At 70.6% G+C, this 115343-nt stretch carries 80 protein-coding genes and 8 pseudogenes (1 of these 88 only partly in view); 49 read left to right on the forward strand and 39 right to left on the reverse strand.

Features of this window, described 5'->3' with window-relative positions:
• From mmsB to chvE, 3 genes are all read right to left on the reverse strand, one after another.
• Nucleotides 1-504: the beginning of a multiple monosaccharide ABC transporter permease gene (gene mmsB / locus ABZ939_RS17750; protein ID WP_361855342.1), read on the reverse strand. It extends 741 nt beyond the left edge of the window; only the first 504 of its 1245 coding nucleotides appear in the window; it begins with the start codon at nucleotides 502-504; its stop codon lies beyond the left edge, outside the window.
• Nucleotides 501-2072, reverse strand: coding sequence for a multiple monosaccharide ABC transporter ATP-binding protein (gene mmsA / locus ABZ939_RS17755; protein ID WP_361648578.1), 1572 nt, complete (start codon nucleotides 2070-2072; stop codon nucleotides 501-503). Before mmsA ends, mmsB begins: the two co-directional genes overlap by 4 nt.
• A 62-nt stretch (nucleotides 2073-2134) precedes the next feature.
• Entirely contained in the window at nucleotides 2135-3244 is a 1110-nt protein-coding gene (chvE, locus tag ABZ939_RS17760; RefSeq protein ID WP_361444148.1) for a multiple monosaccharide ABC transporter substrate-binding protein, read from the reverse strand.
• Between the two features lie 223 nt (nucleotides 3245-3467).
• Between chvE and ABZ939_RS17765 the strand changes: the two genes are divergently transcribed.
• The 4 genes from ABZ939_RS17765 (at nucleotide 3468) to araD (ending at nucleotide 8895) form a co-directional block, all read left to right on the forward strand.
• Entirely contained in the window at nucleotides 3468-4514 is a 1047-nt protein-coding gene (locus ABZ939_RS17765; protein ID WP_361855345.1) for a LacI family DNA-binding transcriptional regulator, read from the forward strand.
• A gap of 332 nt (nucleotides 4515-4846) precedes the next feature.
• Nucleotides 4847-6553: a ribulokinase gene (gene araB / locus ABZ939_RS17770; RefSeq protein WP_361855348.1), complete on the forward strand. Its 1707-nt coding sequence runs from the start codon at nucleotides 4847-4849 to the stop codon at nucleotides 6551-6553.
• Nucleotides 6554-6628: 75 nt separating this feature from the next.
• Nucleotides 6629-8137, forward strand: a complete 1509-nt coding sequence (gene araA / locus ABZ939_RS17775; RefSeq protein WP_361855351.1) for an L-arabinose isomerase — start codon at nucleotides 6629-6631, stop codon at nucleotides 8135-8137.
• Between the two features lie 44 nt (nucleotides 8138-8181).
• Nucleotides 8182-8895, forward strand: a complete 714-nt coding sequence (araD, locus tag ABZ939_RS17780) for an L-ribulose-5-phosphate 4-epimerase AraD (RefSeq protein ID WP_361855354.1) — start codon at nucleotides 8182-8184, stop codon at nucleotides 8893-8895.
• Nucleotides 8896-9080: 185 nt separating this feature from the next.
• Here the strand turns inward: araD and ABZ939_RS17785 are convergent, their stop codons facing one another.
• The 4 genes from ABZ939_RS17785 to ABZ939_RS17800 form a co-directional block, all read right to left on the reverse strand.
• Entirely contained in the window at nucleotides 9081-10523 is a 1443-nt protein-coding gene (locus ABZ939_RS17785; RefSeq protein WP_361855357.1) for an endo-1,4-beta-xylanase, read from the reverse strand.
• A gap of 744 nt (nucleotides 10524-11267) precedes the next feature.
• On the reverse strand, nucleotides 11268-12758 hold the full coding sequence (locus ABZ939_RS17790) for a family 43 glycosylhydrolase (protein WP_361855360.1): 1491 nt from the start codon (nucleotides 12756-12758) through the stop codon (nucleotides 11268-11270).
• Nucleotides 12755-14974 carry a glycoside hydrolase family 3 N-terminal domain-containing protein gene (locus ABZ939_RS17795; RefSeq protein ID WP_361855363.1) on the reverse strand — a complete coding sequence of 740 codons (2220 nt, stop codon included), beginning with the start codon at nucleotides 14972-14974 and terminating at the stop codon, nucleotides 12755-12757. The genes ABZ939_RS17790 and ABZ939_RS17795 overlap by 4 nt, the downstream gene beginning before the upstream one ends.
• Nucleotides 14975-14983: 9 nt before the next feature.
• Nucleotides 14984-15997 carry a LacI family DNA-binding transcriptional regulator gene (locus tag ABZ939_RS17800; RefSeq protein ID WP_361855366.1) on the reverse strand — a complete coding sequence of 338 codons (1014 nt, stop codon included), beginning with the start codon at nucleotides 15995-15997 and terminating at the stop codon, nucleotides 14984-14986.
• Nucleotides 15998-16230: 233 nt separating this feature from the next.
• On the opposite strand from ABZ939_RS17800, the gene ABZ939_RS17805 reads away from it, so the two are divergent.
• The 9 genes from ABZ939_RS17805 to ABZ939_RS17845 all read left to right on the forward strand — a co-directional run bounded on the left by ABZ939_RS17805 (nucleotide 16231) and on the right by ABZ939_RS17845 (nucleotide 25945).
• The gene (locus ABZ939_RS17805) at nucleotides 16231-17523 is read left to right on the forward strand and encodes an extracellular solute-binding protein (protein ID WP_361855369.1); all 1293 of its coding nucleotides are present in this window, start codon (nucleotides 16231-16233) and stop codon (nucleotides 17521-17523) included.
• Nucleotides 17524-17599: 76 nt separating this feature from the next.
• Nucleotides 17600-18505, forward strand: a complete 906-nt coding sequence (locus ABZ939_RS17810; RefSeq protein ID WP_361855641.1) for a sugar ABC transporter permease — start codon at nucleotides 17600-17602, stop codon at nucleotides 18503-18505.
• Nucleotides 18502-19332 carry a carbohydrate ABC transporter permease gene (locus ABZ939_RS17815; RefSeq protein WP_361855372.1) on the forward strand — a complete coding sequence of 277 codons (831 nt, stop codon included), beginning with the start codon at nucleotides 18502-18504 and terminating at the stop codon, nucleotides 19330-19332. Before ABZ939_RS17810 ends, ABZ939_RS17815 begins: the two co-directional genes overlap by 4 nt.
• A gap of 69 nt (nucleotides 19333-19401) precedes the next feature.
• Nucleotides 19402-20766: a glycoside hydrolase gene (locus ABZ939_RS17820; RefSeq protein ID WP_361855375.1), complete on the forward strand. Its 1365-nt coding sequence runs from the start codon at nucleotides 19402-19404 to the stop codon at nucleotides 20764-20766.
• Between the two features lie 26 nt (nucleotides 20767-20792).
• Complete coding sequence (locus ABZ939_RS17825; RefSeq protein ID WP_361855378.1) at nucleotides 20793-21833, forward strand: endo-1,4-beta-xylanase; 1041 nt, start codon at nucleotides 20793-20795, stop codon at nucleotides 21831-21833.
• The gene (locus ABZ939_RS17830) at nucleotides 21830-22876 is read left to right on the forward strand and encodes a Gfo/Idh/MocA family oxidoreductase (protein ID WP_361855380.1); all 1047 of its coding nucleotides are present in this window, start codon (nucleotides 21830-21832) and stop codon (nucleotides 22874-22876) included. The genes ABZ939_RS17825 and ABZ939_RS17830 overlap by 4 nt, the downstream gene beginning before the upstream one ends.
• Nucleotides 22873-23733 carry a PmoA family protein gene (locus ABZ939_RS17835; RefSeq protein ID WP_361855383.1) on the forward strand — a complete coding sequence of 287 codons (861 nt, stop codon included), beginning with the start codon at nucleotides 22873-22875 and terminating at the stop codon, nucleotides 23731-23733. The genes ABZ939_RS17830 and ABZ939_RS17835 overlap by 4 nt, the downstream gene beginning before the upstream one ends.
• Nucleotides 23730-24473: a cupin domain-containing protein gene (locus ABZ939_RS17840; protein ID WP_361855644.1), complete on the forward strand. Its 744-nt coding sequence runs from the start codon at nucleotides 23730-23732 to the stop codon at nucleotides 24471-24473. The genes ABZ939_RS17835 and ABZ939_RS17840 overlap by 4 nt, the downstream gene beginning before the upstream one ends.
• Nucleotides 24473-25945: a non-reducing end alpha-L-arabinofuranosidase family hydrolase gene (locus ABZ939_RS17845; RefSeq protein WP_361855386.1), complete on the forward strand. Its 1473-nt coding sequence runs from the start codon at nucleotides 24473-24475 to the stop codon at nucleotides 25943-25945. Before ABZ939_RS17840 ends, ABZ939_RS17845 begins: the two co-directional genes overlap by 1 nt.
• A gap of 187 nt (nucleotides 25946-26132) precedes the next feature.
• On the opposite strand, the gene ABZ939_RS17850 is transcribed toward ABZ939_RS17845, so the two are convergent.
• From ABZ939_RS17850 to ABZ939_RS17860, 3 genes are all read right to left on the reverse strand, one after another.
• Nucleotides 26133-26636, reverse strand: a complete 504-nt coding sequence (locus ABZ939_RS17850) for an N-acetyltransferase (protein ID WP_361855389.1) — start codon at nucleotides 26634-26636, stop codon at nucleotides 26133-26135.
• 188 nt (nucleotides 26637-26824) lie between these two features.
• Nucleotides 26825-29596, reverse strand: a complete 2772-nt coding sequence (locus tag ABZ939_RS17855) for a hypothetical protein (protein ID WP_361855392.1) — start codon at nucleotides 29594-29596, stop codon at nucleotides 26825-26827.
• An 81-nt stretch (nucleotides 29597-29677) separates the two neighbouring features.
• Nucleotides 29678-30421, reverse strand: coding sequence for a hypothetical protein (locus ABZ939_RS17860; protein ID WP_361855395.1), 744 nt, complete (start codon nucleotides 30419-30421; stop codon nucleotides 29678-29680).
• Nucleotides 30422-30982: 561 nt separating this feature from the next.
• Between ABZ939_RS17860 and ABZ939_RS17865 the strand changes: the two genes are divergently transcribed.
• Nucleotides 30983-31672 (forward strand): response regulator transcription factor, encoded by a 690-nt coding sequence (locus tag ABZ939_RS17865; RefSeq protein ID WP_361855398.1) that lies wholly within the window; start codon nucleotides 30983-30985, stop codon nucleotides 31670-31672.
• A 14-nt stretch (nucleotides 31673-31686) separates the two neighbouring features.
• Nucleotides 31687-33495 (forward strand): HAMP domain-containing sensor histidine kinase, encoded by a 1809-nt coding sequence (locus ABZ939_RS17870; RefSeq protein WP_361855401.1) that lies wholly within the window; start codon nucleotides 31687-31689, stop codon nucleotides 33493-33495.
• A gap of 506 nt (nucleotides 33496-34001) precedes the next feature.
• Here the strand turns inward: ABZ939_RS17870 and ABZ939_RS17875 are convergent.
• Nucleotides 34002-34442 carry an SDR family NAD(P)-dependent oxidoreductase gene (locus tag ABZ939_RS17875; RefSeq protein WP_361855404.1) on the reverse strand — a complete coding sequence of 147 codons (441 nt, stop codon included), beginning with the start codon at nucleotides 34440-34442 and terminating at the stop codon, nucleotides 34002-34004.
• Between the two features lie 15 nt (nucleotides 34443-34457).
• Here ABZ939_RS17875 and ABZ939_RS17880 point away from each other — a divergent pair, with 15 nt between their 5' ends.
• Nucleotides 34458-34700, forward strand: coding sequence for a MerR family DNA-binding protein (locus tag ABZ939_RS17880; protein ID WP_361855647.1), 243 nt, complete (start codon nucleotides 34458-34460; stop codon nucleotides 34698-34700).
• Nucleotides 34701-34748: 48 nt separating this feature from the next.
• Here the strand turns inward: ABZ939_RS17880 and ABZ939_RS17885 are convergent.
• Together ABZ939_RS17885 and ABZ939_RS17890 are read right to left on the reverse strand one after the other, a co-directional pair.
• Nucleotides 34749-35599: pseudogene (locus ABZ939_RS17885) on the reverse strand (IS5 family transposase).
• Between the two features lie 108 nt (nucleotides 35600-35707).
• Nucleotides 35708-36115 carry a RidA family protein gene (locus ABZ939_RS17890; protein WP_361855407.1) on the reverse strand — a complete coding sequence of 136 codons (408 nt, stop codon included), beginning with the start codon at nucleotides 36113-36115 and terminating at the stop codon, nucleotides 35708-35710.
• A gap of 144 nt (nucleotides 36116-36259) precedes the next feature.
• Here ABZ939_RS17890 and ABZ939_RS17895 point away from each other — a divergent pair, with 144 nt between their 5' ends.
• Nucleotides 36260-36640 (forward strand): helix-turn-helix domain-containing protein, encoded by a 381-nt coding sequence (locus ABZ939_RS17895; protein WP_361855410.1) that lies wholly within the window; start codon nucleotides 36260-36262, stop codon nucleotides 36638-36640.
• 161 nt (nucleotides 36641-36801) lie between these two features.
• Here the strand turns inward: ABZ939_RS17895 and ABZ939_RS17900 are convergent.
• Nucleotides 36802-37035, reverse strand: a pseudogene (locus ABZ939_RS17900) (GNAT family N-acetyltransferase); the annotation flags it as partial.
• Nucleotides 36989-37278: pseudogene (locus tag ABZ939_RS17905) on the reverse strand (IS256 family transposase); the annotation flags it as partial. The pseudogenes ABZ939_RS17905 and ABZ939_RS17900, both read right to left, overlap by 47 nt.
• Before the next feature lie 50 nt (nucleotides 37279-37328).
• On the opposite strand from ABZ939_RS17905, the gene ABZ939_RS17910 reads away from it, so the two are divergent.
• On the forward strand, nucleotides 37329-37763 hold the full coding sequence (locus ABZ939_RS17910; protein ID WP_361855413.1) for a VOC family protein: 435 nt from the start codon (nucleotides 37329-37331) through the stop codon (nucleotides 37761-37763).
• A gap of 69 nt (nucleotides 37764-37832) precedes the next feature.
• On the opposite strand, the pseudogene ABZ939_RS17915 reads toward ABZ939_RS17910, so the two are convergent.
• Nucleotides 37833-38343, reverse strand: a pseudogene (locus ABZ939_RS17915) (transposase family protein); the annotation flags it as partial.
• Nucleotides 38344-38602: 259 nt separating this feature from the next.
• Between ABZ939_RS17915 and ABZ939_RS17920 the strand changes: the two are divergent.
• Together ABZ939_RS17920 and ABZ939_RS17925 are read left to right on the forward strand one after the other, a co-directional pair.
• Complete coding sequence (locus ABZ939_RS17920; RefSeq protein WP_361855415.1) at nucleotides 38603-38806, forward strand: integrase; 204 nt, start codon at nucleotides 38603-38605, stop codon at nucleotides 38804-38806.
• A 72-nt stretch (nucleotides 38807-38878) separates the two neighbouring features.
• On the forward strand, nucleotides 38879-39001 hold the full coding sequence (locus ABZ939_RS17925) for a hypothetical protein (RefSeq protein ID WP_263973268.1): 123 nt from the start codon (nucleotides 38879-38881) through the stop codon (nucleotides 38999-39001).
• A 380-nt stretch (nucleotides 39002-39381) separates the two neighbouring features.
• Here the strand turns inward: ABZ939_RS17925 and ABZ939_RS17930 are convergent, their stop codons facing one another.
• From ABZ939_RS17930 to ABZ939_RS17945, 4 genes are all read right to left on the reverse strand, one after another.
• The gene (locus ABZ939_RS17930) at nucleotides 39382-42429 is read right to left on the reverse strand and encodes a DUF3962 domain-containing protein (protein WP_361855418.1); all 3048 of its coding nucleotides are present in this window, start codon (nucleotides 42427-42429) and stop codon (nucleotides 39382-39384) included.
• Nucleotides 42430-42511: 82 nt separating this feature from the next.
• A complete protein-coding gene (locus tag ABZ939_RS17935) occupies nucleotides 42512-46288 on the reverse strand; it encodes a hypothetical protein (RefSeq protein WP_361855421.1) in 3777 nt (1258 codons plus the stop codon).
• A complete protein-coding gene (locus tag ABZ939_RS17940; RefSeq protein ID WP_361855424.1) occupies nucleotides 46281-47564 on the reverse strand; it encodes a hypothetical protein in 1284 nt (427 codons plus the stop codon). The genes ABZ939_RS17935 and ABZ939_RS17940 overlap by 8 nt, the downstream gene beginning before the upstream one ends.
• Nucleotides 47557-49302, reverse strand: a complete 1746-nt coding sequence (locus tag ABZ939_RS17945; protein ID WP_361855426.1) for a PD-(D/E)XK nuclease family protein — start codon at nucleotides 49300-49302, stop codon at nucleotides 47557-47559. Before ABZ939_RS17945 ends, ABZ939_RS17940 begins: the two co-directional genes overlap by 8 nt.
• A gap of 182 nt (nucleotides 49303-49484) precedes the next feature.
• Between ABZ939_RS17945 and ABZ939_RS17950 the strand changes: the two genes are divergently transcribed.
• Nucleotides 49485-50966, forward strand: coding sequence for a protein kinase (locus tag ABZ939_RS17950; RefSeq protein WP_361855429.1), 1482 nt, complete (start codon nucleotides 49485-49487; stop codon nucleotides 50964-50966).
• 28 nt (nucleotides 50967-50994) lie between these two features.
• Here the strand turns inward: ABZ939_RS17950 and ABZ939_RS17955 are convergent, their stop codons facing one another.
• Both ABZ939_RS17955 and ABZ939_RS17960 read right to left on the reverse strand, forming a co-directional pair.
• The gene (locus tag ABZ939_RS17955) at nucleotides 50995-53055 is read right to left on the reverse strand and encodes an N-6 DNA methylase (RefSeq protein WP_361855432.1); all 2061 of its coding nucleotides are present in this window, start codon (nucleotides 53053-53055) and stop codon (nucleotides 50995-50997) included.
• 115 nt (nucleotides 53056-53170) lie between these two features.
• A complete protein-coding gene (locus tag ABZ939_RS17960) occupies nucleotides 53171-54136 on the reverse strand; it encodes a serine/threonine-protein kinase (protein ID WP_361855435.1) in 966 nt (321 codons plus the stop codon).
• A gap of 212 nt (nucleotides 54137-54348) precedes the next feature.
• Between ABZ939_RS17960 and ABZ939_RS17965 the strand changes: the two genes are divergently transcribed.
• The 3 genes from ABZ939_RS17965 to ABZ939_RS17975 all read left to right on the forward strand — a co-directional run bounded on the left by ABZ939_RS17965 (nucleotide 54349) and on the right by ABZ939_RS17975 (nucleotide 66864).
• Nucleotides 54349-59619 (forward strand): DEAD/DEAH box helicase, encoded by a 5271-nt coding sequence (locus tag ABZ939_RS17965; protein WP_361855438.1) that lies wholly within the window; start codon nucleotides 54349-54351, stop codon nucleotides 59617-59619.
• 124 nt (nucleotides 59620-59743) lie between these two features.
• Nucleotides 59744-62713 carry a helicase-related protein gene (locus ABZ939_RS17970; protein ID WP_361855441.1) on the forward strand — a complete coding sequence of 990 codons (2970 nt, stop codon included), beginning with the start codon at nucleotides 59744-59746 and terminating at the stop codon, nucleotides 62711-62713.
• On the forward strand, nucleotides 62710-66864 hold the full coding sequence (locus ABZ939_RS17975) for a DNA methyltransferase (protein ID WP_361855444.1): 4155 nt from the start codon (nucleotides 62710-62712) through the stop codon (nucleotides 66862-66864). Before ABZ939_RS17970 ends, ABZ939_RS17975 begins: the two co-directional genes overlap by 4 nt.
• 33 nt (nucleotides 66865-66897) lie before the next feature.
• Here ABZ939_RS17975 and ABZ939_RS17980 read toward each other — a convergent pair.
• Both ABZ939_RS17980 and ABZ939_RS17985 read right to left on the reverse strand, forming a co-directional pair.
• Nucleotides 66898-67089: pseudogene (locus ABZ939_RS17980) on the reverse strand (DUF397 domain-containing protein); the annotation flags it as partial.
• Nucleotides 67086-67959, reverse strand: a pseudogene (locus ABZ939_RS17985) (helix-turn-helix transcriptional regulator). The pseudogenes ABZ939_RS17985 and ABZ939_RS17980, both read right to left, overlap by 4 nt.
• A gap of 163 nt (nucleotides 67960-68122) precedes the next feature.
• Between ABZ939_RS17985 and ABZ939_RS17990 the strand changes: the two are divergent.
• The 3 genes and pseudogenes from ABZ939_RS17990 (at nucleotide 68123) to ABZ939_RS18000 (ending at nucleotide 70313) form a co-directional block, all read left to right on the forward strand.
• A pseudogene (locus ABZ939_RS17990) lies at nucleotides 68123-68595 on the forward strand (ATP-binding protein).
• Nucleotides 68596-68697: 102 nt separating this feature from the next.
• Nucleotides 68698-69768 carry an AAA family ATPase gene (locus tag ABZ939_RS17995; RefSeq protein WP_361855447.1) on the forward strand — a complete coding sequence of 357 codons (1071 nt, stop codon included), beginning with the start codon at nucleotides 68698-68700 and terminating at the stop codon, nucleotides 69766-69768.
• Nucleotides 69765-70313, forward strand: coding sequence for a hypothetical protein (locus tag ABZ939_RS18000; protein ID WP_361855449.1), 549 nt, complete (start codon nucleotides 69765-69767; stop codon nucleotides 70311-70313). The genes ABZ939_RS17995 and ABZ939_RS18000 overlap by 4 nt, the downstream gene beginning before the upstream one ends.
• A 271-nt stretch (nucleotides 70314-70584) precedes the next feature.
• Here ABZ939_RS18000 and ABZ939_RS18005 read toward each other — a convergent pair whose 3' ends face one another.
• Together ABZ939_RS18005 and ABZ939_RS18010 are read right to left on the reverse strand one after the other, a co-directional pair.
• Entirely contained in the window at nucleotides 70585-73200 is a 2616-nt protein-coding gene (locus ABZ939_RS18005) for a DUF262 domain-containing protein (RefSeq protein WP_361855452.1), read from the reverse strand.
• Between the two features lie 79 nt (nucleotides 73201-73279).
• On the reverse strand, nucleotides 73280-73978 hold the full coding sequence (locus ABZ939_RS18010) for a hypothetical protein (protein ID WP_361855454.1): 699 nt from the start codon (nucleotides 73976-73978) through the stop codon (nucleotides 73280-73282).
• Nucleotides 73979-74106: 128 nt separating this feature from the next.
• Between ABZ939_RS18010 and ABZ939_RS18015 the strand changes: the two genes are divergently transcribed.
• On the forward strand, nucleotides 74107-76263 hold the full coding sequence (locus ABZ939_RS18015) for a UvrD-helicase domain-containing protein (protein ID WP_361855457.1): 2157 nt from the start codon (nucleotides 74107-74109) through the stop codon (nucleotides 76261-76263).
• Nucleotides 76264-76289: 26 nt separating this feature from the next.
• Here ABZ939_RS18015 and ABZ939_RS18020 read toward each other — a convergent pair whose 3' ends face one another.
• Nucleotides 76290-77675 carry a sigma-70 family RNA polymerase sigma factor gene (locus ABZ939_RS18020; RefSeq protein ID WP_361855460.1) on the reverse strand — a complete coding sequence of 462 codons (1386 nt, stop codon included), beginning with the start codon at nucleotides 77673-77675 and terminating at the stop codon, nucleotides 76290-76292.
• Nucleotides 77676-78250: 575 nt separating this feature from the next.
• On the opposite strand from ABZ939_RS18020, the gene ABZ939_RS18025 reads away from it, so the two are divergent.
• The 10 genes and pseudogenes from ABZ939_RS18025 (at nucleotide 78251) to ABZ939_RS18070 (ending at nucleotide 92451) form a co-directional block, all read left to right on the forward strand.
• The gene (locus ABZ939_RS18025) at nucleotides 78251-81244 is read left to right on the forward strand and encodes a hypothetical protein (protein WP_361855463.1); all 2994 of its coding nucleotides are present in this window, start codon (nucleotides 78251-78253) and stop codon (nucleotides 81242-81244) included.
• Between the two features lie 80 nt (nucleotides 81245-81324).
• The gene (locus ABZ939_RS18030) at nucleotides 81325-86019 is read left to right on the forward strand and encodes a DEAD/DEAH box helicase (RefSeq protein ID WP_361855466.1); all 4695 of its coding nucleotides are present in this window, start codon (nucleotides 81325-81327) and stop codon (nucleotides 86017-86019) included.
• Nucleotides 86020-86107: 88 nt separating this feature from the next.
• Nucleotides 86108-86445, forward strand: a pseudogene (locus ABZ939_RS18035) (hypothetical protein); the annotation flags it as partial.
• Nucleotides 86399-87244 carry a HipA family kinase gene (locus ABZ939_RS18040; protein WP_361855469.1) on the forward strand — a complete coding sequence of 282 codons (846 nt, stop codon included), beginning with the start codon at nucleotides 86399-86401 and terminating at the stop codon, nucleotides 87242-87244. The pseudogene ABZ939_RS18035 and the gene ABZ939_RS18040, both read left to right, overlap by 47 nt.
• Nucleotides 87241-87624, forward strand: a complete 384-nt coding sequence (locus tag ABZ939_RS18045) for a DUF3037 domain-containing protein (RefSeq protein ID WP_361855472.1) — start codon at nucleotides 87241-87243, stop codon at nucleotides 87622-87624. The genes ABZ939_RS18040 and ABZ939_RS18045 overlap by 4 nt, the downstream gene beginning before the upstream one ends.
• 167 nt (nucleotides 87625-87791) lie before the next feature.
• A complete protein-coding gene (gene fabG / locus ABZ939_RS18050) occupies nucleotides 87792-88553 on the forward strand; it encodes a 3-oxoacyl-ACP reductase FabG (protein WP_361855475.1) in 762 nt (253 codons plus the stop codon).
• A 26-nt stretch (nucleotides 88554-88579) separates the two neighbouring features.
• The gene (locus ABZ939_RS18055) at nucleotides 88580-89347 is read left to right on the forward strand and encodes an SDR family oxidoreductase (protein WP_361855477.1); all 768 of its coding nucleotides are present in this window, start codon (nucleotides 88580-88582) and stop codon (nucleotides 89345-89347) included.
• Nucleotides 89348-89495: 148 nt separating this feature from the next.
• The gene (locus ABZ939_RS18060) at nucleotides 89496-91073 is read left to right on the forward strand and encodes an ABC transporter substrate-binding protein (RefSeq protein WP_361855480.1); all 1578 of its coding nucleotides are present in this window, start codon (nucleotides 89496-89498) and stop codon (nucleotides 91071-91073) included.
• A gap of 69 nt (nucleotides 91074-91142) precedes the next feature.
• The gene (gene ung, locus ABZ939_RS18065; RefSeq protein ID WP_361855482.1) at nucleotides 91143-91826 is read left to right on the forward strand and encodes a uracil-DNA glycosylase; all 684 of its coding nucleotides are present in this window, start codon (nucleotides 91143-91145) and stop codon (nucleotides 91824-91826) included.
• Nucleotides 91827-91977: 151 nt separating this feature from the next.
• On the forward strand, nucleotides 91978-92451 hold the full coding sequence (locus ABZ939_RS18070; RefSeq protein ID WP_361855485.1) for a hypothetical protein: 474 nt from the start codon (nucleotides 91978-91980) through the stop codon (nucleotides 92449-92451).
• 12 nt (nucleotides 92452-92463) lie between these two features.
• Here ABZ939_RS18070 and ABZ939_RS18075 read toward each other — a convergent pair whose 3' ends face one another.
• Both ABZ939_RS18075 and ABZ939_RS18080 read right to left on the reverse strand, forming a co-directional pair.
• On the reverse strand, nucleotides 92464-92922 hold the full coding sequence (locus ABZ939_RS18075; protein ID WP_361855487.1) for a hypothetical protein: 459 nt from the start codon (nucleotides 92920-92922) through the stop codon (nucleotides 92464-92466).
• A gap of 96 nt (nucleotides 92923-93018) precedes the next feature.
• Nucleotides 93019-93654: a TetR/AcrR family transcriptional regulator gene (locus ABZ939_RS18080; protein WP_361855490.1), complete on the reverse strand. Its 636-nt coding sequence runs from the start codon at nucleotides 93652-93654 to the stop codon at nucleotides 93019-93021.
• Nucleotides 93655-93735: 81 nt separating this feature from the next.
• On the opposite strand from ABZ939_RS18080, the gene ABZ939_RS18085 reads away from it, so the two are divergent.
• Entirely contained in the window at nucleotides 93736-94923 is a 1188-nt protein-coding gene (locus tag ABZ939_RS18085; RefSeq protein WP_361855492.1) for an FAD-dependent monooxygenase, read from the forward strand.
• A 40-nt stretch (nucleotides 94924-94963) separates the two neighbouring features.
• A complete protein-coding gene (locus tag ABZ939_RS18090; protein ID WP_361855495.1) occupies nucleotides 94964-95869 on the forward strand; it encodes a Gfo/Idh/MocA family oxidoreductase in 906 nt (301 codons plus the stop codon).
• On the opposite strand, the gene lnt is transcribed toward ABZ939_RS18090, so the two are convergent.
• Both lnt and ABZ939_RS18100 read right to left on the reverse strand, forming a co-directional pair.
• Nucleotides 95793-97379, reverse strand: coding sequence for an apolipoprotein N-acyltransferase (gene lnt, locus ABZ939_RS18095; RefSeq protein WP_361855649.1), 1587 nt, complete (start codon nucleotides 97377-97379; stop codon nucleotides 95793-95795). The two genes, ABZ939_RS18090 and lnt, sit on opposite strands and share 77 nt — an antisense overlap.
• A 234-nt stretch (nucleotides 97380-97613) precedes the next feature.
• Entirely contained in the window at nucleotides 97614-98051 is a 438-nt protein-coding gene (locus ABZ939_RS18100; RefSeq protein ID WP_361855497.1) for a nuclear transport factor 2 family protein, read from the reverse strand.
• A gap of 83 nt (nucleotides 98052-98134) precedes the next feature.
• Between ABZ939_RS18100 and ABZ939_RS18105 the strand changes: the two genes are divergently transcribed.
• Entirely contained in the window at nucleotides 98135-98734 is a 600-nt protein-coding gene (locus ABZ939_RS18105) for a flavin reductase family protein (RefSeq protein WP_361855500.1), read from the forward strand.
• Nucleotides 98735-98803: 69 nt separating this feature from the next.
• On the opposite strand, the gene ABZ939_RS18110 is transcribed toward ABZ939_RS18105, so the two are convergent.
• From ABZ939_RS18110 to ABZ939_RS18120, 3 genes are all read right to left on the reverse strand, one after another.
• The gene (locus tag ABZ939_RS18110) at nucleotides 98804-99019 is read right to left on the reverse strand and encodes a hypothetical protein (RefSeq protein WP_361855503.1); all 216 of its coding nucleotides are present in this window, start codon (nucleotides 99017-99019) and stop codon (nucleotides 98804-98806) included.
• A gap of 342 nt (nucleotides 99020-99361) precedes the next feature.
• Nucleotides 99362-100237 carry an undecaprenyl-diphosphate phosphatase gene (locus ABZ939_RS18115; protein ID WP_361855506.1) on the reverse strand — a complete coding sequence of 292 codons (876 nt, stop codon included), beginning with the start codon at nucleotides 100235-100237 and terminating at the stop codon, nucleotides 99362-99364.
• Between the two features lie 162 nt (nucleotides 100238-100399).
• A complete protein-coding gene (locus ABZ939_RS18120) occupies nucleotides 100400-100861 on the reverse strand; it encodes a helix-turn-helix domain-containing protein (protein ID WP_361855509.1) in 462 nt (153 codons plus the stop codon).
• Between the two features lie 118 nt (nucleotides 100862-100979).
• Here ABZ939_RS18120 and ABZ939_RS18125 point away from each other — a divergent pair, with 118 nt between their 5' ends.
• The gene (locus ABZ939_RS18125) at nucleotides 100980-102149 is read left to right on the forward strand and encodes a thiolase family protein (protein WP_361855512.1); all 1170 of its coding nucleotides are present in this window, start codon (nucleotides 100980-100982) and stop codon (nucleotides 102147-102149) included.
• Nucleotides 102150-102296: 147 nt separating this feature from the next.
• Here ABZ939_RS18125 and ABZ939_RS18130 read toward each other — a convergent pair whose 3' ends face one another.
• Entirely contained in the window at nucleotides 102297-103064 is a 768-nt protein-coding gene (locus ABZ939_RS18130; protein WP_361855514.1) for a TVP38/TMEM64 family protein, read from the reverse strand.
• A gap of 68 nt (nucleotides 103065-103132) precedes the next feature.
• Between ABZ939_RS18130 and ABZ939_RS18135 the strand changes: the two genes are divergently transcribed.
• The 3 genes from ABZ939_RS18135 to ABZ939_RS18145 all read left to right on the forward strand — a co-directional run bounded on the left by ABZ939_RS18135 (nucleotide 103133) and on the right by ABZ939_RS18145 (nucleotide 106284).
• A complete protein-coding gene (locus tag ABZ939_RS18135; protein WP_361855517.1) occupies nucleotides 103133-103840 on the forward strand; it encodes a DNA alkylation repair protein in 708 nt (235 codons plus the stop codon).
• Between the two features lie 264 nt (nucleotides 103841-104104).
• The gene (tuf, locus tag ABZ939_RS18140; RefSeq protein WP_361855520.1) at nucleotides 104105-105274 is read left to right on the forward strand and encodes an elongation factor Tu; all 1170 of its coding nucleotides are present in this window, start codon (nucleotides 104105-104107) and stop codon (nucleotides 105272-105274) included.
• 164 nt (nucleotides 105275-105438) lie between these two features.
• Entirely contained in the window at nucleotides 105439-106284 is an 846-nt protein-coding gene (locus tag ABZ939_RS18145) for a fused MFS/spermidine synthase (RefSeq protein ID WP_361855522.1), read from the forward strand.
• A gap of 40 nt (nucleotides 106285-106324) precedes the next feature.
• Here the strand turns inward: ABZ939_RS18145 and ABZ939_RS18150 are convergent, their stop codons facing one another.
• A complete protein-coding gene (locus tag ABZ939_RS18150; RefSeq protein ID WP_361855525.1) occupies nucleotides 106325-107653 on the reverse strand; it encodes an MFS transporter in 1329 nt (442 codons plus the stop codon).
• An 85-nt stretch (nucleotides 107654-107738) separates the two neighbouring features.
• Nucleotides 107739-108821 carry a hypothetical protein gene (locus tag ABZ939_RS18155; protein WP_361855527.1) on the reverse strand — a complete coding sequence of 361 codons (1083 nt, stop codon included), beginning with the start codon at nucleotides 108819-108821 and terminating at the stop codon, nucleotides 107739-107741.
• 121 nt (nucleotides 108822-108942) lie between these two features.
• On the opposite strand from ABZ939_RS18155, the gene ABZ939_RS18160 reads away from it, so the two are divergent.
• The 3 genes from ABZ939_RS18160 to ABZ939_RS18170 all read left to right on the forward strand — a co-directional run bounded on the left by ABZ939_RS18160 (nucleotide 108943) and on the right by ABZ939_RS18170 (nucleotide 112849).
• Nucleotides 108943-109380 (forward strand): DUF4442 domain-containing protein, encoded by a 438-nt coding sequence (locus tag ABZ939_RS18160; RefSeq protein ID WP_361855652.1) that lies wholly within the window; start codon nucleotides 108943-108945, stop codon nucleotides 109378-109380.
• A gap of 146 nt (nucleotides 109381-109526) precedes the next feature.
• On the forward strand, nucleotides 109527-112133 hold the full coding sequence (locus ABZ939_RS18165; protein WP_361855530.1) for a glycoside hydrolase family 3 N-terminal domain-containing protein: 2607 nt from the start codon (nucleotides 109527-109529) through the stop codon (nucleotides 112131-112133).
• Between the two features lie 62 nt (nucleotides 112134-112195).
• Nucleotides 112196-112849 (forward strand): DedA family protein, encoded by a 654-nt coding sequence (locus tag ABZ939_RS18170; protein WP_361855533.1) that lies wholly within the window; start codon nucleotides 112196-112198, stop codon nucleotides 112847-112849.
• A 107-nt stretch (nucleotides 112850-112956) separates the two neighbouring features.
• Here the strand turns inward: ABZ939_RS18170 and ABZ939_RS18175 are convergent, their stop codons facing one another.
• Nucleotides 112957-113484, reverse strand: coding sequence for a gamma carbonic anhydrase family protein (locus tag ABZ939_RS18175; protein WP_361855536.1), 528 nt, complete (start codon nucleotides 113482-113484; stop codon nucleotides 112957-112959).
• Nucleotides 113485-113606: 122 nt separating this feature from the next.
• On the opposite strand from ABZ939_RS18175, the gene ABZ939_RS18180 reads away from it, so the two are divergent.
• Nucleotides 113607-114374, forward strand: coding sequence for an acyltransferase (locus tag ABZ939_RS18180; protein ID WP_361855539.1), 768 nt, complete (start codon nucleotides 113607-113609; stop codon nucleotides 114372-114374).
• A 50-nt stretch (nucleotides 114375-114424) separates the two neighbouring features.
• Here ABZ939_RS18180 and ABZ939_RS18185 read toward each other — a convergent pair whose 3' ends face one another.
• A complete protein-coding gene (locus ABZ939_RS18185; RefSeq protein WP_361855542.1) occupies nucleotides 114425-115291 on the reverse strand; it encodes a DMT family transporter in 867 nt (288 codons plus the stop codon).
• Between the last annotated feature and the right edge of the window lie 52 nt (nucleotides 115292-115343).

Below are 115343 nucleotides of genomic sequence, written 5' to 3' on the forward strand. Positions count from 1 at the left end.
GAGGAAGATCTCCGTGAGCCCGCGGAACAGCAGCATGCCGGCGAGGGTCACGATGAACGACGGTATGCCGACGTACGCGATGAAGAATCCTTGGAGCGCGCCGGCGACTGCTCCGAGGAGCAGGGTGAGGAGCACCGCGACGGGCCAGGAGACATGGTGCTCGACCATGAGCACCGCGCCGATGCCGCCGACCAAGGCCATCAGGGAGCCGACCGACAGGTCGATGTGCCCGGAGATGATGACGATCATCATGCCGATGGCCAGGATGAGGATGTAGCTGTTCTGCAGCACCAGGTTGGAGACGTTGCGCGGCAGCAGGAGGTCGCCGCCCGTCCAGATCTGGAACAGGACCACGATCAGGCCGAGCGCGAAGAGCATCCCGTACTGGCGCATGTTCCGCCGGACGCCGTCCATGAGTACCTGGACCACCGGTGTCCCGGGGGACGGGGACCCGCTGCCCGGGGGCGCCGGGGTCGTCGTTGTCGTGCCGACTTCGGTGCTCATGCCTGGTGTCCTTCGCTGGAGGCGGAGTCTGCGGTGACCGCCGGCGGTGCGGGGGTGTCCTGTGTCATGTGCCGCATCAGCACTTCCTGGGTGGCGTCCTCGCGGGTGACCTCGCCGGTCAGCCGTCCGGCGGCCATGGTGTAGATGCGGTCGCACATGCCGAGCAGTTCGGGCAGTTCGGAGGAGATGAGGAGGATCGCCTTGCCCTCGGCGGCGAGCCGGTCGATCACGGTGTAGATCTCGTATTTGGCTCCGACGTCGACTCCGCGCGTGGGTTCGTCGAGGATGAGGACGTCCGGTCCGGCGAGGATCCACTTGCTGAGGACGACCTTCTGCTGGTTGCCGCCGGAAAGGCGGCCGACTGGTTCGAGGACGTTCGGAGTCTTGATGTTCATGGTCCGCCGGAACCGTTCGGCCACCTTGCGTTCCTCGTGCCCGTCCACGATTCCGCGGCGGGCGAGCGCGCCGAGGGAGGCGAGGGAGATGTTCCGGCTCACGGAGTCCCCGAGGTCGAGCCCGTAGTGCTTGCGGTCCTCGGTGACGTACGCGATGCCGTGGGCGACCGCCTCGGGGACCGTACGTGTCCGTACCTCGCGGCCGTCCTTGAGCACGGTGCCCCGCTCGTAGTGGCCGTAGGAACGGCCGAAGACGCTCATGGCGAGTTCGGTCCGGCCGGCCCCCATGAGCCCCGCGACCCCGACGATCTCCCCGCGGCGGACCTGGAGCGAGACCCCGTCGACCACCTTGCGGCCGCGGTCGAGCGGGTGACGCACGGTCCAGTCCCGGATCTCCAGGACAGGCTCGGCGTCGGCCGGGCCCTCGTACGGCGTGCGATCGGGGAAGCGGCTGTCGAGGTCCCGTCCCACCATGCCGCGGATGATGCGCTCTTCGGTGGTGGCCGGGTCCGTGACGTCGAGGGTCTCGATGGAGCGCCCGTCGCGCAGGATGGTGACGGAGTCGGCGATCCGGGCGATCTCGTTCAGCTTGTGCGAGATGATGATCGAGGTGATGCCCTGGCTCTTCAGTTCTCGCATCAGCCGCAGCAGCTTCGCGCTGTCCTCGTCGTTGAGTGCCGCGGTGGGCTCGTCGAGGATCAGCAGGCGGACGTCCTTCGCCAGCGCCTTCGCGATCTCCACGAGCTGCTGCTTGCCGACACCGATGTCGGCGACCCGGGTCTCGGGGTGTTCGTCGAGCCCGACCCGTCTGAGCAGTTCGGACGCGCGGCGCAGCGCCTCGTGCCAGTCGATGATCCCGTGCCGGGACGGTTCGTTGCCGAGGAACATGTTCTCGGCGATCGACAGGTAAGGGACGAGCGCGAGCTCCTGGTGGATGATGACGATGCCGTGCTGCTCGCTGGCCCTGATGTCCTTGAAGCGGCACGGCTCGCCGTCGAAGAGGATCTCGCCCTCGTAGGTTCCGTGCGGGTGGACGCCGGACAGGACCTTCATGAGGGTCGACTTCCCGGCACCGTTCTCTCCGCACAGGGCGTGTACCTCGCCGCGCTCCACGGACAGGGTCACCTCGGAGAGTGCCCTGACTCCGGGGAAGGTCTTGACGATGGACCGCATCTCGAGGACGGGGCCGGCCGGGGACGAGGCGGGGACGCCGGGGGAATGGGGCGCGGCGGGGGTCACCGCAGGGCGCCGGCGTCGATGTAGCCGGAGTCGACCAGGACCTTCCGGTAGTTCGACTTGTCGACGCTGACCGGGTCGAGCAGGAAGGCCGGAACCACCTTCTTGCCGTTGTCGTAGGTGGTGTCGTCGTTGATCTCGGGCTTCTTGCCGGCGAGGACGGCGGCCACCATGTCCGAGGCGACCTGCGCGAGTGCGCGCGTGTCCTTGTAGACGGTCTGCGTCTGCTCGCCCGCGATGATCGACTTCACGGAGGCGACCTCCGCGTCCTGGCCGGTGACGACCGGCAGCGGCTTGGCGGCGCTCCCGTAGTCGTCGGACTTCAGCGCGGACAGGATGCCGATGGAGATGCCGTCGTAGGGGGAGAGGACGGCGTCGACCCGGGCCGTGGAGTACGAGGAGGTCAGCAGGTCGTCCATGCGCTTCTGCGCCGTCCCGCCGTCCCACCGCAGTGTGGTGACCTGGTTGAGCTGGGTCTGCTGGGAGCGCACGACCAGCTGCTTCTTGTCGAGATAGGGCTTCAGTACCTTCATGGCGCCGTTGAAGAAGTACTTGGTGTTGTTGTCGTCGTTGGACCCGGCGAACAGCTCGATGTTGAAGGGTCCCTTCTTCGAGCCGGACTTCAGCCCCAACTTCTCGACGACGTACGTGGCCTGGAGCTCGCCGACCTTCTCGTTATCGAAGGAGGCGTAGTAGTCGACGTGGGGGGAACCCAGGATGAGCCGGTCGTAGGAGATCACCGGGATGTCGGCGTCCGCCGCCTGCTGCAGGACATTGGACAGGGCCTCGCCGTTGATGGCGGCCACGACCAGGGCGTCGACGCCCTGGGTGATCATGTTCTCGATCTGGGCGACCTGCTGGTCGGGGTCGTCCTCGCCGTACTGCAGGGTCGTGGAGAAGCCGGCCTTCTTCAGGCTTTCGGTCATGTTGCGGCCGTCGGCGATCCACCGCTCGGAGGACTTGGTGGGCATGGCGATGCCGATGGTCAGGTCCTTCTTGTCCTTCGACTCCTGGCTGCCGCCCTCGCTGTTCTGTCCGCAGGCGGTCAGGAGCAGGGCGCAGCCGGTGGTCACGGCCAGGAGGGCGGATACGGATCGGAACTTCTTCATGGGCGTTACCCATCCCGTCGTCGAGGGCGGCTCCGACCGGAGACGAGCTCGACGGCAGCGCGTGTCCTCGCACCGCCGGGACGGCACCGTTCCGGCTGGGTCGCCGGGGCATCGGCGCCCCGGTCGAGCTAGATTGTTAGCGCTCACAACAGCGTGATACAAGAGGCGCTAAGGTTTTTCTCGTATCGATACACAGCCGTAAGCAGGGAGAGGGGAGGCAAACGTGGCGCATCCCGCGGAAGACGTCCGCCCGCCGACGATGGCCGACGTCGCACGGGAGGCAGGGGTCTCCCATCAGACCGTCTCCCGGGTGCTGAGCGGTCACCCCAACGTGCGCGCGGTCACCCGGGAGCAGGTCACCCTGGCCATCGAGCGGCTCGGCTACCGCCGCAACTCCGCCGCACGTGCCCTGGTGACGCGCCGTACGAGGACGCTGGGTGTCATCGCCGTCAACACCGCCCTGTACGGGCCTGCCAGCACCCTGACCGGCCTGGAGGGGGCGGCTCGGGAGGAGGGCTACCTCGTCTCGACCGTCAGTCTGCGCACCGGAGGGGGGCAGGGGCTCAAGGACGCCATCGACCACCTCGCGGCCTGGGGTGTGGAGGGTGTCGTAGCCATCACTCCGCAGCGCTCGCACGTGCAGGCGCTCGCCGAACTGGACGCGCCCTTCCCCGTGGTCACCGTGGAGGGCGGTCATCAGCTCGACCTGCCCGGGGTCTCCCTCGACCAGGAACTCGGCGCCCGCATGGTCACCGAGCACCTGCTCGCCGCCGGGCACAGCAACGTCTGGCATGTGGCGGGTCCCGACGACTGGCTGGAGAGCGAGGCCCGCACCGCGGGCTGGCGCGCCGTACTGGAGGAGAGCGGCATCCGGCCTCCGCGCGTCCTGACGGGGGACTGGAGCCCGCTGTCCGGGTACCGGGCGGGGCAGGAACTCGCGGGACTCGCCCTGGCCCGCCCTGGGGCGACGCCGGTCACGGCCGTCTTCGTCGCCAACGACCAAATGGCGCTCGGCGTCCTGCGGGCGCTGCGCGAGGGCGGGATCCGCACCCCCGCGCAGGTGGCCGTCGCCGGCTTCGACGACATCCCGGAGGCCGAGTTCTTCCCTCCGCCGCTGACGACGGTCCGCCAGGACTTCGCCGCCATCGGACGCCGGAGCATCGGGCTCCTGGTGGACCACATCGAGGGTCGCGCCCGGAAGGCCGAGCACCTCCTGGTGGAACCGCAGCTCATCATGCGCGCGAGCACGCGCCCTCTGAACGAAGCCTGACGCGGAGGGCGGCTCTCGCCGCCGCCTCCTGGCCGCCGGTGGCGGGCCTCCTGCCGGCCGTTCGGCGTCTGGCCCACGCACAGCGCCGACCCGCCCGCGTCGGGCCCCGCCCGCTGCTCCGCTCCATCGGCCGCTACGCCCCTCCCCGCCACCTGCCGGACTCGTCGCGGCTCCCGGGGCTGCCCTGGCGTGCGAGTGAGCGCTCACCCCTGGGGCTCCATTCGTTGCTCGATGTTTCGATGGAACTGCGTCCAGCTCTTGTCCAACCCAATTGTGAGCGTTAACAATCAGGGGGCTCCTCTGGCCCCGCTCATGACGAGAGAGACCACATCGTGACCACACACACCCTTTCCGACCCCGCAGCCCGTCACCATCCCGAGGCGTGCACGATCGGAGTCGACTTCGGCACTCTTTCCGGGCGCGCCGTCGTGGTCAGGGTCCGGGACGGCGCCGAACTCGGTTCGTCGGTCCACGAGTACCGCCACGCCGTCATCGAGGACCACCTTCCCTCCACCGGAGCGCCCCTGCCCCCCGACTGGGCCCTGCAGCACCCCGAGGACTGGCGTGACGTCCTGCGTACCGCCGTTCCGGCGGCGCTCGCCGACGCCGGCGTCGATCCGGCCCGCGTCATCGGCATCGCCACCGACTTCACGGCCTGCACGGTCCTGCCGACCACCCCGGACGGCATCCCCCTCGCCCTGACGCCCGAGTGGGCCGACCGCCCGCACGCCTGGCCCAAACTGTGGAAGCACCACGCGGCCCAGGCCCAGGCCGACCGTATCAACGCCCTCGCCCACGCACACGGCGAGAAGTGGATCGCACGGTACGGCGGCAAGATCTCCGCCGAGTGGCAGTACGCGAAGGCCCTGCAGGTCCTGGAGGAGGACCCCGCCGTCTACGCCGCCTGCGCCCGCTGGATCGAGGCGGCCGACTGGATCGTCTGGCAGCTGACCGGCACCGAATCCCGCAACACCTGCACCGCCGGCTACAAGGGAATCCACCAGGACGGGGCCTACCCCTCGCCCGACTTCCTCGCCCGCCTCCATCCGGACTTCGCCGATTTCCCCGCCACCCGCCTGGAGCACCCGCTGTCCCCACTGGGCTCCCGCGTCGGCACCCTGAGCAGCCGGGCCGCGCACTGGACCGGCTTGCCCGAAGACATCGCCGTCGCCGCCGGCAACGTCGACGCCCACGTCGCCGCACCTGCGGCGGGCGCCGTGGAGAACGGCCGGATGCTCGCCATCATGGGCACCTCCACCTGCCACGTCCTCAACGGCACCGCCCTCGCCGAGGTCCCCGGCATCTGCGGGGTCGTCGACGGCGGCATCGTCGAGGGCGCCTACGGCTACGAGGCCGGCCAGAGCGCGGTCGGCGACATCTTCGCCTGGTGGCTCCGCCAGGGCGTCCCGGACCACTACCGCGCCGAGGCCGAGGCATCGGGCGAGAACCTGCACCAGCTCCTGACCCGCAAGGCCGCCGACCAGCCGGTCGGCGCGCACGGTCTGATCGCCCTGGACTGGATGAACGGCAACCGTTCCCCTCTGGTCGACCACCACCTCTCCGGAGTCATCGCCGGCCTCACCCTCGACACCCGGCCCGAAGACGTCTACCGGGCTCTGCTCGAATCCACCGCCTACGGCACCCGGGTGATCGTCGAGACCTTCGAGGGCGGCGGGATCCCCGTCGAGGAGTTCATCGTCACCGGAGGACTGAAGAAGAACGCGCTGCTCATGCAGATCTACGCCGACGTGCTCCGGCGCCCCGTCTCCGTCGGCACATCCGAACAGGGGCCGGCGCTCGGCTCGGCCATTCACGCCGCCGTCGCCGCGGGCGCCTACCCCGACGTCCGATCAGCCGCCTCCGTCATGGGAAGCGTCCAGCGCCACGCGTACGTGCCCGACCCCGCACGGGCCGACGCCTACGACGCGCTGTTCGGCGAGTACCGCGCCCTGCACGAGCACTTCGGCACCGGCGCGGACCTCCTCCTGCACCGCCTGCGACGGATCCGCAACACCGCACGCGTCGCCACCACCGGCTGACCGGGAAGCTTCCCCGCCCCCAGCCTCCATCGGCCCGACCTCCCCGCCCCCGCACCTCCGAGGAGCACACCCGACATGACGCTCGCCCAGCCCGACCGCGAGATCTGGTTTCTCACCGGCAGCCAGGCGCTCTACGGCGACGACACCCTGGCCCAGGTCGCCGACCAGTCCCGCGCCATCTGTGACACCCTCGCCGGCCAGCCCCAGATGACCGTCCGCCTCGTGTGGAAGCCGGTCCTCACCGACGCGGCCGCCATCCGCGCGGTCTGCCTGGAGGCCAACGCCGACGACCGGTGCATCGGCCTGATCGCCTGGATGCACACCTTCTCCCCGGCCAAGATGTGGATCGCCGGCCTCGACGCCCTGAGCAAGCCCTTGCTGCATCTGCACACCCAGGCCAACCGCCAACTTCCCTGGTCCACCATCGACATGGACTTCATGAACCTGAACCAGGCCGCCCACGGCGACCGCGAGTTCGGCTTCGTCCAGACCCGCCTCGGTGTCCCGCGCAAGACCGTGGCCGGCCACGTCTCCACTCCCGACGTCGTCGACCGCATCGCCGGCTGGGCCCGCGCCGCCCTCGGCCGCTCCGAACTCACCACCCTCAAACTCGCCCGGTTCGGCGACAACATGCGCGACGTCGCCGTCACCGAGGGCGACAAGGTCGAGGCGCAGCTGCGGTTCGGGGTATCGGTCAACACCTACGGCGTCAACGACCTCGTCGCCGCGGTCGAAGCCGCCCCCGAGGACACCGTCTCCGCCCTCGTCAAGGAGTACCAGGACCTCTACGCCCTCGCGCCCGAGCTGCGGCCCGGCGGTGAGCGCCACGACTCCCTGCGCTACGCCGCCCGCATCGAAGCCGGTCTGCGTACCTTCCTCACGGAAGGCGGGTTCCGCGCCTTCACCACCAACTTCGAGGACCTCGGGGGCCTGCGCCAGCTGCCCGGGCTCGCCGTGCAGCGCCTGATGGCGGACGGTTACGGCTTCGGTGGCGAAGGAGACTGGAAGACCTCCACCCTGCTGCGCACACTGAAGGCGATGGCCCACGGCCTGCCCGGCGGCACCTCCTTCATGGAGGACTACACCTACGACCTCACGCCCGGCCAGGAACTCATCCTCGGCGCCCACATGCTCGAGGTCTGCCCCTCGCTCACGACGGCGACGCCCACCTGCGAGGTCCATCCGCTCGGCATCGGCGGACGCGAGGACCCGGTCCGCCTCGTCTTCGACGCGGATCCCGGTCCGGCCGTCGTCGTCGGTCTCGCCGACATGGGCGACCGGTTCCGCCTCGTCGCCAACCGCGTCGACGTCGTCGCCCCGCCCGAGCCGCTGCCCCAACTCCCCGTCGCCCGAGCCGTCTGGCAGCCCCGCCCCGACCTGCGCACCTCCACCGAGGCATGGCTGACGGCAGGAGCACCGCACCACACCGTCCTGACCACCGCTCTCGGCGGCGAGGAGCTCGAAGACCTCGCCGAGATGCTGCGGACCGAACTCGCCGTCATCGACGAGGACACCACCGTCCGGCGCTTCTCGCGCGAGCTCCGCTGGAACCAGGCGTACCACCGTCTGGCCCAGAGCCTGTGAACACCCCCGCCGCCACCTCCACCCCCACCAGGACGGAGCCCTCCGTGAGCACCGCCGTTTCCAAGGAACTGCGCCGAGAGGTACTGGAGGCCAACCTCCGTATCCCCCGAGCCGGCCTGGCCACCCTCACCTGGGGCAACGTGAGCGGTGTGGACCGAAAGGCCGGCGTCTTCGTCATCAAGCCCTCGGGTGTGGCCTACGACGTACTGAGCGAGGAGGACCTGGTCGTCGTCTCCCTGTCCGACGGGAGCGTCGTGGAAGGCCACCTGCGACCGTCCACCGACACGGAGACACACCGGAGCCTCTACCTGGCCTTCCCCTCCATCGGAGGCGTGACCCACACGCACTCCACCCACGCCGTCGCCTTCGCCCAGGCCCGACGTCCGATACCGGTGCTCGGCACGACCCACGCGGACACCTTCAACGGACCCGTCCCCGTCACCGCGGCCCTCACCCCCCAGCAGTGCGCCACGGACTACGAGTACAACACGGGCCAGGTCATCGTGGACCTGCTGGACCGTGACGACACTCGGGCCCAGAAGGTCCCCGGCGCGCTGGTCGCCCACCACGGCCCCTTCACCTGGGGCGCCGACGCCACCACGTCCCTGGAACACGCCATCATCTGCGAGGCGGTGGCCGAGATGGCCCTCCACACCATCGCCCTGGGCACGGTCGAACCCCCGCAGCATGTCCTGGACCGCCACTTCACACGCAAGCACGGCCCGGACGCCTACTACGGCAACCCTCCCTCTGTCTGACCACACCGTCCCGGCCGCGGCGCGCACCCACCGGGCGCGCCGCGCCTGTCCCTCGGACCGAGGTGGACCACGACGAAGGGGAGCCAGGACGGTCCTGGCTCCCCTTCATGGTGCGGGCGTGTCGTCGCCGCCTCGGCGGGCGCAACGTGTGTCGCCGGCGCGGTTTCCCCTTTCGCTGGGGAAGGTCAGGTGCGGGTCCAGCGCTGGTTGCTGCCGTTCCAGCACGAGTAGAGCTGGATCAGGGTGCCGTTGGCGGTGCCGTTGGCGGTGGCGTCGAGGCAGAGGCCGGACTGGACGCCGACGATGGAACCGTCGGAGTTGAGGCGCCACTTCTGGTTGTCGCCACCCCAGCAGCTGTAGATCTGGACCTTCGCGCCGTTGCCGGTGCCGGCGGCGTCCAGGCATTTGTCGCCGTAGACCCTGAGCTCACCCCCGGCGGTGTAGGTCCACTGCTGGTTGGTGCGGTTGTTGCAGTCCCACAGCTGGAGCTGGGTGCCGTCGGTTGTGCTGGCTCCGGGCACGTCCAGACAACGGCCCGAGGCGACGCCCTTGATCTGTCCGGAGCCGGGGGAGGGAGTCGGAGTGGGTGTGGGGGAGGCGGCGTTGAGCGCGTTGAGGACGGAGGTGTAGGCGGGCTTCTTGCTGCCGTCGCCGTTGAACAGCAGCGGCGTGTGCTCTGCTCGCCACGAGTCGGTATCGCGCACACCCCAGACGGTGATGCCGACGCAGCGCGGGACGGCCAGGCAGTCGTTGGTCACGTTCGCGTAGGTGGTGGCTGAGGCGCCCTGGATGTCGAGTTCGGTGATGGCCACGTCGACGCCGAGGGCGGCGAAGTTCTGGAGGGTGGTGCGGAAGTTGCTGTTGTAGGGGCTGTCGCTGTTGAAGTGTGACTGGAAGCCGACGCAGTCGATGGGCACACCGCGCTGCTTGAAGTCCCGGACCATGGCGTACATGGCCTGGGTCTTGGCCCAGGTCCAGTTCTCGACGTTGTAGTCGTTGTAGCAGAGCTTGGCGGCCGGGTCGGCGGCGCGTGCGGTGCGGAAGGCGACCTCGATCCAGTCGTTGCCGGTGCGCTGCAGGTTGGAGTCGCGCCGGGCTCCCGAGGTGCCGTCGACGAATGCCTCGTTCACGACGTCCCACTGGCGGATCTTGCCCTTGTAGTGGGCCATCACGCCGTTGATGTGGTTTGTCATGGCCTGGCGCAGCGTGCTGCCGCTGAGGTTCTGCATCCAGGCGGGCTGCTGGGAGTGCCAGGCCAGGGTGTGGCCGCGCACCTGCTTGCCGTTCTGTACCGCCCAGTTGTAAACGCGGTCACCGGCGGTGAAGTTGAACTGGCCCTGCTGGGGTTCGGTGGCGTCGATCTTCATCTCGTTCTCGGCTGTCACCGAGTTGAACTCGCGGCTCGCGATCGTCGTGTACGTCGAGTCGTTGAGCCTTCCCGAGGCGATGGCGGTGCCGAAGTATCGGCCGCTCTGCGCCGCCGCGCTGCCGAGCGTGGTCTCGGCGGCGTGTGAGCTCAGCGGTGCCACCAGCACGGTGGCGGAGCCGAGGACGCCGACGACCAGCGCCGCATACAGGCCGCCGATTTTCCGGCGGACGGTGGACGGCGAAATAGTGGGTGAACGCATTATTGAACCTCCAGGACAGAAATCACGGAAGGATTCGAGTGCGGCAGAAGGAATCTGCGTCTGCGGCGTCCGCTCCATGGGAAAAGGGCGCGCACCGCCGGGACGCAATGATTCAAGGCCGGCACCGTGGCGCGCGGGCAATGGAGCGAAGCAGCCTCGGGACTCAGTGTGGAAACGCTGCAGGGACATGTCAAGAGTTTCGAAAGGGTTTCGAGAGTACGGTCCTTCGAGGTGATCCGGTAGATATTTTTGGAAGCCCGTTCCGTATCGAAAGTCTTTCGATGCGGAACGCCCCTGATCTGCGTCTACCGTCGAGTGGAGGTGAAATCGATGTCGCTGTCGGCGCAGTGTTCGCCGGATTTGATCAGAGACCCTTCGGGGGAATCCCGCATGAATGAGCGCTCCCCTCGGATCGCATCTCTGAGGTGTTGATTTCCGGCGCCCCCGTGCGGCCGCTCCGTTGAATCCGGGAGCGTGACCGCACACGTGATCCGCATATGCGTTCCAACGGCTCGACATTTTCCTGCGCGTCGGCCAGGAGTGCATCGCCGTGATGTACGGGAAGGCGGGTGACCGGCCCGAGCGAGCGCGCGCACGCACCCACCGGGCGTGGCGGGATGCCGAGTGGCCGCCGTACGAGGTCGACCACCGTTGCCGTGATGATTCGAGGGCCGGGCGGAGAGCCGGAGGGCTCTTGTCACCGACAGACGGCGAACGCCGTCCGCTCCCTGCTCGCGGGCGGCATCACGCGGTGGGCGCCTCCCGCCGGCGTCGCGGCTCCCCAGACGGTTCCTGCCGGTGCGGATAGTTGATGTCGAACCATGCGAAGTGGGCTTGGCTGGTGGAGGGGAGGCCGTTGGACGTGGCGTAGACGCCGAGCTGGACGCTGGTGAACAGCGGAGCGAGGAAGGTGGCTTCGACGGCGGCCAGGTCCTGCCAGGCACCGTCGGGTGCCGCGTAGAGGAAGGTGTGGCTGAAGCCGCGGATGCGGACTCCCAGACGAAGGGGGCCCGGGCGGACGGGAATGCCGGCTAGGACGTCAGGCCCGTGACGGAGGCTGAGTCCTTCCGTGGTGCGAAGGAGGAGGAGGTGGGCGTCGTCGTCGAGGACTACGGCGAGGCCGGCCTGTTCGCCCGGTGCGGCGGGGGTGAAGTGCAGTTCGGTGGACACGTCGCAGTCGTGTTGTTCCTGGGGGCGGGCCAGGAGGGACGGGACGGTGCGTTCGCCGAGGCGTTCGGGTCGGAGCTGGAGGCGGAGCCCGTCGCCGGTGGTCCAGAACGGCGCGCGTGGGGTGCGCAGGGTGCTCCAGTCGGCGGAGAGGGCGGCGAAGTCGTCGTGGAGACGGCGGCGAGGGGTCGTGTGGCCGACCGGGGAGAAGACCGGCCAGCCGTCGCTCCAGGTGACCCTGCTGAGGAAGGTCTCGCGGCCGATGGCGGAGCCCGGGCGGACGCCCAGGAGGACGGCCCGCCAGTCGCCGTACGGGGTCTGGACGAGGTCGGCGTGCCCGGTGCAGGTGACCGGGCCCGTGGCGGGAGGCAGCACCGGGTTGCCGGGGGCGCCCTCGTACGGGCCGGTCACGTGGTCGGCGCGGGCGGCCACCACACTGTGGTCCACATCGGTGCCGCCCTCCGCGGTGAGCAGGAGATAGGTGCCGTCGATCTTGTAGAGGTGCGGGGCCTCCGACCACCGGGCGCCCGGACGGCTTCCCGACCACAGGACGTACTCAGGTCCCGTCAGCCGTCGCTCGCGGGGAAGGTACTCACGCATCCAGATCTCGGTGCGGCCGGCGGTCTCGTCCAGGACGCGGGCGGCGGTGAACCAGGCACGGCCGTCGCCGTCCTCCGGCCCGTCGTCGAAGAACAGCGACGGGTCGAAACCCTCGCCCTCCAGCCGCTGCGGCTCCGACCACGGTCCCGCCGGGTCGGTCGCGGTGACGACGAAATGGCCGGGGCCGTCCATCAGCGTGCAGACGAGATGGAAGACCCCGTCATGGTGCCGGATCGTCGGGGCGAACAGGCCGCGTGAGGGCTCGCATCCGTCGAGGTCGAGCTGCGACGGCCGATCGAGGGCGGAGCCGAGACGCCGCCAGTTCACGAGATCGCGGCTGTGGAACACGGGAAGACCCGGGAACCATTCGAAGCTGGACGTCACCAGGTAGTAGTCCGCACCCACCCGGCACACGGACGGGTCGGGCCGGAACCCGGGCAGCACGGGATCACCGAAGGACGTGCTCATGAGACGGGAACGATCTCGACCGGCACGGAGAGCACGCGGTCGGCCGCCGGGTGACGTACGGGGCCGTACAGAGTGAAGGAGCCCCGCAACGGGAGATCGCCGCTGGACCGGCCGACGGCCACGCCGATCTCTCCGGGCTCCACCCTTCTGCGCAGGTCGAGCCCGGTGAAAGAGGTCCGGTCGGCATGGACGGAGAACGTGACCCGGGCGGCCGCGCCCGGCTGCAGCTCGACTCTGCCGAATCCGGCGAGCCACCTCTCCGGCCGGACGACGGAGGCCTCGGGGTCCGAGAGGTACAGCTGGACCACCTCGGTCCCGGCCACTTCTCCGACGTTGCGGACGGTGACCGAGACAGCGACGACCCCGTCCGTCGCGGCGACGGGTTCCACCGAGAGATCCGAACAGGTGAAGCCGGTCCAGCTCAGCCCGTGTCCGAAAGGGAACAGGGGGGTCGGGTCCACCGAGCTCCAGTCGGTGTGCCCGCCGAGCTTGGAATGCAGGTAGGTGCCGGGCTGTCCGCCGGCCTGGCGGGGGATGGAGACGGGTAGCCGGCCGGTGGGTTCCGCGGCCCCGCTGATGATCCGGGCCAGCGCCGTCCCGCCTTCCTCGCCGGGAAAGAACGCCTGGATCACGGCCGCTGCGCGTTCGGCCAGTGAGCCGAGCGCGTACGGCCGTCCGGAGACGATGACCAGGACGGTCGGCACTCCGGAGTCGAGGACGGTGGAGGCGAGGGCGGCCTGGTCGCCGGGCAGGTCGAGGGTCTCGGCGTCGCAGCCCTCTCCGGAGGTGCCCCGGCCGAACATGCCGGCCCGGTCCCCGAGCACCAGCACGTTCACCTCCGGATCGTCCGCGGCGACCGTGAACCCTGCAGCCGTGAGCGCCTCGCCAAGCGTCGGTATGTCCAGCCCCAAATCGCCGGGCAGCGCGACGTGGTTGGGGAAGGAGTAACACCCGAGGAAGGACTGGGGGTCGTCGGCGTACGGCCCGCTGATCGCGACCCGGCACGGCCGCAGCGGCAGCGTGCCGTCGTTGGCGAGCAGCACGGTGGACCGTTCGGCCAGGAGTCTGGCCAGTTCCCGGTTCTCCGGCGGGTCGAGGTCGACCGGCTCGGGCTTGACGGGTTCCCAGTCGGGGTCGAGCAGGCCGAGTTCGGCCTTCTGCCGCAGGACCCGCTCCGCGGCCCGGTCGATGAGTGCCTCGGGAACGTTTCCCGCTCGCACGAGTTCGGTCAGCGGCTCGCCGTAGCAGCGGGCCGTGGGCAGCTCGACGTCGATTCCGGCGGTCAACGCCAGCGCGCCGGCCACGCCGCGCGATCCGGCGACGCCGTGCCGGGTCTCCAGGAAGGAGACGGCGTAGTAGTCGGCGACGACCACACCGCTGAAATCGAGCTCACCCCTGAGCAGTTCGGTCAGCAGCCGTTCGTCGGCGGCCGCCGGGACGCCGTCCACGTCGGTGTAGCTGTTCATCACCGACCGGGCGCCTCCCTCGCGTAGCGCCCGTACGAAGGGCTCGACCAACACGTCGGCGAACTCGCGTGGCCCCGAGGCGACGGGGGCCATGTTCCGGCCGCCGCGCGAGGCCGAGTACCCGGCGAAGTGCTTGAGCGTCGCCACGATCCCGGCGCTCTCCAAGCCCTGCACGTAGGCGGTGCCGATCGCTCCAACGAGATAGGGATCCTCGCCGATGCACTCCTCGGTCCTGCCCCACCGGTAGTCGCGGACCACGTCGAGCACCGGAGCCAGCCCTTGGTGGACGCCGACCCGCCGCATCCCGGCGCCGATGGCGGCGGCCATCCGGCGTACGAGCCCGGGATCGAAGGACGCGCCCCAGGCCAGCGGGCCGGGGAAGACCGTCGCGCCGAACGTCATGAATCCGGTCAGGCATTCCTCGTGAGCGACCGCCGGGATCCCGAACCGGCCGGATCCGGTCACCTGCCGCTGGAGCGAGGCGAGCCGCTCCATTCCGGCTTCCGCGGTGATCGGCGCGGTGCCGTACACCCGGGTGAGCTGGCCGAGCCCGTGGACGACGATGTCGTCCAGGCCGGGCGCGGGCTCGCCGGAATCGTCCTCCATCGGCGCGACAGGTGCTCCCGGATCCGAGGGCAACGCCCAGAAGCCGGCGAGTTGCCCTGCCTTCTCCTCCAGCGTCATCCGTCTCAGCAGATCAGCGACGCGCGCGGACGCGGGCAGGAGGGGGTTGCGCCAAGGCTCGTTCAAGGGCTTCTCCTAGGGATGAGGCGGGGCGGTGGAGAGCCGGACCTTGAGCTCGGTCGAGAGCTCCATCCGAGGGCTGACCAGGGGCTGGCCGTCCAGAAGCTGGAACAGTGTGCGGGCGGCGACCCGGCCCATCTCCTCCAGCGGCTGGCGCACCGTCGTCAGCGGCGGTGACAGCCAGTCGCACATCGGCAGGTCGTCGAAGCCGACCACGCTGAGGTCCTGCGGGATGCTCAGTCCGCCCTGCCGGGCGGCTTCGTAGACGCCCATCGCCTGCTGGTCGCTACCGGCGAAGACGGCGGTCGGCGGCTCGGGGAGGGCGAGCAGCTCCTGGGCGCACCGGAATCCGCCCTCGTGCTGGAAGTCGCCGAACCGGATCAGGTCGCGGTCGACCTCGATTCCGGCCCGTTCCAAGGCGGTCCGGTATCCGTCGATGCGGGCCTGACTGCAGAGCATCTCTTTTCGTCCGCCGATCGCGGCGATCCGGCGGTGCCCCAGCTCCAGCAGGTGCTCGGTGGCGGCGAGGCCGCCCGCCCAGTTGGTCGCTCCGACGCTCGGCACGCCGTTGCCCGGCAGGTCGATCGGATCGATGACGACCAGTGCCACCCCGGCCCGTTCCACCTGGGCGCGCTGGGCGGAGGTGACCGAGGCGGTGACCAGGATGACGCCGTCGCTGTGGTGCAGAACGGGCAGTGCGGTCCAACTGGACGGCGTGGCCTCGCCCGGCGGGACGAGCGACACGACGGTGCCGACGCTCCGCTGGGCGCACTCGGCCTCGACGCCGCGCAGTATCTCCACCGCCCACGCGCTGTCCAGACCGCCGATGATCAGGTCGACGAGACCCGATCTGCGGGCTCTGCCCTGCCGGCCGGGTGGCAGGTAGTTGTGAGCCTGCAGCAGGCCCTCGATCCGTTCACGCGTCGAGGGCGCGACATCGGAGCGACCGTTGATCACCTTGGACACGGTGGCCTGGGACACCCCTGCTTCCGCGGCGATGACGGCCAGGGTCGGGCGCTGCTCGCTCAACTTCTCTCCTCTGCGCGGACGCCTTCGGCCGACGATAGGTATCGCAAACTTTCGATGAGTTTCCGGGCGGCCGGACTTGCTTGTCAAGCCTGTGAACAACCGCTGTTCGGAGATTAATTGGCGCGAGGTCTTGACCGGCAAGCCTCACGTTCCTAGTTTGTGGCAGCGCAGAATTCGAGAGTATTTCGAAACATTTTCGGGCACGAACCGGCATTCCCCACCCCGGAGGTCCCATGGCCAGCACCCTCCCGAGCCGACGAAGCTTCCTGGCGCTCTCGGGCTTGACCGCCCTGTCCGTCTCTCTGACCGCGGCCTGCGGAGCCGACGAATCCGGCGGCAAGCCGGCGGCCGACGGCAAGGTGTCCTTCGCGTGGTGGAACATCGCCACGACAGAACCGGGCAAGTCCCTCTTCCCGCAGATCTCCGCGGCGTTCACGGCCGCTCACCCGAACATCGCGATCGACACGACCTCGTTGGAGAACGAGGCGTTCAAGTCCAAGCTGACCGCCACCACCTCGTCGGGCAAGCTGCCCGACGTCTTCCAGACCTGGGGCGGCGGCGTGCTACGGCAGCAGGTCGACGCGGGGCTGGTCGAGGACCTCACCGACATCTTCGACTGGTCGTCCCAGCTCACCCCGGTCTCGCTGCAGGCGTATCAGTTCGAGGGCCGGACCTACGGGGTGCCCTACGACATCGGCATGGTCGGCTTCTGGTACAACAAGAAGCTCTTCGCCAAGGCCGGGATCACCGCCCCGCCGGCCACCTGGGCCGAGCTCCTCGAAGACGTCAGGAAGCTCAAGGCGGCGGGCATCACCCCGATCGCCCTCGCGGGCAAGGAGAAATGGCCGGGCCACTACTACTGGGCCTACCTCGCGATGCGCGTCGCCGGTCTCCCCGCGCTTCAACAGGCCGCGACTGCCAAGGACTTCACCGGCGCCGGCTTCGTCCAGGCAGGCGTCCACCTCAAGGAGCTGGTCGACCTCCAGCCGTTCCAGACGGCCTTCCTGGGGGCCGGCTACGCCACCCCCGGAGGGCAGGCCGCGACCATGGGCAACGGCAAGGCCGCCATGGAGCTGATGGGGCAGTGGGGACCCTCGGTGCAGAAGGACGCCGGCGCCGACCTCGGAGCGGACCTGGGCTTCTTCCCCTTCCCGACGGTCGACGGCGGTGTCGGCCTGGCCACCGAGGTGTTCGGCGGCGGCGGCGGCTTCGCGCTGCGCAAGGGCGCCCCGAAGGAGGCGCTGGACTTTCTGAGGTTCTTCGTCCTGGAGAACGAGTCCAAGCTGCTGGCCTCCAACGGCTACCTGCCGGTGGTCAAGGGCGCGGAGAGCCAACTCACCGACGCCAACAAGAAGGTGGTGGCCGACAGCCTGATCAAGGCGACGGGCTTCCAGCTCTTCCTCGACCAGGCCTATCCGCCGGCGGTCGGCCAGGAAGTCAACGACAGCGTCGCCGACCTCATCGCGGGCAGGAAGACGCCCGAACAGGTCACCACCTCGATCACCGAGGCTGCGAAGAGTGCCTAGCTCCGTGTCCACCCTGACCAAGGAGCGGACGGAGGGCGTCGTGCCGGCGCGCCCGCCGACCCCGGCCCGGTCGCTCCTGCGCGGCTGGGGAGAATGGGCTTCGGTCGCCTGGTTCCTCGTCCCGGCTCTGGTCCTCTTCCTCGTCTTCGTCCTCGCCCCGATCGTCGTCGCCGTCTTCACCGGCTTCTTCAAGTGGGGCGGGATCGGCCCCATGGACGACTTCGTCGGCTTCGCCAACTACGCCAAGCTTTTCGACGACCAGGTCTTCCTCGGCGACCTGGGGCGCGGGCTGTACCTGATCGTCCTGTCGATCACGGTCCAACTGCCGTTCGCCCTGTTCACCGCGGTCCTGCTCAACCAGAGGCTCCGCGGCCGGGCCGTCTACCGGATGCTGTTCTTCGCGCCGTACATCCTGTCCGAGGTGGTCACGGCGGTCCTCTTCACGATGATCTTCCTGCCCGGCGCCGGCATGGCCGACCATCTCGCCGGCCTCCTGGGCCTGGATGGGCTGCAGGGCAAGTGGCTCGCCGACCCCTCGACGGTCATGCCGACCCTCTTCGTGGTCATGATCTGGAAGTACTTCGGCTTCCACATGATGCTCTTCCTCGCCGGGCTGCAGGGCATCCCGGCCGAGATCCTCGAGGCCGCCTCCATCGACGGCGCCGGCGCCTGGCGGCGCTTCCGGCACGTGACGCTGCCGCTGCTCGGCCCGACGATCCGGATCAGCGTCTTCCTTTCGATCATCGGGTCCATCCAGCTCTTCGACCTAGTCTGGGTCATGACCGCGGGCGGCCCCAACCACTCCTCCGAGACCATGGCGATCGCGATGTTCCAGTTCGGGTTCAAGCGGTATCAGGTCGGCTACGCCAGCGCGATCAGCGTGGTCCTGTTCATGATCAGCCTGGTCTTCTCCCTCTTCTACCAGCGCTACGTGCTCCGCCGTGACCTGAGCGGGGCCGTCACCACAGGAGGCGGCCGATGAACGCCCGCGGGACGGCACGCGGCCTTTCGCTGCACGCCGTGGTCTGGCTGATCGCCGCGTTCGTCGTCGTACCGCTGATCTACGCGGTGATCTCCGGGTTCAAGAGCACCGGCGAACTCACGACGAACCCGTTCGGCCTGCCGGAGCAGTGGAAGGCCGCCAACTACACGGGCATTCTCGGCGAGGGGACGTTCTGGCGGCAGATCGCCAACAGCGCGGGCATCGCGGTCGGCACGACGTTCTGCACGGTGGCGGCCGCCGCGATGGCGGCGTTCGTGCTGGCCCGCTACGCCTTCCGGGGCAGGGAGCTGTTCTACACGCTGTTCACGATCGGGCTGATGTTCCCGTTCGCGGTGGCCGTCCTGCCGCTCTTCCTCATGCTGCGCACCTTCGGCCTGCTCGACAACCCGCTCGGGGTGATCCTCCCGCAGGCGGCCTTCGGGCTCCCCATGACGATCGTCATTCTGCGCGGCTTCTTCCGGACCATCCCGGCGGAGATCGAGGAGGCCGCCACCATGGACGGCTGCGGCAAGTTCCGCTTCTTCCGGAAGATCCTGCTGCCGATGGCGCGTCCGGCGCTCGGCACGGTCTCGGTACTGTCGGTCGTCGCGAGTTGGAACAACTTCTTTCTGCCGCTGCTGGTGTTCAACGACCCGAAATGGCAGACGATCCCGGTCGGCGTCCAGCAGTTCCAGGGCCAGTACTCGACCGACTACGCGCTCGTCCTCGCCTACATCGTGCTCGCCATGGTCCCCGCCCTCGCCTTCTATGCCGTCGCCGAGCGCCAGCTGATCGGCGGCCTCACCGCGGGCGCCACCAAGGGCTGACCCGTCCCGCGTGACCTCCACCCCCGAGGAGACCCTGTGAAACGCCTGACCGCCCTGACAGCCGTCTTAATGTTAGCGCTCACATCACAGGCCGCGGCCGACCCCGTGCGACCCCCGGCCCACCCCCCGCGCGCCGGCATCGACTTCCGGGCCGAACTCCAGCCCATCGACGGATTCGGCTTCTCCATGGCCTTCCAGCGAGCCGACCTGCTGCACGGCGCGCGCGGCCTCAGCCCTGCCAAGCAGCGCGAGGTGCTCGACCTGCTGCTCAGCAAAGAGAAGGGCGCGGGCCTCTCGATCCTGCGCCTGGGCATCGGGTCGTCGACCGACAGGGTCTACGACCACATGCCGACGATCCTGCCGGCCGATCCCGGCGGTCCGGACGCCATCCCGAAGTACGTCTGGGACGGATGGGACGGCAGCCAGGTCTGGCTCGCCAAGGAGGCCAAGGCGTACGGCGTCGAACGGTTCTTCGCCGATGCCTGGAGCGCCCCGGCCTTCATGAAGACCAACGGCAGCGAGAACGACGGCGGCGAGCTCCTGCCCGAATGGCGTCAGGCCTACGCGAACTACCTCGTCCAGTACGCGAAGTTCTACCAGCAGGAAGGCATCAGGATCACCGACCTGGGGTTCACCAACGAACCCGACTGGACGGCGACTTACGCCTCGATGCGCTTCACCCCGCAGCAAGCCGTCGACTTCCTCAAGGTGCTCGGGCCGACCGTTCGCGCATCCGGACTGAAGACAGAGCTGGTCTGCTGCGACGCAGCGGGCTGGGACCGGCAGGTCGCCTACACCGAGGCCATCGAGGCGGACCCCGCGGCCGGCAAGGCCGTGCGGACCATCACCGGCCACCGCTACAGCGGGCCGACCTCGGTCCCGCAGCCCACCGACAAGCACGTGTGGATGTCGGAATGGTCGCCGGACGGCGCCACCTGGAACGAGAACTGGGACGACGGCAGCGGCTACGACGGTCTCACCGTCGCGGCCGACATCCACAACACCCTGACCGTCGCCAACGCCAACGCCTACGTCTACTGGACCGGCGCGTCCCTCGGCGCGACCCGGGGGCTCATCCAGCTCGCCAACCCCGGTGACGACTACCGGGTGTCCAAGCGGTACTGGGCGCTGGCCGCCTTCAGCCGGTTCATCCGCCCCGGGGCCGTCCGCGTGCCGGTCACGAACGCCGACCCGGCACTGCGGATCACGGCCTTCCGCAACACCGACGGCAGCCGCGTCATCGAGATCCTCAACACCGCGACCACCGAGACCTCCGCCGCCTTCACCCTTCGCGGCGGGCGCGACCGGCACCCCGACGCCTACGTCACCGACGAGACCCGCTCCATCACCCCGGCCGCCGTCGTCTCCACGCGCGGTACGACCCTCACGGCCACGCTCGCCCCGCGCGCGCTGACCACGATCGTCCTCGACTGAACCGCCCGGCACCCGAGGAGTCATCCATGTCCCTGTCCCGGCATCTGATCGCCCTGTCCGCCGCCGTCTGCCTCGCGGCCGGCCTCGCCGCCGCGCCCGCGACCGCCGAACCACGACCCAGGACGCTCGCCGAACTGGCCAGGAAGCACCACAAGTACTTCGGCTCGGCCACCGACAACCCCGAGTTCACCGACGCCGCCTACCTGAAGCTCCTCGGCAGCGAATTCGGACAGACCACCCCCGGCAACGCCATGAAGTGGTACGCCACCGAACCCGAGCGCGGCGTCTTCGACTTCACGGCCGGCGACGAGGTCGTGGCCTTCGCCAAGGCCCACCACCAGAAGGTCCGCGGCCACACCCTCGTCTGGCACAGCCAGCTCCCGGCCTGGCTCACCGAACGCAGCTGGACCGCCGAAGAGCTGCGCGCCGTCCTCAAGAACCACATCCAGACGGTGGTCCGGCACTACAAGGGCCAGGTGATCCACTGGGACGTCGTCAACGAGGCGTTCAACGAGGACGGAACCTACCGCGAGTCGCTCTTCTACAAGACGCTCGGCCCCGGCTACATCGCCGACGCCCTGCGCTGGGCCCACGAGGCCGACCGGCACGCCAAGCTGTACCTCAACGACTACAACGTCGACGGGATCGGCCCCAAGAGCGACGCCTATTACGCCCTGATCAAGCAGCTGAAGGCCGAGGGCGTCCCGGTGGAGGGCTTCGGCATCCAGGGCCACCTCGCGCTCCAGTACGGCTTCCCCGCCGACGTTCAGCAGAACATGCAGCGCTTCGCCGACCTCGGGGTCGAGGTCGCGATCACCGAGCTCGACATCCGGATGAACCTGCCGGCGACCCCGGAGAAGCTCGCCACCCAGGCCGCCTGGTACGCCGACTACGTCAAGGCATGCCTGGCGGTCGAGAAATGCGTCGGCATCACCATCTGGGACTACACCGACAAGTACTCGTGGATCCCCTCCGTCTTCCCCGGTGAGGGCGCAGCGCTGCCCTACGACGAAAACCTGATGCCAAAGCCCGCCTACCACTCGATCAGGAAGGTGCTGGGCGGATGATCAGGACGGCGATCGTCGGAACGGGCGGGATCGCAGGCATCGGCCACGTACCCGCCCTCCGGGCGCAGGCGCACCGGGCCGTGATCGTGGCGGCCGTCGACGTGGACGCCGCGCGCGCCGAGGCGTTCGCGGCCGAACACGGCATTCCCGCGGTCTACAGCGACCTGCACACGATGCTCGAGGAGCAGAGTCCGGACCTCGTCCACCTGTGCACGCCTCCGTTCCTGCACGCCGACCAGGCAGTGGCCTGCCTGGAGTCGGGGGCGTGGGTGTGGTGCGAGAAGCCGGTGGCGCTGTCGCTGGCCGAGCTCGACCGGATCCGTTCCGCCGAAGGGCCCGCCGCCGCGGGCGCGGTGTTCCAGCACAGGTACGGCACGGGGGCCCGCTACCTGCGCGAGCGGATCGCGGCCGGGACGCTGGGCCGTCCGCTGGTCGCGCAGTGCGTCACGGCGTGGTACCGCGACGACGCCTACTACGACGTGCCCTGGCGCGGCACCTGGCGGAGCGAGGGCGGTGGCCCGACGCTGGGCCACGGCATCCACCAGATGGATCTGATGCTCGAGGTGCTCGGCGAATGGGCCGAGGTACGCGCGATGGCCGGCCGCCTGGAGCGCGACGTCCAGACCGAGGACGTGTCCACGGCCCTGGTCCGGTTCGAGAACGGAGCCATCGCGACGGTCGTCAACAGCGTCCTCTCCCCGCGCGAGGAGAGCTACCTGCGGTTCGATCTCACCGACGCCACCGTCGAGCTGCGGCACCTGTACGGCTACTCCAACGCGGACTGGACGTTCACCACCAGGTCGTCCGGCGTGAAGTGGGAGCCGCCGGACGACCTGCCCAGCTCGCACACCGCCCAGCTCGCAGCCTTCCTGGACGGCTACGAGGCGTGGATCCGGCCCGACCTCGGCAGGCCCACCATGGAACTGGTCACCGCCTTGTACAAGGCCGCGATCACCGGCCTGCCGGTCCGGCGCGGAGAGATCGACGCGGCCGACCCGTTCTACGGCTCACTCAACGGGGGACGCCCGGAGGTGTTCCGATGACGTTCGAACTCCTGGAGAACGAGGACTCGCTGATCGTCCGGGTTCGAGGCGTCGACCTCTTCCGCTACGTGCACCGGCCGGTCATGGATCCCTTCGAGGCGCCGAAGCCCTACCTGCATCCGGTGCGCACGCTCGCCGGCGACGTGGTCACCGGGTACCGGCCGCACGACCACCGCTGGCACAAGGGCGTCCAGATGACGGCGTCGTGGGTGTCGGGGCAGAACTTCTGGGGCGGCGGCACCTACCTGCGCGGCCAGGGCTACGTCGACCTGCCGAACCTCGGCACCATGCGCAGCCTCACCGTGTCCGCCGGAACGGGCCACGGCCGCGCCGTGATCACCGAGGATCTGGCCTGGCACACGATGGCGGGGGAGCACTGGATCGACGAGCGCCGCACGCTCACCGCACGTGACGTCGGGGCCGACTCCTGGACCCTGGAGGTCACCACCGCGCTGACCAACGTCCTCGACACCGCACTGGTGTTCGGCAGCCCGGGTACACAGGGCAGAGAGCTCGCCGGATACTCCGGCCTGTTCTGGCGCGGCCCGCGCGACTTCACCGGCGGCGACGTGATCGGCCCCGCGATGGGCGAGAAGGGCGACTGGCTGGCCTTCATCGGCACGCACGACGAGGTCGACCGTGCCTCCACACTCCTGTTCCTGGACGATCCGGACGCTCCCGGCCGCTGGTTCGTCCGCAGTGAGCCCATCCCCGCCGTCAACCCGTCCCTGTCGTTCGACGAGGAAGTGCCGCTGGCCCCGGGCGACACCCTGTCGCGCCGCTACCGGATCGTCGTGGCCGACGGCGCATGGACCCTTGCGCGCCTGTCCCGCCACGTCGCGGAACACTCGTGGTGACCCCGCTCCCCGGCGGCGTGGGGATCTCCGGGTTGACCGTGTACGACTGGGAGGCCGCCGACGGGCTGTGCGGAGGCACGCCCCACATGCACCTCGTCTGCTCCGAAGCCTACGTCGTCATCAGCGGCGAGGGCAGCGTCCAGACCCTCACCACCACCGGCTTCGCAGACACCCCGCTGCGCCCCGGCGACGTCGTCTGGTTCACCCCCGGAACGATCCACCGCCTCGTCAACGCCGGCGGCCTGCGCCTCCTGGTACTCATGCAGAACAGCGGACTCCCCGAGGCAGGCGACGCCGTCTTCACCTTCCCCGCGCCCGTGATGGCCGATCCCGACGCCTACCAGGCGGCGGCCGCCCTGACCGGCGACCCCGCCGCGGCGGCGCGCCGCCGCCGCGACCTGGCACTCGAGGGATTCCTGGCCCTGCGCGAACGCGGGCTGCGGGAGTTCCACACGGCGGCCCACCGCCTGAAGAGCGAGCTGCTGGACGCCTGGTGGATCCGCTGGCGTGACGGTCCGCTGGCGGCGACCCTCACGACCGGCCGCCAACTGGAAGCGCTGAAGACCGGAGACCTCTCGCACCTCGATCACGGCGAAGTGTCGCGACTGGAGCGCCCGGAGGACCCGCTCTTCGGCATGTGCGGCCTCCGCCACCCCTATCCCGTCCCCGTCCTCCCGCCGCGGCCGCTGCGCGGTTCGTCGGGGTCACCTCACCTCCGTCCCCCGAAGGAGCTCTTCTGATGAGATTTCGCCATCCACCCCTGGTCCTGGGCCTCGTACTCGCCGTCCTGTCGTCCTTGCTGCTTGGGGTCACTCTCCTCAGTGCCCCGCCCGCCGCCGCGGCGACCGTCGACACCAACGCCTGGTACACGCTGGTCAACCGCAACAGCGGCAAGGCCCTGGACGTCTACAACCTGGCGACCAGCGACGGCGCCCGCATCACCCAGTGGACCAGGAACGACCAGAACCAGCAGCAGTGGCAGTTCGTCGCCTCCGGCGACGGCTACTACCGCATCAAGTCCCGCCACTCCGGCAAGGTCCTGGACGTCCACAACCTTTCCACCGCCAACGGCGGCCCGGTCGTCCAGTGGACCGACCTGAACGGCACCAACCAGCAGTGGCGGCCGGCCGACAGCGCGGACGGCTACGTGCGGCTCATCGCCCGCCACAGCAACAAGGCCCTCGAAGTACAGGGCGCCTCCACGGCCGACAACGCGAACGTCGTCCAGTACGACGACTGGGGCGGGGCCAACCAGCAGTGGCAGCTCGTCAAGGTCGCCGGTGGCAACCCCGGCACCTGTGCCCTTCCCTCGACGTACCGCTGGTCATCGACGGGCGCGCTGGCGCAGCCCAAGGCGGGATGGGCCTCGCTCAAGGACTTCACCGTCGCCCCCTACAACGGCAAGCATCTCGTCTATGCGACGACGCACGGCGCCGCGGGAACGGGAGTCGGTTGGGGTTCGATGAACTTCACCCCGTTCACCAACTGGTCGGAGATGGCCTCGGCCGGCCAGAACACGATGTCGAGTTCCGTCGTCGCGCCCACGCTCTTCTACTTCGCGCCGAAGAACATCTGGGTGCTCGCCTACCAGTGGGGCAGGACTGCCTTCTCCTACCGGACGTCGAGCGACCCGACCAACCCGAACGGCTGGTCTTCGGAGCAGGAGCTCTTCTCGGGAAGCATCGCCGGCTCGGGAACGGGGCCCATCGACCAGACGCTCATCGGCGACGGGACGAACATGTACCTGTTCTTCGCCGGTGACAACGGCAAGATCTACCGGGCCGCCATGCCGATCGGGAACTTCCCGGCCAGTTTCGGCGCGACCTCGACAGTCATCATGAGCGACACGACGAACAACCTGTTCGAAGCCCCGCAGGTCTACAAGCTCCAGGGCCAGGACCGCTACCTCATGATCGTCGAGGCGATCGGTTCGCAGGGCCGGTACTTCCGCTCGTTCACGGCCACCAGCCTGAACGGTTCATGGACACCCCAGGCCGCGACCGAGAGCAACCCCTTCGCCGGCAAGGCCAACAGCGGCGCCAACTGGACCAACGACATCAGCCATGGCGAGCTGATCCGCACCGGCGCCGATCAGACCTTCACGGTAGATCCCTGCAACCTGCGGTTCCTCTATCAGGGACGCGATCCCAACTCCGGCGGCGACTACGGCCAGTGGCCCTACCGGCCAGGTCTGCTGACGCTGCAGCGCTGACGACGAGCCACCGCCCCGGCTCCGGTGTGGGGGGCTCGGCAGACGGCCGAGCCCGCCACGCCGGAATGACGGCGGCGCAGACGGACGAGGAGCCCGGCGCCTGGCGGAGCGCGGGTGGCTCCTTCTGGAGGCGTCGGGGGCGTTCAGTGCCGGCCGGCGGATCGAGATCGGTACGTGCAACAACCACTTACGTGTCGGGATGCTCCGGCAGGGTGAGCCAGTCCGACCAGGAGATCTCTCGGCCGAGGAAGCGCGGCTGCTCGAACGGCCAGTCGGCGGCGATCCACTGCGGCACCAGCGCATCGAGGGCCTGCTCGACCTTGCTGCCCACCAGCTCGTCCACCACCCACCAGGAGATCTCGCCGTCCGCGCCGGCCCTCTCCGGTGGGTCGATGTAGACACAGCCGAGCAGAGCTGTCTCCGCCGCGTCGAACAGCGCGTAGTTGAAGGACTGGTGTGCGGCGATCTCCTTCTCGTGCCGCAACAGGTCGGCCTGGTCTGCCTCGTAGGTCATGGTGGCCGCGGGCCAGCCCCAGGCCGGGCCGAAGATGGTCCACAGCCGCTCGCGCGAACCCATCACAGCCGGATAGTCGAGCGGGGTGTCCGCCTCCCGGATCGGCCGCAGGTGATGACCACCGCCCGGCAGCGGTACCAGGACGGGATGGACGAAGTCATCGGGAAGCCAGCTCATGGCGCCCGACCGTAGCAGCGCGCGGCCGTCCGCTCCCCTGGATTTTCCCCGTATACGACCTCGACACCATGACCGATGCCCACACCGGGGAGGCCGGCCACGGCGCGCGGCGCCGCGGTCATTCACCGAGGACACGCCACGGGCCGGGCCGTTCCCGGGCCCCCGCCCATGCCGTATGTTCGGCTCGCTCAGGAGCCGTCGGCGACCCTTCCGGTGAAGATCGGGCCGACTGGTGGCTCTTCGAAGCCGAACAGCTGGATCCGCACCACTTCCGCCCGTTCGGTCACTCCGTCCGCGATCGTGGGTATGGCCACCTCGGTGCTCAGCTGACCAGCGGCGACGGTGGACAGCAGGGACATTCCGGCCACCTTGGACAGGGGGCGCTCCGGGAGCGGCGATTCTCCGTAGTTCTCCATCAGCCACTGCGGGTCCACGTCCGTGCTGGACAGCTCCGCACCGTCGCCCGTCGGAAGGACGCTGAAGGGGACGAACATCTCGGTGTCAGCGGCCTCGGACAGGGACACCCGCCACGTCAGGCTCTGCCCCTCGGTGACCCGGTCCGCGACCGGTGTCACGGTGACCTCGGGCATCGGGTCGTCGTTCTGCACGGTCACGCCGCCGTGGTGGGAACCGACCACCGCGCCCCGCACCGCCTTCACGAGGAAATCGTGAGAAACGTCGTAGGAGTAGCGCGTGTTGCCCTCCACCTCCACCGGCAGGTCGACGAGGTTGCTGCCGGGGTGCACCGACACCAGCCGGGTCGTGGCCCGTCCGGTGATGGGGTCCAGGACGAACAGCCGGACCTGGCCGTTGCCCTGGCCGGAGACCCGCACCGGGACCTGGTAGGTCCGCGTTCCGGAGTTCCCTTCCTCGACTTTCAGACGGCCGATGTCGACGCGGGGGAGTGCGGTCGGCAGGACGGCCGGTGTGCCGGGGCGCCAGCCCCAGACGTCCATCAGCCAGGCCCGTCCGGAGCTGCTGCGCGGGGTCAGCTCCAGGCTTTCGACCCTCGTCAGATCCAGCCCGGCCCGGGTCGCGGCGGTCAGCGGCACGCGAATCTCCTGTCCCCAGTACGAGGCGGTACGGTCGCTCCCCGGCAACCCGTCGAAACGGACCCCGCCGAGGGTGACCCGGCGGCCGGAAGCGTCGGCGACCGACACATCCAGCTTGGTTCCGGTGGTGCCCGGCGGCACGATCACCCGCAGGGCCAGCGCCTCGGCGCCGGAGAGGGAGACCGGCTTCGCGGAACGCACCCGTACCGCGGACCCCGGTGTCGGCCAGCTCAGGGCCACCGCGTGGCGGCCCGGTTCAGGGCCCGGCTCCCACTCCGCGAAGTGCGGCGAGGTCCCGGTCCCGTCAGAGTTCAGGCAGGCGACCGCCGGGTCGGCGTCCACCGCCGAACACAGCCGTCCGCCGCTCACGGTGAGCGAGGTGTCCGGTACGAAGGCGGTGGTGCGGTGCGCCCCGACGGCGTGGGTGAGCACCCGTGCGGGATCGGCGGACGGTGCTCGCGTGTTCGAGCCGTCCAGCAGGGGTCGTACGCGGTCGTCGCCCGCGACGAACAACCGGGCCGCCGCGGCGATGTACGTGGCGCCCGCGGCCTGTTGCTGAACTGCCGTCAAGCGCGTCGCGCTACCCGGCGAGCACACCGGGTCCGATCGGCCGTCGTCCGCGAAGTCGTCCTCGGCCGGAGCCTTCGCCTGCCCCGGCGTCCACTCGCTGTTGAAGAAGTTGTGGTTGGCGCCGACCATGTAGACCGCGCTGTGCAGGGCGGCACCTCGGCTGACTCCGCGCGTGCCGTCCACGTACGTCTCGCCCTGCAGGTCGGCGACGTCGCCGTCGCAGCCCGGCAGGATGGTCATCGACGGCACGTCGGGGGCCGGGTTCTGTCCGAAGGCAGTGGGGCCGATCAGGGTGGTGCCTCGGATGCGCCAGCGCACCGGACCCCGGTATCCGTCCTGATCGGCGGGAGGCGGGGTGATGCTGTCCGTGGCGGCCTGGTTGACGCCCTCCCCGCCACGCGAGTGGCCCACCAGCAGCACCTGGGACAGGTCGGCCGTCGGTGCGGTGCGCACGATCGCCGGTGCCGGAGCCCGGTTCTCCGCCCAGTCCGCCCATCGGGCGAGGTGCAGCCGCACCAGGGCGGAACGGGCCTGGGCTCCGCCGTCCTCCAGCGCGTCCTGCGCGTTGATGCCGTTGGCGGAGACGGATACCGTCAGGTACCCCTGGGACGCCAGGAGTTCCTGGTCGCGCAGATAACCCCGGTAACTCGGCACCGGCGTCGAACCGGCCGGGCAGGGCCATACGCCCCAGCGGTCACCGTCGGCCGTGTAGCAGGTGTCGTGGCGGCCGTGCAGGAAGAGCGCAAGCGGCCGGCGGCCTGCGGCCCCGGTCGGGGCCACCACGACCGCCTGCATCTCCACGGGGGCGGAAAGGCCCGGCAGCCGCACCGAGGGCAAGGTGTATTCGCCGGTGGCCGTCCCGTAACCGCCCGCCTTGCCGGGGTCGACGGGGTTGGCCGGCAGCGCGGGCAGCTGCGTGGCCGCCGGGGCGGTGCGTCGCCGCTGCGCACCCGCGGCGACGCCGGCTGGATCCAGACGGCGTCCCCCCGCCCGTGCCTGGAGGTCCGCCGCCTGTCCCAGCCCCACACCAGGGAGGTCGAGCCGGAACGTGCGCCGGTCCTTCGCTGCCACCGGCCGGCCGAGAAAATCATCCCCGGCATAGAACGCGACACCGGCGTCGGTCAACGGCACCGGTTCCGCCGAGTGCCAGACCAACTGCTGTTTCCCGGCATTCCCACCAGTGATCTGCCAGCCGGACGGGAGCCGGCCGTCTCGGCTGACCTGCGACGCGGGCAGCCGAGGATCGGCAGCCTCCTGGGCGGCGGTCGGCCCTGGCAGTGCCAACGCTGTCGCGAGTACCGCCGCGGCGGCGATCAGCATGCGTCTCGTACGTATCAAAGGTCCACTCCTGTTTGGTACTTGGTCGATCGCCCTGGCATTTCCGGGGGCGTTTCTCACCGTCATCCCTTACCGCTCGCATCAGCGTTCGAGAGACTCGGCGTCCCCCATGACAACCACCGGGTGCTGAGCGGGGTCGAGGGTGCGCAGCAGCTCCTGCATGTGCTGCTTCGCCACGCTGACGCAGGCTTGAGTGGGCCCGCCGTGGTCTACGTGCAGCCAGATGCCCCCGCCCTTGCCGGCGCCGAGCGGGCGGGTCCAGTCGAGGGGCGAGGTGCCAGGCTTGCGGTTGTAGTTGATCGCCACGACATAGTCGAAGGAGCCCGAGAGCGGCTCCCCTTCGAAGCCCGTGCCGTTGATGGTGAATCCGCGCCCTCGGTCGTACGGCAGCCTGGTGCCGGGATCGGCGAGCAGCCCGCCTGCGTCGGTGAGGGTGAACACACCGATGGGCGAGCGGAGATCACCCGCATGATGGTCGTCAGTCCAGCCTTTGAGGCCGTTGTGGGCCGGCCAGGTGGCTCCCGGCTCCCAGCCCGCTCCGGTGCGTCGGTACAGCACCACCTGCGACGTTGGGGAGTCCTTGCCCTGGCCGGTGACCAGCACGACCTGGCGTGCGTTGTCGGGAATCTCGGCCAGCGTCCGGGGGCCCAGGCCCGGCAGCCGCGCGGAGCTGTTGCTGTTCGAGGATGCCTGCCGGCCGGGTCTGGCCTGGGTTGTGCTGGGGGCCGCAGGCACGGTGGCCGAACTGTCATGCGCTTCGGCGGCCGAATGGCCGTCTTCGATCGCTCTGACCCCCGTCCCCATCCCGCCGCATCCGGTGAGCATGACGAGCAGGGCCAGGCCGGCGGCCGGTATCCCGAGACACCTCGCGCTGAGGGTTGCAGAGGTGGTCGCTCGTCGATTCCCGGCCCAGGCACGACGGCGTGCGGACCGACGCATTGATGAAGTCATGGTCGTCAGGCTGGAGGAGACGTATGAGGAACTCGTCAGCACCAGACTCCCGGCCCGGAGCTGTGGCCAATCCCGGCCCGGAGCTGTGGCCGATCGGCAGACAGGCCGGGATCGGCGGTGAGACGGCCGGTTGCTTCGGTGGACGAGGGCTTCATCGTGCGTGTCGGACGCGCGTCGCTGGTTCGCGTGAAACAGACCCGGTGCGCACGGCACGGTGAGTCGCCACGGCCTCAGCAGGAGTGACTGGGGGTTCGGACAATCCTTCGCGACCGCAGCCGGGACATTCGATCGGCTCGTCTCCACCATCACTCCGGACGGTCGCCGCACGGGATGCCTCGAGCGACCGCGGCCATGCGAATATCAGGAAGTTGTCAGGGTGTGGGAAGCCTCGCACATGGTTCTGGACACCGATCACACGCGCTTAGAGTCAGCTGCGTGTGCGCACATATTCTGGTCGCGGAAGACGACACCATGCAGGCTGAGCTCATACGACGGCTGCTGCTTCGTGAGGGTCACACCACCGTCGTCGTCTCTGACGGGCGGGCCGCGATCGACGAGGCTACGAGCCGCAGACCCGACCTGGTTGTCCTGGACCTCATGCTGCCCAGGGTCGACGGACTCGGCGTCTGCCGAGTGCTGCGGCAGAACGGGGACGTACCCGTTCTCATGCTCACCGCCCGCTCCACCGAGGACGACGTGCTGCTCGGCCTCGAGGTCGGTGCGGACGACTACATGACCAAGCCATACAGCCCACGGGAACTGATGGCCCGCATACGTACCGTCCTGCGCCGCACCCTCCGGCCCGCCGACGGCTCCCCCGTGCTCCGCGCGGGCGGCATCACCGTCGATCCGGCACGGCACGAAGTCACCTGCGACGGCGTACCCGTCCCGTGCACACCGGGCGAGTTCGCCATCCTCCATGCCATGACCGAGGCACCCGACCGGGTCTTCTCGCGCCGTCAACTGCTGGAGCACACCCGGGGTCATGACCGCGCCTCCACCGAGCGTGCCATCGACGTACACATCATGAACCTGCGCAAGAAGATCGAGGCCGACCCGCGCAGACCCGTCCGGCTGCTGACCGTCTTCGGTGTCGGCTACAAGCTCACCGGACAGCCGTCATGACGCCTGGTCCCCGCATGCCCTGGCGCAAGAGCCTGCTGGTCCGGCTGCTTCTCACTTCCATCGCCATCGCCGTACTCTCCGTGGGCGCCACCGCCTGGCTGGCCGTGCAGACCACGACGCGGGCCATCCAGGAGGAGCGCGGTCAGGTGCTCTCCGACGACACCGACATCCTGCGGCAGCTCAGTGGCTACGCCGCGACCCACGCCGACTGGGGCGGCGTGCAGTCCTCGGTGCAAGCCCTCTCCCGCACCATGGGCCGGCGCGTCGCCCTGACGTCGGAGGACGGCCGCACCATCGCCGACTCCGCCACCCCAGGCACTGCCCTGCCCGCGCGCGCCTCAGCAACCGTCGACCCGCTGAACACCGACACCGATACCGAACCGGGCGCCCAGCTCGCCGGGATCGACCCGCGGGCGGTCGGACCGTATCTCCTCCCCGCAGCAGAACGAGCACAGGTGAAGGCGCTCGCCGACAAGCGCCTGACCTGTATGCGCGCGAACATGAGCGACGGCAGCATCCGGCAGCTTCCCAGCGGCCGCTCCGTAGTCATCGCCGACGGCGGAGAGGCGTCCGTGCCCTCGCAGTGCGCGGACGGAGCGCTCAGCACCCCCACCCGCACCGAGCAGAAGGCACTGGACCACCTCAGCTCTCTGACCGCCCCCTGCCTCAGCCTGGACGGCGCGAAGCAGCGGGCAGCCAGCCCGCCGGCCGGAATCGGAGTCGATTTCATACCCGGCTCCACCGCCGCGCCCGAAGGTCCCGGCCGCCGGCTCGATGGCAGTCGGCAGACGCAGACCTGTGTCGACGACGCGCGCCGCACCCAACTCGACCCGTACGTCGCCCCCAGAGCGAGGCTCTATCTGGGCGCCCTCGGCCAACAGTCCGTGGGCTTCGACCTCTCTCCCGCCAACAAGGCCAAGATCGTCGGCGTCGCGGGGGTGGTCCTCGTCGTCACCATCGCCATAACCACCGTGGTCGCGATCCGCCTCGTCCGTCCCCTGCGAGCCCTGACGGCCGCGGCCCAGCAGCCGCCACAGCGGCACACACACGTCGCCGTCACCACCAAGGACGAGACCGGCCACCTGGCCGCCGCCTTCAACGACCTCACCACACGACGCCAACAACTGGAGGCACAGCGCAAGGCCATGGTCAGCGACATCGCCCATGAGCTGCGGACCCCTCTGACCAACATCCGCGGCTGGCTGGAGGTCACCCGCGACGGGCTGCTCGAGCCGGACCCGGACCTCATCGCCTCCCTGCACGACGAGGCACTGCTCCTGCAGCACATCATCGACGATCTGCAGGACCTCGCCGCCGCCGACGCCGGCACCCTGACACTGCACCGCGAACCCGTACGCGCGGACGACCTCGTCGCCCAGACCGTGTCGGCCCACCGCACCCGGGCGGAATCCTCGGACATCCGCCTGTGTACCCACACCGATCCCGGCCTCACCCTGGACGCCGACCCGGTGAGGATGCGGCAGGTACTGGGCAACCTCACCTCCAACGCGCTCCGGCACACTCCGGCGGGCGGCACGATCACACTCACCGCCCGACAAGCCGGCGACCTGGCCGTCCTCACCGTGGAGGACACCGGCAGCGGCATCGCCACCGACGACCTCCCCCACGTCTTCGAGCGCTTCTGGCGGGCCGAGAAGTCCCGCAGCAGACGCACCGGCGGCAGCGGCCTGGGCCTGTCCATCGCCCGCCAGCTCGTCGAGGCGCACGAAGGAACCGTCACCGTCGACAGCGAGCCCGGCAGCGGCTGCGTATTCACCATCGAACTCCCCCGAGCTCATCACACGAACCGACAAACCCCATGACACACGCAGCGCGAACCACGGCCGACGCAGCGCGCCCGTGCTCCAAGCCCTGGCTCGTGACATGTCGGGCCGCGAGAGAGGCGGCGTGGTCTTCACGACCGCCGCCAAGGGACGGTCTGGCCGGCTGCTCGGCAAAGGGAACTGCGCCACCACCGCCGGGCTCGCTGCTCCCGCGAGGTGTTCTCCTGCTCCCTGTTCACACCGAACACCCCCGACCGGGAGGTCACCCGCTCCTACGCCGGCGAGGGCGCCGTGCCTGCTTGACTTCACCGCCACCGACGACCGGGAGGGCGCCGAGCTGTCGGCACCGCGGGGCACGACCCTGCGCCTGCACCGGGTCCTGCGCCCCGCTCCGGAGAACACCCCTCTCCTGCCCCGCGGGCGACCGGCCATGTCGCCGGCTGCTGGAACCTGCCGGACGGCACCCGTGCGCGAGGCCTGTTCGTCACCCTGCACACGGGCCCGCGTACCTGGGCGACAGCCTGACGCGGCACCACCGGCCGGTGTCAGGCCTCCTGGACCGCAGGGGGTCGGACGTCGGCCGGGTCCAGGGACAGCGCGGTCTTGGCCATGGCGGCGAACTCGTCGACGAGGATCTCCGTGCGACCGGCCTCCACCTCGTCGAGCACGGTCCGTACGGCGGCGGCCGGATCGTTCTTGGGCAGCTCCATGCCCGCCATCATGTCGGTGTCCGTCGGGCCCAGGACGACACCGCTGACCAGGGTGTTCTGGGCGGCGAGTTCGAGCCGGACGCAGTTGGTCAGGCTCCAGGCCGCGGCCTTGGCCGTGTTGTACGCGCCGGCGTGCTCACCGCCGACCCAGGACGCCACCGACAGCATGTTCACGAGCGCGCCGCCACCGCCCGCCCGCAGGACCGGTGCGAAGGCACGCACCATGTTCAGCAGGCCGAAATAGTTGGTCTCCATCTCCAGCCGGATCCTGTCCATGTCGCCGATGACCAGATCGACCGGGTCAGGCTCATCCAGCAGCTGTATGCCGCCGGGCTGCGCAGCGGGACGGTCCGCGAGATCCTGCGCCTCTACATGGGCACCGGCGAGGACGGCCCGGACCCGGTCGCGCTGCTCTCCGCGGAACGCGCCCGGATCGACCGGCAGATCACCGATCTGCTGGAGGTCCGGGCGCGCCTCGACCAGATCCTGGCCGGTGACCCCGCCTGCCGTTACGCCCCGTCCCGCACCGACTGACCGGAGCCGCGCCGCAACCGCAGCGTCACTAGGTTCTGTCGTCAAATGTCACGCCCACATCAGGAGTGATGCGAGGGTGACGGCTGCTTCGTAGGACTGGGCGGTTTTGTCGTAGCGAGTGGCGATGCCGCGCCACTGCTTCAGGCGGTTGAAGCAGCGTTCCACGGCGTTGCGGTGCTTGTAGACCTCCCGGTCGAAGGCCGGCGGGCGGCCACCGCGGCTGCCTCGCCGGGCCCGGTTGCCGACCTGGTCGGCCCGCTCGGGAATCGTGTGGGCGATGCCCTTGCGGCGGAGCCAGACGCGGATCGCCTTCGAGCTGTAGCCCTTGTCGCCCAGCACGTGATCGGGCCGGGTGCGGGGTCGTCCCGGTCCGATCCGGGGCACCCGAATCGCCTCCATCACGGCGGTGAACCGGGTGCAGTCGTTGGTGTTGCCGCCCGTCACGACGAAGGCGAGCGGACGGCCCCGTCCGTCACAGGCAAGGTGAATCTTGCTGGTTAGGCCGCCTCTGGACCGACCGAGGGCCGGGTCGCGGAGCCCCCTTTTCGGGCCCCCGCCGCATGCTGATGGGCCCGGACGACCGTGGAGTCGACAGACACCAGCCACTCGATGTCTCCCGCCGCGTCCGCCTTCGCCTGCGCGGCCCGCAACATCCGGTCGAACGTCCCGTCCGCCGCCCACCTGCGAAAACGCGTATGCAGCGTGGCCCACGGACCGTAACGCTCGGGCACATCCCGCCAGGCCGTCCCAGTCCGGAACTTCCACACGATCCCGTTCAAGACCCTTCGGTCGTCCAGCCGCTTCCGCCCCCGCAACGACTCGGGAAGCAGCGGCCGGACGAACTCCCACTCGGCATCAGACAGTTCATGACGACGTATCACGACCCCATGATCCACCATCCAAGATCATTTGAAGACACTGCCTAGGAGCGTGGGTCAGTAACTGTGACTGAGCACGCTGGTTGGCCGCTGAGCGCCGTAGTTGGCTCAGTGGCAAAGAGCACCTGTTCAGTCGAGGACCGCGGTGGCTTCGATCTCGACCAGGTGGTCGGGGACGTCCAGTGCCGCAACGCCTATCAGCGTGGTCGGCGGAGCCGGTGTGACCCCCAGCTTCGCGGCTGCGCGGGAGATCCCTTCCAGGAGCGCGGGCATCTTGTCGGGGGTCCAGTCGACGACGTAGAAGGTCAGCTTCGCCACGTCGTCGAACGAGCCGCCGATCTCGGCCAGGGCGGTGCCGACGTTGAGATAGCTCTGCTCGACCTGGGCGGTGAGGTCACCTTCCCCGATCGTGACTCCCTCGGCGTCCCATGCGACCTGCCCGGCGATGAAGACCAGCCGTGATCCGGATGCGATCGACACCTGCTGGTAGACGTCGATCTTGGGCAATCCGTTGGGGTTTACAAAGGTAATGGCCATGCTGCCCGTCTCCTCGTCCTGAGCGCCTGTGGGCTCGCGTCCGCGACGCCCAAGACACTCGTTGGTCTCTTGTGGTTACTCAGGCACTGTAGGAGAGTGGTCGCTGACGTGGAAGAACGCACTTTTCAGTGACTGGAGAACCTTATGGTGACCAAGCAGTTCACAGGCTCGCCCGAGGACGCAGACCTGGCGCGTGCGGGCTCGTTGGCGCGGGAGATCTTCTCCGACGTCGCCAACAAGTGGGCGTTCCTGATCGTCGAGGGTCTCGGTGATCGCACTCTGCGCTTCAGCGAGCTGCGGAACGAGATCGAGGGCATCAGCCACAAGATGCTCACCCAGAACCTGCGCATGCTGGAGCGCAACGGCCTGGTCGAGCGCACGGTGCATCCCACTGTCCCACCGCGGGTCGAATACACCCTCACCGAGCCGGGCCAGGCTCTGCGAGCGACAGTCGACGGGATGTGCGACTGGACCCGCCGGTACCTCGGTCACATCGAGGCCGCCCGCCGTCACTTCGCCCCCTGAGCTCTGCGGCCAACTGGGATGCTCAGAGTGGCCAACCAGCGTGCTCAGTCACATCGCCGACGGACGGAAGTTCACCGGGAACCTTCACACCTCAGCACGGGAACCCCACGCAACACGAGCCACGTTTCCGCAGGTCAGCGAAGCCCGTCGCTAGCCCGGCTGAGCCAGTCGACGAGTCCTCGGGCCGCTTCGGTGGCGATGCCTCTTCCCTGCCACGGAGTCCCTAGAACCCAGGCGATCTCGGAGATATGACCGTGGCTGGAGGGGCTGATCGTCGCCTGGACGGTGCCCGTGAGGTATGCCTCGTCACGGAGCCGGATCACCCAGTTCAGCCAGGTGACGGCCGGATCAGGAGGGTCCAGCCGCCCGGTGCTGATACGCCGCGACCGCCTCAGGGCGTTCGACGAGCCGGCCGCGTTCGAAGCGGGCTCCGGCGCGGACGAGGGCGACGAGGTGTGGTGCGTTCACGGATCGCCAGCGGGCCTGGCGGACTCGACGAGTTTGAAGACCATCGCGAGTGCGGCGGCCGCGCTGCCGGCTCCCTTGGTGACCTTGGTCCGCAGCGGCACGGTCGCGAAGGTCGATTCGATGGGATTCGTCGTGCGCAGGTGGACCCAGTGCTCGGCGGGGAAGTCGTAGGTGAGGAAATGAGCGGCAGGGTCCTCCTGGCACGCGGTACGGTGCGCCGATGTCAGCGATCAAGAAGTTCCAAGTCACCTTTGACTGCGCAGAACCTGAGCGCCTCGCTCGCTTCTGGTGTGAAGTGTTGGGGTACGTCATGCCGCCGCCACCGGAGGGGTTCACCACCTGGGACGATTTCAACCGCACCCTGCCTCCTGAGAAGCAGGGATCATGGTTCGCCTGCAGCGATCCCTCGGGCGTGGGCCCGCGCCTGTACTTCCAGCGCGTCCCCGAAGGAAAGATGGTTAAGAATCGGGTGCATCTCGACGTCCGGGTCGGCACTGGGCTCGTGGGGGACGAGCGCCTCGCCACGCTCGAAGCCGAGTGCGCACGACTGGTCGCGCTCGGTGCGACCCACGTACAGACGTTGTACGCCGATGAGGAAAACGAGTCGTGCATCCCGATGCTGGACATCGAGGGCAACGAGTTCTGTATCGACTGAACATTCTCCGAGCCGGCGAGGTGGGCAGCCACCTTCCTTGGGCCTCTCTGGTCTCGTATGGGGCGGGCGCTACCTCGCGAGGACGAGGTTGTGCCAGCCGGGCGATGCCGAGCATGGCGGTGTGAACGCCGTCGCCTTTCAGACGGCAGTCACGAAGGATCTTCCATGCCTTCATCCCCGCGAAGACGTGCTCGACGCGGGCCCGGACCTTGCGGTGAGAGGTGTTGTGCTCCTCTTTCCAAGCCGGCAGTTCGGTCTGGCCGCGTTCACGACGAGTCGGGAGTCGGCGTCGATGGCGACCTGGTGGTTGGTCGAGTACCGGTAGTTCTTCGACTGCTCGGCAACCGTATGATCCCGCGTGGGCACTAGTGCGCCGTCGACGATCAGCACGGCGTCCTTACGGAGCCGCTGACGGGGCTGAACCGCAAGCGACGGTCCGAGGCGGCCGATGATGCGGTTAGCGGCCGACTTCGACACCCCGAACAGCAGGGCGAGCTGCGGCAGCGTCAAGTTTCGTGCGCCAGTAGGCCGTTACCAGCAGGATCCGGTCCTCCAGACTCAGGCTCCACGGTCGACCCTGCGCGCAATCCTATGCACGCGAAATCTGTGCGGTGGCCCAAGTCGCCACGTCAGCGGCGCGACGCGTGGCCGGTGGGTACGGCACTGCGAGTCCGCGATGCCATCAGCGAGCGGAACAGGATCGCCGTCGTAGTCGGCCCGGGGGTGCGGACTCCGCCAGGGCGAGGTGGCGTTCCCGTCGGTAGAGGTGGAGCGCCTGGCAGTGGGCGGCGGCCCCGAAGGGCGGTTTCCACGTGCTTCGGCACACCTACGCCTCGATCATGTTGGAGGCCGGAGAGTCCGTCGTGACCCTGGCTCGGTGGGTCGGACACTCCTCGCCGGCGATCACCCTCGGTTACTATGCTCACTTCATGCCGGAAGCCGGCAGCAAGGGGCGCGGCACCATCGACGGTCTGCTTGGGGAGTGGGGAGACCGGCTCGCCGGCCGAAACTCCCAGATTCTCCCCAGCGCCGTTGACCGGTGACTCCTGCCTCTACGCCCCGGAGAAGTCGTCCGTGGATTGTAAGGCTGAAGAGATGGGTGGCCTGGGAAAGTGTTGGAAGAGGTCGTAGCGACCCGCTATGTCACGCCCCTGCGTGAAGGCGGTTCGCTCCCCGGGATCGTCGAGGCCGACGATCTCGGTACGTACGTCATGAAGTTGTCCACCTGGTGGCGCTGACCTGCATCGATGGGGCTGCGTCTGCCCCTGACCTGCGCGGATGACTCTTTCAGCGTCTTTCAGGATTCTGCTGCGTTACGCGGTCGATTCTCCCCACGCGCTCCCCAGGACCGCCCATACTCCCCAGATTCTCCCCAGGACGGCGGGCTTGGTGGCATGGGACGTCCCACCACCGGAGGCGCTGCCAAGGGCACGTTAATGGACGCCTGACCTCGAGATCGCTGCTGAGGGCGGCGGTGCGGCCGACTACGTGCTTGCGATAGCCCGCCGTCGGGATCGTGGAGGCCGGCGAACGCGGCTGCCAGGAACTCACAGCAGCTGTCATTGGTCTCTCAGGACACACGACCTCAGGCACCAGTGCGCATGCTTCGATTTCGTCCTCAGACGTGGGCAGTATCGGCCTCGTCGTCCGGCGTCGTGGACAGTCCGGCCGCGTCGGCGAGGTCCGGGTCCTCCATGCTTTGGTTTCCCGCAGGTGTGTCCGCCTCCTCGCCCGGAGTCCGGTCGCTGTCGGCGAGTGTCGGCAGGACATATGCCTGGGCCAGCCCCGCGAGGTGGAGGGGGAGGGGGAGGGACAGGGCGGCGGCGTAGTCCGGGGCCTGGCGGAGCTGGTGCATGGCGAGGGCCAGCGCCTCGGGGTCGTCGGGCTTTTCCCGTACGGGGGCTGCCGAGCCGTCGTCCTCGTGGCAGCCCAGGACCGTGATCTCCACCAGGGTTGGGTTCCAGGCGCTGGTGCCCGCCTGCGAGGTGAGGTTGCCTGCCGCGTTGACCCGGGTGGCGAGGCGGTCGAGTGCGGGGGAGATCGCATGGGTTCCGGGGCGTTCGGTGGTGCTGTAAAAAACCCGCTCGCCCGGCGAAGCCCCGTCCCCGTGCCGCTGCTGAGGATTCTGCGCCCAGAAACCGGCCGGCTGCCCGTGGGACTTGCCTGGTTCGGCCAGGCCCCACCACTGGGCGCTCTCGCGGCCGCCGCACCCGCGCACGCGTACGAGGCGGAGTTCGTCGTCCAGCCGGCCTGCCGGGGCGTGGCCGGTCTTGATCAGGTCGCGTTCGATCAGGCCGTCCTGGAGCCAGGGCCAGTGCAGTCGGCTGTTCTGAGCGTGGGTGAGCAGCGCGGTGGGCTGTCCACGGAGGGAGTGCAGCACGCGCTGGAGGAATGCCGCCGTCTCCTTGCGCTGCTGGGCGAGGTTGCTGCGCCACTGCTTGCCGGTGACCCAAGGGGCATCGGGACGCGCATCCTCGCCTGGAGTCTCGGGTTCCGTGAACGCCTCGGGGTTGATCTCAGCCTGTTTCACCAGACCGAGGAGGAACTGCGGGTAGGGCACCCATTCCCCTGCGGTGTCATCCCAGCCGCGTACGGCCGCGAGGCCGTGCCCGGCCGGGAGCGGGGTGACGAGGACCGCCACAGGCAGGTGCTTGGGCAACCGGGTCGGGCCGTCCTTGCGACGCTTCACCATCCACACCGCCGCGTACTGCAGCGCGTCGGGAAGATCGTCACCGAGGGTGTGCTGGGGCAGTACGCGGACACCGAGCTGACGCAGTCCGTCGAGCCATGAGCTGTGTGCGCGGTGGTCGAGGCTGTCCGCGTTGTCGATCTGCCGGTCGGTGGACGGGGTGACGACGAACTGCGTCAGCAGGCCCGCGTCGGCGCACCCGAGGCGGATTGCGAACTTGGGGTCGGTCGACGCCGGGCGGAACGTGCTGCGGTGTGCGATTTCCACGAGGGCGAGTTCGGGGCGGGAGGGGTCCACCCCGTCCGCGCGGAGCCAGGCGCGCAGGGCACGGCGCCGATCGGCAACGGCCGCCGCGAGTGCCGCACCTCTGCGCTTGACCGCCGGGTCGGGCACGAGCCGGTCGCCCAGTCCCTCGGCGAGGGGCAGACAGCGCAGCCGGAGGGTGATCTCCGCCGTCCGCCACTCCAGGACGACCGGCGCTCCGGGCGTGGCCTCGTCGAAGTCCCGCTCCGTGATGTGGGCGGCACTGGCGTCGCCGTCGCCGTCGAGGCCCAGGGCCTTGGCGAACTGCTCCACCGCCTCGCCGCGCACCTCGGGCGACTGCCACAGCAGCCGGGCCTCCACCACGGGCGGGCCGGCCTGTTCCGGGCCGTGGGAGGCGATCCGGGCCTGTGCCGCAAGCGCCACGCGCCGTGCCTGGGTCTCGCGCAGCAGCTCCTCCTTCTTGGCCTCGTCGGTCCTGGGCTTGGGCCGCCGGTTCTGCGGAGCGCCGATGCCCTTGCCGCGCCCGCGCGCGAGGTCGGGTACCCGGACCAGTGCTTCAGGGAGGGCCTGCTCGGCCCATTCCGTGAGCTGAGCCCGCTGGTTGGGCATGAAGCCGGGGCCGATCTCGTGTTGGCCCATCCTGGTGCTGTGGACCACGGCGGCGCGGACGCCGCGGCCCTCGCCGATCCAGGAGACCGGTTCGGTAAGGAGTTGTTCGGGGTCGGGGAAGTTGCCGGCGAGGCTGAGTCCGCGCAGGATGCCGGCCGTGTCGTTCTCCGACCAGACGAACGTGTCGGCGGCCCGGTCGCGGCGCAGACGGGCCAGTGCGTAGCGTTCGGTGGCCGGTGCGCCGGGCAGCCAGGGGATGGTGGGCCGCAGATAGACGGTGGTGGCCTCCCGGTAGGGCAGGTTGAGGCGTTTGGTGGTGGTCCGGGGGTGGGTCGCCCAGCGGCGCACCCCCCAGTGCAGGTGGACACGCGGCCTGGGGTCGAACGGTGTGGTGTGCAGGGAGATGTTCAGGAGGACGGAGAACCACCACTCCTTGCGTTTGACGGTCCGGCACAGGGGCTGCGACATGAGTTCCGCGCCCTGGTCGCGAGGCCCGCGGGGCAGCGCCCGGAACCGCAGCTCCCCGCCCTCGAACGGGAAGGGATCGAGGGTCAGGATGCGTCGTGCCAGGGCGTCGGTGGCGAGCTGGAACTGGCGCGGTTCCGGGGCGGCGGTGCCGCCCCGGGTGATCGGGGTGGTGAGGAGTTCGAGGCCGGTGACCGGCTGCCACCCGGGCAGGTTCTGCTTCAGCTCGGCGCTGCTCGCGAGCAGCAGTGCGCGGAACCGCGGATCCTGTGCGGAGTCCTTGGGACCGAGGGTACGCAGCCAGGCGTCGAGGAGCTGCCGCAGGGAACGGCCCGGGAGGGGGTCGGGCGCCGAGGCCGGTACGTACATCCAGAAGTCCTCGGCGCCCTGCGGCCCCGGTTCCACGGGGATCCGCGGCCGGGGGCGGACGATCACGTCGGGGGCGAGCGTCTGGAGCACGCCGTCGAGTCGGCGGGTGGGCAGCGTCGGCTGTCGCTTCTCCTCGTCCCGCCCGTGGTTGTGCAGGTCGAGGAGTCCGGCATGCCAGTGTTCGGGGAAGGGGAGCGCGCGGAAGTCCTCAATCCAGGGGGTGCCCTCCTCGGCCAGGTGGTACGCGGATCGGCGGATGTTCTTGTACATGTCGGTTCTCCCTGCGATGTCCGTACGTGCGCGGGTGCGGTTGCCCGCCAAGAGCGCTGCCCAGGGCGGTGATCGGCGTGCTTCAGGCGCCCGACCGCGGGCCGGGTGACGTCCCCATGGCGCACAGTGCTTCGTACAGCGGGCGGTAGAGCAGCTTGACGAGTGCGGCGTCGGCGGGGTCGCTGCGCGCGCCGTACCCGGCGGTGTCGCAATCGGTGTCGGTCCGGGCGAAGTACGGCGCCAGGACGTCCCGCAGCCGGACGAGCAGCCCCGGGTCGCCCGCGCGGCGTGTTCGCCGGCCCTGGCCGGTGAAGGGGGCCTGCGCCGCGGCGAGTCGTGGTGCGAAGGCCGCGTCGACGAACACGACGCGGGCGGGTACGCCCCCGCGGACGAGGCGCCCGATGACCTGCCAGATGGTGACGAGCTGGTCCCAGACGAAGGACTTCTTCTCGTCGTCGGAGAGCGAGGAGTAGATGTAGGGCCGTGACAGCACGTGTCGCCACACGCCGCGTGCGGTGGTCCTGAAAGCGCTGCCCGCCGCGTCCAGGTCCCCGGCCTGGGTGACCATGTCGCTGAACGTCCCTTCCTCCGGCAGCTTCAGCTGACCGCGTACGAACCGTGTCGCCCAGTCGTTGATGGCGAAGACCGCCAGGGAGAGGTCGTCGGGGCGGGGGTGCGGGCGGACCAGGAAGAACACCGTCCCGAACGCCGCCACCTTCTCCTCGCCGGGCCGTTGGGGGGTGGTCAGGATGTTGTGTCCTCGCTCCACGGCGAGGAGGGGCGCCACGAGCAGTTCCGCGTCCGGGTCGTCGGCGAAGGACGCGAGGTCCCCACGCCGGACCGCTCCTGCACCCGACCCCGATCCCGTGCCCAGTGCCTGGCTCCCCGCCGGCGCCGTCCCGTCGACGGCGGCCTCCAGTTCGGCGTCGTCGGCAGCCAGGACGCGTACCCGGCCGCGCCAGCGCGGGATCTCGTTCAGGGCGGTGGCGGCCACCTTGGCTTCCGCATAACTGCCCACCAGGAGCAGGGCGCGCTTGCGGCGCTGGTCGGGGATGCGGGCGAGTTCGCTCTGGAGGGGAGAGGAGTTGCCGTCGCTCCGGGACCGGGCGAGCCGGTCGATCATCAGCCGCAGGACGTCCTCACGCTGGTCGGGATCCTGGCCGGAGAGCCGGATCGGCTGCCCTGCGGCGTCGTAGAGGAACTCGGTGCGGAACACGGTCTCCCGGATGGCGTCGAGAGCCTTGCGCTGCGGTTTCAGTACGGCACGGACGGGGGCGAGGACATGGGCCCGGGTGGAGGTGCCGGCCCAACTGGTGCCCGACATCAGCAGCACATGCGGGCCCGCCTTGCCGAGGCCGGGGTCGGCGCCGAGCTGGGGAAGTCCCAGGAGCAGTTCCCGGCCCACGCCCGCGCAGCGGAAGAAGCGCAGGGTGCCGGTGCGGTGTCCGTCCTTGTCGCGGGCCGCGGCCCGCTCGTCCACCAGGTACTGGAAGCCCAGGACGTTGCCCATGGGCGCTTCGGGCAGCAGCGGCGCGTAGTCGAGCGGCGGGCGGCGGGTCAGCTCGTGGGCCGCGGAGTCCAGCCGCAGCGCCGCCTCCACCTGCGGCCACAGGAACGTCACCCGGTCCAGACGCTGGTGCAGGGCGGCGAGGACGAGGGTGAACTCCAGCCGACGCGCGTTGAGTTCCCGCCACTCCTCGGTGAGCGGTACGTCCTCGGGGGCGGGCTTCCTGCCTCGCCCGGCGGCGGACCCGGGGCGCTGTTCCGGGCCTGGCGCTCCGACGAGGAGAAAGTCAAGGAACGCGCGAACACGGCGTCGTGTCTGTTTCTCGTCGAGGGTGTGCAGGACGTCGTGGGTGAGGGCGGTGAGCTCGTCGGCGGGGGTTCCGTAGGGGCCGCGTCCGCCGAGCGGATCGTCGCGGAACGTGTCGAAGAACCCGGTGATCTCCGTGCGTCGCTGCGCCCAGGGAGCCTCGGAGACGGGGGAGTCGCCCTCGGCCCCGAGTCCTTCCTCGTCCTCGTAAAGCGCGCTCTCGTCCTCGATGTCCCCTTCGCTCGCGCTGTCCGGCCGCCCGCCGGCCCGGCCTCGCGTCAGCGGGTACCAGGCGTGCAGCAGCTTCTCCTGGAGGGTCCACGCACTGAAGTAGTCGATCTGCACCCAGTCCCGGAGGCTTCCGTCGTCGATGAGCATGGCGTACAGCCGGTCCGCGGCGGAACCGACGATGTCCAGGGCGGCGGACCACCTTTCCACGTCCTGGTCGGAGAGCTGCAGTCGTCCCTGCCGGGCGAGTTCGGCGATCTCGTGGGTCTGCAGCTGGTCGAGCCAGGAGTCGGAGACACCGGTGGTGACGAGCGTGGCCGACGGGGCGAACATCTGGTCGAGCTGCATCTGTACGCGGTCGGCCTCGTCGACGACGACGATGTCGCTGCGCAGACAGGCCAGCTCCAGATAGCGCAGGCGCTCGGCGTTGAGCTGACGCGGAACAGAAGTCTGGACGAGACTGGCCGGGTTGGCCACCCAGATCAGCGCGTCCACGAGGTCGCGCGCGGCGGAGTGCCGGGGGCAGACGCTCCACAGCGGGCAGGCGTGCGGGCTGCCCAGCTCCTCCTGGTTGGTGTCGGTGTCGTCCGGGGAGCCCTCCGTGCCGACGGCGCCCCGGGCTCGTTCGAGTTCGCGTACCGCGCGCTCGGCCGGGGGCTCCTCGGCGGTCTCCTGGCGCCGGGCGGGGTGAAGGGCACCACAAGGCGCGTCGGTGTAGCGCAGGGGCTCGGACGTGTCGAGTGCGCGCAGGGCGTCCAGTGGGCAGGCGGTGCTCAGGTGGACGAAGACGGGACCGGTGTGGGCCAGCAGGGAGTGTTCTCCACGTGCGGCGAGTCTGCGGTGCAGCCGCTGGGTGTGCTGGGGCCGCGTCGTGCCCCCCTGCACCAGGGCCGCGCTCAGGCCGAGCGTGCGGAACAGCTCGGTCAGCGTCAGCTGTTCGGCCACGTCACCGACGACGAGTGTGATGCGCAGCCCATGGTCGTGCGCCCAGACGGCGAGCAGGGTCATCAAGGTCGACTTGCCGGCGCCGACCATGCCGACGAGGTGGGTGAGTCGGTCGAGCGGCAGTGCGGACGCCGCCTCGAAGACGGTCCCGTCCGGGGTGCGGGTGTCGAGCTCGAGTTGGGCGAGACGCTGCTCCCAGTTCCCCGCCTTGAGCCCGCGTCGCCGCTCCTCCGCGTCCATCCACCGTGCCACGTCGGCGAGTTCGTCGAGCGGAACGTCGAGGGGGCCCGCGGTGGCCGGGTGTTCGGCGGTGAGGGGGTGGCCGGGGAAGGGGTCCCGTACGAGATCGGCGGGGACGGTGACGGAAGTGCGCCGGTGACGGCGGTCCATGAAGCGGTGTTCGCCCGCCTCCGCCGGGGGAAGCGCCTTCGTGGCGAAGCCGGGTAGGTTCGCGAGTGCGTCGTCGTAGGTGGTGAAGCGGTCGGCCGCCACCTTAAGGGGGACCCGGTGGGCGGGTTCTCCGGCCGCCGGGACACGGTACGCGCGCAGCCGTTCGGGCAGTTCCAGGTAGGCGACCAGGCTCTGCCGCCACATCCGGCCGCGACGCATGGGCCAGAGCAGGTGCCGGGCCGCGGCCAGCGCGACCTGTTCGGTGGTGCCGGTGGGGAGCTTCGAGGCCCGCGCGAAGGCGAGGCCGTAGCCGCCCAGGAGCGTCCACGCCCCGTCGGCGGCGTGACCGGGCGCCACGTTCTCCATCAGCCGCAGGGCGAGCTCGACCTGGCAGAGCAGAGCGGGCCGGGTCCCGGCGTGTTCTTCGGGCCAGGGCTTCAGTGCGGTGACAACCGGCTCGTACCAGCTGCTGCGGTCACGCATGGTCCGCTCCCTTCCTTCCGGCGCCGTCGGTCGCCGCCGTCTCTTTTCCGGACCGGGACGACGCCGTGCCTGCCCCGCCTTGCTCTCTGGCCAAAGGCACGGTGTGCGGGGGCATGGTGTGCGGGGGTGCGATGGACGCGTCCGGCCCGTGTTCGCCGGACAGCCGCAGCCGCGCGGCCCGTTTCAGCTGGTCGTCCGTCAGCAGCCGCAGACCGGCCGCCCCCGCGCCCCGCTCCTTGGCGTAGGTGGCCAGGTAGTCGCGGCGGGCGCGCACCCGGAACGCGGGCACCACCCAACAGGCTTCGTCGTACGGGGGCTCGGGGCGGACGGCGGTGGCGGCTCGTCCGAGGAAGGCGGGGTGTGCCCAGTCCTTGACGTCGACGGCCCACACATGGCCGTCGGGGAAGGTGATACGAAGGTCGTACGCGTCGAAGCCGGGCCACATCTCGACGGTGAGGCCCAAGGCGCGCAGCTCGCCCTCCAGGAAGACCTCGGCGCGTCCGGGCCCGGTGACGAACTGCCGCAGGGGTTTCCGCAGCTGACGCAGCTCGCCCACCTCGGACGCGACGAGTTGCCGGCCCTGCGGTGGTGGGCCCTGGTGCCGGCACTGGTCGCGCTCGCACCACCACTCGGTGTCGGAAACCGGATGGAGCAGCGTCAGGCAGCGGTGACAGCACAGGTACGCGCCGTCCCGGCGGAACCCGAGGGGGACGGGGGCGTAGATCTCCTCGACGAGGAAGCGCACGGGGTCGAGGAAGAGGTCTGTGCTCACCTCGGCCCAGTCTGCCTCGGTGAGGACGGGCTGATTCACCAGGAGGCGCCGGAAGGCCGTGTACGACTCGGGTGACGACATGGCCCGGCAGGCGCGCAGGGCCTCGTGGATCACCAGGCGGTCGTACTGCCGTCCGGTGCTGTCGCCGTAGCCCCGCACGGCGAGCTCGTGGCAGAGCTGCGAGGGCTCTCCGGAATCCTCGTCGATCAGCCGGTCTGCGGTGTCGAACAGGTCGGAGGGCAGCCGGTCGAGGGGCCAGCTGCCCAAGGGGCGGGCGCGGGCCCAGCGCATCATCTCGGGCACCCCGGCCGGAGGCTTGGCGCCGTTGCGCAGGCACTGGAGCACCAGGGCGTCCAGAGCCCGCTGCGTGCCTGCCGGGTAGGGCAGGGTGAAGGAGTCGAGGTGGTCGACGGCCGCCAGGTGCAGGACGGCGGTGGCCACGTCCCGCAGGAGGACGACATCGGGGTTGGACAGCCAGTCCGGTACGAGCTGCTGGTCAGGCATGGGGCGGGGCGTCTCCTCGCGGCGGGGTCTGCGGGTCGGGGCTCGACGGGCGCGGATGGCCGGTGACGTAGGCGGTGCCGGGCCGGCACCAGGTCCGCGCCTGACAGCCGTGGCAGTGGCGTCCGGTCCTCGGCTCGTAGGCGGTGTCGTCCAGGAGCGGCTGGGTGAGTCCGGCGATGACGGCCCGGGCCTCGTCGACGGTCTCGGCGCGGCCGGGATCGATGCGTTCGAGTCGGCTCTCCCCGCGGACATCACGCAGATGCTCCAGTTCGACCCAGGAGCGGCGCGGGTCATCGCCGAGCGCGCCCGCGTGGAACAGCAGGATGCCGAGGGCGAGTTGGGGATAGGTGTGCAGCAGGGAGTCGCGTTCCCACAGCGGGCGGGCCGACGTCTTGGTCTCGCGCCAGATCCACCGGCCGCGATGGGTGTACACCAGGTCGGGAACGGCGAGGACGACGATGTCGAGTTCGGGCACGTAAGCCGTGACTCGATGCTGAACGAGCACCTGCTCGTCGGCATCAAGTCCGTTGAGCGGGCACAGCAGCCGGTGTTCCGCGAGCATCCCGGCGGCCTCGCGTGCGGAGGTGTCGTCGAGTCCGGCCCTGGCCCGTACCGCCGTCGGCCCGGGAATCTCCCGGTCCCGGCAGCCGCGCACCGGGCGTTCGGCGTGCTCCGCGTCGAGCCAGGCGTCGACGGCTCTGCCGCGCTGTGCCCCCCGGTCCTCGGCCGAGAGGTCGTTGAGATGGAGTCGTCGCACCAGGTGGTACTGGGCGGGGCACTCGGCGTACAGCCGCAGGTCCCAGACAGAGACGGAGCGGCGCGGGCGTGCGAGAGCGGGAGGGCGTCCACCCCACAGCCGCGGGGTGCGCTTCAGATCCGTGCAGCCGGCGATGGCCTTGCAGTCGACACAGCTCTCCCCGGGCCGCACGCCGAGTTCGGTGGCAGCCGTGACGAAGGCGGGCGCGGCGTCGTCCCGGAACCGTTGACTCGCCTCGGCGGTGCCTGCGGAGAGTAGCTCCTCCACGGACCCGTCGGCGCACCCGACGTCGAAGACGCGGACCAGATCGGGCAAGCAGGTGCTGTCGGTCTCGGTGAGCGGAGGCTGGGCGCCTCGCTTGCGCCGAGGCGTGGGCGCGCCAAAAGCCATCACCTTTGCCACCGCTCCGAGTTCCGCATCGGTACGGTCGGTCTTGGCCCGGCCCATGGAGGGCAGCCACAGATCGCGCACCCTTCCGTCGGCGGAGGCGTACATGCGGCCCCAGACGGTGTGCTCGTACTGCCGGGCGCCCCGCGCGTCGGGAGCGTCCGTGCGGGAAGTGCGCCACGTCCACGGCTGCTTCACCGGCTTGGTTTCGGGCAGCCCGGCCCCGACGGCGGCTGCCTGTTCGCGGGTACGGGCGGCCACGTAGCCCTCCAGGGCATGGGCGGTCCAGGCCAGGTGGGCGGGGTGGACCGGGGCGCCCCAGCCCCGGAAGGGACCGCGGGTGGCTCGGAGTTCCTCGCGTACCCGCTCCACAGGCCACCCGTTGTGTTCCACAAGGTCGAGGGCGGTGAAGAGCGGGCCGAACCCGAACTCCTCGCGGGGCGGCCGCGAGTAGGGCACGGCCGGGTCGGCGACGAGCAGGGGCCGCATCGCGGTGCGCCGGTGGGTGGGGCAGGCCGCGTCGTCGGGACGGGCCGTCCGGGGGCTCGCCCTGATCAACCAGTCGTGGCCGGCGACGCCGGATGGGTTCTGCATGGTGACCCCCGTGGCAGGCGGTATGGGCAGAAGGGTGCCCGGAGCGACGGGAGTCCGAGGACTTCCGGGCACAACCTGAGCATGGCACAGGATTGTGAACTGAGTCCACGGACGGTTCGTGTCTAGAATCTTTCACGCTACCCTGGTTGGTCTGATGCGCAGTGGTGCGAAGGGGCACGGTGGTGGACGCGGATACGTACAAGCCCGGCGTGGGTGATCTGGTCGACGGGCGCTACGAGTTGAAGGACTCGCTGGGCAAGGGCGGGATGGCCCAGGTCTGGCGGGCCCGGGACGTGTCTGGGGGGCGGGAGGTGGCGGTGAAGTTCCTGCGCCACGACTCCGAGGCCCTGTACTGCCTCGACCCGTACGAGCGTGAGGTCGAACTCACCGTCAGGAACGCCCGGTTCCGGCGAGAGGCCAACCTCCTGGGAACGCTCGACCACCCGGGCATCACCGAACTGCACGGAAGCGGATCGCACCGGGGCGTCCCCTACATCGCCATGCGCCTGGTGAGTGGCGTGAGCCTGCGGACGTTCCTTGACGAGCACAGTCCCCTGCCGCTGGCCACGGCGGTCGCTGTCGCCGTCCAGGTGGCAGAGGCGTTGGTGTGCGCGCACACGCTCCCGGTCGTCCACCGGGACCTCAAGCCCGCGAACATCATGGTCGACGAAGAGGGCTGGGCCGTCCTCATCGACTTCGGCATCGCCAAGCCGCTGCACGCCGACGCCACCCGGTACACGGCCCACGGCTCGACGCTCGGTACCCGCGGCTATCTGGCGCCGGAGCAGCTCCTGGAGCGTGAGCCCACCACGCGTACGGATGTCTACTGCTTCGGCTGCATCTTCTACGAACTCCTCACCGGGCGGCCCCCGTTCCCGCTCGGCGCGGAGTCCGGCCTGACCGACAAGCACCTCAACGAGGTGCCGCTGCCACCGAGCGCGTACGCCGCGGGCATCCCGGAGCCGATCGACGATCTGGTGCTGCGGATGCTCGCCAAGAAGCCCGAGCAGCGCCCGGCCGTCGACGAGGTCCTGGCGCTCCTCGCCCCGTACGCCCCGGCAGTCGGCGATCCCGAACCCCGGCCCCGCACCCACCCCGACCCCACCGCCCCCCTGCGTCGGCCGCAGGACCGGGCTGTTCGTCCGCGCCCGGTACATCTCACGCCGCCTGTCGCTTCCCCGCCGGCCGACGAGTGGCTGGACGCCCGTGTGGTGGAACAGCTCTGCGCGCAGGCCGAGTCAGAGATCGCGTCCGGTGAGCCGGGCGACGCGACCGACCGGCTGTCCGGCCTGACGGAGCGCGTCCGCGAGGAGTGGGGCGAGCGGCGCCCTCTGGTGCGTCGCGTGTGGCAGGGGGCCGCGGACGGATTCCGCCTATCCGGCAACTTCGGCGCCGCGGCCCGCCTCTACCGGGCCGTCGACAACGACCTCACGCACGGGGACGGCCCGGCCGAGCGGGCCGATCGCGCCCTGATTCGACTGCGCCTTGCCGAGTGCCGCCTCACCTTCGGGGAACTGGAGGCGGCCATCGCGGCGGTGGACGCGGCGGGCCGCACCGCTGCCGGCCTACCACCGGAACTCGCGGCTCGCGTCGAGACCGTACGTCGAGCGGTCGACGCCCAGCTCACGGCCCGCCTGGCCGAGCCCAAGGGCAGGGAGGCGTGACGCCGACCGGTGGGGGCGGGGCGATGGGCTACGTCTGATCAGCCAGCCGCCCCGCCGCCAGCTCGTCGCCGAGGTCGCGGACAAGGCTGGAGCCGAGGTCGGTGCTCCGGCGCAACAGCGCTTCGAAGGCGGTGAGTTCGCGGAATACCTCCCCATAGCGCCGCTGCTCCGAGAGGGGAACCTGGCGGATCTGGAGACGGCGGACGTCGATGCGGGAGGAGTTCGTCGTGTGGGTGCCGGCCTGCCGGGCGTTGGCGGGAGCCCGCAGTGAACCGGCGAGGAACCAGGCGTCGAGCTGTTCGGGCTGCACTCGCACGGCATGCAGCTGTGGGCCGAGGGCGGTCGGCGGCCCCTCGTGGACCCATGCGGAGAAAGCGCGGGCGACGCCCACGACCACGATGTCCCCGGGTTCGGCGATCACGGCCTCGCCTGCCGACGCGGCGCCGGGGGCGAGCCAGCTGCGGGGTTCGCCGTCCACCAGAAGGTCGGGGAGGGTGAGGAGCGGGATGCCGTCGCCGGATGGCGGGCCGGTGTGGATCGACTCCTCCGGCGGCTGCTGGCCGCCACGCAGGGTGAGCGCCCCGGCCCGGGCGAGCTCGGCGACCGTGGTCGCCGTCGGTGTGTCCGCCTCGGCCGTGGCGAGACCCAGCGCCGTGAGCAGCTTGGCCGACTTGTTCACCTTCGAGGTGAGACCGGTGAATTCCCTCCAGGCTTCGGCCAGTCGGGGTGCGGCGTCCGCCGGGGACGGGGCGATGTGGCGTCCAGGGGTGAGGTCGACCTCGTCGTTGAGGAGCTCGATGACAGGCACCTGCCGTACGTAGGCAGCGGTCTGCGGGGAGTCGGCCTCCGTAACGGCCTCGCGTACGAAAGCGCTGATCGCCGCCCAGTCGGGGGTCCACTTCTCCTCCGGGTCCCGGGGGAAGCGCGAGGCCGCGTCGGCGACCAGCAGCCGATCGCCCGCCGGTGCGCCTTCCCCAGCGGTGGGCATCTGCAGCACCCACAGGTGCAGGGAGACGCTTTGCGGTGCGCCGCAGCCGGGCGGCAGCGCAACGACGGCCCGCAGTTGCCCGGTGCGCAGCAGCGAGCCGCGAATGCGGCGGCCGGCCTTCCTGGCTGCGACGGCGGGCGGCAGCAGCAGGACCGCGGCGCCGCCGGGCCGCAGCTGGGCCAGACAGTGCTGGACCCAGGCGAGTTCGGGCTCGGTGCGCGGGGGAAGGCCATGGCTCCAGCGGGCGTCGGTGGCCAACTCCTCGTATCCCCAATCCCGTTCGTTGAAGGGCGGGTTGCACAGGACGATGTCGGCGCGGGTGCCGGAGAACGGGTCGTCGCGCAGGGAGTCCGCAGCCCGTACAGAGACCTGCGCCCACTCCTTCTCCTTCTGCCCCTCGTTTTCGGCGAGTGCCATACGGGAGTCCGCCAGCGAGGCGAGGGCGGCGTCCCGGTCGCTGCCGAGCAGCGTGAGCGTCCCGGCGCCGGACGCCCTCACGGCGTCGGCCGCGGCCAGGAGGAGATTCCCGGGGCCGCAAGCGGGGTCCAAGACCGTGGTGCCGCCGGAGCTCCCCGGGCTGTCGCCCGACACACCGTCGGCTGTCCAGAGGGCGAGCTCCGCCATGAGGGATGCGAGCGGTTCCGGGGTCGTGGCGATCTGGCGCACGTGGACGTCGAGCCAGCGGCGCAGCAGAAACGCGAACGTCTCCATGCCGCCCTCGCGCTGTCCGAGATCCACGGCCCGCTCGATCAGCTCCCGCGTCTCGGCACGGATCTCACGGCTTTCCGCGCCCTCGTCGCTCACCCGCCCGGAGAGGAGCCGGCCCACCTCGGCGATCGCGGTCCCGGTCTCGTCACGCCCGCCGAGCGCCTCGAAACCGGGCCAGAGCCATTCCCTCTCGGCGGACCTCTTCAGCTTCTTGTTCTCGCGCAGCCATCCCTCGATGTCGGTCAAGGAGAACTGAGGGTTGGTGTCGGTGCCGGCGATCCGCTCGGGGAAGGAGGGGTGCCGTCTTCGCCAGTTGCTCACCGCGGCTCGTCCCACACCCGCAAGGCGGGCGATTTCCGCCAAGGTCACCGGTACGGCACGCGACGTGGACATCTGCACTCCCAGGGCTTTTCTGGTGGAGGGAGGACTTTCTCTCGGTCATGGGTGTGTGATCAAGCCATACTTCCTCCGAACCACATCCGCCAGCGTACATGACCATTGACTTTGTTCACAGATGTGCGTCCCGCCTCGTCGCCCATGCACGCACCGGCCGGGCGTCGGGTCCCATCGGGTGGGTGAAGGGCCGCAGTGGGTCCACCTCGGCCCACGGGACGAGTGCCTGTTCGGGGGTGCGGCGCTCGGGCAGCCACACGGCGAGGCGCCGCCACACCTCGCCGGCGTGGGTGGGCCGTTCGTCGGGGTCCTTGGCCAGCAACTGGAGGACCAGGTCCTCCAGTTCGGAGGGGATGTCCGCGCGGAGCCTTCCGGGTGGTACGGGCTGCCGCTCAAGGATCATGCCGGGCAGCATCAGTTCGGACTCGTGCGTGAAGACCGGCTCGCCCGTCAGCATCGTGTACAGCAGGCAGCCCAGCGCGTACAGGTCGGTGCGGGGGTCGACCGGCTTGCCCCGCACCTGTTCCGGCGCCATGCACTCCAGGCTGCCGGGGCGCTCGCCGGTCGTGGTGAGGCCGGTGGTGTCCGGATCGAGGAAGGCGGCGACGCCGAAGTCCAGGACCTTGACCACGCCGTCCGTGCGGATCACGACGTTGCTGCCCTTGAGGTCGCGGTGCACGACGTCGCGGGCGTGCACCGAACCCAGGACCGAGGCGATCTGGACGCCGATCGACGCGGTCTCCTCGATGGAGAGCGGGCCCTCCTCGACGATTCGGTCGTCGAGCGGGGGCCCGATCACGTACTGCATGACGAGAAAGCGGGTGCCGTTCTCCTCGCCGAGGTCGTAGACGGTGGCGAGGCCTGCGTGGTCGAGTCGCGCGACGGCCTGCGCCTCCCGGCGGAACCTTTCGGCGTCGCGGGCGCGCTGCTCCTCGGTGAGTCCCGGATCGACGTTCATGGTCTTCAACGCCACGTCGCGGCCCAGGTTCTCGTCGTGGGCGAGCCAGACGACTCCCATGCCGCCCCGGCCGATGAGGCGCTTGATCCGGTAGCGCCCGGCGATCAGTGTTCCGGTGTCCATTCGCGCTGCGGCCCGTCCCCTCCGTGCCTGCCCGGGCTGGTGTCAGGGAGAGTGTGACACGGCGATGCTTTATATGCCGCCCGCATGACGGTTTATTCGTTGACTGAGTTCACATGCCCTTGCTGTAATGGGGTGAAGGCGGGGCGGTTCGTCCCGTGTGTATCACCCGCTACGGTGATGTGTGGATCGCGTCGGGAGCTAGTGAGGATCACGTGGACGTCTTCGAGGTGCACCGCCGGCTCATCCGGGACTACAAGGAGTACACGTCCGGATCGGTGGTGATCGACGACCCGCGGATCGGCGAGAAGGTGTCCAAGTCCCTTGCCGACGGCGACCAGTGGCCCGACCCCTGGCTCTCCCTCAACCCGAGCTTCGCGAGCGGCGGCACCGTCGACCACCTCGCCGACGACCTCGGCCTCCTCCACCCCGAGTGCAAGCGGATCTTCCGCACCGGCAAGGACAAGCGGGATGCGACGATCCGCCCCATCCGCTTCCACCGGCACCAGCGCGACGCCATCGAGGCCGCCGACTCGAAGGACTCGTACGTCCTGACGACCGGCACCGGCTCCGGCAAGAGCCTCGGCTACATCGTGCCCATCGTCAGCCGGATCCTGCGCGAGAAGCGGCCCGGAGACCCCCCGAGCATCAAGGCGATCATCGTCTACCCGATGAACGCGCTGGCCAACAGCCAACGGGGCGAGCTGAAGAAGTTCCTCACCGCCGGATACGGCGAGGGTGACGAGCCCGTCACGTACGCCCGTTACACCGGCCAGGAGAAGCAGGCCGAGAAGGACGCGGTCCTCGACACGCCCCCGGACATCCTGCTCACCAACTACGTGATGCTGGAGCTGATGCTCACCCGCCCCGAGGAGCGCAAGCGGCTCATCGGCAAAGCCAAGGGCCTGCGTTTTCTCGTCCTGGACGAACTGCACACCTACCGCGGCCGGCAGGGCGCCGACGTCGCCCTGCTGGTCCGGCGTGTGCGCGAGGCGTGCGAGTCGCCCGCCCTGCAGTGCGTCGGCACCTCCGCCACCATGTCCACCAAGGGCACCCCCGCCGCCCGCCGCCGCGAGGTCGCCGAGGTCGCCTCCACCCTGTTCGACACGGAGATCTCCCCGGACCGGGTGGTGGCCGAGACCCTGGTCCGCGCGACCGGCGACACGCCCCCCACGCGTGCCGAACTCGCCGCCCGAGTAAGGGAGAACAACCCGCCGCTGGAGTACGACGCACTCAAGGCCGACCCGCTGGCCCGCTGGGTCGAGACCACCTTCGGCCTCACCGAGACCACCGACGAGGACGGCACCCGTCTGCTGGTGCGCGCCAAGCCCACCACCGTGGAACTCGCCGCGCGCGCCCTGCGCGAGGACGCCTTCGCCATCCCGCGCGACGCACCCGAGGACGAGCCGTACACCGCCTGCGCCCAGGCCATCCGGTCCACGCTCCGGGCGGGCACGCAGGTCCGCGACGCCGACGACCGCGCCCTGTTCGCTTTCCGCCTCCACCAGTTCCTCTCCAAGGGCGGCTCGGCGTACGTCTCCCTGGAGCCGGCGGACAGCCGCCACATCACCCGCACCTACCAGCAGCGGGTGCCCGGAGCGCCGGAGAAGCTCCTGCTGCCGCTGTCCTTCTGCCGCGAGTGCGGCCAGGAGTACCTCACCGTGGCCCGCGAGCAGAGCGACGACGGCACGGTCTCCTTCCGCACCCGTGAGGACGCGGACGACGAACAGGGCTACCTCTACCTCTCGGCTGCCAACCCCTGGCCCGAGCGCGTCGCCGACGCGATCGACCAGCGCCGCTTCCCCGACAGCTGGCTCACCCTCGACCCGAAGAAGGGCACGCCCGTCCTCACCGCGAGCCGCAGGAAGCGCGCCCCGCAGCCCGTGTGGGTGAGGCCCGACGGCACGGCGGTGAACAAGGACGGGGACGGCCTGTACGCCGCCTACGTGCCCGCCCCGTTCCTGTTCTGCCTTGAGTGCGGGGTCAGCTACGAGGAGGTGCGGGAGCGGGACTTCGCCAAGCTGATGACGCTCGACCAGGAGGGCCGGTCCACAGCCACGTCCGTCGTCAGCGCTTCCATCGTGCGCCACCTGAAGAGTCTGCCGGAGAAGGAACTCGGCAAGGACGCACGCAAGTTGCTCACCTTCGTCGACAACCGGCAGGACGCCAGCCTGCAGTCCGGGCACTTCAACGATTTCGTGATGGTCACCCAGCTGCGGGGTGCGCTGTACCGCGCGATGCTGAAGGCGGGAGACAAGGGGCTGCGCTGGAAGCGGCTGGGCGAGGAGGTCGTCGAGGCCATGGGGCTGGCCCCGCACGAGTACGCCAACAACCCCACCGAAGTGGAGGCGCTCGCCGAGGAGACGCGGGACGCGCTGGCCCAGGTGGCCGAGTACCGGCTCTTCCTGGACCTGGAGCGCGGCTGGCGGGTCACCATGCCCAACCTGGAGCAGACCGGTCTCCTCGGCCTGGAGTACGCGGGGCTTGACCAGATCGCCGAGGACGAAGGGCGCTGGCAGCGGGCGGCGGGGCCGCTGCGCACCGCCACTCCCGCCACCCGGCTCGATCTCGCCCGGGTCCTCATGGACGAGCTGCGCCGCCAGCGGGCCGTGGATACCCCGTACTTCACCGAGGCGAAGTTCAACGAGCTGCGCAAGGAGTCGGCGAAGCTCAACGACGCCTGGGGGATCGCCGACACCGAGGCGGCGCCCCCCACACCGACCGTCGCGCTGCCGCGCGCGGGGCGGCCTGGCCGCAGCCGCAGCGAGAAGAACCTCACCGGCCGCGGCGCTTTCGGCCGCCACGTCCGCAAGCCGGAGACCTTCCCGGACTGGAGCCACGACCTCTCCCTCGACGACGCCCAGAAGGTGATCAGCGACCTGCTGGAGGTTCTCGCCGACGGCGGTGTCCTGAGCCGGATCACCCAGGGCCGGGGCGAGGAACCCGGCTACCAGATCCACCACCCGGTGATCCGCTGGCACGCCCGCGACGACGAGCACGGCGCGGTGGACCGGCTGCGCCGCACCTACCGCACCGGCCGGGGCCCCCGCGTCAACGCCTTCTTCAAGGGTCTTTACAAGGAGGTCGCGTCCACCTTCGCCGGCCTGCACGCCGCCGAGCACACCGCCCAGGTCCACCCCGAGGTCCGTGAGGAGCGGGAGAGGCTGTTCAGCAAGGGCCTTCCACTGCCCCTCCTCTATTGCTCGCCCACGATGGAGCTCGGCGTCGACATCGCCAGCCTCAACGCCGTCAACCTCCGCAACGTCCCGCCGACCCCCGCCAACTACGCCCAGCGCTCCGGCCGCGCGGGCCGCTCGGGCCAGCCGGCGCTGGTCACCACGTACTGCGCGACCGGCAACAGCCACGACCAGTACTACTTCACCCGCTCCGACCAGATGGTCGCGGGCACCGTCGCCGCGCCCCGCCTCGACCTGGCCAACGAGGACCTGATCGCCTCCCATGTGCACGCCATCTGGCTGGCGGAGACCCGCTTGGAACTCGGCCGCACCATGACGAAGATCCTCGACACCGACGGCAAGACCCCCTCGCTGGAGCTGCTGCCCGAGGTACGAGAGCAGATCCACAGGCCGGCAGCCCGGCAGCGTGCCCTCGCACGGGCCCGCACTGTCCTCGCGGGCTGTGTCGACGACCTGCGCGACACCTCCTGGTGGCACGAGCAGTGGCTGGAGGACACCGTCGCCAAGGCCCCCGGCCGCTTCGACGAGAAGTGCGGACGCTGGCGGAACCTCTACCGCAAGGCCCTGGAGGAGCGGGAGATCCAGCACGACAACATCCGCAACCGCACGGCGACCGGCCGCTCCCAGGCCCAGGCCGTCCGCCGCCGCGCCCAGGCGGAGAACCAGATCGCCCTCCTGGAGAACAGGCAGGGCGGCGAGCGCACGGTACTGTCCGACTTCTACCCGTACCGCTACTTCGCCTCCGAGGGCTTCCTGCCCGGTTACTCCTTCCCCCGGCTGCCGCTCGCCGCGTACATCCCCGGCACCGGCCGCACCAGCCGCGGCTACGACGGCGACTACCTCCAGCGGTCCCGTTTCATCGCGATCAGGGAGTTCGGGCCGGGCGCGCTGATCTACCACGAGGGCAGCCGGTTCAAGGTGGACCGGGTGCAGCTCCCGCCGGACACCGCGGGCGAGCTGACCACCGAGAGCGCCAAGGTGTGCCAGGGCTGCGGATATCTGTCCCCCGAGGAGCGGCGCGAGGACACCTGCCTGGGCTGCAACAGTTCGTACGGCGACCCTCGCACGGGGCTGCTGCACCTGCACACCGTCTTCACCCACCGCCGTGACCGGATCTCCTCCGACGAGGAGGAGCGCCAGCGCACGGGCTATGCGGTGGAGATCTCCTACCGTTTCAAGCAGCACGAGGACGGCCGAGACGGTTCGCTGCGCGCCGAGGCGAAGGCCGCGGCCGGCCGCCTCCTTGCCGAACTGGTCTACGGCGACAGCGCCACCGTCCGGCTCACCAACCTGGGCTACCGCCGCTCGGTCGCCAAGGGCGAGATCGGCTTCTGGCTCGACCCGGTCACCGGTCAGTGGCTGGCCGGCTCCACCGGCAAGCAGAGCACGAGCGCGCCCGGCCGGGAGACCCCCGTGGAGGACGAGGGGCTCGCCGACGCGGAGAAGGCCGTACGCAAGATCCCCGTCATCCCGTACGTCCAGGACACCCGCAACATCCTCGTCCTCAAGCTCGCGGCCCCCGTCGACAAGGACACCGCGATCACCCTCCAGTACGCGCTGGAGCGGGGCATCGAGGCCGAGTTCCAGCTGGAGGACTCCGAGCTGGACACCGAGGAGCTGCCGCCGCACGACGGCCCCCGCGAACGGCTGCTGTTCATCGAGAGCGCCGAGGGCGGCGCGGGCGTCCTGCGCCGCCTGCAGGCCGAGCCCGACGCGCTCGCCCGCGCTGCCCGCCGGGCCCTGGAGATCGCGCACTTCGACCAGGTCGGGCGCGACCGGGGAGCCGAGAAATCCAATGGCGACCCCTGCGAGAAGGGCTGCTACGACTGCCTGCTCTCCTTCGGTAACCAGCGCCACCACCGGATGATCGACCGCCATCTGGTGAAGCAGCTGCTGATGGACTTCGCGGGCGGTGAGGTCGGCTCCAGCCGCGCGGGCCGCACCCGCGACGAGCACGCCGACGCGCTCATCGAGGGCGCCGACTCCTCCCTGGAGGAGCGGTTCGTCGCCTACCTCAGGACCCACGGCCACCGCCTCCCCGATCACCAGCAGGTGAAGCTGAGCGCGGCCCTGTCCAAGCCGGACTTCGTCTACGACACCTCCTTCGGCCCCGTCGCGGTCTTCGTCGACGGCCCGCACCACGATCACGCGGAGACGACGCTGCGCGACGAGGAGGCAGCGGACCGGCTGAAGGAGATCGGCTGGGAGGTCATCCGTATCCGCTACGACGACGACTGGTCGAAGGCCGTGGCCGACTATCCTTCGGTGTTCGGCGAGGCGCGCCGTTGATCTCAGGGACCGGGGCGGACCTCTTCGATCCGCCCCGGTCCCACAGCCCGCACCCGATCCGCCCGGCCACCGCCCCGGCCGACCCGCCGGAACGACTCCTACGCCCCGACCCCGGAAGGCCCGCATGACCACCGCTGCCCAGCCGACCCGGCAGTACGCCGTCGGCTCCCTCGTCCACGCCCGGGGCCGCGAGTGGGTCGTGCTGCCCGACTCCACACCCGACCTCCTCGTCCTGCGCCCGCTCGGCGGCGCCGACGACGACATCGCGGGCGTCCTGCCCGGCCTGGAGACCGTCGTCCCCGCCACCTTCGCCCCGCCCACCCCTTCCGACCTGGGCGACCAGCAGGCCGCCGGGCTGCTGCGTACCGCCCTGCGCATCGGCTTCCGCTCCGGCGCCGGCCCCTTCCGCTCCCTCGCCTCGATCGCCGTCGACCCCCGCCCGTACCAGCTGGTCCCCCTGCTGATGGCGCTGCGCCAGGACACCGTGCGGCTGCTGATCGCCGACGACGTCGGTATCGGCAAGACGGTCGAGGCCGGGCTGATCGCCGCCGAGCTGCTCGCGCAGGGCGATGCCCGAGGCCTGGTCGTGCTGTGCTCGCCCGCCCTGGCCGAACAGTGGCGGGCCGAGCTGTACGGGAAGTTCGGCGTCGACGCCCGTCTCGTGCTGCCGTCCACGATCAGCCGTCTGGAGCGCGAGACGCCGTACGGCCAGTCGGTGTTTCGCCCCGACGGCGCGTACGTCGTCTCCACCGACTTCATCAAGTCTCCCCGTCACCGGGAGGACTTCCTGCGCCACTGCCCCGACCTGGTGATCGTCGACGAGGCGCACTCCTGCGTCTCCGACACCACAGTCGGCGCATCCGCCCGCTCCTCCCAGCAGCGGTACGCGCTGCTGCGCGCCCTCGCCGACCGGACCGACCGCCACCTTCTCCTCGTCACAGCCACCCCGCACAGTGGCAAGGAGGAGCCTTTCCGCCGCCTGATCGGCCTGCTCGACGACCGCCTGGCCGCCGTCCCCCTCGACACCGACGCGGGCCGCAGGCTGCTCGCCGAGTTCTTCGTGCAGCGCCGCCGCGCCGACATCCGCGAGGACTTCCAGGACGGCGCGCACTTCCCGTCGTCCCGAGACACCGCCGAGACCGCCTACACCCTGCACCGCGACTACAAGAAGCTCCTCGACGAGGTCCTGTCGTACGCCCGCGAGACCGTACGCGCGGCCGACGGCGCCCTCCAGCAGCGTCAGCGCTGGTGGTCCACCCTCGCCCTGCTGCGCACCCTGTCCTCCTCCCCGGCCGCCGCCGTGCAGTCCCTGAACACACGCGCCGGCGTCGAGGAGGCGGACACCCCCGCCGAGGCGGACCGCACCGGGGAGCGCACCGTCTCCGACCCGGCCGACAGCGAGACCCCCGAGTCCGCGGACGCCGTACCGGGCACCCGCCTCCCGAAGGCCACCGCCACCGAGGCCACCGCCTCCGACACCGAAGACACCGAGGCCGACGACGAGGAGAGGGCCCGCCTGGTCGCCATGGCCGAATCAGCCAGGAAGCTCTTCGGACCGACCCGCGACGCCAAGCTGAAGAAGCTGATCGCCACGGTCTCCGGCCTCCTCGACGAGGGCTACCGCCCCATCGTCTTCTGCCGCTATATCGCGACCGCCGACTACGTCGCCGACCACCTCAGGAAGGCCCTCAACAAGAAGGGCACCGAACACCCGGTCGCCATCGCCTCCGTCACCGGCGAACTCTCGCCCGACCAGCGCGTCACCCGCATCGCCGAGCTGACCGGCACCGACGAGGAGGGCAACCCCGCGCCCGAACGCCGCGTCCTGGTCGCCACCGACTGCCTGTCCGAGGGCGTCAACCTCCAGGAGTCCTTCGATGCGGTCCTCCACTACGACCTCGCGTGGAACCCGACCCGCCACGAGCAGCGCGAGGGCCGCGTGGACCGCTTCGGCCAGCGCACCGACGTCGTCAAGGCGCTCACCCTGTACGGCGCGGACAACCCCGTCGACGGCATCGTCCTCAATGTCCTGCTCCGCAAGCACGAGCGGATCCGCCGCGTCACCGGCATCTCCGTGCCCGTACCGCAGGAGTCCGAGAGCGCCATGCAGGCCGTGTTCGAGGGCCTGATCCTGCGCGGCGAGCGGTCCCCGTACGAGCAGGAGGGGCTGTTTGCGCAGGAGGAGGTGGCCGAGCAACTGGAGATCGCCTGGCAGTCCTCCGCCGACCGGGAGAAGCGCCACCGCTCCCGGTACGCCCAGCTCACCATCAAGAAGGACGAGGTGGCCGCCGAGGTCGACGAGGTCCGCGCCGCGCTCGGCACCGGCGAGGAGGTACGGGACTTCACCCGCCGCGCCCTGGGCGCCCTGCGCGGTATGCCCGCGCCCACGAAGCAGGGCGGCTTCACCGCGCACACCGACGCCCTCCCGCAGGGCCTGCGCGACACCGTCTCGCACGCGCTCGGCCCCCGCCACCCCCGCCCGGTCGTCTTCCACGACGCCCCCAGCGCCCCGCGCGGCGAGGCCGCCCTCACCCGCACCGACCCGGTGGTCGCCGCCGTCGCCCGCTTCGTGCTGGACGCGGCCCTCGACGACGCCGGCAAGGTCCCCGAGTGGCAGCGCCCGGCCCGCCGCTGCGGAGTCGTCCGTACGGCAGCCGTGGAGCGGAACACCACGCTCCTGCTCGTACGTCACCGCTTCCAGCTGAACCTGCCCGCCCGCGACGGCTCGGTGCGCGAGCAGCTCGCCGAGGACGCCCGCGTGGTCGCCTACCGAGGCAGGCCCGATGCCCCCGAATGGCTGCCGGAGGACGAGGCGGTGGCCCTCCTCGACGCCCGCGCCACGCAGAACACCGACCCGAAGTTCGCCACCGAGCACATCGCCGAGATTCTGGCCTCCCTGCCCGCGATCATGCCCGAACTGCGTTACCAGTCGGCCGAGTTGGGCCGCACCCTGGAGGCCTCGCACCGCAGGGTGCGCACCGCCTCCCGCGCCCGTCTCGCGGGCCTGAAGGTCGTCCCCCAGGGCGACCCGGACATCCTGGGCGTGTACCACTACCGCCCGGCCCCGACGTTCTCCCAGGGAGTGGGCGCATGAGCACCGCCAGGACCCAGGTCACTGACTCCGTCGCCACCGTCGGCGGCCTCCTGCCGTACGACCTCCTGGTCAGGATCAAGGAGGGCAAGGAGCAGACCGGCTCCAAGCCCGCCGACTACCGCCTGTACGCCAAGGGCGACTCGGTACGGGACGCCGCCGAGCGCTCCTGGGGCTATCTGCGCGGCGTGTGGGCCGCCTACCAGGACGCCCTGGCCCGCGACGGCGCCGACGCCGACCCCGGCGTGCACGCGGTCGGCGTCACCACCGAACGCTGGCTGCTGCCCCTCTTCGAACAGCTCGGCTTCGGCGCCCTCACCCCCGTCCCCGCGCCCGGCCTGCCCTCCCACGACGGCGAGAAGGACTTCGAGGTCAGCCACCACTGGGCGCACGTCCCCGTCCACCTCACCGGCTGGAACGTCCCCCTCGACACCCGCACCACCGAACTGGCCAAGCAGGCGCCGCAGTCGACGGTGCAGGAGTACCTCAACCGCTCGGCGGACTCCACCCTCTGGGGCGTCCTCTCCAACGGCCGCCAGCTGCGCCTGCTGCGCGAGTCCGCGTCCCTCACCGGCGCCGCGTTCATCGAGTTCGACCTCCGGGCGATTTTCGACGGCGACCGCTCCGACGACTTCGTCCTCCTGTGGCGCCTGCTGCACCGCACCCGCTTCGAACCCCGTGCCGAGGGTGAGCCGGCCGCGACCTGCCCGCTGGAGAAGTGGCGCACCGAGGCCATCGACAGCGGCACCCGCGCCCTGAAGGAACTCCGCAAGGGCGTCGAGAAGGCCCTGACCGTGATCGGGACGGGCCTGATCGCCCACCCCGACAACGCCGACCTGCGCGAGGCCCTGCGCACCCGCGACAAGAACGTCCGCGACGACCTCCACCCGGCCCTGCTGCGCCTCGCCTACCGCCTGCTGTTCCTCTTCGTCACCGAGGACCGCGACCTCCTCCTGCACCCCGACGCCACCGAGAAGGCCCGCGAGACGTACGAGAAGTACTTCTCCACGGCCCGCCTGCGCCGGGTCGCCCGCCGAACCGGTACCCTCCACGGCGACCAGTGGCAGGCGCTGCGGCTGGTCATCGAGGGCCTCGGCACACCGGGCGGCCGCCCCGAACTCGGCCTCCCCGCGCTGGGCGGCCTGTTCGAGCCCACCGCCACGGACGCGATCCTGGACGGCCTCAGCCTGTCCAACCAGTCCCTGTACGAGGCCGTACACGCCCTGTGCGAGGTGTACGACGCCAAGCTGGGCCGCCCCCGCAAGGTCGACTACCGGCACCTCGGCGCCGACGAGCTCGGCTCGGTCTACGAGTCCCTGCTCGAACTGGAGCCGCGCCTCGGCGAGGGCAACGAGTACGTCCTGGCCAAGCTGGACGGCAACGACCGCAAGACCTCCGGGTCCTACTACACCCCGTCCCCCCTCATCGACTGCCTCCTCGACTCCACCCTCGCCCCGGTCATCGACCAGGCCGTCAAGTCCGGTACGACGAAGAAGGAGCGCAAGGACGCGCTGCTCGCCCTGACGGTGTGCGACCCCGCCTGCGGCTCCGGCCACTTCCTGGTCGCCGCCGCCCGCCGCATCGCCCGCCGCCTCGCCGAGATCGAGACGGACGACCCCGAGCCGAGCGCCGAGGACGTACGGCACGCGCTGCGGGACGTCATCGCCCGGTGCGTGTACGGCGTCGATCTCAACAAGATGGCCGTGGAGCTGGCCAAGGTGTCCCTGTGGATCGAGGCGATGGAGCCGGGCCGGCCGCTCACCTTCCTCGACGCCCACATCAAGCACGGCAACGGCCTGCTGGGCACCACACCGAAGCTGCTGGCCGAAGGCCTGCCCGACGATGCGTTCAAGCCGCTGGAGGGCGACGAGTCCAAGCACGTCACCGACCTGAAGAAGCGCAACGCGGCGGAGCGGAGGGAGTGGCTGACCGCGCTGCGCCAGGGGGTGAGCCAGGGCGCGCTGTTCTCGGCGAAGGAGGTGCTGACCGAGTCCAACGCGGAGTTCGGCGAGACGGTCTCGGCGATCACCGGCACGGACTCGCAGGAACTGGAGGACGTCCAGAACCAGGCCAAGGCCTACCGCGCGCTGACCACCTCCCCGGACTACATCCGGGCCCTGGAACTGGCCGACGCGTGGTGCGCGGCGTTCGTCTGGAAGAAGACGAAGACGGCGACACCGCCCGCGCTGACCACGCAGTCCCTAATCACCCTGCACTCCGAGGACGGCGGCGCGAGCCTGCCCGGCGGCACGGTGGAGGAGGTCGTACGGCTCCGCGAGGAGTACCGGTTCTTCCACTGGCACCTGGAGTTCCCGGAGGTGTTCCGGGTTCCCGCGGATGCGAAGGCGCCGGGGGTGGACGAGCGGACCGGGTGGAAGGGCGGGTTCAGCTGTGTGCTGGGGAATCCGCCGTGGGAAACCCTTGAGTTCAAGACCGAGGAGTACTTCGCCACTGTCGCCCCGGAGATCGCCAAGGCCGCGAACCAGGCGGCACGGCAGACCCTGATCGGCAAGCTCGCCGAGAGCGAGGACGAGGCGGACCGGGAGCTGCATGTCGAGTACATCGCCGACAAGCGGCGGTCCGACGGTTTCTCCCATCTGGCGCGCTGGTCGGGGCGGTTCCCGCTGGCCGCGCGCGGCAAGCTGAACACGTACCCGCTGTTCGCGGAGGCGGCGTCGCACGGGATCGCGCCGCGGGGGAGGTTCGGGCTGGTCCTGCAGACGGGCATCGCCACGGACGCGACGACGGCACCGTTCTTCTCCGACTTGGTGCGCTCGAAGCGGCTGGTGTCGTTCCTGGACTTCAAGAACGAGGCGTTCGTGCTGAGCCGGGACGTGCACCATTCGACGCGCTTCTGTCTGCTCACGGTCACTGGCCGGGAGGAGCAGGTCCGGGAGGCTTCCTTCGCGTTCGGCACCTGGTACATGGAGGACCTGCCTGCCCGCCGGTTCACCATGCCGCTGGAGGAGATCCTGCTGGTCAACCCGAACACGGGGAACCTCCCGGTCTTCGAGTCCCGGCGCGACGCGGAGATCACCTTCGGCGTCTACAGCCGAGTCCCGGTTCTACTCAAGGAGCCAGATGAATTCGGCAGGGGCGGCAGCAACCCGTGGGGGCTGACCTTCCGGCAGGGCCTGTTCAACATGGCCTCCGACTCCCACCTGTTCAAGGGCAAGCAGGAACTGGCTGACGAAGGCTGGCAGTTGACCGGCAACGTCTTCACGCGCATCGACGAAGAGGGGAAGCCGCGCCGCTATCTCCCGCTGTACGAGGCGAAGATGCTCCACCACTTCGACCACCGCCTCGGCACGTACGAGGGCCAGACTCAGGCCCAGGCCAACGTCGGCACCCTCCCGCGCGTGACGCCGGAACAGCACGACGACCCGGACTTCGCGCCGCTGCCCCGGTACTGGGTGCCGGAGCAGGACGTGGACTCTGGCAAGCGGGACAAGAAGGGCAACCGGATCATGTGGGCGGGGGTGGAGACGCGGCTGGCGGAGCGGGAGTGGTGGAAGGGATGGCTGATGGGGTGGCGGGACATCGCCCGCTCCACTGACACCCGGACGACCATGGCGACCGTGCTCCCGCCTTACGGCGTCGGGCACACCAACCCGCTCATGTTCCCGGAGGACGCCGACTCGGCTGCGCTGCTCCAGGCGTGCATGTCGTCGTTCGTCTTCGACTACGTGATCCGGCAGAAGATCGCCGGAACGCACCTGACGTACGGCTACCTCTACCAACTCCCGGTTCCGCCGCTCGCCGACTTCCGCGCGGTGTCAGGAGGGGCGGAGTGGTTCACCGCTCGTGTGGTGGAACTCGCCTACACCAGCCGGGACCTGGCCGACTACGCCGAAGACCTTGGTTACGAGGGAGCCCCGTTCAAGTGGGACGAGGAACGTCGTGAGCTGCTGCGCGTGGAGCTAGACGCGGCGCTCTTCCACCTCTACGGGGTCAGCCGGGCGGACGTGGAGTACATCATGGATACCTTCCCCGTGGTGAAGCGCGAAAGCGAGGCCGTCCACGGCGGCGCCTACCGCACCAAGGACCTCATCCTCGACATCTACGACCGCATGGAAGAGGCCCGCGTGACCGGCGACGAGTACCGAACTGTGCTGGACCCGCCGCCGGGGAAGGGCCCGCGTCACGAGGCCTGAGTGCCGCAGCCTCGGGCGGGTGGGGCAGACCTCGTCCCGCCCGAGGCCCGCGACGAACCCGGCCCACGCGTCCCGCGTGAACGCGAGCTGCGGGCCGCCCCGTTCCTTGGAGTCCCGTATGCGGACGGTCGTCCCATTGGCGGCGACCTCGACGCACTCGCCGCCTTCGCCACTGCTGTATGTGCTCTTGAACCAGTGGAGCTGTGTGGGCTGTTCGCTGCTCATCGATCTCCCAGCAACCTTTCGATCAGGGCCAGGGACTCTCGTGGAGCGAGGGCCTGGGCGCGGATGCTGCCGTAGCGCGCGGCAAGGATACGTACCTCTTCGGCGTCGGTCACCAGCCTGCTGACGTTCTGCACTTCAGATAGCCGACTTGAGGCTTCCCCTTTGGAGTGAGCAGCGTGAACGGGCCACCCAGACTCGTGTGGTCTGGCTGGTCGGTGGGCATCATCTGAAGCTCTACGTTTCGCAGCGGTGCGACCTCCAGCAGCCGCTTCAACTGCTCCCGATGCACGTCCCGACCGCCGACAGGCCGTTGCAGAACGGACTCCTCGACGGTGAACGTCACGAGAGGCGGCGGCCGGCGCGTCAGGATCTCCTGTCGGGCCAGCCGGGCAGTCAACCGCTGCTCGATCGTCTCCTCGTCGAGCAAGGGGCTGCGGACGGTGAAGACAGCGCGCGCGTGCCCCTCGGTCTGAAGCAGTCCCGGCAACGACAGCGCGCCGTAGTAATGGAGTTCAACCGCCTCCAGTTCCAGCCGCGCATAATCCCGAAACCACTCCGGATGCCGAACCCTCCTCCGAGCCCTCGCCCGCTCCACATCCTCCGCAGCCGCCGTCAGCAGCCCCCGCACTCCAGCAACTCAGCGACCGCGGCCAGCAGTTCAGGCTGAGGCGTCCGCCGCCCCCGCTCCACGGACGAGATGGTCTCCTCCCCGTACCCAAGCCGGTCGCCCAGCTCCTTCTGGCTCATCCCGGCCCGTACCCGCGCGACCTTGATCTGCCGCCCGAGCGCCCGGAACAGGTCGGCCACCTCGTCCGTACCGTCCGCCTCACCGCCGGTGGGAACCCCCGAACCGCCCGCCTGTGCCGCCATCCCGTACCACCGCCCACTTCCGTCGCACCAGGGGCGAACCGCCGTACGCCCGGCCAGGTCACGGCCGTACGCCCGGACATCCCGCCCTCCACGCCGGGACAGCCACCCTCCGTACCGCCCCACGTCTTCCACACGGTAGAACCACTCCGTCGCCCTCGGTGAGGTGATCCAACAAACCGTCACCGTCACCGGTGAACCGACCGCCACCACCCACCACTTCCGCCTCACGTTCCCCACCAGCAGACACGGCGCCCGCACCGCCCGCCACACAGCCCAACGCTGGCTCGCCGACAAGCAGCACGGCCCGGAGGTGGCGGCCGGCGACGAGGACGCGGCCACGGCCTCCCTCCTCATCGCGGAACTCACCGCGAACGCCGCCCTGCACGGCCGCGTACGGGGTCGCCACGCCCGCTCGCCCTGACCCTCACGGCCGGCACCCTGCGGATCGAGGTCACGGACGCCCGAGGCGACCGACTCCCCGCACCGACGTCTGACGCGGACGGTGAGTCGGGACGCGGTCTGCTCCTCGTCGCCTCGCTCGCCGACGCCTGGGGCTGCGAGCCCCACCACCCAGGTGGCAAGACGGTCTGGGCCGAGTGCGCCCGGCGTAAACCCGCGCGCAAGGGGGGCGCGTGAGCGCAACTGCACTCCCAGCCATCGGAGTTGGGGATTGACGGTGATCGTGAACGGCCTTCACGCTTAACAGGTAATCGTGAAGGCTGTTCACGGGGAGATGTCATGGAAGGCACGCCCGAGGCAGAGGACCAGCTCGTCGGACTGTTCGAAGTGGCGGAGATGGCGGGGGTCGGCCGGACGGTCGTAGCGAATTGGCGCGCCCGTGACAAACACTTCCCCGCTCCCGTCGCGGACCTGCGGAGCGGTCCGGTCTTCCGGGCGAGTCAGATCCAGAGCTACCTCAGACGGAGGAAGAAACACATGGCTCCCAAAGCCCATGTCATCGCGACCATCAACCTGAAGGGCGGCGTCGGGAAAACCACCACCACTGCCGGACTCGCGGAGTTCCTCTCCGCGGAGTTCCGCAAGCGGGTCCTGGTGGTCGATCTCGACCCGCAGACCAATCTGACCACGGTCCTGATCGGGGAGGAGAAGTGGGAGGAGCTCAACGACGAGGGATACACCCTGGCGACCCTCTTCAAGGACGCACTGCGGCCCGAGGACGAGCCTCTGGAGTTCGACCTGGAGAAGACACTCCAGCGCAATGTCTCATCGGTCGATGCGGTGACGAAGGTGGACCTCCTGCCTTCTTCGCTGGACCTCATCGATGTTCAGGACCGCCTGGCGTCCATGCCCAGGGGGCGTTTCCACGCCAACAACCCCACCGATCTCCTGCGCAAGGCGATCCGGAAGATTGTTGATGATTACGACTACGTGCTCGTCGATTGCCCTCCCAACCTCGGAATCGTCACTCTGAACGGTCTGCGCATCTCCGAGGGGTATATCATCCCGACCATTCCCGATGTCCTGTCCACCTACGGAATCCCTCAGATCCAGCGGCGTGTGCGGGCCTTCGCGGAAGACCTGGGGGAGACCATCAAAGAGATCGGCATCGTCATCACGAAATACAAGGCCAATTCGACGGTCCACTGGAACACCGTCAGGCGACTTCAGGGGGATAAGAAGCTCCCCGCCGTGCTGCCGACCTTCATCCCCGAGAAGAACGACATCGCCGGTTCGGCGGAGTTCGTCGGTCGCGGTACTCTGCGGCAGAAGTACGGCTACCAGGGCGGGTTCGACGCTTTCCGTGGCATGACGCAGGAGTTCATCGAACTGGTCGAGGAGAAGGCGTGACCGAGCAGAGCGACAGTCGGCCCGACGACAACGGTCTCCTGAATGCCCAGGTGCGGGAGGCCGAAGAAGCTCTGACCAAGCTCGGCGCCTCCGACCCGGAGCTCGCGGCGACGCTCGCACGTGTCATCGGTGTGGTGGCGTCCGAAGCCGCACGGACGACACGCTTCGCCCGAGCACTGGCCAAGGCGCTAACGCCTCCCGATGCGCAGACCGCACCTCGGCCGGCAGAACGCCCGAGGCGTAGCCGACGAGCTCCGGGAGTGATCGACCCGTTCGCGGTGTTCGCCGAAACTGGCGAGGTGGGACTCCGCTCGAACCTGAGCGAGCTCGACCTCGAACAATTGCGGGACATCGTCTCCGAACACGGGATGGACCACGACCGGCTGGCGCTGAAGTGGAAGGACCCTCAACGGGTCATCGACCGCATCGTGGAACGCGTCGAATCGCGGACAGCCAAGGGAGCCGCCTTCCGGGGACGGCCGGAGCAGTCGGCACCGCGGCACGACGAGGCCGCCATCCCGGCGGCCGAGGACTCGTCGCCCTGAGGCGACCGGGCGCGACGCGTCAAACGCCTCGCGGCCGCCGCCCATGCCAAGGCCATCCGCAACGAGCGCCGTGTCGAGGACCGCACCATCCTCCTCCTCGACGACCTGTTCACCACCGGCCAGCAATGTCGGCCGTCGCCCGTCTGTTACGCGGGCGGGCGCGGCTGAGGTACGGGGTCTCGTCCTTGCCGGTGCCCCTTGGCGACGGGCGGACCGCCAGGAGGCACTGTTCGACTCGTGACGCTCAGCCTGGGCTCCCTGAGTCCCTGCCTCAGTCTGTGCCCCGACTCTCCCAGCGGTCCCGGAACCACGTCAGAGTCTCGCCGAGCAGCTCACGGTTGCGGTCTTTTTCCAGCACCGACAACTCGAACCTGGGGTCCGGCCCGGGATTTGTCTCCTGGAGGTCGACACCCTCAAGTTCGTTGAGACGCCTGAGGAATTCGGTACGAAGGGCGCGGTCGGTGAACGGCTCCTGCGCGGCCAGGACCTGGAAGGAGACGTGCGCCGAGCCGGCCCACCCGCCGCCCGGCATGAGGCTCATCAGCGAGATCGAGCGGCCCGGGGCGATCGTCTCACCCAGTTTGAGGAACGCGCTGCTCATGGTGTCGTTTCCTACCCAGTGGATTGAGCCGCCGAGTTCCTCCCAGTGGGTGAACAGGGCGCGCACCGCATCCACGGTCTCGAGGGAGTCGTGCGCCGCGAGCCGCCGGAAGAACCGCCTCTCGTCGGAGTTCTCTGCCACGAGCTGAGCGTAGAACTGGTCGGCCCGCGTCTCCTCACCCTGACTCTCGGGGGCGCTCTGCGCAGTTTCCTCCTCGCTGTCGGCCGGGTCGTCGGCTTCCGCGATCAGCGACGCAAGCTCGTCGGCGGAGAGGCGCTGCGCCGGATCGGCTGCCCCGTTGGCCGTGAAGCGCACGCCGTCGTCGCTCAGCCGGGAGCGGACGTCTCCTCCCGCGTCCTGAGGCGTCCAGCGGAAGCCGTCGGAGACCTTGCCCTCGGAAGTGAGCACCCGGTACGCGTTGGCCACCCCCGGCGTATTGGCCAGATGGTTGCCCACGGCCTGGGCGCCGGAGCCGAGGAACGCCGCGAGATCGCCGTACGACGTCCAGGTGCCGTGGGGGAGCGCTGCGAGCACCTGGTGGGCCAAGTTCCAGTCCCGGCTCCGCTCTGCTCGGCCGACTCCGCGCAGCGGGGCCGGCCACAGCGCGATCGCGCGGTCGGCGAGTTCGTCGGCACGTTCGCGGATCTCGTCTGCGCCCCACCGCTCAGTGGTGGCGATGCGGCGGTTCATCTCCAGGTGGCTGCCCTGGAGCAGGCCCTGCTTGCGCTCGAAGGGGTGATTGGACAACTCCGCGTTGACCGCGGTGAGTGTCAGGTTCCCGAGCGTGTGCTGGAGTCGGGAGTGCAGATCCTGCGCGCTCTCGCCGTCGACCACGTCCTCGCTCAACATCCGGAGCCACTCGTCGCCCGGTGACTGCGGCATGACGTGCTCGATGGTGAGCTGCGCGGTGGCGAAGTCGACCGGTTCGGGATGCTCGTAGCTCTCCTCCAACCGCTGGAGCACCATCTTGCGCTGGTGCCCGCGGCCGAACTTGTAGAAGGGCGCCGTCCGGACCTTCTCGCGCAACTCGTCGTCATCGGGCCAGAAGCGGTTTTCGGCGGAGAGGAGCTGGTGCAGCCCGTCGGCGACGGGCAAGTCGAGCGGGAGCTGCCCGGGCACCGCCTGGAAGATCCTGTTGAGGTTGTTCGTCGGCACCCGGCACATCATCCGGCGCACCAGGAAGCTCTCGACGTACGACATCGCGCGGGCCGTGTCCGTGGAGTCAAGCTCCCCGCGCTCGCGCCGGTCGAGCAGCAGCAGAAGCGCGGGATAGGTGACCTGGGCCTGCCAGGTGTCCAGCCGGTGCAGATGGGCGCGGACCGCTTTGTTGGCCTCCTTCTCGGGGTGGAGCAGCCGACGGAAGAGTGCGCCGCGCCGGTACAACTCCTTGATGTACGCCTCGATCTCCGCCTCGCTGACCTCACCCCGCTCGAAGCGCTGCTGCTGAGCCGCGTAGAGGTCCTGGCGGCGGACCCGGTCGTCCCCGTCGAGCACCAACTGAAGCCACATGAGCTGTTCCAGCTCGTCGTTGCTCAGACTGTCCTGCAGTGGAAGCCAGTAGGTCTCGTAGATGTGATCACCGCGGGTGGGCAGCCGCATGAACAGGTAGTTGCGCAGCAGGTCGGCCTGGCTCAGCTTGAGGCCGGTGTTGTTGAGGGACTCGAAGATGCGGTGCACGTTGTCCGCGCGCTCGGCTGTCACCGCCACCAGCGTGAGCCGGGAGGTGATCGCCTCCTCGATGCGGAGCACGTCCTGCGGGGCGGCCGGATCGGCGGCCTCGACGAGCTTGCGGCGGAAGAAGCCGTAGGCGGCGGCGACAGCTCCGCCGGCGGCTTGCTCCGAGAGCGGTCCGCGCACGTATGCCGCGAACTGCGCCCGGTCAGCCTGGGTCGGCAGCAGTCGGAAGCGGTCGCTGCCGTTCTTGCGCTTGTTGATGAGGTATTCCTCGTCGATGCGCTCGGCCTCGTCCGGCTCGCCGTCCGCTATGTGGTCGCGGATCGCGGCCAGGGCGAGCGACAGCGTGGTCAGCCGCTGCTGACCGTCGACGACGAGCCAGCGGGGGAACGTCGCCTCGTTCTGCGGCGACGGCGCGAGCACCACGGACCCCAGGAAGTGTGTGCTCGCCTTCTCCCCGGACTCCAGCAGCTCGGCCTGCTCCAGAATGTCGGTCCACAGCTGTCTGAGCTGCTTCTCCGTCCAGGAGTACGTCCGCTGATAGAGCGGCACCTGGAACTGCTGTGCCCTGCCCTGGACGAGATCCGCGAACAGCGTCTCCTTCGCCTGCACGGCGTCCCCCCTCGGTGATCGGTCCGGTCGTAGCGCCTGGGAAGGACCTTAGGGCTTCTCGCTGACAGTCAGGGGCACTTCAACCCTCGTCCAGGCACGCACACCACAGCGCGTAGGCCCGGTCCATCTCGTCCAGTGCCGCCCGGGTGAACCGGGCGTCCAGGAAGGCTCGGTCGACGATCCGTTCCGCGAGTGCGACCAGGTGCGCCGCGACCTGCTCCACCCGCTCCCCGCGCACCCGGTCCTGAACCCGCTCCAGGCGTTCCTGACGCTCCCACAGGTCGGCGAGGTTCGCGCCTGGCTCCTCCTCGTCGTCGTACACGGACGGCACGCGGGGCAGCAGGGCGGCGGTGAGGGCGGGGACAGGGGCCAGGGCGGCCAGCTCGTCCGGTCCGCCGTTGCCGAGGACGCGGTTGGCGATCGTACGTACGGCCTCGGAGCGTTCGACGCGCGCCGCCTGGGCCCGCAGGGCGCCGAGCAGCGCCGGGACCTCGGCCCGGTCTCGGCGCCGCAAGGTCTCCGCGAGTGCAGTCGTCAGGTCCTCGCCCAGGTCCGAGGCGTCGTCCAGTACGTCGTTCGCCGCGCCGACCTCCTCGAAGGCGCGCTGCGCGGTGCGGGCCGCCTCGGTGAGCAGGGCGATGTCCTCGGCGGTCGGCTTCACGCCCGCGTGCAGCCGGGCCACGGCCGCGTCCAGGGGGTCACCGGCCAGATCGAAGAGGTCCACACAGTCGTCTTCCAGGACGAGTTGGCCGTCCGTATCCGGTTCCAGCAGTGTCATCTCCCCAACAACCCCCGAGCTCGCGATGCCCCTGTGTCGTGCGGCAACTCCTGCGACGAATCATGGAGGGTTTCGTAAACTGAGTCAACAGATATTCTGTCGGCCGGTGCTGTCGAAGGGTGGGGAACATGCCGCAGATCGCGATCACCAACACGTTCTGGGAGGGCGTCGACCGGCTGGACAAGCCGGCCCGCGCCCGCGTCCACAAGGCGATGGCCAAGTTCCAGCAGCTGACGGTCCCGCAACTCCACGCGGACAAGGGGCTGCACCTGGAGTCGGTGGTGAGCTCGCGCGACCCGCGGATGCGGACCATCCGCGTCGACGACGGCCTGCGCATAGTGCTGCTCGCGCCCGACGACGGCAGCGACCTCTTCGTCTTCGTCCACGTCGTCCCCCACGACAAGGCCTACTCCTGGGCCCGCCGACGGCTCTACACGGTCAACTCCGTGACCCGCTGCCTCGAAGTACGCGACTTGACCGCCATGGAGCAGATCACCCCGCTCTTCGCTCAGGAAGCCGCCGCGGCCCCCCAACTCCTGTTCGCCTCCTGGTCGGACACCGTCCTGCGGCACCTCGGCGTCGACGACGTCACCCTGCGGGCGGCCCGCACCGTCACCAGTAAGGCGCAGCTTGAGGCCTTCGGGTCGCTGATGCCGGAGGACCAGTACGAGGCGCTGTGGCTGCTCGCCGAGGGCCTCGACCCCGACGACATCTACCGGGACCTCGTCGCCGTACGCCAGAAGACGACCGTCGCCGAGAGCGCGGCGGGGGAGGACACCGCCGGGGACGACCTGGCCGCCGCCGTCACCCGCACCCGCAGCCGCATCGCGCTCGTCACCGGCCCCGACGAACTCGCCGACATCCTGACCAAGCCCTTCGCCGCCTGGCGGATCTTCCTCCACCCCACCCAGCGGCGCATCGCCTACCGGCCCGGCTATGCCGGACCCGCCCAGATCACCGGCGGCCCCGGCACCGGAAAGACGGTCGTCGCCCTGCACCGGGTCAAGCACCTCCTGGATCGGGCACCCGACACGCGCGTCCTCCTCACCACCTACACCGGAGCCCTGGCCCGCTCCCTGCAGAGCAGCCTCGCCCTGCTGCTCGACCACGACCCGGCGCTGCTCGCCCGTGTCGATGTCACCACCGTCGACGCCGTCGCCCACCGCGTCGTACGGCAACTGCGCGGCAACCCGGGGACCGCGCTCGGCGACCGGGACGAGCGCACCCGCTGGCAGCGCGTGGCCCGCCGCCTCGAACTGCCCTGGAACGAGGTGTTCCTGTCCCAGGAGTACCGGCACGTGGTCCTCGCCCAGGACCTGCGGAGCGAGGAGGAGTACCTGGCCTGCGAACGGCGAGGACGCGGCAGCGCGCTCGGGCAGGCGCAGCGGCGGCGCGTCTGGCAGGCCGTGACCCTGTTCGAGGACGGCCTGACCCGTGACCGGGCGCACACCTGGCTCCAGGTCTGCGCCGAGGCCACCCGGCTGCTGCGCGACAAGCCGGGTGCGGGACCGTCGTACGACCATGTCGTCGTGGACGAGGCGCAGGACCTGCACCCGGCGCAGTGGCGGCTGCTGCGGGTCCTGGCCCCCGACGGACCCGACGACCTGTTCGTCACCGGCGACCCGCACCAGCGGATCTACGACGCCCGGGTCTCGCTGCGCTCCCTCGGCATCTCCGTCGCGGGACGCAGCGGACGACTGCGCGTCAACTACCGCTCCACCGAGGAGATCCTGCGCTGGGCTCGCGGCCTGCTCGACAGCGAGCCCGTTGCCGACCTGACCGGCGACGCCCACGACACCCTCACCGGATACCGCTCGCTGCTGCACGGCGCACAGCCCGTGTGTGAGGGGCACGGAAGTGAGAACGAGGAGGCCGACGCGGTCGTGCGCCGAGTGCGCGACTGGATGGACGCCGGGGTCGCGCCCTCGGACATCGCCGTCTGCGCCCGCTTCAACACCCTGGCGGGCAAGCTCGGCGACCGCCTCGCCGCGGCCGGCATCCCCGTGGTGCGGGTGCGGGACGGGGAACCGGAGAGCGCGGTCGGGGTACGGGTGTCGACGCTGCACAGCATGAAGGGCCTGGAGTACCGGTGCGTCGCCGTCGCCGGAGTCACCCGGTCCGCCTTCCCGTTCGCGCCGGCCGTCACCCCGGCCGAGGTGGACCGTATCCAGCACACCACCGACCTGGCCGCCGAGCGATGCCTGCTGTTCGTCGCCTGCACCCGGGCACGGGAGGCGCTGTATGTGTCGTACAGCGGGCGGGCCAGTCTGTTCCTCGCCGCGTGATGCTGAGCGGGGGCTCCGGCACAGCCTCAGTCCGGAGCCCCATGGATCTTGTCGACTCCCGTGCGGTGGCGACGGACAGTCGTGATCTCGCGCCCGTCGTGCACCACTCGGAACCACTCGTCCGCCACCAGGACGGTGACGGTTTTCGCGTGCCACTGCAGGCCCACGTGGATCGTCTGATGGCCGACCACGATGATCCCGGGCCGGTAGACCTTTCGACGCACACAGGGGGCGTCGGAAGCGAACTCGGTGGGAGGCCCGTCCACGTCGCTGGGATGCCCGTCCATGTCGCTCGGTACGGCGCGTGACGGCTCGCGGACCGGACGGGCGGCGTGGATGCGGTTCGCGTCGATCCGCCCCCGCAGCTTGCCCATGGCCTTGGACTCGATCTGGCGAATCCGCTCCCGGGTGCGGTTCAGTTCCGCTCCGATTGCGTCGAGGGTGAGCTCGGGGCCGTCGTCGAGTCCGAGTCGGAGGGTCATCACCTGGCGCTCTCGTTCGGAGAGGCAGCTGAGCAGATCACGGACTTCTTCCGGGGACAGGTCACCGTAGTAGAAGTCCGGTTCGGTCCAGTGCGGTCCCTGAATGCTCCGGTCCGCTTCCTCGTGCAAGGCGTCGTCACCGATGGACTCGGTCAGGTCTTCCAGGGGGAGTGTTCGGCGGACCCGGGCGAGCAGGACGTGCGCCTCGTCAACGGTGACACCCGCGCGGGCGGCCACCGTGGGGAGAGCGTCGGTGGGTGACTCGTGCCCCAACTCCCGTGCCGCCTTCCGTAGCGCGGCCAGGGTTTCGTGCGCGTGGGCGGGGATCCGTATCGTGCGGCCTTTGTCCGCCAGGGCCCGTGTGATCGCCTGCCGGATCCACGAGACGGCATACGTCGAAAACTTGTTCCCCTTGAGGTGGTCGAACTTCTCGATGGCGCGCAGCAGGCCGAGGTTGCCCTCCTGGATCAGATCCATGAGGTCCAGCCCGCGGCCCGTGTACCAGGTGGCCATGCTGACAACCAGCCGGAGGTTCGCCTGGGCGAAGTCCGTGAACGCCAGTTCCCCGAGCCGGACCAGCTGTTCCAGCTCACGCCGCAGCTTAGGAGCGATCTTCCGGCCGGCCTCGTCCAACTTCTCGCGAGCCAGCAGTCCCGCCTCGATGGCCTGGGCCAGCTCCGCCTCCTGTTGCCGGGAGAGCAGCGGGAACCTGCCGATCTCCTTGCGGTAGTGCGTGAAAGAGTCGCCCACGGCCTGACGTGGGGAAGCGTCCTCCTCCGGGGACTCGGCGACGGGCTCGGGGCGGGGGCGGGGCAAAGGCGGGGCGGTGAGTGCGGTCGTAGGAATGACGGGCGTCTCGTACGGCTTCTCGACCCGCAGGGGCGATCCGGCCGCGGAAGGAATGCCGAGACGGAGCGCTCGAACGGTCAACGCGGAAAGGTCCAGCCTGCTGTCCTGGTGCAGCTCAAGAGTGAAGCACGGTGGTCTGCGTGGTTCCGGTTCCGGCCTCGCTGGAACCTGGCGTTCACTCTGTGTGTCGCTCAACGTCTGCGTGGTCGGGGGAAGTCCTGGCGCGGCCGGTGCCGCCGAACCGCCTCCCAGACCGAACGCGGCCACCGCGGCCGGAGGCAGTGCGACCCCCTCCGCCATCACCCGGCCCAGCACCTCGGCCACCACCGCGGTATCCACGCCGACCAGTAGCCCTCGCAAGGCCACCGGAGTCAGGGCTCGCTGTGGCCCCGCGGCAGTCACCAGCGCCTCATGCAGCACGGCAGGCGTCCCGGCCTCGGTGTCCGTCGTCATCAGCGTGCCCCCCATGTGCCGTACTGCGGTGCGACGAGCCTTCTCGCATTGCACCACCCGCCACTGACAATCAGTCACGCCCCGGGTGAGCGCACCGTTCACCTGCGGATTCCCCGTGCTCCTTATGTGAAGGAATGGTAGAACGTACAACGATGGTCGGTCCCGGGCGAGATCGCGTACGTCCGAGGCGGGAGGGGCGGGACATGCTGGTTGATCCCACGCGGTTGCTGGACGACTGCGAGCGGGCCTGGCGCGAGGCGGGGGAGCCGCCCGCCGGCGCAGTGGAGCCGGTCGCCGCCGTACGGACCGCGCTCGTCCTGGAGGCGCTCGTGGCGTACAGGCTGCTCGCGGACCACTCCGACCTCCCGCGCGACACGGTCTTCGCGCGCTGGCCCGCCTGCGCAGTCCACACCGTGGCACTGGCCGACGGTCCAGAACTTCCTCGTTTGGTGGCTGAAGCACGCGCGCGCGTGCTCGCGGCACGCCCCGACCTGGGGTCACACGGAGCCGCCCCGGAGAGTGCCGGCGAGTGGGGTCGCGCCGCGCAGGAGGCCGCCCGCTCGCTGGGCTGGACATGGCGCGCGCCGACCGCGGCACACGATCCGGTCGCCCCGTCCCGCAGCGTCGCCCTTCCCCCCGAGCTCCGTCTCGGCCCCGGCGCGGGCAGCGTGCTGCTGACCCTGCCCGGCGAGCCGGACGCGGGGGACTGGCAACTGTCAGCCGACGGTGAGATGTTCGCAGTCCGGCCGCCCTACTGGGTGCTGCCTGGCCCCGTGCGCCGCGTCGAGGCGACGGATGTGATGGGGACCACCCATGTCTCGGCCGTCGTGGCCCCGGACACCGCCCTGCTGGCCTTCGATGCCGACGGCCACCGCATCACCCCGGACGAGCCCCTTCCCGCCGCCGAGATCTGCCTCCTGCACGCGGGCACCCTGCAGACCGAGGGCGCCGACCCCGGCGTCGTGGAACTGCCCACCCCGTACGGCTGGAGCGGCTGGACCCTGAGCAGGGTGTCGCTGACCGGGGTGACGCGGGTGCGGGCCTTGGCCGCGGTCCCGGGAAGCTGGGTGGACGTCGCCGCCGGACGGCCGCTCGGCTGGGAGGGCGGTGCGACGTTGCCTTGGATCATGGGTGACGACGGGGCACCTGTGTGGCACCGTCCGCCCGCTCTCCGGCTCCCGCGGCGGCCGGGCGAACCGGACGCGCGACTCTGGCAGGCCGAAGTGCGCCGCCCCGGCCACGGGGAGCCTCTCGCCCGTCACACCGGCGCCCCCGGGGCGCTCCTCGACCCGTGGCAGGACGTATCCCGCCCGCTTCTGGGACCGTACGAGATCCTCGTCCACCGCGTCGGCTCCCGGCGCAAGCGACGACTGGCGGCCTTCCTCGCCGAGGGCATCACGGCCGAACCGACCGCCGAGTGGCGTCTGCTCGCCCCGCACGGAGGCCTGGCCCCCGCTCGGCTGACCCTCGGCGCTGACGGACCGGTCACCGCCTCCGCGCATACAGTCGCATTCTCCCTGTACGAGATCACCAAGACGCTGGTCCTGGGCGACGGGGTCCGTCGGTTCGCCGTGGAGGCGTGCATCCCCCACTCCGAGGTACGCCTCGAACTCGGCGGCAAACCCCTGAACTGGTCCGTCCGGCCGCTCGACATCGACGCGACGGACCTGGCCGGGGAGAGCGCCCTGACCGTCCGCCTGCCGGAACAGGCGGTGGCGGTGACCCCCTTGTTGGCACTGGTCGTCGAGGGGACGACCCTGCACACACTGCGTCCGGAACGGCGCACTCGCACGCGCAGAGGAGACCTCCGGTACCCACTGGCGGCCTTGGCGGACACCGTGCGCGATTGCGTGAAAGCCGAGATACGGCTTCTGGTCGCGGGGGAGAGCATCCTCGTCGGGACCGTGCGCACCCAGCCCATCGCGGAGGACGTCGTACCGGACGGCGACGGACTGCTGCTGCGGGGCCTGCGCCACCCGGGCGAACTGACCGCCCGCCTGTACCCGGTCTTCGCCCCGTGGGAGCGGCCGCTGACGGCCACCGTCGACCAGAGCGGCCGTATCCCGCTGCCCTCGGCCTGGCGGTCCGTCGGCCCCCTGATCGTGGACCTGAACGCGGGCGCCCCCACACCCGCCGCTCCCGGGTGGCCCCGCCTCCGCGATCGCGACACCCTCGTGCTGCGCCGGTCCCCGTGGACCTCCGCCGCTTGCCACGGAACGGGCGCCAGGGTCTCGGAGTACCTGGCCGGACGCGGCGCGCTGCCGCGCGGTGCCGACGCGATCGCCTACCAGTGGATCGTGGCCGCCCGTGGGCGCGACCTGCAGGCGTGCGGAGCCAGAGAGACGGCACCGGCGGAATGCCGCAGTGCCCTCGCTGACGCTGGACCCACCGCCCTCACGGGAGCGGCCGACAGCGCGCTGCGCTCCGGCGAACTCGCCTCCGTGCTAGCGGGCAGCGGTCTTGCCGCCCTGCGGATACGGGAAGTGACGGATCCGGCTGCCGTACGTCACGTCTGGCGGCAGGCGCCCCTGTGCGCGCTGCTGCTCACTGCCCCCTTGCTGCCGTATCTCTCCGATGACCTCGCCTACGACGTCGGGGAGTTGTACCCGGAGGAGGTGGAACTCCTCGGCGAGGTGGGCCAGTTCCTGGGTGACGCCGCCATGGTGTTGCTGGCCGGGCAGGCGGATCCGAGCGCCGCGGTCGGCCGGTTCGGCGCCCCGACTCGGGCCCTCGGCCAGCTCCCCGAACTCCAGCAGCAGGCCGTGTGGCGCAGCGCCCGTGTCGTCCCGCGGGGCCTTCTGGACCCCGACAGCCGTGCCGACGCAGCCTGGCAGGCGTTCCGTGCCCGCAAGGACCTCCAATACCACGCCACACGTGAGGAGTTCCGCGACGGCCTGGACGCCGTAGCGATCTTCCTGGACGACGGACACCCCGACCTGGCCCAGGCCTTCCGCGGACGGGACCCCGGCCAGTTGCACGGGCAGGGCGAAGCCTGGATGCGGATTCCTCAACTGTCCCTGGGATGCGCGCTGATCGCGAGGCGTGCCGCTGCCGGCGACGCCCGTGCCGCCGGCCTGGAACGGGGACTTCGCCACCTGTGGACGCCCGTCGCCTCCCACGCACCTGATCTCACCGCCGTCGACATCACACTCGCGGAATGCCTGGTCACCGCGGAGGCCGTGCACAGCACCGGCTGACCACCGGTCCGCGTCCAGCCCGTCCCGCAGTGGTCCTGCTCACCGCTCGTCCGAAGCCAATCGCCACAACGGAGCCTCCCGTGCACAGCCTCGACCCGCTCGCCACCGCCAGCATGATCAGCGACACCTACCGCCGCTATCTGCGTTCCCTGCTGCCCCTGCGCGAGCCCAGCCTGGCCGAGGCACTCGCCCACGCCATCGACACCAGCCCGCTGCTCACCAAAGGGCCACTGCTGGAGGCCACCCCCGCCTACGCGCCGGGCGCCACCCTGAACGAGCTCGTCGCAGAGGGCGTACTCGACCCCGCGTTCCAGCATCTGACCGGCCCCGCACTGCCCGCTGACCGTCCCCTGTACCGGCACCAGGAACAGGCGCTGCGCAAGGCCGTCGCCGGACGCAACCTCGTCGTGGCCACCGGCACCGGCTCCGGCAAGACCGAGAGCTTCCTCCTGCCCGTCCTCAACGCCCTCGCCGCCGAACACGCCCGCGGCACCCTCGGACCCGGCGTCCGCGCCCTGCTGCTCTATCCGATGAACGCCCTGGCCAACGACCAGATGAAGCGACTGCGCCGACTGCTCGCCGACACCCCCCACATCACCTTCGGCCGCTACACCGGCGACACCAAGGACGATCCGCAGCGCGCCGCCGACACCTTCGAGCAGCTCAACCCCGGCGAACCGCGCCTGCCCAACGAACTGCTCAGCCGACGCGAGATGCGCGCCACACCGCCCCACATCCTGCTCACCAACTACGCCATGCTGGAGTACCTGCTGCTCCGCCCCCAGGACATGGACCTCTTCGAGGGAGAGCAGGCGGGTTCCTGGCGGTTCGTCGTCGTCGACGAGGCCCACGTCTACGACGGAGCGCGCGGCGCGGAACTCGCCATGCTGCTGCGCCGCTTGAAGGACCGTGTGGGGCAGGGGCGGGAGATCCAGGCCATCGCCACCAGTGCCACCGTCGGCGCAGAGGAGAACCCGGCCGCCGTCACCGCCTTCGCCCAGGCCCTCTTCGACGTCCCCTTCCGCTGGGACGCGAGCGACCCGGCCGCCCAGGACCTGGTCACCGCCACCCGGGTCGCCACACCCGACGGCCCGCACTGGGGGCCACTGCCGACCACCGGGTACCTGCGCCTGGCCACGACCGCCGACCCCGAACCGGAGATCGTGTCGGCCGCGCGCATGCACGGCCTGCCCGCCGGCACGACCGCGGCCACCGCCCTCGCAGCCGAGGCCGGCACCGCGGCTCTGCGCCGGGCGCTCGCCGACGGACCCCGGCCCGTGAACGAGATCGCCCGCGACGTCTTCCCCGGTGACCCCGTCGGACCCGCGGCGGTCACCGCGCTCATCCAACTCGCCAGCCAGGTGACCGACACCGACGGCGCTCCCGTGCTCTCCGCCCGCTACCACCTCTTCGCGCGCGCCACGGAAGGCGCCTTCACCTGCCTCGACCCGGCAGGCCCCCACCTCGACCTGGCCCGCCACGAGACCTGCGCGCGGTGTGCCCGCCCCTCCTTCGAACTGGGCGCCTGCCGCCGCTGCGGTGCCGTACACCTGCACGGCACCTTCACCGGCAAGGGGGCACAAGCCCGCCTCGCACACCGCAAGTCCCCCGACAGCCCCCACACCTGGCTGCTCCTCGACGGGGACGGCTCGGACACCGGTGCCGACGAGGACGACGAGACACTCGGCGACAGCGCCAAGGGCGGCCTCAAAGAACGCAGACTGTGCACCCGCTGCGCGGCCGTGCACCCCGCGGCCACGGCATCCTGTACCGCTCCCGGATGCGGCGGCACCGAACTGCGCCGCGTCCACCAGCTCGACACCCACGAGGGCACCCCGGCCGCATGCCTCGCCTGCGGAGCGCGCGGTCACGGCATGATCCGCCTGTTCGAGGCGGGCAACGAGGCCTCGGCCGCCGTCCTCAGCACAGCCCTCTACCAGGCGCTGCCTCCGGCGACCGACGGCCCGGCCGCCGCACTGCCCGGACAGGGCCGCAAGCTGTTGTTCTTTAGCGACAGCCGACAGGCCGCCGCCTACTTCGCGCCCTACCTGGAGGACTCCTACACCCGCATCCAGCACCGGCGCCTGATCACCCAGGCCGTCCGGCAGGGCTGCCCCGACCCCGACGAGCCCCTGCACATCGACGACCTCGTCGCCCACACCATCCGCGCCGCCGACCGCGCCGGAGTCTTCCGCCGCAACGACTCCCGCCAGGCCAAGCAGCGCGAAGTGGCCCTGTGGGTGATGCAGGAAGTGCTCAGCCTCGACGACCGCCAGTCACTCGAAGGCCTCGGCCTGCTCCGGATCGACATCGACCGCGAGCCCTTCTGGCAGCCGCCCGCCGCCCTCACCTCACTCGGCCTCACGCACGACGAGGCATGGCTGCTGCTGCAGGAACTCCTGCGCACCCTGCGCAACCAGGGTGCGCTCACCATGCCCGAGGACGTCGACGCGGGCGACGAGGCGTTCGCCCCGCGCAAGGGGCCCATCTGGGTCCGATCCCAGGGTTCCGAGGCCAAGCGCAGGGTGATCAGCTGGCTGCCCAGCGCCGCGAGCGCCTCGAACCGACGCGTCGACTACCTCGTACGCGTACTCGACGCCCTCGGCCACCAGGGCGAACGACGGGCCACCGCCCTCGATGTCCTGAACCGCCTGTGGACCGACCTCACGACAGGTCACCTCGCCGACTGGCTGCCGTCCGAAAGCCAACCGGGGATCGGCGTCGTCCGCCGACTCGACCACGCCTGGCTGCGGTTGCGGCCGGTGACGGCGGACAGCGGTCCGCTGTACGCCTGCGACCGCTGCCGCCGCATCACCGCGGTGTCCGTGCGCGGTGTGTGCCCGACGCTGCGCTGCACAGGCCGCCTGGAGGAGTTCAAGCCGTCGCCCGAGACGGACGAGCACCTGCGGCGCCTCTACCTGACCTTCGACCCGGTCCCGCTGCGCGCTCAGGAACACACCGCTCAGTGGACCGGGGAGAAGGCCGCCGAGATCCAGGGGGAGTTCGTCCGAGGGCAGGTCAACGCCCTGTCCTGCTCCACGACCTTCGAACTCGGCGTCGACGTCGGTGAACTCCAGGCCGTCGTCCTGCGCAACATGCCGCCCTCCACCGCCAACTACGTCCAGCGCGCCGGCCGCGCCGGCCGGCGCGCCGACTCGGCCGCGCTGGTCCTCACCTACGCGCAGCGGCGCCCCCACGACCTCGCCCGGTTTGCGGAGCCCGAGCGGATGATCGCCGGGGAGGTACGAGCCCCGATCGTTCCCGTCGACAACGTCCGGATCGACCGCCGCCACGCCCACTCCATCGCGCTCGCCGCATTCTTCCGCGCCATGAAGGACGAGCGGGGCCGGATCTGGCGCAAGGCGGGCGAATTCTTCCTCCCCGACGACTCCGCCGGCGAGATCGCCGCCCACACGGTGCGCGACTGGCTGACCCCCATTCCGGGCAGCGTCATGGCCTCCCTGCGCCGGGTCCTCCCTGAACAGGTCCAGCAGGAGATCGGCGTCGACTCCGGCGACTGGGTCGCCGAACTGGACCGGCTCCTGCGCGCCGCACAGCAGATCCTCGACCAGGACGTCTCCTCGTACAGCGAACGCCGCGACCAGGCAGCGGCCGCCCGCAAGTACCGGCAGGCCGAGATGTACGAGAAGGTCATCCGCAACCTCACCCAGCGCGAACTGCTCGGCGTCCTCGCCAACCGCAACGTGCTGCCCAAGTACGGCTTCCCCGTGGACACCGTCGAACTGCGCATCCCCCACGAGGGCGCCGCCGTCTCGGGGCACCTCGAACTCACCCGTGACCTGAGCGCTGCCGTCCACGAGTACGCCCCGGGGGCCGAGATCGTGGCGGGCGGACACCTGTGGGCGTCCGCCGGCGTCTACCGGCTGCCGGACCGCGAACTCGTCAGCCGCCACTATGCCGTGTGCACGGCCTGCGGCCGCTACCGGGAGGCCACCGGCCCCGTGGACCCCGTCTGCGCCGCCTGCGGCACGCAATCCGCGGCCGCGCAACGCCGGTACGTCGAACCTGTCTACGGTTTCGTCGCCGCGCGCGGACCACAGCGCCGCCCGGGGCAGACCCCGCCACGACGGTCCTGGTACGGCGACGTCCACATGTCCACCGACACCGCCGACCTCCAGGAAGGCGCGACCACCTTCGCCTCCGGCCACACCACGCCCTGGTCGGCCGGCACCCGGGGAGAGATGGTGGTCGTCTCCGAGGGACCGGCCGGCGCCGGATACCAGATCTGCGACTGGTGCGGCTGGGGCCGTCCGCATGCCCAGGCCGCACCTCTACGCGGCGGCCACCCGCACCTGCTGAAAGACACCCAGTGCACGGGCCCCCTCCGGGTCGTCTCCCTCGCTCACCGCTACCAGACCGACTTCCTCCAGATCCATCTGGACCCGCTCACCGCCCTGACCGCCACCGCGGCCCGCCTGCGTTCGGGCCTGTACGCACTACTCGAAGGCGCCGCCGCACACCTGGAGATCAGCCGCGACGACATCGACGGCACGGTGCACACCGGCACCGACGGCATGCCGTCCCTGCTGCTCTTCGACACCACTCCGGGTGGCGCGGGCAACGCCGTGTCCATGGGCGAGCGGCTCGAACCGGTCGTCTCTGCCGCGCTTGTCCGGCTGGAGGCCTGCGAGTGCGGCCCGGAGAGCAGCTGCTACGCGTGCCTGCGAAACTTCCGCAACGAGCGCTTCCACGAGCTGCTGACCCGATGTGAGGCCATGGCGCTCCTCAACGCCTTGACCGGAGATTCGACCTGATCGGGATATACCGTTGGCTTCGGTGATCTTCTGGTCTCGCTGGCCCAACGCCAGGCATTCGCGAGTAAGGATTCCACGTGCTTCGGCACACACCTACGCCTCGATCATGTTGGAAGCCGGAGAGTCCGTCGTGACCCTGGCTCGGTGGCTCGGACACTCCTCGCCGACGATCACCCTCGGTTACTATGTCAATTCATGCCGGGAGCCGGCAGCTAGGGGCGCGGCGCCCTCGACGGTCTGCTGGGGGAGCGGGAAGACCGGCTCGCCGGCCGAGATTCCCCAGATTCTCCCCAGCGCCGTCGACCGGTGATTCCTGCCTCTACGCCCCGGCGAAGTCGTCCGTGGATTGTAAGGCTGAAGAGATGGGTGGCCTGGGAACGTGTTGGAAGAGGTCGTAGCGACCCGCTATGTCACGCCCCTGCGTGAGGGTGGATCGCTCCCCGGGATCGTCGAGGCCGACGATCTCGGTACGTACGTCATGAAGTTCACCGGCGCCGGGCAGGGGCGCAAGACACTCGTCGCCGAGGTGATCTGCGGACAGCTCGCCCGCCGGCTCGGGCTGCGCGTGCCCGAGCTGGTCGCCATCGAGCTCGACCCCGTCATCGGGCTCTCCGAGCCCGACCAGGAGGTCCAGGAGCTCCTGAAGGCGAGCGGCGGACTCAACCTCGGAATGGACTACCTCCCCGGCTCGCTGGGCTTCGACCCGCTGGCGTACGAGGTGGACCCGAAGGAGGCGGGGAAGGTCGTCTGGTTCGACGCGGTGATCAACAACGTCGACCGGTCCTGGCGCAACCCGAACATGCTGGTCTGGCACGGCGACCTGTGGCTCATCGACCACGGCGCCACGATGATCTGGCACCACAACTGGCCGGGCGCCCAGGCCTCCGCCGCGAAGCCGTACGACGCCTCCGACCACGCCCTCGCGCCCTTCTCGCCGGACATCGCCGCCGCCGCGGCCGAGCTGGCGCCCCGCGTCACGAGGGAGCTGCTCGAGGAGGTCGCCGCCGACGTCCCCGACGAGTGGCTGGTGGACGAGCCCGGCTTCGACAGCACCGACGCGCTGCGCGCCGCGTACGTGGAGGCACTGCTGCCGCGCGCCGCGACCATCCACGAACGGATCACCGTCGGTCCGCGCGTCGAGCGCCGGCCCGCGCAGCCGCCCGGCTGGCTCGCCGACCGCCTCGCCCCCAGGACGCACTCCGCCCAGAAGGACCGCACCACGTGACCGACCGCGATGTCTTCGAGTACGCGCTGCTGCGCGTCGTGCCCCGCGTCGAGCGCGGCGAGTTCTTCAACGCCGGCGTGGTGGTCTACTGCCGCGCCAAGTCCTTCGTCGCCGCCCGCACGCATCTCGACGAGGCCAAGCTCAGGGTGCTCGACCCCGGTGCGGACGTGACCGGCGTACGGGCCGCGCTGCACGCGGTCGAGGGGGTCTGCCTGGGCGGGGCGGACGCCGGCCAGGCGGCGCGCGACGACGCCGGACGGCGCTTCCGCTGGCTGATCGCGCCCCGCTCCACGGTCGTCCAGCCGGGTCCGGTGCACACCGGGCTGACCGCCGACCCGGAGGGTGAGGTCGAAAGGCTGCTCGATCTGCTGGTGCGCTGAGCGCGCCGAACGTGGCGCGGAGTGGTCCTGTGCACCCGGTGGGCCGTTGACACCGGGTGCCAGGGCTTCTAGCGTCTCGTCTGCGGAAGGTACTAAGCGGTCGCTCATCTTTGGGACGCACCGTGTGGGCCGCATCCATGGATGATCCAAGGGCGAGGAGAACCAGCATGTCGACCACCGAGCAGCGCGTAGCCGTCGTCACCGGCGCGGCGCGGGGCATTGGCGCCGCGACCGCGGTACGGCTGGCCGCGGAGGGCCGTGCCGTCGCCGTACTCGACCTCGACGAGGCGGCCTGCAAGGACACCGTCGAGAAGATCAAGGCCGCCGGTGGCACCGCCATCGCCGTCGGCTGCGACGTCTCCGACAGCGCCCAGGTGGAGGCCGCCGTCGCGCGTGTGGCCGCCGAGCTCGGCGCCCCGACGATCCTCGTCAACAACGCGGGCGTGCTCCGCGACAACCTGCTCTTCAAGATGACCGAGTCCGACTGGGACACGGTCATGAACGTGCACCTCAAGGGCGCGTTCCTGATGGCCAAGGCGTGCCAGAAGCACATGGTGGACGCGGGCTTCGGCCGCATCGTCTCGCTCTCCTCGTCCTCCGCGCTCGGCAACCGGGGCCAGGCCAACTACTCCGCCGTCAAGGCCGGTCTGCAGGGCTTCACCAAGACCCTCGCCAAGGAGCTGGGCAAGTTCGGCATCACCGCCAACGCCGTCGCCCCGGGCTTCATCGTCACCGAGATGACCGCGCAGACCGCCGAGCGCGTCGGCATGGGCTTCGAGGACTTCCAGGCCGCGGCCGCCTCCATGATCCCGGTGCAGCGGGTCGGCAAGCCGGAGGACATCGCCAACGCCATCGCCTTCTTCACGGGCGAGGACGCGGGCTTCGTCTCCGGCCAGGTCCTGTACGTGGCCGGCGGCCCGCTCAACTGACGCCCGAGCGGGAGGAGGAGACGTACATGAGCACGAATGAACTGCCCGAGCTGTCCGGCAAGGTCGCTCTGGTCACCGGGGCCAGCCGGGGCATCGGCTACGGCGTCGCCGAGGCGCTGGTCGCCCGTGGCGACCGCGTGTGCATCACGGGCCGTGGCGAGGAAGCCCTCAAGGAGGCCGTCGAGCGACTCGGCGCCGACCGGGTCATCGCAGTGCCCGGCAAGGCCCACGACGAGGCCCACCAGGCCGCCGCCGTCGCGGCGACCATGGAGGCGTTCGGCCGGGTCGACTTCCTGGTGAACAACGCCGGGACGAACCCGGTCTTCGGCCCGATCGCCGAGCTCGACCTGAACGTCGCCCGCAAGGTCTACGAGACGAATGTGATCTCGGCGCTGGGATTCGCCCAGCTGACCTGGCGCGCCTGGCAGAAGGATCACGGCGGGGCGATCGTGAACATCGCCTCGATCGCCGGCCTCTCTGCCTCGCCCTTCATCGGCGCGTACGGGATGAGCAAGGCAGCCATGGTCAATCTGACCCTTCAGCTGGCGCACGAATTCGCGCCGGTGGTCCGGGTCAACGCGATCGCCCCGGCCGTCGTCAAGACCAAGTTCGCGCAGGCCCTCTACGAGGGCCGGGAGGCGGAGGCGGCGGCCGCGTACCCGCTCGGCCGGCTGGGCGTCCCGGAGGACATCGGTGGCGCCGCCGCCTTCCTCACCTCCGACCAGTCGGACTGGATCACCGGCCAGACGCTCGTGGTCGACGGGGGTCTTTTCCTCAACTCCGGCGTCGAGTGACCGATATCCGGACACTTTCCGGATTTCCTGACCGGTTTGACCCCGATTAATCGTTGAATGCCTCAAGTGCCCCGTCAGGGTCGAACATTGACCTGGCGGGGCGCTGCGGTATGGTCGGCCGACCCATGGCTGAACGAGGAGCGTGCACGTGTTCAACCGGACCAGTCTGCAGGCCGCTGCAGCCCTTGCGTCCATATCCCTGGTGTCCGGATGCAGCCTGTTTTCGGACGCTGAATCCGCCGGGGAGCAGAGAATCGTCGTCGGCACGACGAGTTCTCCCACCACGCTTGATCCGGCAGCCGCTTGGGACAATTCCTGGGAGCTGTTCCGAAATGTCTTCCAGACGCTGGTGAGTTTTCCGACCGGCAGCACCACCCCGCAGTCCGATGCCGCCGACTGCAAATTCTCCGACACCGCCAGCCGGGTCTTCGAGTGCAAGCTCCTCGACGGCCTGACCTTCTCGAACGGGCACAAACTGGACGCCAAGGCGGTCCAGCACTCCATCGAGCGCGTTCGCACGATCGACGCCGAGGGTGGCCCCAACGGGATGCTCGGCTCGCTCGACAAGATCGAGACCGTGGACGACCGCACGGTCGTCTTCAAGCTGAACAAGCCCGACGCGACCTTCCCCTTCGTCCTGGCGACGCCCGCCATGTCCCTGGTGGACCCGGCCGAGTACCCCGCCGACAAGCTCCGCGAGGACGGCAAGCTCACCGGCTCGGGCCCGTACGTCCTCGACGAGTACGTCGAGGGCGACAAGGCCGAGCTGACCAAGAACCCCACCTACAAGGGATTCGCGGACCGCAAGAACGGCGGCGTGACCATCCGGTACTTCAAGGAGTCCGAGCCGATGGTCGCCGCGCTGCGGAAGAAGGAGATCGACGCCACCTACCGGGGTCTCACCGCCGAGGAGGTGGTCGAACTCCAGGAGGACACGGAGGAGAACAAGAAGCTCCAGCTCGTGGAGTCGACCGGCGCGGACATCCGCTACCTCGTCTTCAACGCCCGGGACGCCTCCGTGGCCAAGGAGCCGGTCCGCAAGGCGATCGCCCAGGTCGTCGACCGCGAGGAGCTGGTGGCCAAGGCGTACAAGGGCACGGCCGAGCCGCTGTACTCCATGGTCCCCAAGGGCATCGCCGGCCACACCACCGAGTTCTTCGACGCCTTCGGCGAGCCCAGCACCACCAAGGCCAGGTCGATCCTGCGCGCCGCCGGGATCACCGAGCCCGTCGAGCTGACCTTCTGGTTCACCACCGACCGGTACGGCTCCGGCACCGCGCTCGAGTTCGCCGAGCTGAAGCGGCAGCTGGACGCGTCGGGGCTCTTCAAGGTGACGCTGCGGAGCAAGCCGTGGAAGGAGTTCGCGGCGGGCTACCAGAAGGGCGAGTACCCGGTCTTCGGTCGTGGCTGGTTCCCCGACTTCCCCGACGCGGACAACTTCATCGCCCCGTTCGTCGGCAAGCAGAACGCGCTGGGGACGCCGTACGTGAGCCCCCGCATCACCGACGAGATCCTGCCGAAGTCGCGGCGCGAGAGCGACCGCGGGGCCGCCGCCGACGAGTTCAAGGAGGCGCAGGAGATCATGGTGGACGACGTCCGGCTCCTCCCGCTGTGGCAGGGCAAGCTCTACATCGCGGCCGGTGAGGACATCGCGGGCGGCGAGCGCGCGCTCGACCCGCAGACCGTCATGCAGATGTGGGAGCTCAGCCGCAGGACCAGCTGGTAAGCGCGTTGTCAGTGGCCACCGGTAGGTTCTTCAGCACACAGAACACATGGCCTACCGGAGGTTGTTGACGTGACCGACACCGACATGCTGCCCGAGTCCTGGCGCGGCGTCCTCGGCGACGAGCTGCAGAAGCCGTACTTCAAGCAGCTCACCGAGTTCGTCGAGGAGGAGCGGGCGAAGGGGCCGGTCTACCCGCCGCGCGACGAGGTGTTCGCCGCCCTCGCCGCGACTCCGTACGACAAGGTGAAGGTCCTGGTCCTCGGCCAGGACCCGTACCACGGAGAAGGCCAGGGGCACGGCCTCTGCTTCTCCGTCCGGCCCGGTGTCAAGACTCCGCCGTCCCTCCGCAACATCTACAAGGAGATGCAGGAGGAGCTCGGGCACCCGGTGCCGGACAACGGCTATCTGATGCCGTGGGCCGAGCAGGGTGTGCTGCTGCTCAACGCCGTCCTCACCGTCCGCGCCGGCGAGGCCAACTCGCACAAGGGCCAGGGCTGGGAGAAGTTCACCGACGCGGTGATCCGCGCCGTGGCGTCGCGGCCGGACCCGGCGGTCTTCGTGCTGTGGGGGAACTACGCGCAGAAGAAGCTCCCGCTGATCGACGAGGCGCGCCATGTGGTGGTGAAGGGCGCGCACCCCTCGCCGCTGTCGGCGAAGAAGTTCTTCGGATCCCGCCCCTTCACGCAGATCAACGAGGCGATCGCGGCCCAGGGCCACGAGGCGATCGACTGGCGCATCCCGGACCTCGGCTGAGTTCCGCGGGCCGTGGCCGTCCCGGGGGTGTCCGGGCGGGCGTTGAGCCCGCCCGGCTGACAGGCGGCGGCCACCGCCCGAGCCTCGGCCGGATCGTGGGTCGCTGCGGCTAGCTTCGGAGCTCCTGTACGGAGAGTGTGCGGAGGCCGCAGTGACCGAGCAGCAGCAGGTGTCGGACGACGGCGTCATGACCAGGATCGGGCAGGCCATGATGCTGCTCCACGGCGGGGACCGCGAAGAGGCGCGCAACCGCTTCGGGGAGCTGTGGGGGCAGATCGGTCCGGACGGCGATCCCCTGCATCGCTGCACACTCGCCCACTACATGGCCGATGCGCAGGACGACCCGGACGCCGAGCTGGCCTGGGACCTGCGGGCTCTCCTGGCGGCCGAGGGGCTGAGGGAGGAGCGGCCGGCCGCGCACGACTCCGCGATCGCGCTGCGTGCGCTGTACCCCTCGCTCCACCTCAACCTGGCCGCCGACTACATGAAGCTGCAGCGGCCCGACGCGGCGCGGGTCCACCTGGACCGGGCCCGCGCGGCATCGGACGCCCTGGACGACGACGGATACGGCAACGGGGTGCGCGCCGCGATCGAGCGCCTGGAGGTGCGGCTCCGCTCGCGATAGCCCGGGGCGGGCTCAGTTCCCGTACGTACCGCGGCAGATCTTCGCCTGGTCGCTGCCGGGGTGCCAGCCTCCGTACTGCTCGCCCAGTGCGCAGACGTCCCCCCGGGAGCGGGGTGGCCGGGGTGGCTCGGGCGGCTTCGCGTCCGACGCCCGGGATTTCTTGCGGGGGCCGGAGGACGGCCGCTGCTTGGCCTTCTGGGCCCCGGACCCACCCTTCTCCTTGTGCTGTCCCGCTGTCGTGGGGGGCGACGGTGGCGGGGGAGGGGGCAGCGCCGCTTCCAGGGCCTCCCGGGCCGGTCCCTCGACGATCTGCGGGGCCACGTCCACGCCCGCGTCCTGGGTGGGCCGACTGACCTCCCTCGGCGGTGCGGGGGCCGGTGCCGGGGCCGGCGCCTCGATCGAGACGCAGCCGGAGAGCGCGGCGACGGCCACCCCGACCAGGATCTTCGCTGTGGTTCTCGTTCCATGCACCCGCGCAACTCTGCTGGTCGGCCGGTGATCTTCGCGCCCCTACCGGCGGGGAATGCCCCGCACGGGTGATGGCCGCTAACGGGGTGACGCGTGGCGTCACCCGCCCAGCATGCCGCGCAACAACTCGTCGAAACCGATGCGCAGTTCGGCCCGGCTCGGCACGGCGGAGTGGAACGAACCCGCGGCGCAGGAGAACATCAGCCCCTCGCACCAGGCGATCAGGGACAGCGCGTGCCGCTCGGGGGAGGGCGAGCCGGCGTTCGCCATCATCGCTATCAGCGGCCCGTGGAACGCCGACCCCGCCGTGTCGAAGAAGGTCCGCAGTTCGGGGCGGCGGGTGGCCTCAAGGGCGAGTTCGTAGCGCGAGACGAGCAGCGCCCGGTGGTCGGTGAGATACCGGTGCAGGGCGAGCGAGAGGGCATCCACCAGCTCCGCGGGTTCGGCGTCCGGGCCAGGCATCTCGTGCGGGGTGAGAACCCGGGCCTCCAGCTCGACCTGACGGCGGACCGCCGTCTCCAGCAGGGCCTGCCGGGTGCGGGCCTGGTTGGAGGTCGAGCCCTGCGGCAGCCCCGCCCGCTCGTCCACGGCCCGGTGGGTGAGGCCGCGCATCCCGCGTTCGACGAGGAGGTCGAGCGCGGCGTCGCCGATCCGCTCGGCGCGGGAGGCGGGTGAGGCCGGCGAGGCGGGTGAGCCCTGCGGGGCGGCGGCGGACTCGGGGGTGCGTGCGGTCATGGGGACAACCTACTACCGCGCCGACTACACCTGTAGTACGGTCAAGGAGTCACTACATCTGTAGTTACCGAGGGAGCAGTCATGGAACAGCACCGTGCCGTCGTCGTCGGAGCCGGAATCGGCGGACTCACCGCCGCCGTCGCCCTCCACCGGAGCGGCTGGGACGTCACCGTCCTGGAGCGCGCCGCCGCCCTCTCTCCCGTCGGGGCCGGGATCGGCCTCGCCCCCAACTCCCAGCGCGCCCTGGACGTCATCGGGCTCGGCGACCGCGTCCGCGACCTGTCCGCCTGGCAGGGCGACGGCGGGATGCGCGCCCCCGACGGCCGCTGGCTCGCCCGTACCAGCGCCAAGGCCGCCGCCGCGCGCTTCGGCGGACCCCTCGTCCTGCTCCACCGCGCCACCCTGGTCGACATCCTCACCTCCGGCCTCCCCGACGGCGTCGTACGGACCGGAGTGACCGCGTCCCTTGCCGACCCCGGCGACGACGAACGGCCCGCCGTCGTCCGGACCCCCGACGGGGACCTCGAGGCCGAACTGGTCCTCGGTGCCGACGGCATCCACTCCGCGGTCCGCCGCGCGCTCTTCCCCGACTACGCCGGGCCCCGGTACTCCGGATTCACCACCTGGCGCGTCGTCGTCCCCGCCCCCGACCGGCCGTTCCCCCCGCACGAGACCTGGGGCCCGGGCCGCCTCTGGGGAACGCAGCCCCTCAAGGACGGCCGTATCTACGCCTACGCCATGGCCGCCGCCCCCGAGGGCGCCCGCGCGCCCGACGACGAGAAGTCCGAACTCCTGCGCCTCTTCGGCGGCTGGCACCATCCGGTGCCCGAGATCCTCGCCGCCGTCGACCCGGACGGCGTCCTGCGTCACGACGTCCACCACATGCCCGACCCGCTGCCCGCCTTCCACCAGGGCCGCGTCGCCCTGCTCGGTGACGCCGCCCACGCCATGGAGCCCACCCTCGGCCAGGGCGGCAACCAGGCCATCGAGGACGCGATCGTCCTCGCCCACCACGTCGGCCGGGGACTTCCCCCGAGCCGCGCGCTGGCCGCGTACACCGCCGACCGGCTGCCGCGCACCACGGCGATCGTCCGCAAGGCCGCCCGGACCGGCCGGCTCACCCTGCTCTCCGCCCGCCCCGCCGTCGCCGTGCGCAACGGACTCATCGCCGCCGTCTCGCGCTTCGGACCCGGCCTCGTCCTGCGCGGTTTCGACGGCATCGCCGACTGGCGGCCGCCGACTGCCGCAGACCACGCCCGAGTAAGCTGACCAGCGCGAACGACAGACCACCCAGCGCTAGGGGGACCCCGTGAAGGTCGGCTGCATCGGACTCGGCGACATCGCGCAGAAGGCATATCTCCCCGTCCTCGCCACGCTTCCCGGGGTCGAACTCCATCTGCAGACACGGACGAGGGGCACCCTGGAGCGGGTCGCCGAGGCCCACCACATCCCGGCCGCGCGACGCCACAGCGACCTCGACTCGCTGCTCTCCGCCGGCCTCGACGCCGCCTTCGTGCACGCGCCGACCGCCACGCACGCCGAGATCGTCACCCGGCTCCTCCAGGCCGGTGTGGCGACCTATGTCGACAAGCCCCTGGCGTACGCGTACGCCGACTCCGCGCGGCTGGTGGAGCTCGCCGAGGAGCGGGAGGTGAGCCTGGCCGTCGGCTTCAACCGGCGCCTGGCCCCCAGTTACGAGCAGTGCCTGGACCACCCGCGCGAGCTGATCCTCATGCAGAAGAACCGGATCGGCCTGCCCGAGGACCCACGCACCCTCGTCCTCGACGACTTCATCCACGTCGTCGACACCCTGCGCTTCCTGCTGCCGGGAGAGGTCGAGCACACGGACGTACGGGCCCGCATCCGCGGCGGACTGATGCACCACGTCGTGCTGCAGCTCTCGGGCGACGGATTCACCGCCATCGGCATGATGAACCGGATGAACGGCTCCACCGAGGAGATCCTCGAAGTCTCCGGCCAGGACACCAAGCGCCAGGTCATCAACATCGCGGACGTCGTGGACCACAAGGGCCAGCCGACCGTCCGGCGACGCGGGGACTGGGTGCCGGTCGCCCGCCAGCGTGGCATCGAGCAGGCCGTCCTCGTCTTCCTCGACGCCGTACGGGCCGGCAAGCGGCTCAGCGCGAGGGACGCGCTGTCGACCCACGAGCTGTGCGAGCGCGTGGTGCGCGAGGCCCTGACACAGGCCTCCTGAGGGCGCCCATGCCCTCGGCGGCGCACAGCGCGCCCAGCACGGCCAGGGCGCTGTACAGCGGCCAGTCGCCGTACTGTGCGTAACCGGTGGCCGTGCGGGCGAGGGGCAGTTCGTACACGGCCGCCGCGCTGCGGTCGGTGCCCAGCGGCGCACCGATCCGGCGGCCGTCGGGGCCGTACACGGCGCTGACGCCGGTCAGCGTCGCATGGACCACCGGGCGGCCGGACTCCGCCGCGCGCAGCGCCGCGAGCGAGGCGTGCTGGGCGGGCGCCCAGCTTTCCTGGAAGGTCGAGGTCGCCGACTGGGCGATCAGCACATCGGCACCGTCACGGGCCAGGCGTCGGGTCATGTCGGGGAACGCGGACTCGAAGCAGACCAGCGGACCGATCCGCAGCGCCGGGTCGGCGCCGTCGGCCGGCAGGGCCATCACCACGGGCTCGGTGCCGCGCCGCCGGTCCTCGCCCGCCGCCTTGCCGACCGACGTCACCCAGCCGAGGACCGCGCGGGCCGGGATGTACTCGCCGAACGGCACGAGCCGCATCTTGTCGTACCGGTCGCCGGTGGGGCCCTGTTCGCCGATCAGCACAGCGCTCTTGAAGATGCCCGGCCGGTCGGAGCGGCGGGCGTCCACATTGACGAGGATCGGCGCGTCGACCGCGCGGGAGAGGGCGGTCAGCCGGGCGGCGAGATCGGGACGCGTGGCCAGATCGGCACCGACGCTGCTCTCGCCCCAGACGACCAGGTCGAGGTCCTTGCCGACGAGCTCACGCGTCAGCTCCTCACCACGGGCGAACCGCCGCTCGGCGCCGCCGGACCCGTCGAACACCCCGGGCTGGACGACGGCGATCCGCGCCGTCCCCTGCTCCCGTGGTGGCGCCGTCCCCCACCAGACCACGCCCAGGGTGAGTGCGCACACCACCAGCCCGACCAGCGCCGTGATCCGTACGGCGGCCGTCGACACCACAAGGAGCGCCACGGCCGTGTTGACCGCCACCACCAGCAGGGACACCAGCCACACACCGCCGACGGAGGCGAGCCGCAGCGCGGGCGAGACCTGCCACTGACTGGCGCCCAGCAGACCCCACGGCCCGCCCAAGGCCTCCCAGGAACGGACGAGTTCGATCAGCAGCCAGCCGGAGGGGATCACCAGGAGCGCTGCGGCGGCACGCGGACCGGAGGGCCCGTCGCCGAGCATCGCCCGCACCAGCCACCCCCAGGGCACCCACAACAGCCCGAGCAGAGCGGCCAGTACGAGGAGGAAGACATGCAGGCTCGGCATCAGCCAGTGGTGCATGGCCACCATGAACCCGATGCCGCCCAGCCAGCCCTCCAGGGCCGCACGCCGCGCGGTGGGAGCGGTGCGGAGCAGCAGCAGCCACGGGACGAGGGCGAGGTAGGCGAACCACCACAGGGCGGGGGCCGGGAAGGCGAGCGCGGGCAGGGCGCCCGCGACGAGCGCGAGAGCGGCGCGGGCGGCGCGATGCGGAGTCCTCCCGGCGCGCCTCCGCATGTCCGCGGGCGGCCCGTCCGCGGGCGGTCCGTCCTCAGGCCGGTCTCCTGCCCCCGTACGGGCCCTGCCTTCGGCTCCTGTACGTGCTGCCGGGTCGCCGGCTCCCGTACGGGCCCGGTGCGGGCGCCAGGGACCGGCACCGGGCCCCTGCTCCTCGCCGGTGCCGCGACGGCCGAACGCAATCCCCACGCCGTGCCTCCAGGTGTCGCCTCCAGTGTGCGCCGCGAGACACCCCTAGGCGCGGCGCCACTTCTCCCGCACGACGACGGAGCGGAGCCGCCAGCCGGCGTCCGTCCTGAGCAGGGAGAAGGCGTAACGACCGCCGCAGACGAAGTCCTCGCCCGATTCGAAACGCATCGGATTCACATAGTCGGCGTGGACCTCCGCGGTGTCCCCCGGGTAGCCGCCGAGGTCCTGGATGGTCACCCGGCGGTTCACGATGAGGTGCTGGCGCACCGGGAACAGCCGCATCGTCTCCGCGAGCCAGTCGGCGACCTCGGCCGCCGCGCCCTCCACTCCGCCGGAACCGCTGTAGTCGGCCCTGCCGTCGCGGGTGAACAGCGCCCGGTAGCCCGTCCAGTCGGAGTCGTCCACGGCCACCGCGTACCCGGTGACGAGGTCGTCGATGGCAAGCCGGTCCATCACGGTCGCGAGATCCACGCGCTGCGTCATCGGCTCAGTGTCGGGCCTGGGGAGGCGTGGGGCCAAGAGCCGTGCGGGCAGGGCGTGGTCGGATACCGGTCATACTTTTCGTCATGCGCATCGACATCGATCCCGACCTGAGCGACCGGAACACCTTCTACCGGCTGCTCACCGCCACCGTCGTGCCCCGCCCGATCGCCTGGATCTCCACGACCTCGGCCGACGGGACCGACAATCTGGCCCCGCACTCCTTCTTCACCATCTCGTCGGTGACCCCGCCGGTGGTCCAGTTCACCTCGGTGGGCCGCAAGGACTCGCTGCGCAACATCGAGGACACCGGTTCCTTCGTGGTGAACCTCGCGCCCGAGCCGCTCTTCGAGCAGATCAACGCCACGGCGACGGACTTTCCGCGCGGGGTGAGCGAGTTCGACGCCTGTGGCGTGGCACGCGAGCCGAGCCTGAAGGTCAAGCCGCCGCGAGTGGCGGGCTCGCCGGTTGCGCTGGAGTGCGAACTGCACAGCACGCTGCGGATCGGCGACTCGACCGTCGTGTTCGGGCGGGTGGTGCACGCGGCGGTGGACGAGTCCGTGATGGCGGACGGCCACCCCGAGGTGACGCTCATGCGGCCGCTGACCCGGCTGGGCAGGAACGAGTGGGGGACGCTGGGCGGCATCCGCGAGATCGCCCGGGTCCCGTACGACTCCGGAGCCTGACGTCCGACTCCGGGGCGTGACGGGCCGGGGCGGGACAGGCCGGGACGCGTCAGGCCGGGGCGTCCGCCCCTAGGCGGCCTCCCATCGGTGTGGGCGGCCGCCGCGCCACTCCACCAGATGGGGGTCGTCAAGGATCATGTCGGCGTCTTCGAGTCCGGCTCGGCGCAGGAACTCGACGAGGTCCGTGTCGTTGTGCGCGAGGCCCACGATCTGCCCGCGGACGGTGACGCGCCGCCCGCCGTCCGGGGAGGGGCGGTGCACGACGATGGGTGCTTGCCAGGCCATGGTTCCAGGGTGCGACGACCGCCCGGATCGCGCCCGGTGGATCCCGCGGGAGGGCTCGGCCCGACCGATCCCGCGGGCGGGTTCACACGGGGTGTGAACGGAACGCGTCGACACGGGCCACGCACACGCTCGCCGCTCGCCGGCGCCGGCGGGAGGATCGTCGCGTCCCTTCGGGAGGGGCGCACCTGAGAAGAGTCCGCCGGAGACCCCCCGAGTCCGGCGACCCGTCCCGATCCGGCGCGGAACCCGGTCCCCGCCCGAACGGACATGAGCCCGTCCGCCCGCCGGTGGTCCATCGACTCCGCCGGCCGCGGACGGGCTCCGGCCCGTCGGTGCTGTCGGTCAGTGGCCGGACTCGCCCGCGTGGGGGCTGAGGACGTCCGTGCCGACCAGGATGAAGAGGACGATGCCGAGCAGGATCCGGTAGATCACGAACGGCATGAAGCTCTTGGTCGTGATGAACTTCATGAACCAGGCGATCACGGCGTAGCCGACACCGAACGCGATGATCGTCGCGAAGATCGTCGGACCCCAGGACACATGACCGCCCTCGGTCGCGTCCTTGAGCTCGAAGGCGCCCGAGGCGAGCACCGCCGGGATGGCCAGCAGGAACGAGTACCGGGCCGCAGCCTCACGGGTGTAGCCCATGAGCAGACCGCCGGAGATCGTCGCGCCCGAGCGGGAGACGCCGGGAATCAGGGCCATCGCCTGGCAGACGCCGAAGATCAGGCCGTCCTTCACGCCGAGTTCCTTGAGCGTCTTGCGCTCGCGGACGACGCGGTGCCGCCCGCCGATCTCGTCGCGGGCGGCGAGGCGGTCCGCGACGCCGAGCACGATGCCCATCACGATGAGGGTCGTGGCGATCAGCCGCAGATCACGGAACGGGCCCTCGATCTGGTCCTTGAGCGTCACGCCGAGCACACCGATCGGGATCGAGCCGACGATGACCAGCCAGCCCATCTGGGCGTCGTGGTCGCCGCGCATCGACTTGTCCAGCAGTGAGCGGAACCAGGCCGAGACGATCCGCGCGATGTCCTTGCGGAAGTAGATCAGGACGGCCGTCTCCGTACCGATCTGGGTGATCGCGGTGAAGGCCGCGCCCGGGTCCTCCCAGCCGGCGAAGGCGGCGGTGAGGCGGAGGTGCGCGCTGGAGGAGATGGGAAGGAACTCCGTCAGCCCCTGGACGAGTCCGAGGATGAATGATTCGAACCAACTCATGGGGCTAGGGCCGTCCCGAATGTGCTCGTGCGGTCAGAAAGGGCGGTCGGATCGGAGATCGTCCGCCGGTCGTTGCGCAGCGTACCGTCCCGAGATGACGGCCCCGATCCCAGGTCTCCATGGGCTCCGTCGCCCTCGGGCCTCGACGGCCACGGCCGCCCCTCAGGCCTCGGCGGGTCCCGCCGTCGTCCAGCCCGGTGACCGCACGTGGTGGGTCAGGCTCGAGGCGTCCGCCTCGTCACCGCAGCAGGCGCACACGACCCGGGGGCTGAGCACCTCGCCGCAACTGTGCTCCAGGACCACCGGCCGGTCCTGCGGGTTCATATGGCGGTCGCCCCAGGCCATGAGCGTCAGCAGCACCGGCTGCAGCTCCTCGCCGGCCGGAGTGGCCCGGTACTCGAAGCGCCGCGGACGCTCGCTGTACGGCACCTTCTCCAGGATCCCGGCCTCCACCAGGCGCTTCAGGCGCGCCGTGAGGATGTCGCGCGGAGCGCCGGTGTTCCGCGCGATCCGGTCGAAGCGGCGCACACCGAGCGAGATCTCGCGCAGCACGAGCAGCGAGTACTTCTCACCGACGAGGGTGAGGGCGTCGGCGATCGAGCAGGGGCGGGGGGCGGCCTTCATGGGCCCAGCCTAGAGCAGGGCCGAGGGGGAGGGTTTGAGAATCAAACTTGCCGGGCTATGTTACTGGCAAGTCTTGGTCCAGTTTTCCAACTCACCAGGTGATCGAGGAGCCGTCATCATGCGCGACGCCGTCATCGTCGAAGCAGTCCGTACGCCCATAGGCAAGGGGAAGGCCAACGGCGCCCTGGCCCAGGTCCACCCTGTCGCCCTGCTCTCCCACACCTTCGGCGCGCTCATCGAGCGCAGCGGCATCGACCCCGCCCTCGTCGACGACGTCATCGGCGGAACCGTCGACCAGGTCGGCGAACAGGCCATGAACACCACTCGGTACGCCTGGCTCGGCGCGGGCTTCCCGGAGTCCGTGCCCGCCACCACCGTCGACCGGCAGTGCGGCTCCTCCCAGCAGGCCGTCCACTTCGCGGCGCAGGGTGTGATCTCTGGTGCGTACGACATCGCCGTCGCCTGCGGGGTCGAGTCCATGAGCCGTGTCCCGATGTGGTCGAACGTGCCGCCCGGTGCCGACCCCTTCGGCCCCGGGGTCGCCGAGCGGTACCCCGACGGCCTGGTCCCGCAGGGCATCAGCGCGGAACTGATCGCCGCGAAGTGGTCGATCGGGCGCGAGGCCATGGACGAGTTCGCCGCCGCCTCCCACGCCAAGGCCGCCCGGAGCTGGGAGGCCGGGCTCTTCGACGCCGAGGTCGTCCCCTACGGAGACGTCCGCCGCGACGAGTCGGTGCGGCCCTCGACCACGCCGGAGATCCTGGCCGGGCTCCGGCCCGCTTTCCAGGACCCGGTCTTCGCCGAGCGCTTCCCGCAGATCGACTGGTCGGTGACCGCGGGCAACAGCAGCCCGACCAACGACGGAGCCTCCGCCGTGCTCGTCATGGCGGCGGAGACCGCCGAGCGGCTCGGGCTCCGTCCGCTGGCCCGGCTGCACAGCTTCGCGGTGACCGGCTCCGACCCGCTGCTGATGCTGACCGGCGTGATCCCCGCGACGGAGAAGGTGCTGCGCAGGGCGGGTCTGGGCCTCGACGACATCGACCTCTTCGAGATCAACGAGGCGTTCGCGAGCGTCGTGCTCGCCTGGCAGCAGGAGACCGGGGCCGACCCGGCCAAGGTCAACGTCCACGGTGGCGCCATCGCGATCGGCCATCCTCTGGGTGCCAGCGGCACCCGGCTGACGACCACCCTGGTCCACGCCCTGCGGGCCCGTGGCGCCCGGTACGGCCTCCAGGCGATGTGCGAGGCGGGCGGCCTGGCCAACGCCATGATCGTCGAGGCGCTCTGACGAACGCCGCGCGGAGGGCGGGGCACGAAACAGACGGGCGCCGGCGGCGGCTGAGAGGGCGCGGCTGGGGGGCGTGCGCCGGCGGAGAGGGCAGGGCCTGGGGGGTGCGCCGGCGGAGAGGGCAGGGCTGAGAGGTTGGTTGCGGCCCTAGGGCTCCTGCGAGGCCCCCACGCCCGTCAGGGTGCGGGGCTCGGCCGGTTCGGCCGGGGCCGGCGTCGCCCGCAGCCGGTGGCGCTTGCGCCACGCGACGGTCGCCGCCGCGAGGCCGGAGACGACGATGAAGCCCATCGAGATCAGAAAGGCGGGCGAGGTCGGCGAGCCGGCCTCGCTGCCCGCCACCACATACGCCGTCGTGTTCGGGATCGACCCGATCCCCGTCGCCAGGAGGAACGGCGCGTACCCCATCCGGGAGACCGCCGCGCAGTAGTTGGCGGCGGCGAACGGCACGCCGGGGAAGAGCCGGATCGCCAGCATCGAGCGGAAGCCGTGCCTGCTCAGCTGCCCGTCCACCGCCTTCAGCCAGCGCCCCCGCAGCAGCGGCCGCAGCGCGTCCTGACCCAGAACTCGCCCCAGGGTGAACGAGATCCCCGCCCCCAGAACCGTCCCGGCGACCGCCGCCGCCAGTCCCGCCTGGGTGCCGAAGAGCGCGCCCGCCGCGAGGTTCAGGATCGGCCGCGGGACGAAGGCGGCCGTGCACGCCCCGTACGCGAGCCCGAACAGCACCACCGCGCCCACGCCGCTCATCTGCGGCGGCCAGCCCGCCTGGAGCAGCCGCTGGGGCTCGTACAGCACCACGGCCGTCGCCGCGGTGGCGAGGAGCGCGGCGAGCAGGGAGAGACGCGACCAGGGCGACAGCAGAGCCCGGGAGCAGCGCAGTGCGAGGGAGCCCGGCGGCCGGGTGACGGGGTCGAGCATCCGGGGAGACTAACCGACGGGCCCATGTGATCGCCGTAATGTCCGTCATCGGCCGTAGTGTGAGCCGCATGACGACTGCCGTGCCCGCTGTGCCCGACAGCGCTCTCGCCGACACCCTGCTCGCCCGCCTCACCGAGGTCTACCCGGCGGCCGGCGACCCCTTCCGGGCGCAGGAGATGGTCGCGTACATGAAGGGAGTCGCTCCCTTCCTGGGCATCCGCACCCCCGAGCGGCGCGCCCTGTCCCGTACGGTCATCGACGGCACCCCGCGCCCGGACGAGGCCGACTGCACAGCCGTCGCGCTGCGGTGCTTCGCGCTCCCCGAGCGCGAGTACCACTACTTCGCCGTCGACTACCTGCGCCGTCACGTCAGGCGCTGCTCCTCAGGCTTCCTGCCCGTCGCCCGTCGGCTCGTCACCACGGACTCCTGGTGGGACACGGTCGACCACCTCGCCGCCCACGTGGTCGGCGGCCTCGTCGCGGCCGATCCGAAGCTCGCCGCGCGGATGGACGAGTGGATCGAGGACGACGACGTGTGGGTCGCGCGCACCGCGCTGCTGCACCAACTCCGGTTCAGGGACGCGACCGACACCGAGCGGCTGTTCGCCTACTGTCTGCGCCGGGCCGGCGACACCGACTTCTTCCTCCGCAAGGCGATCGGCTGGGCCCTGCGCGAGTACGCAAAGACCGGCCCGGACGAGGTGCGCGCGTTCGTCGAGGAGAACCGCGGCCGGCTCGCCCCGCTCTCCGTGCGCGAGGCGCTCAAGCACTTCTGAACTCCCGTACCGCCGAAAATCGTTCGACGTCCGGCCGGCGCGACGGCATGCTCATGGGCATGTCCCGGTACGCCTTCCTCGCAGCACGGCCCGCAGTCGCGGCCGCGCCGAAGGCTGCCGTCGTTCTCGTCGCAACGCTCGCAGCCGCACTCGACGGCGCCCGAAGCTGACCCTCCCCGGCTCGTCCGGCGGACCCCACAGGGGGAGGGTCGGTCCGGCCCCGGGGTCCCCTCTCACGCTTCGAGCTCAAGGAACGAGCGAACCATGCCCAAGACGGCATACGTGCGCACCAAGCCGCACCTCAACATCGGCACCATGGGCCACGTCGACCACGGCAAGACCACCCTGACCGCCGCCATCACCAAGGTCCTCAGCGAGCGCGGGACCGGCACGTTCGTGCCGTTCGACCGGATCGACCGCGCGCCCGAGGAGGCGCAGCGCGGCATCACCATCAACATCGCGCACGTCGAGTACGAGACCGACACCCGCCACTACGCCCATGTCGACATGCCCGGCCACGCCGACTACGTCAAGAACATGGTCACCGGCGCCGCCCAGCTCGACGGGGCCATCCTCGTCGTCTCCGCGCTCGACGGGATCATGCCGCAGACGGCCGAGCACGTCCTGCTCGCCCGCCAGGTCGGCGTCGACCACATCGTGGTCGCGCTCAACAAGGCCGACGCGGGCGACGACGAGCTGACCGACCTGGTCGAGCTGGAGGTACGGGAGCTGCTGACCGCGCACGGCTACGGCGGCGACTCCGTCCCCGTCGTCCGGGTGTCCGGACTCAGGGCCCTGGAGGGCGACCCACGCTGGACCGGCGCGATCGAGGCGCTGCTCGACGCGGTGGACACCTACGTGCCCATGCCCGTGCGGTACGTGGACGCGCCGTTCCTGATGTCCGTCGAGAACGTCCTCACCATCACCGGCCGTGGCACCGTCGTCACCGGAGCCGTCGAGCGCGGCACGGTGCGGGTCGGCGACCGCGTGGAGGTGCTGGGCGCGGAGACCGAGACGGTCGTCACCGGGGTGGAGACCTTCGGCAAGCTCATGGAGTCGGCCGAGGCGGGCGACAACGTCGCCCTGCTGCTGCGCGGTGTCGCGCGGGACGCGGTCCGCCGCGGTCACGTGGTGGCGGCGCCGGGCAGCGTCGTGCCGAGCCGGCGCTTCACCGCGCAGGTCTACGTCCTGTCCGGCAAGGAGGGTGGCCGCACCACCCCCGTCTCGACCGGCTACCGGCCGCAGTTCTACATCCGGACCGCGGACGTCGTCGGTGACGTCGACCTCGGCGAGGCGGCGGTCGCGCGCCCGGGCGACACGGTCACCATGACCGTCGAACTCGGCCGTGACGTACCGCTGGAGCCGGGTCTCGGCTTCGCCATCCGCGAGGGCGGCCGTACGGTCGGCGCCGGCACGGTCACGACCGTCGGCTGAGAGCCGGCCGGCGAGCGCCGAGCCGGTCCCCGGCCGGTGAGCGCCCGGCCGGTGAGCGGCCTCCGGTCTCGGCCGGGTGGGCCCGCATTCCGTACCCCACGGAATGCGGGCCCGGGTCGCCGCCCGCGCGGAAGCGGTCCGTGCTCTGTGGGCACAATGAGAGCGTGAACGAGCAGATACCCGTCATCCGGGACGTCGACTGGGGAACCGCCAGGCTCATGCCCGACGTCGACCGGGAGCGGGCCTGGCTGCTCACGGTCGACGGCGCGCCGCAGTCGTACGTCGACCTGGACGATCCGACGTACCTCGAGTTCGAGTACGCGCGCCGGCTCGCCCATGTCATCGACAGCGCCGCGGACGAGGGCGCGCCGCTGTCCGTCCTGCACCTCGGCGGCGGGGCGCTCACCCTGCCCCGGTACGTCGCCGCGACTCGGCCGGGTTCGCGGCAGGACGTCGTGGAGGCCGACCGGGGGCTGCTCGACCTGGTCGCCGAGCACCTTCCGCTGCCGGACGGCTCGGGTGTCACCGTGCACGGGGCGGACGCCAGGGCGTGGCTGGAGAGCGCGCCCGAGGCGTCGGCGGACGTGCTGATCGCCGATGTCTTCGGCGGCTCGCGGGTGCCCGCGCATCTGACCTCCGTCGCGTACGCGCGGGAGGCCCGGCGGGTGCTGCGACCGGGCGGCGTCTACGTCGCGAACCTCGCCGACGGAGCGCCGTTCGCCTTCCTCCGCTCCCAACTGGCGACCTTCGCCGAGGTCTTCACCGAGCTGGCCCTGATCGCCGAACCGGCGGTGCTGCGCGGCCGCCGCTTCGGCAACGCGGTCCTCGTCGCCAGCGACCGGGAGATCGACACGGCCCATCTGGCCCGGCGGGCGGCCGCGGACGCGTTCCCCGCGCGGGTGGAGTTCGGAGCGACCCTCACGCGCTTCACCGGATCCGCCCGCCCGGTGACCGACGCGGACGCGGTCCCGTCCCCCGTACCCCCGGACGGCGCCTTCAGCGTCGGCTGACGACCGCGCACGCGGGCACGCGCGGCCGAGCGCGGCCGAGTCAGCCGCCCGGCTGGGGTTCCCGGGTCTCCGCGACCGGCGTCGGAGCGGCGACGGTCACGTGGTCCGCGGAACCGCCCACCTGCTTCGTGCGGCGCTTCAGGTTCCGGACGTCCGGGACCAGCAGGACCAGGGCCGTCACCACCACGATGAGCGTCGCCGATCCCCACAGCGCCTCACTGCGGCCGAAGAGGCTCTCCGCCGGGCCCGCGAGGGCCGTGGACAGGGGGAGCATGGCCGTCGAGCCGAACCAGTCGTACGCGGACACCCGCGACAGCTTGTCCTCCGGGATCTCCTGGTGCAGCGTCGTCATCCACGCCACGCCGAACACCTCGATGGCCACCCCGCTGCCGAACATCGCCGCCGAGAGACCCACCACGTCGAGGGGTACGGCGAGCGCCGCCGACGGCAGAGCGATCGGGAAGACGCCCAGGGTGCCCACGAGCAGCATCCGGCGCGGTTTCCAGCGCATCATCAGCAGCGCGCCGGCGAGCGTACCGACGCCGAAGAAGGCCAGCGCGATTCCCCAGGGCCGGGCGCCGCCGAGCTGGTCCCGGGCCACCAGCGGCCCGTAGACGGACTCGGCCGCGCCGACGAGCGCCACGACGATGGAGAACTGGGCCACGATGGACCACAGCCAGGGCCGGCCGATGAACTCGTGCCAGCCCTCACGCAGATCGGCGAGCAGACCGCCTCCCGCCTCGCGCGCCGCGATGTGGCTGACGTCGAGGAAGGCGCGCAGCGCGCCGGCGACGGCGAAGGCCGCGGCGTCGATCGCGAGGACCCAGCCCGGTCCGACCGCGGCGATCATCGCGCCGCCGAGCGCCGCCCCGCCGATGCCGGCGCCGTGCATGGCCATCCGGAACAGGGCGAAGGCCCGGCTGACCTGTTCGCCGCTGACGCTGGACATCAACATGCCCTCGGCCGCCGGGTTGAAGAAGGCCTGGCCGGTTCCGCACAGCGCGGTGAGCAGCATCATCTGCCACAGCTGTGGGTCGCCCGTGAGGACGAGGAGGGCGAAGACGCCCTGCGAGACACAGTTGAGGGCGTTGGCGGCGACCATCACCCGGTGCCGGGGTATCCGGTCCGCCACCGCGCCGCCGATGAGCAGGAAGAGCACGAGCGGGAGGGTCCGGGCCGCCGCCACCAGGCCGACGTCTCCGCCGTCCCCACCGGACTGCAGCACGGCGAACGCCGCCGCGATCAGGGCCCCGTGGGTGCCCAGGTTGGTGACGATCGCGGCGGCGGTCAGCAGCAGATAGTTGCGGCCGGCCCATTCGGGGCGGCGGGAGAGCAGGGGGGTCCGCGGGGAGGCGGCGGGAGTTCTCACCCCGGGACTATCCCTGTCGCCGCCGCCTCCTGCCAAACCGATTACCGGACGATGTGCCGAACGTCGCCGGCCGGTACGGAGCCCGTCAGGACGAGGCCGGGGCCAGTCGCACCGTCGAGAGGATCTGCTGGATCGTGGCGTCCGGCAGCTCGTCCTTGACCCCGTCGGCCGCGTAGAGCACGAACGACGAGAAGTCGCCCTGGGAGTTCTTGAAGGAGAACGCGAGGGACTTGCCGTCCGACTCGCACTTGTTCCGCTTCTTGATCCCCGGGGCGGTGGCCGTCGCCACGCTGCCGACGAGCCCCGACTTGGTGGTGTACGGCACGGCCTTGGTGATCTTGATCGTGCCCTTGGGCATGTGCTGGGCGTAGCCGGCCCACACCCAGTTGCCGGCCTCGTTGTACGCCGCCTCCGAGGTGTCCTTGGCGCCCTGGCCGCCCTTGGTGCCCGCGCTGCTCAGGCCCCAGGTCTCCTCGGTGCCGTTCTTGTCGGTGTCGAACGAGCACCACTTGCTCTTGTAGCGGGTGGGTGCGGACATGGTGACGACCGGGGAGCCGTCGCCCTTCTTCTCGTCCTCGAAGAAGGTGACGGTGCCGGGCTTCAGCACCTCCCACTCCGGCGGTACGTCGAACAGCGTGCCGTACTTGGGGTTGTGGACGACCTTCCAGCCCGGGATGGTCGGCTGCTGCTGGGCGTCGTCGCGCGGGTTGTCGAGCGCGGGGGACGACGAGGCGGAACTGGGGGCCGACGAGGACGGCTTCGGGTCGTCGCCGGCCTTGGTGTTCTTGTCGTCGTCCTTGCCGAGGACCAGGTAACCGGTGAGACCGGCGGCCACGACCACGGCGGTCGCGGCGACGATGGCGATGACGGTCGTCTGCTTCTTCTTGCCGTCACCCGGCCCGCCCGGCTGCGGCGGAGCGCCCGGCACCTGGTACTGCGGCACGGTCGGCTGCTGGTAGGGGTTGGGCTGCTGGTACCCCGGCTGGGCCGGCTGCTGGGGGTAGCCCGGCTGCGTCGGCGGCTGCTGAGGGTATCCGGGCTGCTGTTGGTACCCCGGCTGCTGATACGGGTTGGGCTGCTGCTGCGGATAACCCGGCTGCTGGTACGGGTTCTGACTCTGGTCCTGCGGGTTCTGCTCGCCCCCGGGCGGCTGCTGTCCTGGCCACATGGCCAGTAACCATAGAGGTGTGGCGGGAACCCTGCTACGCCCGCCCCCGTCCGGGCTCACGGCGCCGGGGATGGCCTTCGCTGCTACTCGTGGGTAACATCGCGGCATGAGCGCAGACCAGATGTCCGTCGGCGAGATGCTCGCCGCCACGGTTCCCATGGCCAGGACCCTCAACCTCGAGTTCCTGGAGACCACTTCCGAGCGTGCCGTCGTCCGCCTGCCGGACCAGGCCGACTACCACAACCACGTCGGCGGCCCGCACGCCGGAGCCATGTTCACGCTGGCCGAGTCCGCCAGCGGCGCGATCGTCCTGGCCGCCTTCGGCGACCAGCTGAGCCGCGCGGTGCCGCTCGCCGTCACCGCCGAGATCGGCTACAAGAAGCTCGCGATGGGCGTCGTCACGGCCACCGCCACCCTGGGCCGCCCGGCCGCCGACGTCGTGGCCGAGCTGGACGCCGGCGCGCGCCCGGAGTTCCCGGTCCACATCGCGATCACGCGCGAGGACGGCGCCGTGACCGGCGAGATGACGGTCGTCTGGACCCTGCGCCCGAACTCCTGACAGGGACGCCGCCGGCCGCCCCCGCATGCCCATCCGGATGCGGGGGCGGCCGCTTCAGCGGGGCTCCGGCAAAAATGACGGGCCGTCACGCATAGTGCGCTCACCGCGTCAACGCGGCATCCGCCTCCGTGCGAAGGAGCAGCACCGTGTCAGAAGCCGAGTCCCGTGAGTTGTACCTCCCGCCGGACGGCTCGGAGGCCGACCCTTCGTCCCCCGCGCCGGGTGCGCCGCGCGCCCGTGGCGCCTCAGGAAGCCTCAAGGGCCGCCCGCGCCCGGCCCCGTCGACGCGGGCCGCGACCGACGGGCGGCTGCCGCGCAGGGCCGCGCTGTGGCTGCTCGGCGGGGCCGTCGTCGCCGCGACCTCCGTGGCCGCACCGGCGCGCGCGAATCCGGCGCCCCGCAGGGCCGGCCGGGTCGACACGCTCCTCGCGCGGCTCACCCTCGACGAGAAGGTGGCCCTGCTGCACGGGGCCAGGGACCCGAAGAGCCTCGGCCAGGCCGGTTACGTACCCGGTGTGGCACGGCTCGGCATCCCGGCGCTGAGGCTCGCCGACGGGCCCGCCGGCGTGCGGGTGAAGCGCGCCGCCACCGCTCTGCCCGCCCCCGTCATGCTCGCCGCCACCTTCGACCCCGGCCTCGCCCGCGCCTACGGCAGGGTCATCGGCCGCGAGGGCCGCGCGCTCGGCCAGGACGTGCTGCTGTCCCCGATGGTCAACCTGATCCGCACCCCCTACGCGGGACGGAACTTCGAGACCTTCTCCGAGGACCCCCTCCTCTCCGCCGACCTCGTCGCCGAGGAGATCCGCGGCATCCAGGCCGAGGGCCTGATCGCCACGGTCAAGCACTTCGCCCTCAACAACCAGGAGACATACCGGACATCCATCGACGTCCGGGCCGACGAGCAGACCCTCCACGAGACCGAGCTGCGCGGGTTCGAGGCCGCCGTCGCCGCCGGAGCGGGGGCCGTCATGGCCGCGTACAACAAGGTCGACGGCGTGTACGCCGCAGAGAACGCGGCGCTCCTCACCGATGTGCTGCGCACCCGCTGGGGCTTCGACGGCTGGGTGATGAGCGACTGGGGCGCCACACACAGCACCGGGCCCGCCCTCTCCGCCGGCCTCGACATGGAGATGCCGTCCGGCGCCCGCTACGGCGACGCACTCAAGAAGGCGGTGCGGGAAGGCCAGGTGGCCGAGGCGGACGTGGACCGGGCCCTGCGCCGCATCCTCTCCGTACGCGAACGGTTCAGGCTCCTCGAGGAGAATCCGCGACCCGAGCGTGACGCGGCGTCGGGCGCCGCCGTCGCCCTGCGGATCGCCACCGCCGGAGCCACCCTGCTGCGCAACGAGAGCGGGATGCTGCCGCTCACCGGCCGCGCGGCCCGCTCCCTCGCCGTGATCGGCCCCACCGCCACGGTGCCCTTCGTCAGCGGCGGCGGCAGCGCCCATGTGGTCCCCGACTCCGCCGCCCGTCCCCTCGACGCGATCCGGGCCCGCGCCGGCGACGGCGCCACCGTCACGTACGCCGTCGGCGAGGACCTCTTCGGACGGCCCCTCCCCGCCTCCGAGCCCCCGGCCGAGTGGGAGAACCTCACCGTCGCGGCCGGCGCCACCTGGAGCTACGAGGGCACCCTCGACGTTCCCGAGGACGACCGCTGGACGTTCCTCGTCCACTACAGCGGCGCCCGCCCCTCCGTCACGCTCGACTCCACCGAACTCTTCCCCGTCCGTCCGGGCGGGGAGGACGTTCTGGTGGGAGGGCTCGAGAGGCGCGCCCCCGACGGTCTCGCCGTCCGCCGCGCGACCGTCGACCTCACCGCCGGCACCCACCGCCTGACGGTCACCGCCCGTGGCGGGGCGGCCGGCCAGCTCGTCCGGCTCCGCGCCATCAGCGACGCCGGGCGGGCGGAGGACGTCGCGGAGGCCGTGCGCACGGCCCGCGCCGCACGGAGCGTCGTGCTCTTCGCGTACGAGGACGCCACGGAGGGCGAGGACCGTACGAGCCTCGCGCTCCCGGGTCATCAGGAGGCCCTGATCGTCGCGGTGACGGCGGCCAACCCCCGTACCACCGTCGTCCTCAACACCTCCTCCGCCGTCGCCATGCCCTGGCTGGAGCGGAGCGCCGCCGTGCTGCAGATGTACTACCCCGGTCAGGAGGGCGCCGCCGCCACCACGGCCGTCCTGTTCGGCGACGCCGACCCCGGCGGACGGCTCACCCAGACCTTCCCCGCCGCCGAGGACCGGCACCCCACGGCGGGCGACCCGCGGCGGTACCCGGGGCGGGACGGGGTGGAGGAGTACAGCGAGGGCGTCCATGTCGGCCACCGCTGGTACGACGCCCAGCAGGTGGAGCCGCTGTTCCCGTTCGGGCACGGACTCTCGTACACCACGTTCGGGTACGAGGGCCTGGAGGTCGAGCCCGTGGCGGACGGCGGACTCGCGGTCACCTTCACCGTACGGAACACGGGCGGTCGGCCCGGGACCGAGGTGGCCCAGGTCTACGTCGGCCCCTCGCCCGACCTCGCCGCGCTCGGCGTCGACCAGCCGGCGCAGCTCCTCGCCGGGTACCGGCGCCTGGAGCTGGCCGTGGGCGAGCGGTGCCGGGTGACCGTGCCCGTCGCCGCCCGCACCCTCTCCTCCTGGGACGTCGCACGGCACGGCTGGGTGCTCGGGACGGGCCCGCGTGGGGTCCGGGTGGCCGCCTCCTCACGCGATCACCGGCTCACCACGGAGGTCGTCGTGCGAACCCGGTGAGCAGGTAGGCTGCCCCGGCGTGCGCGACGCGGCGCACGCCTTCGACACGGGAGGAATCCGCGTTGCACGTCCAGGAGTGGCTGGAGACGATCCCCGCGGTCGCCGTCTATGCGCTGGTGGGGGTGGTGATCGGGCTCGAGAGCCTGGGCATCCCGCTGCCCGGCGAGATCGTTCTCGTGAGTTCGGCCCTGCTGGCCTCGCAGCACGGCGACATCAATCCGTACGTCCTCGGCGCCTGCGCCACGGCCGGCGCGATCATCGGCGACTCGATCGGCTACGCGATCGGCCGCAAGGGCGGGCGGCCGCTGCTCGCCTGGCTGGGGAAGAAGTTCCCCAAGCACTTCAGCGAGGCCAACATCGGGCTGGCCGAGCGGTCCTTCGAGAAGTGGGGCATGTGGGCGGTCTTCTTCGGCCGCTTCGTCGCCCTGCTCCGGATCTTCGCCGGACCGCTCGCGGGCGTGCTGAAGATGCCGTACTGGAAGTTCGCCATCGCCAATGTCTTCGGTGGCATCCTCTGGGCGGGCGGGACCACGGCCGTCATCTACTCTGTGGGCATCGTCGCCGAGGCATGGCTCAAGCGGTTCTCCTGGCTCGGCCTGGTGCTCGCCGTCGTGATCGGCCTCGCCTCGATGCTGATCCTGAAGAACCGCGCGAAGAAGGCGGCGGCGAAGGCGGAGTCGCCCGCCGAGCCGGTGCCGGTGACGGTCGGGGACTGACGGCGGCGGTTCGACGGCGGTACGACCGCGGGCGACTGCGGACGACTGCGGTACGGAGAAGGGCGCGGCGCCCGTGATGGTGCCGCGCCCTTCTCCGTACCCGGGGTTCAGTCTCCGAACGCCTCGGCATGGCCCTTGGCCAGGTGCAGGTACATCTCCGCGTTGAGGCGGATACCGGCCCGCTCCTCCTCGGTCAGCGGGCGCCTGACCTTGGCCGGGACGCCCGCGACCAGCGAACCCGGCGGGATCTCCATCCCCTGCGGGACGAGCGCCTGCGCCGCGATGAGCGAACCGGCGCCGACACGGGCCCCGTTGAGGACCGTGGCGCCCATGCCGACCAGGACGTCGTCCTCGATCGTGCAGCCGTGGACGGTCGCGTTGTGGCCGACCGTCACGCGGTCGCCGATCGTGACCGGGAAGCCGGGGTCGACATGGACCGTGCAGTTGTCCTGGATGTTGGAGTCCTCGCCGACGGCGATGGGACCGCAGTCCGCCCGCAGTACCGCGTGGTACCAGACGCTCGCGCGGGCGCCGAGCGTGACGTCGCCGAGCACGACGGAGGTCGGCGCGGTGAAGGCGGTCGGATCGACCTGCGGCTCCTTGCCGCCCACGCCCTTGATCAACGCCTCTGTCATCGTTCGCTCCTGATCCCTCGTCGTTGCGTCTCGCCCTGCGGGGCAATCTAGCCCCCGCCTCATGACGGACATCACAGGGCACCCCCGTGATCAGGTACGACAGCGGGGACTACCGTGTCCGGGTGCCCAGGAACAGAAACACGTTCTCATCTCTCGCCGCGTGGCGGCGCCGGGTTCTCGCCCGAGCCGTGCAGGGCGGCTGGCGCTGGGTGCAGGAGGCCGGCGCCGTCACCGCCGAGCACCCCGGGCGGCTGCGGTTCCGTCGCCTCGGCGCGGGCACCCGGCTGGCCTTCCCGCAGGGGACCGTCTTCGGTGAGCAGTGGATCGAGATCGGTGAGTGCTGCATCATCGCCGAGCAGGTCACCCTCACCGCCGGCATGCTGCCCGGACTCGACCTCGGCCCCGACACGGTCCTGACCCTGGGGAACGGAGTCGTCCTGGGGCGTGGCAGCCATGTCATCGCGGACAACTCGGTGACGATCGGCTCGGACACGTACTGCGGGCCGTACGTCTACATCACCTCGACCAACCACAGTTACGACGACCCGGACGAGCCGGTGGGCAGGCAGTGGCCGCGCTCCGAGCCCGTCGAGATCGGGCCGGGCTGCTGGCTGGGCACGGGCGCGGTGATCCTGCCGGGCGCCAGGCTCGGCCGCAACGTGGTGGTCGCGGCGGGCGCGGTCGTACGGGGAGAGGTCCCGGACCACTCGGTGGTGGCCGGCGCGCCGGCGAAGGTCGTGCGCAGCTGGGACCCGGAGCTGGGCTGGCAGCCGCCGCTGCGGACGCCGGCGCCGGTGCCGGTACCGGACGGCGTGACGCACGAGCAGCTTGCCGCGCTCGCGGCATGGGAACTGGCGGACGCCGACCCGTCCGGAGCGCCCGCGTCCTGACCGGCGGCCGCCGTCTTCGGGTCGTCGCCGGCCCCCGTCGTCAGCCGTCGTCAGCCCGTCGCGAGCAGCACCGTGCCGACCAGGGCGAGGCCCGCGCCCGCCGCCTGCACCGCCCGCAGCCGTTCCTTGAGCACCCCGCGCGCGGCCAGCGCCGTGACCACCGGGTAGAGGTTGGCCAGGACGGCGGCGACGGTGACCGGACCGTTCTGCGCCGCGATCGAGTACGTGCCGTTGGCGGCGACGTCCGCGAGGCCGACGAAGGCGAGCGCCGGGAGAGCCGCCCACACGACCTTCATCCCGCCGCCCTCGGGCAGCGCACGGCCACCCCGCTTCACGGAGACGTACAGCGCGCCGCCGCCCACCACCACGTTGGTGACGCGCTGCACGAACAGGGCCAGGAACAGGCCGGTGAGGGTCGACGACGCCTCCGCGATCAGGGCCATCACCGAGCCGAAACCGAAGGCCGCCACCAGGGTGAGGAGCACCGCCTGGCGCTGCACGGGCGCGCCGCGCAGCTCCGGTCCGCCGGCCAGGACGACGCCCACGATCGCCACGCCGATCCCGGCGAACTGGAGCAGTCCCGGCCGGTCGCCGATGAGCAGGCCCACCGACACGGGTACGACCACGCCGAGCGAGCCGAGCGGGGAGACCACGCCCATCGGGCCGAGCGCCAGGGCCTTGTAGAAGCAGAGCATGGCCACCGGGCCGACCACGCCCGCGGCGACGGCGTACCAGAGCTGCGGCCCCGCCTCGCTCCAGCCGCCGGTGGCGATCACAATGGCACCGAGGACCACGACCGCGATCGTCTGTGAGGCGACGACGACCGTCAGGGCGGGCATGCGCCGGGTGAGCAGCCCGCCGCCGAAATCGGCCAGTCCCCAGAGCAGGGCGGTGGCCAGGGCGAACAGCGCGGTCATGGAATCCTCGCAGGGTGGTGGTCTCGCAGTACAGTGCGGTGTACAGCTGAGT

It is taken from the genome of Streptomyces sp. NPDC046712 (assembly GCF_040645695.1).
Classification (GTDB): domain Bacteria; phylum Actinomycetota; class Actinomycetes; order Streptomycetales; family Streptomycetaceae; genus Streptomyces.

What these genes read in the sequence shown, in the direction of transcription:
- mmsA (WP_361648578.1), bottom strand. Translation starts at nt 2,072, where the DNA reads ATGCGGTCCATCGTCAAGACCTTCCCCGGAGTCAGGGCACTCTCCGAG.
- chvE (WP_361444148.1), bottom strand. Translation starts at nt 3,244, where the DNA reads ATGAAGAAGTTCCGATCCGTATCCGCCCTCCTGGCCGTGACCACCGGC.
- araA (WP_361855351.1), top strand. Translation starts at nt 6,629, where the DNA reads ATGACGCTCGCCCAGCCCGACCGCGAGATCTGGTTTCTCACCGGCAGC.
- ABZ939_RS17785 (WP_361855357.1), bottom strand. Translation starts at nt 10,523, where the DNA reads ATGCGTTCACCCACTATTTCGCCGTCCACCGTCCGCCGGAAAATCGGC.
- ABZ939_RS17790 (WP_361855360.1), bottom strand. Translation starts at nt 12,758, where the DNA reads ATGAGCACGTCCTTCGGTGATCCCGTGCTGCCCGGGTTCCGGCCCGAC.
- ABZ939_RS17805 (WP_361855369.1), top strand. Translation starts at nt 16,231, where the DNA reads ATGGCCAGCACCCTCCCGAGCCGACGAAGCTTCCTGGCGCTCTCGGGC.
- ABZ939_RS17815 (WP_361855372.1), top strand. Translation starts at nt 18,502, where the DNA reads ATGAACGCCCGCGGGACGGCACGCGGCCTTTCGCTGCACGCCGTGGTC.
- ABZ939_RS17820 (WP_361855375.1), top strand. Translation starts at nt 19,402, where the DNA reads ATGTTAGCGCTCACATCACAGGCCGCGGCCGACCCCGTGCGACCCCCG.
- ABZ939_RS17825 (WP_361855378.1), top strand. Translation starts at nt 20,793, where the DNA reads ATGTCCCTGTCCCGGCATCTGATCGCCCTGTCCGCCGCCGTCTGCCTC.
- ABZ939_RS17830 (WP_361855380.1), top strand. Translation starts at nt 21,830, where the DNA reads ATGATCAGGACGGCGATCGTCGGAACGGGCGGGATCGCAGGCATCGGC.
- ABZ939_RS17835 (WP_361855383.1), top strand. Translation starts at nt 22,873, where the DNA reads ATGACGTTCGAACTCCTGGAGAACGAGGACTCGCTGATCGTCCGGGTT.
- ABZ939_RS17845 (WP_361855386.1), top strand. Translation starts at nt 24,473, where the DNA reads ATGAGATTTCGCCATCCACCCCTGGTCCTGGGCCTCGTACTCGCCGTC.
- ABZ939_RS17850 (WP_361855389.1), bottom strand. Translation starts at nt 26,636, where the DNA reads ATGAGCTGGCTTCCCGATGACTTCGTCCATCCCGTCCTGGTACCGCTG.
- ABZ939_RS17860 (WP_361855395.1), bottom strand. Translation starts at nt 30,421, where the DNA reads ATGCTCACCGGATGCGGCGGGATGGGGACGGGGGTCAGAGCGATCGAA.
- ABZ939_RS17870 (WP_361855401.1), top strand. Translation starts at nt 31,687, where the DNA reads ATGCCCTGGCGCAAGAGCCTGCTGGTCCGGCTGCTTCTCACTTCCATC.
- ABZ939_RS17875 (WP_361855404.1), bottom strand. Translation starts at nt 34,442, where the DNA reads ATGGACAGGATCCGGCTGGAGATGGAGACCAACTATTTCGGCCTGCTG.
- ABZ939_RS17890 (WP_361855407.1), bottom strand. Translation starts at nt 36,115, where the DNA reads ATGGCCATTACCTTTGTAAACCCCAACGGATTGCCCAAGATCGACGTC.
- ABZ939_RS17895 (WP_361855410.1), top strand. Translation starts at nt 36,260, where the DNA reads ATGGTGACCAAGCAGTTCACAGGCTCGCCCGAGGACGCAGACCTGGCG.
- ABZ939_RS17910 (WP_361855413.1), top strand. Translation starts at nt 37,329, where the DNA reads ATGTCAGCGATCAAGAAGTTCCAAGTCACCTTTGACTGCGCAGAACCT.
- ABZ939_RS17920 (WP_361855415.1), top strand. Translation starts at nt 38,603, where the DNA reads ATGTTGGAGGCCGGAGAGTCCGTCGTGACCCTGGCTCGGTGGGTCGGA.
- ABZ939_RS17930 (WP_361855418.1), bottom strand. Translation starts at nt 42,429, where the DNA reads ATGTACAAGAACATCCGCCGATCCGCGTACCACCTGGCCGAGGAGGGC.
- ABZ939_RS17935 (WP_361855421.1), bottom strand. Translation starts at nt 46,288, where the DNA reads ATGCGTGACCGCAGCAGCTGGTACGAGCCGGTTGTCACCGCACTGAAG.
- ABZ939_RS17940 (WP_361855424.1), bottom strand. Translation starts at nt 47,564, where the DNA reads ATGCCTGACCAGCAGCTCGTACCGGACTGGCTGTCCAACCCCGATGTC.
- ABZ939_RS17945 (WP_361855426.1), bottom strand. Translation starts at nt 49,302, where the DNA reads ATGCAGAACCCATCCGGCGTCGCCGGCCACGACTGGTTGATCAGGGCG.
- ABZ939_RS17955 (WP_361855432.1), bottom strand. Translation starts at nt 53,055, where the DNA reads ATGTCCACGTCGCGTGCCGTACCGGTGACCTTGGCGGAAATCGCCCGC.
- ABZ939_RS17960 (WP_361855435.1), bottom strand. Translation starts at nt 54,136, where the DNA reads ATGGACACCGGAACACTGATCGCCGGGCGCTACCGGATCAAGCGCCTC.
- ABZ939_RS17970 (WP_361855441.1), top strand. Translation starts at nt 59,744, where the DNA reads ATGACCACCGCTGCCCAGCCGACCCGGCAGTACGCCGTCGGCTCCCTC.
- ABZ939_RS17975 (WP_361855444.1), top strand. Translation starts at nt 62,710, where the DNA reads ATGAGCACCGCCAGGACCCAGGTCACTGACTCCGTCGCCACCGTCGGC.
- ABZ939_RS17995 (WP_361855447.1), top strand. Translation starts at nt 68,698, where the DNA reads ATGGAAGGCACGCCCGAGGCAGAGGACCAGCTCGTCGGACTGTTCGAA.
- ABZ939_RS18010 (WP_361855454.1), bottom strand. Translation starts at nt 73,978, where the DNA reads ATGACACTGCTGGAACCGGATACGGACGGCCAACTCGTCCTGGAAGAC.
- ABZ939_RS18015 (WP_361855457.1), top strand. Translation starts at nt 74,107, where the DNA reads ATGCCGCAGATCGCGATCACCAACACGTTCTGGGAGGGCGTCGACCGG.
- ABZ939_RS18025 (WP_361855463.1), top strand. Translation starts at nt 78,251, where the DNA reads ATGCTGGTTGATCCCACGCGGTTGCTGGACGACTGCGAGCGGGCCTGG.
- fabG (WP_361855475.1), top strand. Translation starts at nt 87,792, where the DNA reads ATGTCGACCACCGAGCAGCGCGTAGCCGTCGTCACCGGCGCGGCGCGG.
- ABZ939_RS18055 (WP_361855477.1), top strand. Translation starts at nt 88,580, where the DNA reads ATGAGCACGAATGAACTGCCCGAGCTGTCCGGCAAGGTCGCTCTGGTC.
- ABZ939_RS18080 (WP_361855490.1), bottom strand. Translation starts at nt 93,654, where the DNA reads ATGACCGCACGCACCCCCGAGTCCGCCGCCGCCCCGCAGGGCTCACCC.
- ABZ939_RS18085 (WP_361855492.1), top strand. Translation starts at nt 93,736, where the DNA reads ATGGAACAGCACCGTGCCGTCGTCGTCGGAGCCGGAATCGGCGGACTC.
- lnt (WP_361855649.1), bottom strand. Translation starts at nt 97,379, where the DNA reads ATGCGGAGGCGCGCCGGGAGGACTCCGCATCGCGCCGCCCGCGCCGCT.
- ABZ939_RS18100 (WP_361855497.1), bottom strand. Translation starts at nt 98,051, where the DNA reads ATGACGCAGCGCGTGGATCTCGCGACCGTGATGGACCGGCTTGCCATC.
- ABZ939_RS18105 (WP_361855500.1), top strand. Translation starts at nt 98,135, where the DNA reads ATGCGCATCGACATCGATCCCGACCTGAGCGACCGGAACACCTTCTAC.
- ABZ939_RS18110 (WP_361855503.1), bottom strand. Translation starts at nt 99,019, where the DNA reads ATGGCCTGGCAAGCACCCATCGTCGTGCACCGCCCCTCCCCGGACGGC.
- ABZ939_RS18115 (WP_361855506.1), bottom strand. Translation starts at nt 100,237, where the DNA reads ATGAGTTGGTTCGAATCATTCATCCTCGGACTCGTCCAGGGGCTGACG.
- ABZ939_RS18120 (WP_361855509.1), bottom strand. Translation starts at nt 100,861, where the DNA reads ATGAAGGCCGCCCCCCGCCCCTGCTCGATCGCCGACGCCCTCACCCTC.
- ABZ939_RS18125 (WP_361855512.1), top strand. Translation starts at nt 100,980, where the DNA reads ATGCGCGACGCCGTCATCGTCGAAGCAGTCCGTACGCCCATAGGCAAG.
- ABZ939_RS18130 (WP_361855514.1), bottom strand. Translation starts at nt 103,064, where the DNA reads ATGCTCGACCCCGTCACCCGGCCGCCGGGCTCCCTCGCACTGCGCTGC.
- ABZ939_RS18135 (WP_361855517.1), top strand. Translation starts at nt 103,133, where the DNA reads ATGACGACTGCCGTGCCCGCTGTGCCCGACAGCGCTCTCGCCGACACC.
- tuf (WP_361855520.1), top strand. Translation starts at nt 104,105, where the DNA reads ATGCCCAAGACGGCATACGTGCGCACCAAGCCGCACCTCAACATCGGC.
- ABZ939_RS18155 (WP_361855527.1), bottom strand. Translation starts at nt 108,821, where the DNA reads ATGTGGCCAGGACAGCAGCCGCCCGGGGGCGAGCAGAACCCGCAGGAC.
- ABZ939_RS18160 (WP_361855652.1), top strand. Translation starts at nt 108,943, where the DNA reads ATGTCCGTCGGCGAGATGCTCGCCGCCACGGTTCCCATGGCCAGGACC.
- ABZ939_RS18175 (WP_361855536.1), bottom strand. Translation starts at nt 113,484, where the DNA reads ATGACAGAGGCGTTGATCAAGGGCGTGGGCGGCAAGGAGCCGCAGGTC.
- ABZ939_RS18185 (WP_361855542.1), bottom strand. Translation starts at nt 115,291, where the DNA reads ATGACCGCGCTGTTCGCCCTGGCCACCGCCCTGCTCTGGGGACTGGCC.